Source organism: Rossellomorea sp. NPDC071047 (genome assembly GCF_050270195.1).
In the GTDB taxonomy this organism is placed as follows: Bacteria; Bacillota; Bacilli; order Bacillales; family Bacillaceae_B; genus Rossellomorea.
The window spans coordinates 1-115,343 of record NZ_JBNNJT010000005.1 but is presented as its reverse complement, the minus strand read 5'-3'; the positions used below and the strand labels follow the sequence as shown (position 1 = coordinate 115,343).

The following is a 115,343-nucleotide window of genomic DNA, read 5'->3' as shown; positions in this document are numbered from 1 at the left end:
AACATGGGGGATTTGTATTATTTGAAATCAATTCAAAGCCCATGAGCTTTGATGAAGAAGAAATTGAAAACAAACGCCGAAAACAGCTTGTCCGCACATTCCTTACACTCAGTGCTAAAAATAGTGAAGGTTGAATCCAGGTGGTTCAACCTTTGTCATTCTTACCGTAATGAATTGTAGATAGTAGAGAATCTCGTAGCATGTTCCATTTCATCAGTCATGGCAATAAAGAGTGGTTTATAGGCTTGTTGATTCGGAATCTCCAGCAGCATGTCCCTATAGAATTCTGCAGCTTCAAGCTCATCCTTCAGTGCCCGCAGGACTCCTTCTTTAAAAGTGGTAAACCCTACCTTCTCCTTCTTATGCTCGTAATACTCTCCCGTTAATAAATAATGGAGGTATTGGAACATTTCATAATGTACTTTTTCATCCTTCAGGGCATGTTCAATAAACTCTACATATAATGGATTATTCGTCCGCCCTTTTAATTCTTTATAGAAATAATAGGCTGTCCATTCATCACTGATCGCCTTTTGCAAATCACGAATAAACGAATTCATTCTTCGTCCCTCCTCTATCTCTTCAGTAAATTCTATTAGAGGAGAATTCCATTTATGATACATTTAACACCCACACCTACACAGCTTGTATTAAAACGTTTACAATAATAGTGGAGGTGAAGAAAAATGATTCAACATTTTCAATATAAAAGCATGTTCGAAAATAAACAGCTCCCTGGCTGGATGTTTTCCTTTTACTTCAGTGGGACAAAATATCAAGGGAATTACCATAAAGACGGTAAAATTGAATGGACCGGAGCCACTCCACCGGCTGATAAGGAAGACACCCTTAAGAAGCAGCTCCATGAACTGATGCTATTCCACGTTTATGATTGATGGAACGTACATAATTCACCTGAAAATGAGAAATTAATGAGCCTTTATGCATAACTTCAGCCTCCTTTCCAAAACTAAAGTAAGGAGGCTGATGAGCATGAAAAAAGATGAACAATTCCTTCCAGATACCAATTACGAAGGAAAAGAAAAAGCATTTCTCGATGTGGACCGTTTTATCAACGAAGGCATGTCCGGGGGCTCCGTCCACATGAGGGAAAACACAACCAACATCGAAGAAGCAATCGAAATCACGGAACATGAAGAACCGCCGAAATAGAATGGAATAAAACAAAAAAGCTGCCAAAAAGGATAAATGATCCTTCGGCAGCTTTTAGTATTTATCGACTTCTGACAAGCATATTGACGGCTTCTTGAATAGCATCTTCTGCATTGATGCCCTCTTCTTCCGATTCACGTATGCAGGCTTCCAGGTTTTTCGCAACGATGAGACCTAACGTACGATCAACGGCAGTACGTACGGCAGATAATTGAGTCACAACATCCTTACAGTGCTTTTCCTCTTCCATCATTTTCAACACGCCTCTCACTTGACCTTCAAGACGTTTCATTCGATTCGTAACTTCTTTAGTATATTCCATTTAGGACACCCCATAATGATTTATTCATTCTTCAATAGTATTAAAATTAGTGATTTTTTGCAATCATGCACCCTTTGCTTAATCCTACTATTTCAGTACAATAGACATTATAACCTTTTTTACTATAATAATGAACAAAGAGGGATGACATGTTTACATCTTTACGTAAAAAATTTCCTGCTGCCATCATTCAAAACCATTATCCAACCAGTCTTGAAGCTACAAAGATATGGTTTACAAATGAAGCAGAAGATGAATACATAGGCATTGATAGAAGTGAGATCACTCAAGAGGAAATGGAGTTATTGCACTGTTTGTTCAAAGAGATCATAAATCCATCCGGATCGATCAATGATTCTCCCAACTCAATGGAATGGTTCACCTATTTATATAAGAATGGGCCAATGCCTTCTAATATAGCAGGCGAATACCGTATCATTCAATTCTCAATGAAGGAGAGTTTGGACCAGCTTCTATTAAAAGAGGCGTTTCAACATCTTTTACCCCTCAACACGATTCTTGTATTGCAGGATGATCATATGGGGTTGCTCATCGAAGAGAAAAATGAATGGAATTTGGATGAAGAGCAATTACTCTCGATTTCCCATGTGATTGAGTCGGACTTTTTCGTCAGTCTTTCTTATTTCATAGGACAATATCATGAGGTTCCACAATTCCCTCTCACCTTTAAATATGAGCGGGAATTGTTTTCATTCTCCAGAACGGTGCAGAAGCAGGCATTTATTCAATCCGTGGTGACGGTTCTGCCTGAATTTGCCCTGCATCATTTACCTCAGGAATGGAAGAAACAAATTTTCACAAAGGTGGCTGACACCTTTCAGGAAGATCCTGAATTGATTCACACAGTAAAGGCTTTTCTCGAGCATCAATCAAATATCAGTCAGACTGCCAAGAAACTATTTATGCACCGGAATAGCGTACAGTATCGAATTGATAAGTTCATTGAAAAAACCAATATTGATATAAAAACATTTCAAGGTGGAATTTTAGCCTATTTCGCATGCTTGAACTTTCAATCTGACAACCTGCATAAAAAGGAATAAGGAACTTTGTGCAAGTTGACCATATCGTTTTGAATCCGCTTTCTCTACAATAGGGCTATAGATGAAAACGATTGCATTTCAAGGAGGAGAAGGTAAAATGGCTGAATTAAAATTAGAAAAAATCCACAAGATTTATGATGGTAAGGTTACGGCAGTAAATGACTTTAATCTTCATATTCAAGATAAAGAGTTTATCGTATTTGTAGGACCTTCAGGTTGCGGGAAGTCAACGACTTTGCGTATGATTGCCGGACTTGAAGAAATTTCTAAAGGGGATTTCTCTATCGATGGAAAGCGCGTAAACGATGTGGCACCAAAAGACCGAGATATCGCCATGGTTTTCCAGAACTATGCCCTATACCCACACATGAGCGTATATGATAATATGGCCTTTGGTCTTAAACTTCGTAAATTCGATAAACAAGAAATTGACCGCCGTGTTCAAGAAGCGGCTAAGATCCTTGGTCTTGAAGCACTTCTAGATCGTAAACCGAAAGCATTATCAGGTGGTCAGCGTCAGCGTGTAGCACTTGGGCGTGCCATCGTTCGTGATGCGAAAGTGTTCTTAATGGATGAGCCTTTATCCAATCTTGATGCTAAGCTTCGTGTGCAAATGCGTGCAGAGATCGCCAAGCTTCACCAACGTTTACAAACGACAACGATTTACGTAACACATGACCAAACTGAAGCCATGACAATGGCAACACGTATTGTTGTCATGAAGGACGGAGTCATCCAACAAGTTGGTTCTCCTAAAGAAGTATACGATAAGCCTGAAAATGTATTCGTAGGCGGATTCATTGGATCACCTGCTATGAACTTCTTCCATGGCTCCCTTGAAGATGGTAAATTCGTAATTGGAAATACCAAAGTTTCTGTACCGGAAGGGAAAATGAAAGTGCTTCGCGAACAAGGTCATGTAGGTAAGAGCATCGTTCTGGGAGTGCGTCCTGAGGATATTCATGATGAGCCGCTATTCTTGGATACTGCACAAGGAGCTAAGATCACAGCAAAAATTGAAGTATCTGAATTAACAGGTGCTGAAACAATGCTTTACTCTCAATTAGAAGGACAAGAGTTTGTAGCCCGCGTTGACTCTCGTACAGATATCGCTGCCGGTCAAACAATTGAACTTGCTTTTGATATGAACAAAGCTCATTTCTTTGATTCAGAATCCGAATCAAGAATTCGATAAATTAATTACTTAATTACAAAAATGCCGCACTCATTCACGAGTGCGGCATTTTTGACATCTTTAAAACTCTGTCAAATCTATGCTTTTCCCCTCTTCTTCCCCACATCGAATGCATGTGAATAGATGGAGGCATGTTTCAGAGCAGCTGCTATTCGGAATGCCATCGGCTAATTGTACATGCTGTATATCCATATACGCACTGTACTCATCATAAAAATCATAATATCTTCCCTGATCTGTTGTAGAGTCCCCGCACTTCTGGCATAGTCCCCTGTATTCAACGATCCCATTACAAAATGCGCAAGCTTTCATGCTGTGTCACCATACTTTCAATCTAATTCATTGTATAGTGGTATCTTTTTTACAATCACGGTGATTTATGTAGAAAACTTATAGGTATTTAACAGGAATAAATTCCCTGTCATCACATTGAATATATTACCCCAAAAAAACCATAATACCTATTAACAAGGCAGAAACAAGCTTTCTCTCACCCCACTCGATGGGTTACACCATACTAAGATGGCCGCTCATGGAATAGCGTGCTGGTGCAACTCCAGCTAACCCAACCAAAAAAAAACTTATACATTTTAAGGAGATGACAGATTATGCAACAGCAACAATCTCGCAGCAATTCATCTAACCAACTAGTAGCTCCAGGAGCTCAACAAGCAATCGACCAAATGAAGTACGAAATCGCTTCTGAATTTGGCGTACAATTAGGACCAGATGCTACAGCTCGTGCTAACGGTTCTGTAGGTGGAGAAATCACTAAACGCCTGGTTCAAATGGCTGAACAACAAATCGGTGGCGGGTACCAAAAATAATCAGCAATTTCATATGAATGGATAAAGCCCCCGGTCCTTGGCCGGGGGCTTTCTAATATAAAAAGAGGGGACACTGGCAGGAGCCGGCGCTTCATATTATTTATTATGAACCATGCTTGCCGGATCGATCCACTCATCATACTCCTCTTCTGTCAGGTATCCTGATTCGATGGCCGCTTCTTTTAATGTAGAGCCATTGTTGTGAGCTTTCTTGGCTATTTCAGCTGCTTTTTCATACCCGATATGAGGATTTAATGCTGTTACGAGCATAAGGGACCTTTGAACAAAGTCTTCTATTACCTCTACATTCGCTTCCAGTCCTTTTACACACTTATCGTTAAAGGACTTTATTCCATCTGTAAGCAGTCGTACGGATTGCAGCATGTTATAGATGATTACTGGTTTAAATACATTAAGTTCGAAGTTTCCTTGGCTGGCGGCAAACCCGATGGCAGCGTCGTTCCCAAATACTTGTGTCACTACCATCGTCACTGCTTCACTCTGGGTCGGATTTACTTTACCCGGCATGATCGAGCTTCCTGGTTCATTGGCAGGTATCGTTATCTCGCCAATCCCACTACGGGGACCGCTCGCTAACCACCTTACATCGTTGGCTATTTTCATCAGATCTGCTGCCAGTGCTTTTACAGCTCCGTGTACGTACACGATTTCATCGTGGGACGTTAAGGCATGAAACTTATTATCAGATGAGGCAAACTTGATACCTGTCTGAGCTTCTAATTGACTTGCCACTTTGTCACCGAATTCCGGATCGGCGTTAATCCCCGTACCGACAGCCGTACCTCCGATGGCCAGATTGACTAATTGATGTACGCTTTCTCTCAGCATACTATAGGATTTCTCCATCATGGCACGCCATCCGCTGATTTCCTGACCGAGCGTCAAGGGTGTTGCATCCTGAAGGTGAGTGCGGCCGATTTTAATAATGTCACTGAATTGGTCTTCTTTTTCCCTTAGGGTCGCGGTGAATTCCTGAATGACAGGAAACAGCTTTGATTCGATTTCTTGATACGCTGCAATGTGCATGGCTGTAGGGAATGTATCATTGGAGCTTTGGGACATGTTTACATCATCATTGGGATGGACTTTTTCATCCGATCCTTTATCTTTGAGAATTTCATTGGCACGATAGGAAACGACTTCATTTATGTTCATATTGGATTGTGTACCGCTTCCTGTTTGCCATACTACAAGGGGAAAATGGGCGTCCCACTTTCCATCCAGGATTTCATCACATGCCTGTCCAATCGCCCTCTTCTTGGCATCTGATAGCTTACCAAGTGAATGATTGACGACGGCCGCTGCTTTCTTTAACTGTGCAAAAGCATATGTAACCTCAATGGGCATTTTCTCTGTACCGATTTGGAAGTTTTCTTTACTTCGCTGCGTCTGTGCTCCCCAATATTTTTCCTTGGGTACCTTCATTTCTCCGATTGTGTCACGTTCTATACGATATTCCATTCTAGTTCCTCCCTTAAATGTCTCTTCTATTACCATATTTCCACTAATCCGGTTAATCTAACCTTTTTCTGAAAAGTTTATTAGACTCACATAACTTTATGACCATAATCCTAAAAAAAAATGAATGAGCATGAGGCTCATTCATCTTTTACAATTTATTGTATTAAGTTCAGGAATTGTTTCGTACGTTCGTTCTTAGGGTGTTCAAACACCTCTTGAGGAGAGCCTTCTTCGACGATATATCCACCATCCATGAAGATGACTTTATCGGCTGCTTCTTTGGCAAATCTCATTTCATGAGTCACGACAACCATGGTCATCCCTTCTTCAGCAAGGTCCTTCATCACCTTTAGCACCTCACCTACCAATTCAGGATCGAGTGCTGAGGTTGGTTCATCGAAAAGCATCACTTCCGGCTCGATCGCTAATGCTCTTGCGATTCCGACCCGCTGCTGCTGTCCTCCTGAGAGCTGGAATGGATAGTAGTCCACTTTGTCACCGAGTCCCACTTTTTCAAGCAATTTGATCGCTTTTTGCTTTGTTTCGGACTTGTTGCGTCTTTGGACCACTGTCGGTCCTTCCATTACGTTTTCCAATGCGGTCATGTGGGGAAACAGATTATAGTTTTGGAACACCATGCCTGTTTTCCGTCTAAGTTTAATAAGCTCTTGCTTGGAAACCTTTTTATTGAAATCAACGGAAGTTCCTCCAATTGATACAATTCCGTTATTCGGTAATTCCAGTGCATTTATGCAACGCAGGAAGGTTGTCTTTCCTGAACCCGATGGGCCGATCAGGACGATCACCTGCCCTTTATTTACTTCTACATTCATTCCTTTTAATACTTCTAATTGATCAAATCGTTTGGTTAATCCTTTGATGGAAATCATATTCAATCTCCTTTAATATTACTTGGCAATATATCGGTCCAGTCTTGTCTCGATACGCCCTTGAATGATGGATAAAATAAAGCAAATGATCCAGTATAACAAGGCAGCTTCCATGTACATGAGCAGGAACTCATAGTTTGTAGCAGCGATTTCCTGTGCTTTTCTGAACATTTCCGTTACGAGAATTAAAGAAGCAAGTGAGGTATCCTTCACCAGACTAATGAAAGAGTTCGAAAGCGGCGGGATGGATACCCTGGTTGCCTGGGGCAGGATGATTCTCTTTAGTGCCTGCGAATACGTCATACCAATTGAATAGCCCGCTTCCCATTGGCCTTTAGGAATCGATTGGATCGCTGCACGGACGATTTCAGAGGAGTAGGCACCTTTATTTAACGAGAAAGCAATGATGGCAGACGGGAACGGATCAAACTTTATTCCAAGTGTCGGTAAGCCATAGAAAATAATGAACAATTGAACGAGTAAAGGTGTTCCCCTGATGGCAGATACATAGAATCGTGCAATTCCTCTTAGTATCGATACATTGGACAATCGGGCAAGGGCTGTAAGGACGGCCAGGATCATTCCTAAAGCAAAAGAAATCAGCGTCAGAGGGATAGAATAGTACAAAGCTCCCTCTAGCATTGGAAGCAGGGAGCTTTGTAAAATATCAATCATTGCTTCGGGATCCTGGTAGATACTACTTAGGAGATACATCTTCTCCGAACCATTTCTCAGAGATCTCTTTGTACGTACCGTCTTCTTTCATTTCCTCTAACGCTTTATTTACTTCTTCCACTAACTTGTCGTTACCTTTACGGAACATAAGACCACTTTGACCGGCATCTTCGGCTTCAGCCGCAATTTTGACATTGGCATTCGGCTGTTTCTTTAAATAATCAAGGATTGAGATTTTATCGTTCACTGTCACGTCCACTCTGCCTTGTTCAAGGAGTTGGATGGATTGTGACAGTCCCTCTACACCTTGGATTTCTGCACCATTTTTTTCAGCGATGTCGCGGTAGTTACTTGTCAGTGATTGAGCAGAAGTCAATCCCTTGATATCTTCAAATGATGTTACATCCTTATTGTCTTTCGATACAACCACAACTGCACTTGATTCAATATATGGAGTTGAGAAATCATATTTCTCCTGGCGATCTTCACGAATTCCCACTTGGTTTGCAATAACGTCAAAACGCTTAGAATTCAATCCTTCAAACATGGCATCCCATTGAGTCTCTTGGAATTTAGCTTCCACGCCAAGGCGCTTTGCTACTTCACGGGCAATCTCTACGTCAAATCCAGTCAGTTCCCCTGATTCGTCGTGGAATGTGAAAGGAGGATATGTACCTTCCGTTCCAACCAGTAATTCTCCTTCTTCCATCACTTGATCGTAAAGTGATGTTTCAGAACTTTCTTTGGAATCACCACTGGATTCTTCTTTATCATTAGATTGACCACACGCAGCTAATACCATGGACAAAGCAATTAGCATGATGATGGATAATTTCCATTTTTTCATTGTAAAACCCCCACTATTCTTATCGGATTTAAAACTATTACGAATGTCATCATAAAACGATACAAGGAATAAGTCAATACAAAAGTTTTCAATTCGAGACTTTTTCATTCTTCACACTTATTAGTATGGATTCTGATATGCTCAATCATGTAAAGAATAAGGATTTTACGATAAACTATTTCTAATGGTAAACAGGAGGTCATAATAATGAAAATCGCTTTATTCGGAAGTACGGGGCGAGTCGGTTCTGTTGTTTTTCAACAAGCTATGCCTACACATAAAGTGAATCGCTTGGTTAGAAAAGAAATGGATGTTCAAGCATCTGGTATGGATATTGCTGGTGATGTTCTGAATGAAGAGGATGTAATGAAAACCATTAGGGGCTGTGATGCGGTGATCAGCTGCTTGAATACGGATAAAAATGATGTACTCTCAAGGAGCATGCCCATCATCTTAAAAGCAATGAGACATCATGGAGTAAAAAGAATCATTACCTGTGGTACTGCAGGGATCCTTCAAGCCAGAAAGGATTCCAGTCTGTATCGATTCCAGTCACATGAATCCAAACGTAGAAGCACGACTGCTGCTGAGGACCATTTAAGAGCCTATTTAATCTTAAAAGCTTCAGAAATGGATTGGACGATTGTTTGTCCCACCTATTTACCTGATGGAGAGCGCTTTGGGGAATATCGGACAGAGATTGATGTCCTTCCTGAAGAAGGAAAAAGCATCTCCACGTATGATACAGGGGATTTCATCTACCAACAGCTGGAGGACGATCACTATATCAGAACTCGCGTGGGGATTTGCTATTAAATGTTCGGACTAGGGGTGGACAGGAGGCTGTCCCAACTCGAAAAAAATAGGGACAGCCTCCTGTCCCTACTAGCCATTATTTAAATATAGTTGATATGATTTCGTCTGTTGTCATTCCGCTTTCTACTTCGAAAGTACCCGGGCGTAAATCATTTTCAAGTCCGCGCTTTTCAACTTCTTTGTAGAAGTCGAGGCCGTCTTTGATGATGTTTGCGTTTTCCAGGGCATTTCCAACATCGATACTTGTCATACCGGTAGAAACAGTCAATATGGTCTTGTAAATGACCTTATCGTCCGTTTTTACCTCTTTCTTATCTTCCACTTTCTCTTCCTGTTTCTCGGTCATGGCTGAAAGCTGCTTGTTCCACTCTGCTTCTGTATGTATGACAAAGCCGTTTGAAGTCAGCTGTTTCACCATTTCTTCTTCTGAAAGCTTCTCCGTTTTAACGGTTTCAACTTTCTCAGTGCTCTTGGCTTCCGAAGGACCAAACATATACACGGCACCGATTGACGTCGTTGCGATTAAGAGACCTGCAGCAAAACTGCGCAATGAATTAGGCGTCACTCTCATTGTGCTACTAAGCTCCTTTCAGTCTTCCTTGTCATGTATGGAGCAAGCATGTGCTCTACCTCATTCGGTGTGAGCTGGTTTTTGGATGCAATGCTTTCAATGGAATACCCTCTTTTATGTAAGTCAAGCATCTCACGCAGCATAAACCGTTCTTCCGATTCCGCTGGTGCTGCCCCGGACTGTTGTGCTGTAATTTCAGCATCTAATTGTATATTCCGTAACTGCTTCTCCAGTTCATGTACTTCGTTCAGTACTGAAATTGAAACATGCTCTATTTGTTGCTCAAGCTGTGAGTTGGTTTGTGTCGTTTTAATAAACGATAAAATGAGCAGCACGACTGCTGTCCCAAATAAAATGGCGATTGCCCATCCCATCATAGGATCCTCCCTTTATGAAACTTTTTTATCAATTAAATTATACATTGATTAAGAGAGAAATTCGATTTAAAACGACAAAATCCCACAAAAGTCCTGTTTTCTTAACAGGAAATTGTATTTATGCATGAATCATGGGGCTATTTGGTTGTACCTCAGACTGTTTTCTACCAAAAAAAGATAAAGGCATCCGACTCCAATCGTCAGATGCCCTTCCCCATTACCCCGCCATTTCTCCCTGTGAACCCTGCTGGAGCTGATACATTTGATAATAGCGCCCTTTCCGTTTCATCAGTTCATCATGATTGCCCCTCTCCACGATTTCCCCTCGATCCAATACAAGAATTTGATCGGCATTCTTAATCGTAGAAAGTCGATGAGCGATGATGAAGGTCGTTCTTCCCTTTTTCAAGACTTCCATCGCTTCCTGTATGACGGCTTCCGTCTCTGTGTCAATGCTCGAAGTCGCTTCATCCAAAATCAGGATTGCTGGATCAAAGGCCAAAGCCCTGGCAAATGAAATCAGTTGACGCTGCCCTGAAGAAAGGGTGCTCCCCTTCTCGATCACCGGTTCATCATAGCCATTCTCAAGGTTCTTAAACACCTTTTCAGCACCTACGGCTTTAAGTGCAGCCTCCACTTTTTCCCTTGAAATCCTTGGATCATCAAGACTGACATTGGATGCAATCGTTCCCGTAAACAAGTAAGGATCCTGCAAGACAATTCCCATATGCTCCCGAATCGTTTGATAGGGAATATCTACAATGTCTTTTCCATCAATCAGGATCTTCCCTTCATTACTATCGTAAAAACGGAATAATAGATTCATGATTGAGCTCTTACCTGAACCCGTGTGTCCGACCAGGGCTACGGTTTCGCCTTTATTTGCTGTAAACGTAATGTCCTTCAGAACATATTCATTTTCCTTGTACCCAAAGAATACATGTTCAAAGCTGACATTTCCTTCATATCTGCTCATTTTCTCATCTTCAACCGATGTTCCGGTTTCTTCTAATAGTCGAAAAACCCGTTCACCTGCCACTAGTGCCTGCTCAAGGTTTGCCAGCTGATTGACGATTCCTGTCACAGGCTGGAACAACCGGTTGATGTAATCAACGAAGGCATAGAGCACTCCTAATGTGACAACAGATCCTACTCCCATTGAAGCGCCTCCGAAATACCATATGAATGCGACAAAGGTGATGTTTCTCAGTACCCCGACCAGATTGTGGGATGTCATCGAATTCAAGCTCAAGAGTTTATTTTGATACTTGAAATGTGTTTCGTTCAACTCTTCGAATTCTTCGTTCGTTTTCTTTTCTCTGCTGAAAGCCTGAATGATGTTCATGCCCTGGATCGACTCATTGATCATGGCATTGATATCACTCACTTTCGACCTGATGATATGGTTGTATTTAGACGCATAGATACGGTACAGATACGTCCATACAACCAGGATCGGAATCAAGATCAAACAAATGGCTGCTAATTTTGCATCAAGTATAAAGAGTGCGATGTATATTCCAATAATGTAAATCGTGCTGGAGAAAAAAGTAGATAAAACAGTTACATACAGATCCCTGATCGCTTCGGTGTCGTTTGTGATCCTCGCTACGACCTTTCCTGCCGGCAGATTATCAAAATAGCGGATCGGCAGTTTCTGAATATGCTGGAACACATCATTACGCATTTTCTGGATGACCCGGTTTGCCGCCTTTTGTAAATAGTAGCGCTGGCCGTATTGGAAAAAGGCAGCGACTACAAGCAGCCCAAAATAAAAGGCAATCAATTGAATGATCTTCGGGATCTCAGGATTATAAAAACGCAGCAGTTCATCTCCGGTCAACTTCTCGGCGGGATAAGTTGCCGACTCATCCCCTTTCGTGATCGTCATTTCACCTGACTTGACAGACCTTTCTCCGTCAAAGGAGACGGTGGAAGGAACGAAATAAAACTCTCTCCCGACCTGTAAGATACGGATATCATCCTTTCTCGTTTCACCTTCTGAAAAATATTGATCACGTTTATACCATTTCCCCTTATAGGATACAGCTTCTTTCCCTTCTACCGTTTCATACCAGGTGGATTCAATTCCAAGAATATGATCATCGATCAGTTTCTTCGCAATAAAAGGACCTGCAAGTTCTGCTGCTACTGACACACTAAGCATCAAGAGAGCAGCAATGATGATTTTTTTATAAATAAGGGCATATTCGGTTAGTCTTCTTCCGACATTCATGCGCTCACCTCCTCGCGTGAGGAATCCTCAACTTGTTGGCGGTCGAACTGTTCTTTATACCAGCCACCGTTTTCAAGGAGTCGTTCATGTACCCCTTCTTCTACCACTTTCCCATCTTCAAATACGATAATCCAGTCTGCATGCTGAACTGCGGAGAGACGATGAGTCGTAATAATCGTTGTTTTTCCTTCACGTTCTTTTCGTATATTGTCAATGATCTTCGCTTCTGTTTTCGCATCAACAGCCGAAAGCGAGTCATCCAGAATCAGGATTTCCGGATTTTTGATCAGTGCCCGGGCAATCGAAATCCGCTGCTTCTGACCACCTGAAAGAGCCACACCCTTTTCTCCTACAAGAGTGGTCAATCCATCAGGAAGCATTTCAAGATCCTTTTTGAAATCAGCCAGTTCAATGGCTTGTTCCAGGTCTTGTTCAGTCGCATCATGTCTTCCGAACAGAATATTTTCTCTAACGGTCCTTGAGAAAAGGACATGATCCTGGGGCACATAACCGATCCAATCCCTAACCTGCTGGATGGTCAATTCACTGATCGGGACCCCTCCAATGGATAAATTCCCTTTTCCGGCAGGGTATTCACGGAGGAGCTGCTTGATAAGAGTCGTTTTTCCGCTTCCTGTCTTCCCGACGATTCCAAGAGTGCCTCCCCGATGGATATTAAGATTGATACTGGACAGATTCAACACCTGTGAAGTCGGATATTGAAAGTCCACATCCTTAAATCCGATTTGATCAGGAGAATCTATCCGTTTAGGATTATCAGAATCCTGGACGTCCTGCACATAATCAAGAGTCTCTTGAACCCGGTCAAGTGATGCATTCCCGCGCTGCATGATATTGATCAACTCCCCGATGGCAAACATCGGCCAAATCAGCATCCCGAGGTACACGTTAAAGGAAACGAGCTCTCCTAATGTGATCGATTGATGAAACACCAGATATGCTCCATAACCAAGCCCGATTAAATAGCTCAACCCGACAAGGACTTTTATTGTTGGTTCAAAGAGGGAATCAATCTTTGCCACACCAATATTCTTGTTATAGACGTCTTCAGTCATATCAGCGAAACGCTTCTCATCCGCTCTTTCCTGTACATACGCTCGAATGACACGGACACCTGCAATCGACTCGAGCACTCTATCGTTCATGTCACCGAATGAATCCTGGGCTTCCGTGAATCGCTTATGAATTCTCGCACCGTACACCTTCATCAACATAGCCATGATCGGAAGCGGTAATATCGCCGCGAAAGTCAGTTTCCAGCTGATAAGAAATCCCATTGTAAAAAGGATCGTTAACATAAAGATACTGGAATCAATAAGTGTCAATACTCCGAAACCGGCTGTGACCGAGATGGCCTTCAGGTCATTCGTTGCCCTTGCCATTAAGTCTCCCGTACGATTCTTTTCAAAAAAAGTCGGAGTCATCTTTAATAAATGTCCCATGAATTTTCCGCGAAGCTTCCGTTCAACTAGAAACGCTCCGCCAAATAATTGATACATCCATACATACGTCATTGCGTACGAAATGAGGGCGATTCCGGCGATCAGCCAAAGATATTTCCCTACGACTTCCCACGTCATCGCACCCAGATGAATGTCATCAATGGCATTCCCTACAAGTTTTGGAGGAATCACATCAAGGATTCCGACAATCGTCAATAGAACGATCGCAACCGTATATCTCTTCCAATTTTCAATAAAAAACCACGATAATTTCTTAAAAATACTAAACATTCCACACTACCTCCTCTTGTTGACTTTCTTCACTATCCGCCTTCTGTCTCCACAGCAGACATCATCTTCTTCATTTGAATGAGCAACATATTCTTTTCCTCCTTATGAAATTAGGTTTTTTATATGTGATCAAGGATGGTCCTTGGTACACCTAAACAATAAAAAGACAGACGCCTAAGGCTCTTATCACAAGATCCGATAGGGATTCGTTCCCAATTCCTATCGATCTGTTGCGCCTTAAAAACGTCCGTCTTTGTTTTTGGACATAAAAAGGCACAGATTATATGCATAACCTGTGCCATTAATATTCGTATGACAGAATGATTAAGGAGTTACTGGTTATGTGATGATATGAAATTGGCATTGCACAATGCTGGTACTCCATGAATTGTATACACTTTCATCATCACAAACCCTCCATTCATTTTTATTATTTATTCCATTAATAACCATACTACACGCCGAGAATTGTGTCAATATTATTTTTATTGATAATTTTCTATACACTATATGTTTTTCACCAATATAAGTGAACCACCATAGCAGAATTATTCCACAACTACAGCCGTACCGTAAGCAATAATTTCAGAAGCGTTTTGCATGACGGCCGAGGTTTCTAAACGAACGGCAATAACCGCATTTGCTCCTTTTTGAGAAGCTTCTTCCATCATACGATCAATCGCTTGTTTTCTTGCTTCCTCCATCAACTCACTGTATTCACTTATTTCTCCGCCAATAATGGTCTTAAGACCGGCAATGATATCTTTGCCAATATGCTTTGCTTGGACGGTGCTTCCCCTTACAAATCCTTTTAATTCTTTTACATCCTTACCTGGTACAAAATCGGTTGTCACTATAATCATGATCCCCTCTCCCCCGCCTTGAATTTTCTCCAAATCTTCTTTGCAAATATGAAATAGAAAATGAGTGGAAATGGACACTGAATCAATCCCCATATCCCCCAGAACCAATAGTTATGTCCGTTCTTACGGGCATCAAGAAACAGGTAAATGCTTTGAGTCAGAAGGATCGGAATGACAAGGGGTAAAATATAGAGCTCTTCTTTTGTCATATCCTTTTCACCTTTTTCGTGTATGTTATCGCAGTAAAAATCGAGGCTCCGACAAAGATGGCAACTTGAAGGAGAAGAAATAGAATTGGCATTTGAAATAATGTAAGGGAAAACACAGTCAGGATACAACAGGCCAGAAGAAGAAAGATGGTGATATCCCTCTTAAACCTGGCTTTCAGCTCAACTTGCCGGTCTTCTACTAATTGCTTAAACCACTGCAGGGACGGGATGCTCTCGTCAATGTCTTCATCGATTGACTGGAATCCGTCCTCCAGTAATTTCTTTAATTCATCGTTATGTTCCTGATGGTTGTTCATCTATTTTCAACTCCTTCCTCAGCCGGATGATCCCATGATGAACCCGCGATTTTACTGTCCCGGGTGGCACATCAGTCATTTGTCCAATCTCTTCATAGGAATAACCGTAGTAATGTTTCAGAATGATAGGGAGCCTGATATCCTCCGATAGTGTAGACAAGGCTGCCAGCACATCATTCCATTCTTCATTCTTTGACTCCATCTCCCATTTTAATTTTCTAACGTTCACTTCTTCATTTTGCCAGTTCTGTTCCCTTTTCTTTTTACGCTGAAGATCAATATAACGATTGGTTGCGATGGAAATGAGCCATGATGAGAATTTTGATTTCCCGTTGTATTGATGAATCTTCTCAACACATTTTGCCATTGTATCCTGTGCAAGCTCCTCTGCCTGATCCCGATTCATTGTCACTTTCATTAAGTACTTTACTAGAAAAGGATAATGTTCTTGAAAAAGAATGGCAAAGGCTTCGTGATTCCCTTTTTTCGCCCGTTTGATCAGATCTCTCTCTTCCATCCTTTACTGTCCTTTCTTTCCACCCCAGCCTGCGAGTTCATTTATAAGACGCACAAACAGGAAAAATCGTTCATAAAATCATTATACTTTTTTTGAAATACTTTCATTCTTTTCAAAGGCTCTTTTCTTAAAGTTTGTTGCTATTGTAGAGGAGAAAGTAATAGTTGATTTCCGCTGCAGGATGCTCGCTTTCCGCGGGGCTGGCGGTGAGCCTCCTCGGCTGCGCCTCCGGGGTCTCACCTGTCCAGCTACGGGGCTTAGGGGCTCGAGGTCATAAGCCAAGTCTGCCAAAAAGGCAAAGAGCGCCTTTCCGGCAGACTCGTCTTATGCTTGTCGCCCCTGGGCAAAGCCCCTCCGCTTTTCGTACTGTCCAGCTATTCCCGCAGGAGTCGAACCTCCTTCCGCTCCAATCAACTTTCTGAGCATGAATCCTAAATCTAAAACCATTTAAACAAGCTTTTTAGCAAACAATCTCTTTTAAGGTAAGTAGAAATGATTTTGTTTATAAGGAAAATCAATTATTTTTTCTAGTTTACATTGTATTCTTTCAAACCTTGAAGCTCTGTCATGATAATTCTGTTAAAGATGGTGAGGGGAACTGCGCAGACTCCTGCGGAAGTACGGTCGTGCCGAGACCCCGTTCGGCTAAGCTGAGGAGGCTCGGCCGAACGCTAGCTGCAAACGGAGCAGTTCCCCTCACCATCCAGCATAGACTGGTTGACAGAGGCCTGGCAGATTCTATATTAGATAACAACAATCTTTGCGAAAAGAGCCTTTTCAAAGTAAAAAAATAGCCCTCTATGAATAGTCATTTCCTATTCATAGAGGGTATTTCCTAGCCATTCAGAGCGGCAGGCTGAGCATTATTTTCCTCTTTCACATATTTAGGAAGGATGATGGTGTAGAAGATACCTACTATGATTAGACATCCACCGACGAGCCAGTAGAGCATTTCAACGGTTACGATGGTAGGGAATGTCAAGGCAATCACTCCCAGGGTAATGGATTGTGAGAGCATCATAAGAGGATTGATCCATCCTTGCACCCTGCCCATCATTTTTGGGTCGATGATGCTTGGCATCCATCCCCCGATGGCAATATTCACGAGGGGTAACCCCAGTGCAGCGAAAAAGATGATCGTGAGGAAGATCCAAGTCGCAGGCGCAAAAGATGCTGCGATGATAAACGTTCCGGAAATAACCAGCCCTGCAACTATCAACACATGAAATTTAAACTTCTGAGTAAGCATTGAAGAGAATATACTGCCAATCAATACACCGGCACCGAATGCGACACCTAATAAAATCGAATATTCTTCATAAGACTCTGGGGCTAATTTATATTTCAATATAAAAATAGGAATGACCGAGAATCCGCCGTTCACAATTCCAAATACGACAAACCCTCCAATTAAAGATAACAGCAGCTTGTGATTCAAGATATAGTTCATCCCGGCTTTAAAATCTGTATTCACAGACTGAATGTTCAAGTCTTTCCACGTATGCACGCCGTTTGGAAGACGAACCTCTTCTGGAATGATACATTTCCTGATTAAGATTGCAGAAATAACAAATGTAACAAAATCGACTGCAATTGCACCGTAGATCCCGGCCGTCCAGTATACGAAGATGGCTACAGCATTTCCAAGTAACATAAACAAGCTCATTACCATTTGATTCAAGCCGGCGGCCGTTGAATAATCATCTTTTGAAAGCACACCTTGCAGTATCCCCTGTTCAGCAGGAAAGAAGAACTTCTGTACACCGCTTCGCAGAAACAAAATCGTAAATATGAGGGGAAGCCAGCCAATAAAGATGGCCCCAAATAACAAAAGTGTAAGGAGCGCACTGATCGTATCACAGTGGTAGGCAATTTTCTGCCGGTCCATCCTGTCAGCGAATACTCCAACAAGAAAGAAGACAAGAAGAGTGGGTAATGAATACATCATTTCAGTCAGGGAAGCATACACAGGTTGCTCGGAGAAACGATCCAGCAGATAAAACATAAAGGCAGTCAATCCAATCACACTTCCCATATGCGAAGTGAAATTAGCAAAGAATAACTTTAGAAAAATAGGATTCTTAAAGATTTCAATCATTTTTTTCATGAATAACCGTCTCCTATCAATGATTAACTATCTTTATAATATAGGGAATTCCCGAAGAACATGAGGGTCTATTGGTGGTTTTTTCCTCCGTCTGTGGTCGGATGTGGGTCGAGAGATAGTCTCTCCGGGATAGCAAAAGATCAGTAGAAGACGTTTAGCCGTTATATCCAGAATTTCGCCGTTAAAATCGTTATCTGCTCAGCTGATCAAAAATTCTATTTCCAACAAAAAAATAGCCCAAAGCCACAAGGCTCAAAGCTATTTTAAAACCAAACATTCATTCAAACGTGCCCTTCACAATCGCTTCCCCCTTCTCTACCATCAACTTACCTTTGGCAAACACCGAGTTCACTTCAAGCGTATCCTTATCCAACAGCACCAGATCAGCGTCCTTCTCTACCTCAACATGACCTTTTTGCTTTAATTTCAGGATTTTGGCAGGATTTGATGTTATTACTTTAATCGCTGTTTCTAACGGGATGCCTTCTACCAATACAGCGTCCTTTACTTCCCTGTATAGGCTCGACACCTGACCAATTTGTAATCCGATCAGCTCGCCGTCCCCATCAAAATTAGGTAAGCTTGCTTGTCCATCCGAAGTGTATGTGATTTGCTCTACCGGTACACCTGCATCGAGCATGCGTTTTAGCGCTTTACTGCATTTCACCTCGCCATCTTCAAGAAACTGGGGAATGGTACTGGTCGTAAAGTCTACATAACCACCCCTTTGAGCGTATTGAATCCCTGCTTCAAACAGATGCGCATTTCGATTGATATGGGTTGGATAGAACTGTTTTATCGGAATATCCGTTGTATCGACTACTTCCTCGAGAAGTTTTAAGTGGTCATGACTATCCCCTACATGAACATTGACTATTCCCGATTTGCCGGACAACATGCCCCCGATGCGAGCAGCGGAAGCAATTTTCGTTAATTCGTTTACTGTGGGTTGAGATGAGCGATGGTCAGCAATCGCCACCTCACCTACTCCAATGATGCGGTCTACTAATATGATATCGTCCTCGATTTTGCCGGTAAGTGTTTTCAAGGGAACTTGGTAAGAACCGGTCTGGGCGTAGCAAGTGATACCCTCTTCTTCAAGTCCATTTGCTTTTGCTACAAGGCTCGCCATCGTTCTTGTCGTTCCATCTGTCCCAATCACACCAACAAGGGTCGTAATACCGGCAAGCGTGGCCTGTGTCAGTTGAATTTCCGGTGTTCTCGTACGAAAGCTGCCCTCGCCGCCTCCCCCCATAATATGTACGTGCGAATCTATAAATCCAGGTACAACATAGTTACCCGTAGCATCCACAATCTTTATATCCACAAATTGATGAGGAGGTTCAATCTTATCTTCAATAAAACCTATTTTATTATCTACTATCAATATATCCTTTTTCCCTAAATATTCTGGAGCATAAACTTCTCCGTTTTGAATTAATGTCAGCATGATGTTTGCTCCTTTCTTTTCTCTTACTCATATAATCACGCCGAACCTTACAGCGAAGGTTCGGCACTACAAATAAAATCAGAAACCGATGAGTGTTGCCGTAATCACAAAGATCGATGACAGAACGAATAGGATGAGCATGAATTTAATAATAAATTTAGCCCATATTCCCCAATCAACACGTGCTGCTCCAAGTGTACCAAGTAAAGCAGCGGAGGTCGGGACAATAATATTGGTCAGACCATCTCCTAATTGGAAGGCAAGGACAGCTACTTGACGTGAGACTCCGGCAATATCTGCAAGTGGAGCCATTAAAGGCATTGTTAGAGCGGCTTGACCGGAACCAGATACGACAAAGAAGTTGAATACTGACTGGAATACATACATGCACCAGGCAGAAATGGCTTCAGGGAAATCCCCGACCACTTGCCCTGCTCCATATAACATCGTATTTAATACAGATGGGGCGTCAGGTGAATCTCCACCAAGGATAATGACGATTCCTTTTGCCATACCTACAACTAAGGCAGCCGGCAATAAATCCTTTGCTCCGTTGATGAATCCATCTGCTATATCATCCCATGACATTCCATTCAATTTAAACAGGACGCCAATGATTCCTGCTACTAGTCCAATCGTAAAGAATTGGCTGGCAATCTCCGGAATATAGTAAGCGTGTTCCACCACTCCCCAAATGATCCAGGCAATACCTACTGCAACCGTTAATATGACAAGTGAATGACCCAAAGTAAATTTGGTATTTAGGTCTTGTACTCTGCCTTCTTTACGGAAGTATTCATCAGAATCGTAAGAAAGACTTCGTTTAGGTTCCTTGCGAATCGCTACAGCATATCTCCATGTATAAATGATTCCGACAAGTGTAAAGACAACCCACATAACAATACGGAAACCTGCTCCCGAAAGGACCGGTACACCTGAAACACCTTGTGCGATAGCTACGCCGAAAGGATTCATCCACGAAGTGGCAAAACCGATTTGAGTCGCCACGTAGGTGATCATGATTCCAGTGATGGCATCATACCCAATCGCAATCATGATCGGAACAAGAATCATGGCAAAGGCGATAGCCTCTTCCCCCATTCCGAACACGGCCCCCCCTAATGAGAACAAGAAGAACATAATCGGAATAATGAGAGATTCCTTTCCTTTGGTCCTCTCGATGACCTTCAGGATCCCTTCTTCAATGGCCCTTGTCTTCATGATGATACCAAATGCTCCACCAATTATTAAGATAAAGGCAACTACACCTACAGCGGACCCCCATTTATCCCCGGATACAAGACCTTCAAATACATAATTAAGAAATCCAATTCCGCCTCCCGGCTCGAAAAGACTGGTTCCTTCTCTAATCAGATTTCCATCATCATCCTTTAAATAACTAAAGGAATCAGGATTTAATACCGTTTTGGTTTGTTCTTCTCCATCCTGCATGAATGTGACTTCTTCAGTCGTGAATTGCCCCTTTGGTACGACATACGTTAAAATTGCGGCGGCAAGTACGACGAAAAACACGATAATGAATGTATGCGGCACCTTCCACGCCTTTTGTTCTTTCTCCATTTCTTTCCCCCCGTTTGACAGTATGATTTACTTCACGTAAATACATGCAAGTTCCATGCCAATCTATAATTATCTGAAAATACAAACTTCCGGTGCACTAATGGTTATTATCGGTTAAAATATACTTAACCATTAAACTATTTATAAACCAATTGGCTCTTTTCGTATAGTTTGTTGCTATTGTAGAGGAGAAAGTAATAGTTGATTTCCGCTCCAGGATGCTCGCTTTCCGCGGGGCTGGCGGTGAGCCTCCTCGGCTGCGCCTCCGGGGTCTCACCTGTCCAGCTATTCCCGCAGGAGTCGAGCATCCTTCCGCTCCAATCAACTTTCTGAGCATGTATCCTTAATGGAAATCAATAAAAACAAGGATTTTAGCAAGCAATCTCATTTATGGTAAGTAGAGATTGATCTTCCTTTTAAGAAAAAGAATATTTTTTCTCGTTACATTGTTTTCTTGCACACCTTGAAGCTCTGTCATGAAAATACTGTTTAAGATGGTGAGGGGAACTGCGCAGACTCCTGCGGAAGTACGGTCGTGTCGAGACCCCGGAAGCGAAGCTGAGGAGGCTCGGCCGAACGTCCGCGGAAAGCGGAGCAGTTCCCCTCACCATCCAGCATAAACCTGGTTGACAGAGCCCTCGCAGATTCTATGTTAGAAAACAACAATCTTTGCGAAAAGAGCCAACCAATTAAACCATAAGGGGGAAACGTATGAAACACGAATTAATTCTATTAGCTGGAACGAAGGAAACAGAAAGAGCTCTTAAGGAGCAATTACAATCCGTTTTCGGAGACCTGATCAATATTACGAGTTATGCATGTGATGAAGGAATTGCTACGTATTTCACCAACAAATTGATTGTTTATTCTTCTGCACTGATCGCACCCGAAGTGAAGGAATATATCGATTTCGATTCATGCACCATCATTAAAGCTCGTCGAACCGTCAATTACGAATACATAGATCGTATATTCGAATTACCTCCGGGAAAAAAGATACTATATGTGAATGATTTCATCGAAACAGCCAAAGAAGCAGTTTCTACCTTGAAACGGTTAGGAATAGATCATGTAGATTACATTCCATACTCGCCAACCAGAGACTACCCTGGACAAATCGACATTGCCATTTCACCAGGAGAAACGGCTAGCATCCCACCTTCGATTCCAACCAAGATTGATATCGGTGTACGCCTGATCGATTTGAATACCATTATGAAAATCATCTACCACTTTCAATTGTCGGAGCAGTTGACCTTTGATATCACCGATCGCTATACAAGAAAGATTATTGAGCTCAGTCAAAAGCTGGGTGCCATCAATCGAAAGGCGAAAACGTTAAATAAATTTTTAAATAAAGTAGTGGATGGCGTAAATGATGGGATCCTCGCATTTCAGGAAGACGGAGAAATTACCGTATTCAATGAAGTCCTTGAACGAATGGTTGGGATTACAGCTGCACATGCGAAAGGAAAAAAACTAAACAGGGTGTTCAAGAATATCGAGCTCAATCACTTTTTGACGTCGCAACAGGATGAAGATCAACAATATTTCACTCTCCGACAGCAGAATGTGATGGTCTATCGTTTCCGTTTGAAAACAGAGGGTGTCATCGTCGCAACATTTAAAGATATGGAAGAAACCATTGAGATGGAAAAGGTTCGAAGACGGGAGCTTCAGCGGATGGGGTATATCGCCAAATACACATTTGACAGTATACTGGGAAAAAGTGCACTTATTAATGAAACCAAGATGATCGCCAGAAAACTCGCACAAAGTGAACTTCCGGTTTTAATTTATGGTGAAACCGGTACTGGAAAAGAACTGTTCTCAAGTGCCATTCATAATGATTCGTCCCGAAAAAACAGTCCTTATCTTGCTGTAAACTGCAGCGCATTGCCTGAAGATTTATTAGAAAGTGAATTATTCGGCTATGAGGACGGAGCCTTCACCGGCGCAAAAAAGGGAGGAAAAAAGGGATTATTCGAACAAGCAGACGGGGGTACCCTGTTTCTGGATGAGATCGGTGATATTAGCCTAAAACTTCAAGCGAGGCTCCTTAGGGTTCTTCAGGAGATGGAGATCAGACGGATTGGTGGAAACAAGAACATTCCTGTTGATGTAAGGATCATTGCTGCTACAAACAGGGACCTCCAAACCTTAATAATAGAAGGAAGTTTTCGTGAAGATCTCTACCACCGCCTGAAGGTCCTATCAATGAAGCTGCCGAGCCTCCGGGATCGAAGCGAAGATATCCCCTTTCTCATCGATAATTTCCTCCGTATGGAACATAGCAAAATCACTACAATCGACATGAAGGTATTAGATGCATTGAAGAAAGCACCTTGGAGCGGCAATATCCGTGAACTTAAGAATACACTTCTTTACATGATCACCGTTGCAGAACAAAATCGGTTAACGATTCATCAATTACCGAAGAATGATAATAATTTCATCGAAAAGGAACATACTAAGGGTACCTTTTCCCTTCCTTCTATCACAATGTCTAAAACCGGGGAGTATGTAAATATCCTTACCGCTTTAGTTGAATTTTTCGAAGAAGGAAAGCGAGCCAGCAGACAAAAGATTTATTCTTCCCTGCAACGAAGCTCCACTCCTCTATCCGTTCAACAAATCAGGACAAGATTAAACGAACTCCAGGATCTTGGGTATGTATTGATCCAGAGAGGGAGAATTGGTACAGAAATAACCCATGAAGGATTAACCTGGTTAAATAATAATGTGGAGAAGGTTTCAACTATTCGTTGACAGGGTAACTTTACATTAACCGGTTAGAAATACAAAACATATTTCATTGATACGATAAGTCGAGGTGATTTTAATGGTACGTACAATCTTAATGGTCATTGGAGCAATTGTTGTCATTGGTTGGATTATCAGCATGCTTTAATAAATACCATTCAAATTAAACATTATTCCTGCTATTATATGAGTTTTAATCAAAGAGAAAGAGCAGAACGGATCTTCCCCCCGTTCTGCTCTTTCTTTCTGTTATAAAGCGATTGTTGAATCAATGCTCATTATTCAATTCATCGTTTTCCGGAAAAAGATTAAAAAACTTAATATTGGGTAAATAATAGATATCCTATTGATGAGGTGATTTTGATGTATAAACATATCTTGTTAGCTTACGATGAAACCGATGGAAGCAAGAAAGCATTGGATGAAGTGCAAAAATTAATAAAAGGTTCTATAGATACACAATTAACCGTACTCCATATATCAGATGAAAAGGTAGCTAATGAAAGTCATGACAACTATACCCCTACCCACGCGTTGGCAGATACGTCACCAGGGTTTGATAACAATTATATGGGGAATTTGTCAGTTTCACCAGACAACAAAGTTCATACTACGGAGGAAGAACGTCATGAAATTAAGACACCATCCTCTACACATCACTTTTTGAAAAATGCTAAAGAAAAACTTTCTCCTTACGGGATTGAAGCAAACTATATTCACCTATCCGGTTCAGAAGCAAAACGCATATGTGAATATGCCAAAGAAATCCAGGCAGACCTCGTAGTAGTCGGGAGCAGCCGTAAATCCGGCATGAAGAAATGGGTGCTTGGCAGCGTCAGTGAAAAAGTCACTCAAAACTGCGAAACCAGTGTCCTGGTCGTAAAATAAAGGAAACGAATGGAGGGACGGACCTATAATAGGTCCGTCCCTCCATTTACATATGTATTACTTACCATTTAATTCATCAAAACGTTTATGGGCATTATTCTCGTCAAAGCTGCTGTATATCCGATAGTCTTCAAAGTCTAAAATTCGGAAGTGCTGACTGAAAAGGTTTTGTTGAAGAATGTATTCATCATTCTTCTTTACATCTTTCCACCAGACCTTCCCGCCCAACGTTTTCTCCTTCCGATAATCAATGCCTTCCCGAGCAATGGTCTCTATGATTTCAAGGGGCTCCCCCCCAAGACTCGTGGTTAAGGTCTCACTATCTTTAAACAATGCGCAGATGGCAATGACCGCTGTCCAGCCGGCCATGACTCTGCCTTTTTCAATTTGAACAAGGGTTTTTTTTGATAATCCGATAATATTCGCCATCTTATCCTGTGTATAACCTGCCTCTGTTCGTATTAGCCTTAATTTATCTGAAATGATTAGAACGATCTCTTCTTTTGTCATCGATTCACACCTTATTTCTTTATAGTGTAATATTACACTAACCTTATTTCCATTTTCAAGAATATTTTAATGTTTTGATTAAACCCATCGATTTTTGTATCACGGCGTTTATTTTACTATACTTTAGCTAAATAATTGACGAATTCGGCTAAAACGGAGGGAAAAGCATGACAAAACGTATCATTGTCCTTATTAGGGAGGACCTTCGGATTCACGATCACCCAGCTCTCTATAGAGCTTCTCAAGAAGGAATGGTGATTCCTCTATATATCCTGGATGAAGGAACCTCTCACTGCCCCCCTGGAGAAGCCAGGAAGTGGTGGCTGCATCAGAATTTAGAGGCATTCCAGAGGTCGCTTCAATCTATTAACGGGCATCTTTGGGTAGATAGAGGAAAACTAGAAGATCTCCTCCCTCAATGGGTTCAGAAAACAAATGCACAAGGGGTTTACTGGAATAGAGTCTATGATCCAAGTGTTTATGAGCGGGATCTCACATTAGCCCGTTCTTTGTCCGCACAGGGAGTAGATGTTCAAACATTCGAAGGGACACTTCTTCTTCCGCCTTGGAAAATCAAAAAGGATGACGACACCCCTTATAAAGTGTACTCAGCTTTTTATAAATCATTAAGGAAGGAGGAAATCCCGAAACCTCTCCCATCAGTGAAGAAAGTAGAGGTCCCAGTCCTCGATTTGGATGGCCTATCCCTGGACGATTTAAATCTAATGCCCTCTATTCCCTGGTTTCACGTCATGGAAAGCATTTGGGACCCCGGCGAAAAAGCTGCTATTAAAAGGTATCATGCATTTGTTAAAAAAAGCATCAATGACTATTCTGAAGGAAGAGACTTCCCAGCAGAAGGTCACCACTCTACCTTATCCCCTTACTTAGCCCTTGGTGTCCTATCGGTAAGAAGTTTGTATCATTCACTCCTGAAAATAAAAGGTTCTCAAGTTGAACCATTTGTTAAACAATTAATTTGGAGAGACTTCTCCTACTCCGTTCTGCTTCATTTCCCGGAGTCCACCATTCGGCCTGTAAATGAGAAATTCAAGGATTTCCGATGGGAAAAGGAAAGGGATCATTTGGAAAAATGGACAAGAGGAGAGACAGGCTATCCAATCGTTGATGCTGGAATGAGAGAATTATGGGCAACGGGGTTCATGCACAACCGTGTCAGAATGATCGTTGCATCGTTCCTGACCAAGCATTTACTGATACATTGGCAAGAAGGCGCTAAGTGGTTTTTGAATACACTGATTGATGCAGACCTCGCCAATAATTCAATGGGATGGCAGTGGATCGCAGGCTCCGGCTTTGATTCAGCCCCCTACTTCCGAATCTTCAATCCAACCCTTCAAAGTGAAAAATTCGATAAAGAAGGCACCTATATCCGGAAGTGGGTTCCTGAATTAAAAGATGTTCCCAATAAACATATCCACAAACCATCAGATGCTTCCGTGGACATTCTGAAAGATGCGGGGGTCATCCTGGGAAAGCATTATCCCTATCCGATCGTGGACCATAAAGCCGCTAGGGAACGGGCATTAGAAAGATACCACGAAATAAAATGATAAAAAAAATCGAGTCTATCGCCTTTACACGCCATAGACTCGATTTAATATATGATTAAATTACGCCTCTCCTCTTTGTTCCTTAATTGTACGTTTCTTCTCGGATTCTGATACAAACAGAGCACACGCTGCATCTCCCGAGATATTGATGGAAGTCCTTGCCATATCAAGCAGGCGGTCAATCCCCAGAATTAATCCAATTCCTTCTACCGGCAGGTTTACACTGCTTAATACCATCGCAAGAAGGATCAATCCGACTCCAGGAACCCCTGCTGTACCAATACTGGCTAAGACAGCCGTAAGTACGACCGTAATCAGTTGTTCCATTGATAAATCAACACCATATACCTGAGCGATAAAGACGGTTGCAACCCCCTGCATGATCGCAGTACCATCCATGTTGATGGTAGCTCCCAATGGTTGAACGAAGGAGCTTACTGATTTCGATACGCCTAAACGCTGTTGGGCAACATCCATAGAGATGGGAAGAGTCGCGTTACTGCTTGATGTACTGAATCCTACGCTCATCGCAGGACTGAAATTTTTGAAGAACCAAAGCGGATTCTTTTTTGCCAGAAGGAGAATCGTTCCACCATAGGTTACGATGGCGTGAATGATCAATGCAGCAAGAACGACTACAAAGTAAAGCCACATCGCCTTCAATGCACTGAAACCCTGGCTTCCTATTGCTGAAGCGATTAATCCGAATGTTCCGTATGGAGCGAATTTCATCACAAGTGTCACAAGGTACATCATCAGGTCATTACCTTGTTCAACCAGCTTTAATATTCCTTTTGTTTTATCCCCTAAAGCTGTTAATCCAAACCCAATAAAGATGGCAAATGCAATGATTTGCAGCATATTTCCCTCTGTCATCGCCGTTAGTGGATTTTTTGGAATAATGTTCATGAGGGTCTCTCCAACAGGAGGAGCATCTTCCGTTTCAAAACCTTCTGATTGTGTTTTATCGATTCCCTCCACCAAACCGGGATCTATGACATAAGCCAGAGATAAACCGATTACGATGGCTATGCAGGTAGTCATTAAGAAGAATACAATAGTCTTCAACCCTATTCTCCCCAGTTTCTTAGGGTCACCCAGACCTGCAGATCCAAGAACGATGGATAGAAACACAATTGGTACAACAAGCATGCTGATTAGGTTAAGGAATATCTTCCCTAACGGAGTAAATAGATAAGGATCTAATATATCAAATATATCTTTAGCAAAAATATTAAGCAGTAATCCCACAATCGCCCCTAGTATTAAGGCAATAATAATCTTAGTTGTTAAATTAAATTTCATAGATGTACCTCCCCTATTGAATACAAAATAATTAAAAGATGTTTACCCTTAATTACTTTTAGCAAAACTATTTTTTTAATTTTTCTATCATCTCTTCCTGAACTGCCTTCCCATCCGTTTTTTTCGCTGCTTCTTCATTCTCCTTTTCCTATTATACTGATTTTTTTAATAATTGAAGAAGATTAATGGTGAATTAAAACATTTTTACTATGTTTCACTTCACACCCCACACAATATGTGGGAGTTGAATGATTCTATTTGACTACAGAACAACTTCCAAACTTTTCTTTTTTACATTTTATGATTAAACACTGAGTGATTGGGTAAATAGTAATAACAGCATGAAAATAGAAAGGAACATACCAAATATGAATAAAACAGTCTATTTTCTTTCAAGTAGTCAACAGCGCAGCTTGATAGCTGAAGGGTGGGCCGAGAAGCTTGATGTGTCAGATTGGTCATTCAAAAGTGCCGGATGTGTTGCTGAGAGTCGTGCTGAATTCAGCGTTTTAGCAATGAAAGAGTTATGTATTGACATCAGCTCATTCCCACTTACACGTCTTGAGATGAATGAACTTGGTAATGCTTCGGTTATTGTTGCGATTCAGGATACAGAATATGATGATAAGATCGAGATTCCATCTGAATTAGAAGATAAAGTCATCTATTGGAATTTGCCTAATCCAAGGAAGCGTTCTGCGACACTCATTGAAGAATGGGTACACTATCAAGAAATTTGTGATGAAATTGCCATGAGAGTGAAAGATTTGGAAAATCTTTTACCACAACTACATTAAGGGGACTGATTACAACTGATATTGTATTGTAATCAGTCCCTTTTTTTAGGTGAAATACTCCAACTTCGCTTTTGGAAAATGTTTTTCCATGTAGGCATACAGATGATCTTTCATTTCCTGCTCTTCGTCCTTCTGATAGATATACTTTCCGATCCCGTATTTACCCCATTTATATCGCCGTTCTTCCTCATTAAGTTCAAGCTTTGTCATCGGATAATTTTTCTCTATGACTCTTTTGGCCGGTTTGGTGAAACGATGTTGAATGAATTCAAAGGTTAAATCCTTTTTCGCTTCTTCCGGCAGATGTGCTTCCAAATGTTCAAACATTTGCTTATACCCTTCCTGCCATCCTTCATGGATATAGATTGGTGCCACAATGAATCCCAATGGATATCCAGCCCTCGCAACCTTCCCCGCAGCCTCAAGGCGCTTATCCAGAGGAGATGTACCAGGCTCAAAATTCTTAATCACATAATCGGCATTGATACTGAACCGGAACCTGGTTTTTCCATTATGCTTCGCATCAAGCAGATGGTCGACATGATGGAATTTCGTCACAAAACGAAGCTTGCCATGTTCGGATTCACCAAAATGCTCGATGGCTCGTTTTAGAGTATGAGTGAGATGATCGATCCCTACGATATCTGACGTACAAGCAGCTTCAAAGCGTGTGAATTCAGGAGCTCTTTCTGCTATATACTTGTCTGCCGACTCAAATATTTCATCCACATTCACATACGTTCGTATATATGGTTTACTCCCCATCGTTGTTTGCAGATAGCAATAATGGCAGTGCCCCATGCATCCTGTTGCAAATGGGATGGCATATTCAGCAGACGGTTTTGATGTATCAAACTTCAACGTTTTCCTCACTCCGACTACTAATGTGGATTTTGCAATCCGGTATTTCTGAAAATGGTTGTCCCCTGGCAAATTACGAACCTGATTATGCGATGTTGTGTACCTGATTTCAACATCCATTTTTTCAAACTTTTCTTTGAGCTCTTTACCCAGGGGATATTCCAAGGCATTCGGTTCAAAGTAGACCAATTGTGGCACGAACGGTTTAACCATGATTCATCCCTCCTACAGGTCTCCAAATGATTGAGTATAGGCTTGCTCCGCTTCAGCTTCTGAAGAATAAACGGCTATTTCATGTGTTAACGGATAATAGGTTTCATATAAAAATAATGCCAGTTCGTTCGGATTTTCCGGATCATGCACTACGGCAGCTTCCTGCACGTTCGCTACACTTTGCGTATGCGGATTTCGATAAATCACATAAACTACATCGCCTGCTTGATAAGGCATATATTGATCATTCAGTTCCATTCTTTTCACCTTTTTCCTAAACGTCATTACTATCATTTTTTGTTATCTCCCTGATAAATATGATGGTAAAAGATGTTTATAAAAAAACTTCTCCTGCACCAATGATGCAAGAGAAGAATGATTTAGGAAATCCCATAAAATTCAGTTGTATTCTTAAACAGCTGTTTATATACTTCTGCTTCTTTGATGCGTTTTATTTCGGCGATTTTTTCAATGGACCGATGCATGATCCCGGGGTGGGTCATCCTTCCCTGGAAGATGCCTTCAAAACGCCAAGGACCGTCCGTTTCTACCATAAGTCCTTCGATTGGGTACTTCTTAACAAGCTCCTGTATCTCCTTCTCATAAAGGACATCAGGGGTAATGGAGATGGAATAGCCATTTTTCTTCATTCTTTCAATGGTCTTTTCATCTCCCTTAAACCAATGAAAATGTGCTTTTTCTATGGAGTGTTTTTCTAACAGGTCACAAACGATCGGTGCATGCTCATACACTGCATGAAGGATAATCGGTTTGTTCACCCTCTTTGATTCAATAAAAAACTGTTCCAACAGATCGATATACGGCTCCACTTTAACATCAGGATCTTCTTTCATTCTATAATAAGGCAATCCAACTTCTCCAATCGCCACTATTTCCTGTTGATACAACTTAATGAATGCCAGAAGCTCTTCAACATCTCTTTTAGAAGGAAGTTCCTGCTCAGGATGGAACCCTGCAGCCGGTTTGATTCTTGCATCTCTTCTTGAGAGATCTAAATTTGTCCTGGTCGATTGAAGGTGGAACGATACAGATATGAGCGCTTCTACAGAATACAGTTCAAGTTCCTGCAGAATCTTATCACGTTCATATCCTTCATATAAATCCAAGTGAATATGGGCATCAATCAAGGCAGGTTTACACATATTGAGAAAGCTCCTCAAAAATGCCCGTTTTCCATTTCAAAAACTCCTCTGTTAAGAGAATATCTTTGTCGCGGGGACGGGGAAATGGTACTTCGAACTCCTTCTGCACCCTGGCTGGCCGGGTCGATAATACAATGATCCGGTCTGACAGGAACAGGGCTTCGTCGATATTATGAGTCACAAATAGAACGGAACTCAAGTCTTCCTCCCAAATGGAAAGGAGCCATTTCTGCATGTCCAACCGCGTGAATTCATCCAGGGCAGAAAAAGGCTCATCCAGGCATAAAAAGGATTGTGGACTGACAAGGGCACGAATGAACGCCACCCGCTGCTTCATCCCTCCGGATAAATCATCGGGATACGCATTCTCGTACCCCTTCAATCCCGCCCGTTCAATCATGCTCAATGCTTTATTCCTATCTCTCTTCCCATGTAACTCCTGACCAAGCATCACATTCTCGATTACGGTTCTCCATGGCAGGAGGGAAGGACTTTGCGGCATATAACTGATGGTCCCTCTTTGCCCATTTATCGATTTTCCATCTAATTGAATATCTCCTGAATCGGGTGTGAATAATCCACCGATTACGTGAAACAGCGTGCTCTTTCCGCTTCCTGAAGGACCAAGGATCGAGACAAACTCACCTTCTTTAACATGAATGGAAAGCTCATCGAGGATCAGCTCCCCATCAAAGTATTTAGACATATTTTGTATGGATAAGGTCGTCATGTTACCTGTCCTCCTTTCGATTCCACTTAATCATGATTTTTTCTAATAACAAAATGATTCCAAAGAATACAAGGCTTAAGAGCATAATCATAAATATGGCTACAAATACCCTGTCTGTCCTGAAGGAAGAAGATGCAAGAGTCATATAGACACCGATTCCTTTCTGTGCACCTAACCACTCTGAAATCACCGCCCCCATCACACTATAGGTAGCTGAAATTTTCAATCCTGAGAAGATGGAAGGAAGTGCATGCGGCCATTCAACCTTCCGAAAGATTTGACCTTTTGTGGCTCCCGACATTTTCATGTAAAGGATGTACTCTGAGTTTGTCTGTCTGAATCCATCCAATGCCGAGACCGCTACAGGAAAGAAACAAATCAAGGTAATGACAATGATTTTCGGCAATAGTCCAAATCCAAACCAGATAACAAGTAAAGGTGCCAGAACGATAATCGGAATATTTTGAGACAAAATCATTAGTGGATATATCGCTTCTCTTACTTTAGGCAGAGTGTGCAGACCAACTGCTGTCCCGATTCCAATCGTACATCCAATCATAAACCCTCCGATTGTAAGGAGAGTGGTCGATGCAAGATGTCCTGTAAACGTGGACCATGAGGCGACTCCTTCTGCCCATATCTCTGAAGGTGAAGGCATTAACCATGCAGGTACCTCAAATACTCTAATGGTGACTTCCCAAATGATGAATAAAAGGATGAGGACCAAGAAGGGTCTCCATCCTTTTGATAGCCATGCTTTCATCCTTTATACTTCTCCGTTAATTGATTCATTTCAATCCCTGCAGGCTGATATAAAACCTTGATTTGAGAAATGACGTTTGAGCTCCCCATTTCGATCATTCGTTCATTCATTTGTTCAATCACCTTAAATAAGTCAGTCAGATCCCCTTCCATTGTCGTTTCTAATGGATGGACTTCATAACGGACACCAGATTTATCAATGATCGCGATCGCTTCATCCACGTAAGGTATAACATCTTCACCATTTTTCGTCTTCGGAATAATTTGTATGCTTACGAGTGCGTTCCCCATTTTGTTCACCTCTTATTTTGGTAGGAATTCGTTTGTGAATGCTTTTTTACTGTCCAGTTCCTTATCTAATAAATCATTATCATACATCCATGAAGCATAGTTTTCCCAAACCTCCAGCTTCTGCTCTCCCCATCTGTCAGCGTCATCCTTGTATTTAGGAGCAAGCCATTCCTGACTCTTCATGACTAATTCCTTATCTAGATCCGGAGCTGCATCTAATAGGACCTTACCGGCCCCTTCAGGATCGTCGATCGCAAACTGATAGCCTTTTGAAGAAGCTGATAAAAAAGCTTTAACCGTATCAGGGTCTTTTTCAATCATCTTTTCATTCGTCGTCAGTACAGGGGTGTAATAATCCAGTTTTTCAGAATAATCCTTAACGTACATCATATTCAAATCCTCACCACGAAGCTCTGCTTCAATACCTGTCCATCCATAGTAGATCCAAGCAAAGTCAACATCCCGTTTCACAGCAGTAAAGAAATCTGTATCACCCATATTTACAAAATCCACTTTCTCTACATCAGCATTTTCTTGTTTCATAATCGACGTCATGACTGCTTTTTCTACAGGTGATCCCCATCCTCCATAACTTTTCCCTTCAAAATCCTTTGGAGTCGTTATACCCTTATCCTTAGGTGAAGCAAACCCGGATGTATTATGCTGTATGACCGCAGCGATAGATACGAGTGGCACGTCCTGAACCCTTGCTTGCGTGACACTTTCCTGATATCCGACTCCGAACTCAGCTTTACCCGAGGCAACGAGTTGATCTGCCCCTGCCTCACCGGGTAAGATGATATCCACATCCAGCCCCTGCTCTTCAAAGTATCCTTTTTCTTTCGCAACGTATAATCCAGTGTGATTGGTATTCGGTGTCCAGTCCAGTACAACCGTAACCTTTTTAAGACCTTCTTTCTGTTCTGATGCATTTCCTCCACCACTGCAAGCAGTTAAAAGAAAGACAGAACAGATAATATACATCCACTTTTTCATCATGTTTCCTCCTCAAATCCTTGTATGTAGTTGTAACGTTTATACTTATTCTTCACTCAGTTTAGAGAATGAATGTAAAACACCTAAGAACGTTAGGACACAACAACAAAAAAAGCGCCCCAAGCTTCAGCGAGGGACGCATCGTTAAACATGATTATGTAATGTTTAAGAGAATGTTTCCTACGCTGGTATCAGCCAGTTCAGGTTCAAAGGGTCAGTATCTGTCAGGATACAATCTCAACCGGCCACACCGGTCCCCCTACACTTGTACTATGAAATTAAACGTTATCTCCTTCCCTACTTTGCCACAGAAAAGGTGGATATTCAAGCATTTCCTCTTAAATAAATTCACAATTGAAAGGCCCGTTCATAATCACCGGAATTTACCAGCCTGTTAATGAACGGGATGTATGTAGATACGACTTGTGAATATCCTTTTTGATCGTAAAAGAACGTGTATTGAAGAAGAAAGATAATGACTAAAAATGGCATCAGTTCCTTTTCTTCTTGAGTTAAAGTACCATCGCTCTGATAGCCCCCCATAAAGGCATGAATACATTCAACTTGCCCACCCTCGCCCTGCAGAACCTGGTCTTTAAGCATCCCTGCGAGAAAGTAACAGACATCTGTTATGCGGGGTGCCTTTCGTATCCTCTCGAAATCTATGAGTCCTGTCACCCTTTCTTCTTTGATGAGGATATTACGTGGATGACAGTCGCTATGGACGAGTTGATGGGGCAATTTGCTATAGGAAAAAGACCATCCATTCAGCCTTCCAAGAAACCCTGCACTCAACCTTTCTATCAATGTTGAATCCTGCCCTCCTATCCACTCTCTCATATGCGTTTCGATTTCCCACTCCTTCACCTCGTTTTTACAGACGTAATTTCTTAGCCTGTCATGGAGTTGGGATAGGTAGTTTCCCACCATTTTCAAAGAAGCTAAGGAATAGACTTGTACTGGTAGTCCTTCCAGAGCTTGATACAAGGAGTAGAAAACTAGATGCTGTCGTACATACGGCTGTTGTGAGACAGTTAACAGCGGCCTTTCAACAGTAATTCCCTTTTCCAGCAAAAAAGAAGTTAAGAGCAGCTCCTCTATGCGCTTATCCACTGAAGAGTTCAATCTCTTTTTTAAATAAAATGTCTTCTCCCGACTCCTCACCTTATAAACATTCGGATGACTTTCCATCGTCTCTATGGAGGAAGGATGAACCTTCCAGTTCAATAATAGATCTTGAAGAGGTTCAATCATTTTTAATTCCTTTCCAAACATAGTAATATACCTTTAGTATGACTATGAAAGAATGTCTACATACCATATGAAAAGAGGTTGTATCGATGCAAAGAATACAAATGACGGAAGACTTATCATTCTCAAGAATCATTCATGGGTTGTGGAGACTTTCAGACTGGAATCAATCCAAAGAAGACACTCTTTCTTTAATTCAGCACAATCTTGAAAACGGAATCACGACTTTTGATCACGCAGATATTTATGGCTCGTATACATGTGAAGCGTTATTTGGTGAAGCTCTGAACCTTCAGTCATCCTTAAGGGAAAAAATGGAGATTGTGACGAAATGCGGTATCGTCCTGCCTTCTGACAATCGTCCGGAACATAAGACACATCATTACAACACGAGTAAAAAGCATATTTTGACTTCTGTTGAAAACTCCCTGCAGAACCTGAAAACGGACTACATCGATTTATTATTGATTCACAGGCCAGATCCATTTATGAATGGAGAAGAAGTGGCTGAAGCCTTCACTCAATTGAAAGAGGAAGGAAAGGTCCGTCATTTCGGAGTATCCAACTTTAAAGATCATCAATGGAATATGCTTCAATCCTACTTACCTTTTCCGTTGATCACCAATCAAATCGAATTATCTGCATACCATTTAGAAAACTTTGAAGACGGTACGTTAAACCTTTGCCAAGAGAAGCGTGTCGCACCGATGGCCTGGTCACCACTCGCAGGCGGGGCGATCTTCAGAGGTGAAGATGAGAAAGCCGTTCGTCTTCAACATACATTGAAGAAAATTCAAGAAGAAACAAATGCAAAGGGAATTGACGAGGTTCTATATGCATGGCTACTTAATCACCCGGCAAACATAATGCCCATCGTCGGTTCAGGTAAAAAGGAACGCATTCAACATGCAATCGACTCTATGTCCATTACATTAAATCACGATCAATGGTTTGAGATCCTGCAGACCTCTATGGGGCATGATGTTCCTTAAAGCTTTCAACAACAAAAAAGACGATCCTTTTCTTGTAAAAGGTTCGTCTTTTTTTATTGAGCTATATCTCCACCAACATAATATTCCAGATAGACATCTTGTAGTTCATTCATCGAGAGCTCATAAAGCTGCTTTCCAAAATACTTATATACGCCAATCCTTAATAATTGTTGAATGTAGAAGTCTTTTTTAAATTCGGGTGTCTTTTGTTGCTGTGATTTATTTTCTTGATGTAACATGTTCATCCCTCCAGTTGAGGATATACCCCACATCAGGAGGGAACTAAACATCTTCTTATACATTGGTAATATTAGGAGAAAGCGAGAGCTGTTACGTACAAATGTGATGGTGGCCCTCTGTGACACTTTTCCCTTCAACTTGAATGGTAGAGTGATGAATATCAAATTCCTCTTCAAGAAATTTGGATACCTTTAATAGAATCATATCTCTATCCACTTCTTTTTCCACCACTACATGACAGCTCAGGGCTGTGAATTCCGAAGTGATGCACCACACATGAAGGTCATGGACTTCAATGACTCCCGTAATTTCGGCCATACCCATTTTCACTTTGTCGGTATCTATGTTCGCTGGCGAGCCTTCCATCAAGATGTGTACAGAATCTTTCGTGACTCTCCATCCGGATATCACGATAAGAATCGCCACAATAACAGATGCAATAGGATCCGCCAAGTTCCAATTAAAGAAATAAATCAAGAGTCCGGCTGCGATGGCCCCTACTGACCCCAACATATCACCAAGCACATGGAGAAATGCACTCCGGACATTCAAGTTATGCTCCGTATCGCCTCTCATTAAAATCCATGCGACAATAATGTTTACAACCAGACCTATGCTGGCGATCACGATCATACCTGGTGAAACCATGGGAGTATCTATGAAACGATGATACGCTTCCCAGAAAATATAGAGGGAAACGAAAATCAACGTGATGCCATTAATAAACGCAGCCAGTATTTCAAATCTCTTGTACCCATACGTCTTCCCTTTATCCGACGCCTTCTCACCTATATAAAAAGCTGCCAAACTAAGACCTATGGCGGCTGCATCACTAAGCATATGCCCCGCATCAGAGAGAAGAGCAAGACTATTTGTGACGATTCCACCTATGACTTCTACAATCATAAAGGTAAAAATAAATAGGAAACTGATTAATAATGCTTTTTTATTCTGATTGTGTCCATGGCTGTGGTCGTGACCCACATGACATCCCTCACTTCCTGTCTCTTACTCTTAATAACCTGAGACCATTCAACGTAACGAGTAATGTTGCTCCCATATCGGCAAAGATTGCGATCCATAACGTAAGCCAGCCGGGGATTACAAGTAATAATGCAAGAAGCTTGATCCCAATGGCAAACGAGATATTCTGTTTAATGATGGTAAGCGTTTTTCGACTTAAACGGATGATATATGGCAGTTTTGTAAGGTCATCGTTCATTAACGCGATATCTGCCGTTTCGAGTGCTGTATCGGTTCCTGCCCCGCCCATGGCAATTCCTACATTTGAGGTTGCCAGTGCAGGGGCGTCATTAATGCCATCCCCTACCATTGCAACTTTTCCATACTTGTTCATATAGCGCTTGACAAAGTCTAATTTATCTTGTGGCAGCAGGCCGGCTTTGATTTCTTTGACACCTATTTTTCTTCCAATCGACCTGGCCGTATTTTCATGATCTCCTGTCAGCATCACCGTTTGCTCGATACCCAAATGATGAAGGCTGTCGATGATTTCGCGACTTGTTTCCCGCACTTCATCGGCCACGGCTACAAGAGCTAATGGATTATCAGCAATTCCGAACACCATGACCGTTTTCCCTTCTCTTTGAAGGCTTTCAATTTCTGTAGAAGGGGGATTAGCAAAAAGGCTTTCCGTTCCAAGGAAGTATCTATCCTCACCAATTCGCCCACTGATTCCTTTACCTGTATGGGATTGGAACTCAATCACTTCACAATCCCGATACTCAATGTTCAGCGCTTTCGCTTTTTTCAGAAAAGCGTGAGCAAGTGGATGCTGGGAGTGAAGTTCAAGTGCAGCCATCTTCATCCACAATTCTTCTTCCTCTGCGTTACCTATTAGGATGACATCAGTCACTTCGGGTGTTCCTTTTGTGAGTGTACCAGTTTTGTCAAAGGCGATGGCCTTTAATCTTCCTAATTCTTCTAAATACACCCCGCCTTTTATGAGAATGCCATTTTTCGCAGCGTTTCCTATCGCGGTTACAATCGCCACCGGAGTGGAAATGACCAGGGCACATGGACACCCCACCACTAAGACAGATAGCCCCTGATAGACCCATGTCGACCATTCCCCTCCAAAAAGCAACGGTGGAATAATAGCCACAAGTAAAGCAATACCCATAATAATCGGTGTATAATATTTAGCGAATACATCCACAAAAGCTTGGGAAGGTGCCCTCTCTCCCTGAGCTTCCTCAACTAAATGAATAATTTTGGCGAGAGTCGTGTCTTCAATACGCTTCGTTACCTTAACCTTTAAGTACCCTTCTTCGTTTAACGTTCCTGCAAATACAGCATCACCATGAAGCTTTTCCACAGGGACCGACTCTCCTGTGATCGCCGCCTGATTGACAAAAGACGAGCCCTCAACAATATCACCATCCATGGCAATCTTCTGACCAGGCTTCACGATCATCATGTCACCTACCTCAATCTCCTCTGCATCAATAAGCAGCTCTTTTCCATTCCGGATGATGAGGGCTTGTTGTGGTGCAATATCCATTAGTGAACGAATCGACTCACGGGCCTTATCCATGGAGTAAGACTCCAGCACTTCACTGATGGCGAACAGGAGAACGACAATGGCTCCCTCACCCCACTCACCGATAAATGCTGCACCGATTATTGCAATCGTCATTAGGGTTCTCATATCGAACTCTAATTTGAGTAAGTTTTTGAATCCTGTTTGAAATAAGCGAAATCCTCCTACAACAATGGCAGTTGCAAATGAAAGAGTAGAAAGGATTTGATTGTTATCGATTTCAGTAAATGGAATGGAATAAGCAAGAAGGATAAAGAAAACTGATAAAAGTAAATGCTTATATTTCTTGTAAAAAGGTTCTTTTTCTTCCTCTTGTTTTCTTATTCCGTCTTCTGTTAAGCGAAGCCCTTCAAATGCTCCTGCTTTTTCCACCGATTCCTTCGTAGATTCTCCGTAAACGGTAATCTTCGCTGCTCCAAAGTTCACTTTTGCATCTACCACTCCATCGAGATGCTGAACGTTCTTCTCGAACTTGGCCGCGCAACCCGCACACGTAAATCCTTCGACCCGGTAGGTTTGCTTATGGGCGGTTTTACCAGTCACGTTCCTCCACCTCCACTTGATGCGTCAACGCAATTTCAATTAACTGTTTCACATGATGGTCGTCTAAGGAATAATAAACGAGCTTGCCTTTTTTTCTGAACTTGGCTAACCCCTGCTTTTTTAATAGACGCAAATGATGGGATGCGGTCGCTGTTGAAGCATCAACAATATTTGCCACATCGCATACACATAGTTCTTCTTCGATCGTAAGTGCATAAGCAATTTTCGCTCTTGTTTGATCAGAAAGTGCTTTAAAGATTTCAGCTACCTTAGAGGTATTGTGTGATAAAACCATTGATTTTAAGCGATTGACCTTCTCATCTTCCACACACGCTACTTCACATATATCCGTCTCTTTCATCTCGTCACTCCTCTAACATTCAAATACTCTTTTGAATATAGTATAGAAGAAATGCTGATAATGTTCAAACATTCTTTTGAATGTGAAGAGATTTCAGGAATGAATTGACTGATTAGACGAATTCCGGGCACAAAAAAAGCCCTGGCTTATATCCAGAGCTAATGAAAAAAAATATATTAATTTTGTTGAAGCTTTTTCCGATCACGTTTCATAAAGAGATCCAATGTTACCCAGAAAACAACAGATGATATCGCAAAGATGGCAATTGCAAAGTATATCTCTTCCGTTTTCCAGTCTAATCGGGGAATAAGCAGGCCAAGTACGCCTGATAATATATAGTAGCCACCTATTAATTGCAGATATAATCGTCCAGTTTGGGATTGAATATTTTCCAGATAGCCTTTCCCTGCTTTGCCAAAGAAAATAGCTATTCCTCTTAAGATGACATAAACCGAAAAGGCAATGATAAGGGCTACAACAAATCCTTGGTTAAACACGTCTGCCATAATCGTTCTCCTTTCCAACTATCCATTGATTCGTATCCTTGTTTTGTCTATTTCTATTCTCTATGATGAAAATTGTTATTTCTAACAATAACCGAATGACCTGCACATTGCAACGAACTTTGGATACGGATAAGAATGTGATACTTTTAAAAGGATATACTCATTGCAACCGGATTTCAAGTGCTATCTTGCTTCATTTTTTACGGAACCATGACTTTTCTATTCAGGAGGTGTTTGAAGCTTTAGAAGGGGCCTTCGATTTACTCCCTTTCTACAGCTTTTGCTCATTGGACATTCTACTTAATTTATTTCTCGTTGCTGTTTTAATTGCGCTGACGGCTTTCTTCGTCGCATCAGAGTTTGCCATCGTCAAGGTAAGGAGCTCTCGTATCGATCAGCTGGTATCTGAAGGAAATCAAACGGCCATTGCTGCTAAAAGAGTCATCTCCCATTTGGACGAATACCTTTCTGCCTGTCAATTAGGCATTACCATCACAGCCCTCGGACTCGGTTGGTTAGGTGAACCGACCATCGAGACGTTGCTTCATCCGGTGTTTGAGGAGCTTGATTTAAATGCCTCCATTACAAGTATCATTTCATTTGGACTCGCATTTTCCGTCATTACCTTTTTGCATGTGGTGATTGGAGAATTGGCACCGAAAACCTTCGCCATTCAAAAAGCAGAGAAAGTCACTCTTCTATTTGCAAGGCCATTGATATGGTTTTATCGACTCGCTTATCCGTTCATATGGGCACTAAACGGCTCTGCCCGGGTGTTCACCGGGTTATTCGGATTAAAACCCGCTTCTGAACATGAAATTGCCCATTCCGAGGAAGAGCTTAGGATCATTCTTTCCGACAGCTACAAAAGTGGGGAAATCAATTCATCCGAATTCAAGTACGTAAACAAAATTTTTGAATTCGACGAACGAATCGCAAAAGAAATCATGGTTCCGAGAACGAATATCGTGACTCTATCCTCAGATTCCACCATTGATGAAGTACTCACCATCATAAAAGAGGAACGCTATACGAGATATCCTGTTGTAGAAGGCGATAAAGATAATATCCTCGGTATTGTGAATGTGAAGGAACTGCTGACAACACTCGTGAACCACAAAGAAGAACATGAAGACTTAACTTCCTTTATCAAGCCTGTGATCCGTGTCATTGAAACCATCCCTATTCAAGCGTTACTCGTCAAACTTCAGAAAGAACGGTCGCCGATGGCCGTACTCCTGGATGAATACGGTGGGACTGCCGGTCTTGTCACGGTTGAGGACATCATCGAAGAAATTGTCGGGGAAATAAGGGACGAGTTTGATATCGATGAAATACCTGAAGTGCAGAAGGTAAAAGAAGATCATTATATCTTTGACGCCGTCATGCTCATTGAAGATGTGAATGACCTTCTCGGCATCTCCATTGAAGAGGATGAGGTCGACACGATAGGAGGCTGGTTCCTGACTCAGAAATACGAAGTTAAACTGAATGACAAGATCGAGGAACAAGGCTATTGCTTTAGAGTGAAAGAAATCGATGGCCATCACATTCAATATTTAGAGGTTTCGAAAATGGCATAGCAGCCATGATGAAAAGAACGAGTCCGATTAATGGCTCGTTCTTTTTCTCTTAGTGAATGCAGCATCCGGAAAGCCGGTATGCAAATTCGACTCCAGCCAGAAACACATTTCACTATGGAATAAATCCTTTCATTAATGGAAAAATAACTACAAACATTTATGAGAGGTGAGTTATGACTAGCATCATTGTTGGATTAATCCTGCTTATGGTCTTGGCTTATTTAGGCTGGTCAATCATTTGGATCGCTCCCCTGGTTGCAGGCTTAGTGGCACTAATGAGTGGTCTCGACCTGCTTCCTGCCTATACGGAAACTTATATGACTGGATTTGTGGATTTTGCTAAAGAATGGTTTCCTGTATTCCTGTTCGGAGCCATTTTCGGAAAATTGATGGAAGACGTGGGAGCAGCACAATCCGTCGCATACAAAATTACGAACATTATCGGTAAAGACAGAGCTATTCTGGGCGTCCTGATCGCTGCTGCGGTTTTAACATATGGCGGTGTGAGCTTATTCGTTGTTGTATTTGCGATATATCCACTGGCTATTGCCATGTTCAGAGAAGCGGATATCACACGAAAACTGTTGCCGCCGACTTTCGTATTGGGGGCTTTCACCTTTACAATGACAGCCATCCCGGGTACACCACAGATTCAAAACTTGATTCCAATCGATTATTTTAAAACCTCCCCCACTGCCGCTCCGATCATCGGTATCGTCGGCGGATTAATAATGGCGGCTGGAGGGTATTTTTATTTAAGATGGCGTCAAAAACAATTTACAAGTAAAGGAGATACGTTTACCGAACCTAAGGGTGGGAACGATGTAAAGGAAATTAAAGAATCTGAGCTTCCTAACTTCTACTTATCATTTCTTCCCCTTGTCATTGTCGTCGTTACACTGAATGTTTTTAAGTGGAACATTCTGACCGCTCTGCTTGTTGGAATACTTTCGATATTATTAATTAACTTCAAACATTATAAAAAATTCATCCCTGCTGTCAATGGCGGAGCAAAGGGCTCAGTCATGGCAGTAATTAACACAAGTGCAGCAGTTGGTTTCGGAGCAGTTGTCACAGCCGCACCCGGTTTCAAGACGTTAACGAAGCTTATTCTAGGCATTAAAGGTAACCCCGTCATATCTGAAGCAATAGCTGTTCAAACTCTTGCAGCTATTACTGGATCCGCTTCAGGAGGAATGGGGATTGCCCTTGAGGCTTTGGGGGATAAATATTATGAGTTGTCTCAAACGAGTGGTATCAGTGCAGAAGCTTTCCATAGAATTGCATCCATTTCATCAGGGGCATCGATTCTGCCTCATAATGGTGCACTCCTGACCTTATTTGCCGTAACAGGGCTAACACATAAAGATTCGTACTTGGATGTAGCTGTTGTCGGGTTGCTTATTCCTACGATTGCAGAAATCGTTTCAATCATCCTGGCCAATATGGGAATTTATTAATTAGAGGAGGAAAAGAAGATGGTCAATGAAAAAGTTGTATTCATTACAGGTGCTGCAAGGGGAATTGGTTTTGAAATCGGAGAACACTTTGCTCAAAATGGTGCGAAAGTGGTTCTCTCAGACATCAATCAAGAAGGGTTGGATGAAGCGGTAGAAGAACTGAAAGACAGAGGATTCGATTGCCTGGGCATTAAATGTGATGTTACCAGTGAAAAAGAAGTGAAAGCGGGAATTGATAAAACAGTTGAGCACTATGGCCGCATAGACGTGTTAATCAATAACGCAGGTATTCAACACGTAGCTCCAATTGAAGAATTCCCTATTGAAAAGTTTGAGCTTCTGATCAAAATTATGCTGACCGCTCCATTTATCGCAACAAAATTTGTTTTCCCTCATATGAAGAAGCAAAAATTCGGTCGCATCATTAATATGGCATCCATTAATGGACTGATTGGTTTTGCCGGTAAAGCGGCATACAACAGCGCCAAGCATGGTGTCATTGGTCTGACAAAGGTATCGGCTTTAGAAGGTGCCGAGCATGGGATTACCGTCAATGCCCTATGCCCCGGATACGTGGATACCCCCCTTGTCCGTAACCAATTAAAGGATATTTCAACAACTCGTGGTGTAGAGCTTGAAAAAGTATTGGAGGATGTCATTTACCCTCTTGTTCCACAAAAAAGATTATTATCAGTAGAAGAAATAGCAGACTACACCATTTTCCTATCCAGTGACAAAGCAAAAGGTGTAACTGGTCAGGCCGTCGTTTTAGATGGGGGATATACTGCTCAATAATACGCACAGAAAAATCGGATCAAGGAACTGATCCGATTTTTCTTTAGTTCATATTTTCAGGTAATACACCTAAATCGATTCCCCATACGAGTGGCATGAAAAAATAAATCAAAAGTGTAATAAATAAGATACTAATCAGATTCAACCATATCCCCGCCTTGACCATGTCTCCCATTTTGATATAACCTGATCCGAATACGACAGCATTCGGAGGCGTAGCCACCGGCAGCATGAAAGCACATGAAGCAGCTAGGCCCGCCGCCACCATCAAACTATATGGGTGAATATTCAAGGCAGCTGCAAGGGCAGCCATTATCGGGAACATCATCGTGGCTGTCGCCGTATTGGACGTAATTTCCGTTAAGAAAATAACGAAGGCCGTCACTGCAAGAAGAATAATAATGAAGGATATCCCTTCAAGAATCGTTAGTTGCTGTCCAATCCACTCTGCCAACCCAGTCTCTTTGAAACCCTTGGCAATGGCAAGACCTCCACCGAATAAGAGCAGGATCCCCCATGGAAGTTTCTTCGCATCGTTCCAATTGATCAATCGCGATTCTTTTCTTCCTGGTAGAAGAAATAAAACGAGTGCTCCTGTGATGGCTATGATTGTGTCATCCAGTGACGGAACCCATTGATTCAATAGAAACGATCGAGTGATCCAGCATAGGGCTGTAGTGACAAAGACCGTAAGAACAAGCTTTTCTTCAAATGAAATGCGACCAAGAGACCGGTTCTCTTTCTCCACAATCTCCCTTCCCCCAGGCAGTTCTTTAATCTTTAATGGAAAAGCCACCTTAATTAAATACCACCATGTAACAAATAAGAGAATAGCGGCAAGTGGAACACCAAAAAGCATCCACTTCGCAAACGAGAAATCAATACCGTACAACTGTTTCACTACTGTAGCAAATATCGTGTTTGGAGGCGTTCCGATCAACGTTCCCAAGCCTCCGATCGATGCACTATAGGCAATCCCCAGCATGATCACTTTACTGAAGTGCCCCGTTCTATTGGCCCCCTCCTTTTTTAAACTTTCATTAACTTGATAAATCACGGCTGTTCCAATCGGAAGCATCATCATAGCCGTTGCCGTATTCGAGATCCACATAGATAAAAAACCAGTAGCCAGCATAAATCCAAGGACGATTCTCTCAGTGCCAGTACCAATCAACAAAATGATATTCATGGCAATCCGCTTATGTAAGTTCCACTTTTCCATCGCAATCGCAATGATGAACCCACCCATAAAAAGAAAAATCGTACTATCACCATAGGCAGACGTGACATCCCCGGATTGAAGAGCTCCCGTAAGCGGAAACAAAATGATCGGCAACAAAGCAGTTGCCGGGATAGGTATCGCTTCTGTTATCCACCATACTGCTATCCATGTTGTACCTGCAAGGACAGAAACAGCCTCTTTAGATAAACCATCAGGCGAAAAAAATAACATGATAAGAATAAACAGTAAGGGTCCTAGGAAAAAACCGATTTTCTGTCTTGGATTTGCATTAGGCTCCGGAACAAGATTTGTATCCCCCGTGCGAGAAGCAGCAGGCGTACTTCCTGAAGTGAAAAATTGCAAAGTGTCCATCACATCTCCGTGCCATTTCCAAAGTGTCCCCCATGCGTTTTTCACAGTTAGCATCTATTCATTCCCCCATTACTCGTCTTACTAAAACTCTATCGACCATCGAAAGCGCTGTCAAATACAACCCCTTCAAATAATGTAAATATCTGAATATTCACTCCTTTATTCCTACTCTCCTTTTGTTTTCTCCTTCAAAGGATGTACATCTCTAGAAGGACCTTCATCCTCTCTCTACTAAACAGAAAACAAACCATATCTTCATAAACCTTTTCGTTGTAAAATATTGTTATAGAGTAATGACTGTTATTTCAAAGGAGACACTATGAAAATCTATTGGCAAATAAGCTATTTCGTAATAGGGTTACTTATTTTCAGCTATGGAATCAGTATGTCCATCAACGTGCAATACTTAGGGATCCATCCATGGGATGTATTAAACATTGCCTTATTTGATAAGTTCGGCTTAACGATTGGCACGTGGAATATAATTGTCGGTGCCACCTTGATTGCAGGCACCCTGGTCTTGAAAGGGAAGTATGTTCGTATCGGGACGATTCTTAACGGTGTGATGGTTGGCATGTTGGTCGACTTCTTTCTATTTTACGACCTGCTGCCTCCTCAAACGAACATAGTCGCAGATATCCTGATTCTGTTATCAGCGGTTATTTTAATGGGGGTTGGCGGGGGATTGTATTCAGCGGCACACCTTGGCACAGGTCCTCGGGACGGGTTTATGCTTACCATTTCAGATTTAACGAATCTTTCAATCAGCAGAGTCCGGATCATGTGTGAGTGTGCCGTATTACTGATCGGACTGCTTCTTTCCGGTCCAGTCTTCGTTTTTACTTTTATTTATACGTTTATTCAAAGTCCCATCTTTCAAAAATCCTTTTTATTTTTCACAGATAGACTCAATACCCGTTTCACTAGTCGAAATAATGTAAGTATGTAAAAAGGACAAAATGCCTGAGGCAGTTTGTCCTTTTCTACGTTATGACATCTCGCATGCCACTAAGCCGTATTGTTGATGGGGATTTAATTGCTTTATAAACTGAAATAGTTGCTGCACCTGTTCATTATCCATATCCCGCTTATAGTAATCCTCCAAGACCGACAACATTTCATCCGGGTACATCAAACACGTATGACTTCCCCAATCCGTTTGCCTGCCTTCTATTTTTTTATAGTAAATGCCATCCAATAGTGAGAAAAAGAGTTCGTACCCTTTCGGAAAAAACGGACTGATCCTTTTCGGGTAATTATGATTCCAGTCCCCTCCTTCATAATGAAATGTCTGGTCCGTTAAATCACCGATAAAGACTTCAACATCTGCCATTCCCGTCTCCTCCTAAAGTTTAAAATAATCTCTCTTTTTATCGTATAAGCCAGTCCATCTATTTAGAACCCCTTTAGCTTTTTAAAAAAGGCTCTTTTCGCAAAGATTGTTATTTTCTAAAATAGAATCTGCCAGGGCTCTGTCAACCAGGTTTATGCTGGATGGTGAGGGGAACTGCTCCGCTTTCCTCGGACGTTCGGCCGAGCCTCCTCAGCTTCGCTTCCGGGGTCTCGGCACGACCGTACTTCCGCAGGAGTCTGCGCAGTTCCCCTCACCATCTTTAATAGGATTTTCATGACAGAGCTTCAAGGTGTCCAAGAAAACAATGTAACGAGAAAAAATATTCTTTTTCTTAAAAGGAAGATCAATCTCTACTTACCTTAAATGAGATGGTTTGCTAAAATTCTTGTTTTTATTGTTTTCCATTAAGGATTCATGCTCAGAAAGTTGATTCTCGCTGCAGGATGATCGACTCCTGCGGGAATAGCTGGACAGGTGAGACCCCGGAGGCGCAGCCGAGGAGGCTCACCGCCAGCCCCGCGGAAAGCGAGCATCCTGGAGCGGAAATCAACTATTACTTTTTCCTCTACAATAGCCACAAACTTTACGAATAGAGCCTAAAAAAAACAGCCGTTCCAGGATTTCATCTGGAACGGCTCTGCCCATTTACAAATATTTTCGTTGCACGCTTCGCCCATCATACGTAAATAACATATCACGGTTCTCCACATGCGTTTCGATATGGACCGGTCTTCCCCAAAGCTGATGCAGATAAGGTAAAACCTTTTCCAAATACTTAATATCGAGTTCCACGTCTTCGAACCAGTGCTTCAGATAAAGCTCCCCGCTCTTCATATAATCCCCATCATTCACGGTGATGTATGGGAACCCTCCATTGACCCTCATCCCCACCAGCTGGTCCCGTACATGAGTCCATTCTTTATCGACGATTTTGTAGTCCTTCCCTTGCTTCTGGAATAAATACATATCTTCTCTCGTGACAAGATCTTTCGTTAAATAGTTACGTAAGAAGGAAATGTCTGATTCAATCTCACGAACCTCAAACATTTTTTCACGGCCTGAATTTGGTTTCACCCCACGCTTTTTCATTTCATCCGTAGGGTTGTCGAAGCGATCTTCAATATCTTCAAAAATCTTCAATCCTAAATAATATGGATTGATCTGCGTACGGGAAGGCTGTACAACACCTGCATTCAGTTTGGCAAATTCAATGGACTCTCCACTCGTCAAATCCATTTCACGTATGATGCGCTGATGCCAATACGAAGCCCAGCCTTCATTCATGATTTTCGTTTCAAGCTGCGGCCAGAAATACAACATCTCTTCCCTCATCATCGTCAGTATGTCCCGCTGCCAGTCAGACAACTCCCTGCTGTACTGCTCAATAAAAAGAAGAATATCCTTTTCCGGCTGTGGCGGGAACTTCTTCTTCACTTTCTTCTTTTCCCTGCTCTTAGGTTTTTCATCCAGCGACCACAAATCATCATAAGGAGTCGCATGAGACACTTCTTCCTCAACCCATTCGACATCATCCATCGTCCAGGACAGCTTCGGACGCATCAATGACGGGTCAATATGCTCATCCACGGCAAGCACCGCATCAAGAAAGTTTTCAACCTCCTGCTTCCCATGCTCGATCTCATATCTTCGCACCCGCTCTGCCGTAGCCGCCATACTTTCCACCATATCCCGCTTCGTATTCTGGAATCGCACATTATTCTTAAAGAAATCACAATGGGCCAACACATGGGCAACAATCAACTTATTCTGAATAAGCGAATTCGAATCCAATAAAAACGCATAACAAGGATCCGAGTTAATCACGAGCTCGTATATTTTACTTAAACCCAAATCATATTGAAGCTTCATCTTATGAAATTGTTTCCCAAAACTCCAGTGAGAAAATCGGGTCGGCATCCCATAAGCACCGAATGTATAAATAATTTCAGCAGGACAAATCTCATAACGCATCGGATAAAAATCAAGACCAAACCCGGCTGCAATCTCAGTAATTTCCCCTATCGCATTTTGTAACTGCCTTTGTTCCTCTAAATTCATCGCCATCCCCCTCTTTATACTCTTATCTAAATGTATGAAGAGAAAAGGGATTTGATGAAAAGAAAAGCGAAGGCGGGTTGGGCAGGCCCGACAAGCATAAGATGAATCGACCGGAAAGGCGCATTTTGCCTTTTTGGTCGATTTAGCTTATGACCTCGAGGGACTACCCGCCGGAGCTGGACATAAAGAAAAGCGGAGGCGGGTTGGGCAGAGGCGACAAGCATAAGGCGGATCCGCACAAAAGGCGCTCTTTGCCTTTTTTGTGGATTTGACTTATGACCTCGAGCCTCTAGCCGCCGGAGCTGGACAATGAGAAAAGCGGAAGGGGCTCGCACTGGGGCGACAAGCATAAGACGAGTAACCCGGAAAGGCGCCCTTTGCCTTTTTGGGTTACTTGGCTTATGACCTCGAGCCCCAAGCCCCTGGAGCTGGACATAAAGAAAAGCGAAGGCGGGTTGGGCAGGTCAGAAACAAACAAAAAAGCTGTTCTCTATCACATGATAGGAACAGCTTTTTCATCAATGTTATGTCCGAAAATCCTTTTGCAACTGCATCACAGGGATGAGAGTACCCAGTAGTATGAGTGCTGATAGGCAGAAAATCATTGAAATACTTAGTACTTCAAGAAGCAGCCCCACCCCTACAGATGATAAGCCAAACAGCAATGTTGTTAATGCTCCCTGGGCAGCATAGATTTTCCCCAATTCTTCAGGCGGTGCACTTTCCTGCAAATACGTTTGAAGAACGACATTTTTAATTTGATCAAACAAACCGAACACAAAGGATAAAACAAGTGCAAGGAGAGCAACCTTATTCCAGGCAAAGACGAGTGTCACACTTGAGGTAAAGACCATGCAAAGCGGGAGCCATCTATCCCTGTGCTTTGAAAACAAGCCGTGAAGCTTAAAAATCAAATAAGAAGCAAGAACCAAGCCTACAAAGAAGCTGGAGTTGATGAACCCCCACCATTCTTCTCCTCGCTGCAATTGCAGATCAACATACAAATACAAAACAGCCGCAATCCAAACGGTGCCTGAAATCGACTCTAACCCATAGATCCAAAACACGGGAACTAATCCCTTTCTCTTTCTAACCTCTGACCATCCTTCTCCAAGCTGCTGCCACCAAACTTTCCTCACTTCTAAGCTGGCACTTGGGATAACAGGCAGCTTCATCATAAACAGGGTACTTGCAAGAAACAAAACAATGATCACGATAAAAAGATTCGTTTCATTTATGAGCGATAATAAGATCCCACCTAATGCCCAGCTTGAAAATTGTATCGTCTGATCGACGGTGGATAAAAACCCGTTCGCTCCCATCAACTCTTCCCGTTTTACAAGAAAAGGCACATACGAATTTCGGGCAGGCAATGCCCACCCATCTAAAAATGAGATGATACTCGCACAACATAAAAAGAACCACACATTGTCAATATTGAGTACCATTAACAAGAGAAAGAAACATAATAAGAATGTTTTCCCCATTTGAGAGTATGCAATTAAACTCTTCATTTGACTGCGATTTAATAGAAGAGGTGCCACCATACTACTAATGAAACGCGAAAACGTAATAACCAAAGGAACGGCCGTCATATAAATAGCAGAGCCCGTTATATTGTAAACTAGGGAGATCAACCCTACTATATACAACACATCTCCCATATTCGCCAATGCTTGACCGAACCACAGATTTCTAAATGCATTGGAATGCAATATCTCTTCCTCCCTCTATTCAGTTTTTTATTAGGTCAGAAAAGATCGCATCACATTGGATTAATGAACCCCTTTCAAAAAATAATACGATTTATGTATAGGTTTATTTTATCAAACAGTTTCAATTTTTGCAGTGAATACTTTATTTTATGCTCCCCGAACAAAAAAAGCCTTCTATTTAGAAGACTTTATCTGTTGCACCTATTCTTGCACCGTAATGTTCAGTATTTTTTCATTATCAAGATCGTGTACGACGACTACAAGTACCTTTTTCTCTGCATTGTTCTCTTGAACGGTAAATTCAAATGAATCGGCCACTTTGTTTTCAGTCATTTTCTTTCTACCCTGGTATTGATAATCCTTCACAGGCTGACCAGGATAATCTTCTTTAATGACGGCTGTGGCAATCCGGCCAAATTTTTGATAATCCGTTGGTTGAGCATTTGCATGACTTGAAAATAACAGAAAAAACACGGTTGATGCAATCACTATGACTTTCTTCATTATCATCACCTCTGTTTGCGTTTCATTAATAGGATGAATTAAATTCACTGATTTATTCACCCAATAGTAGGAAAACAAGCAACTGCAACATAACCAACTTTTACAGAGAAATAAAAGCGGTTTTCTCCATACAATATGATTACCCCTTCAAAAGGAGGGAAACCAAGTGAACAAAGTCGATTACGATCGGGCCTTGTATTACACTCACCGATCAGAATGGGATAACCTGTTGATCCTCATGGTGAGAACGAAGGATGACCTTCTTTCGAAAAGAATTGAACACTTCTTACATGCGTATCATTTTTCTAATGATTACACGGTTGTAGAGCGTAACCTATATACGCTTTTACGATATATTGAACATGCAAACTTCACCTATAGTGTCGAGCAACCACTTGAGGAAACCTTTGCAGAGATGTAACAAAAAGAGAATTCCACCTACGGCTGATCCAATTAGTATGCGCTAATGGATCAGCTTTTATTATTTTGGCATGTATAAATTGAACCAAATAAAAAAACCGGCACAATGCCGATTTTCCCGTTTAAGAAGATATTTCACTTTTCACTAGCTCAGCCGCTTTCACATACACCTTCAGTTCCCTCATCAGATCATCGACTAATTTAGCAGGTTCTTCTAAGAGTCCGTCCCCTTCATAATCAAAGCAGTGCGGATCAAGGATTAGCTGCTTCGGAATGACGTTCGCATATACTCCACGGCCGACGATGCGAAGGTTGTTCAAGCAGTTGATACCTCCTTTACCTCCACCGGCACATGCAAGTAGTGCCACTGGCTTGTGGGCAAATTGCTCGCTGCCAAGGAAATCGAGTGCATTTTTCAATGTCCCGCTCATACCGCTGTGATATTCAGGAGAAGCTAAAATGACGGCGTCTGCTTCCTTCACTTTTTGTTTAAGTGATTGAACGGATTCAACCTCTGATTGATCCTGCTCCCCGGTGTACAAAGGGAGTGATCCATCACTTAAGTCAATAAGGTCACACTCATACGTCCGTGCGATGAATCGCGATGCAATTCCAGTACGCCCGCGTTTTCTTGGACTTCCGTTAATAATTACAATACTCATGATCGAAAAATCCTTTCCGGTTTAGTTTGATGTCAGTTGATGTTTAACGGCATATAAAGCCGCCTGGGTTCGATCCGTTACTTCCAGCTTTGAAAAAATGTTTGAAATATGAGTCTTGACGGTTTTTTCCGTTATATAAAGGCTGGAAGCAATCTCTTTATTACTCTTCCCTTTTGTAAGCTCAATCAAAACATCCTTCTCCCGTTTGGTAAGCTCATGGATTTTGTGGGGGGGTTCTTTTCTGGAAATACGGGTAAGTAAATGGTTGGTTGCCTTAGGATGGAGAGAGTTTTCCCCTGATAAAAGCTTTCGGATGCTATTCACTAATTCATCTGGTTCAATATCCTTTAATTGGTACCCTGCTGCTCCTGCTTCTATGGCTGGAATCACATGATTTTGATCAGAAAAACTGGTGAGCATCAGAATTTGAATAGCGGGATGATTCTTCTTTATTTCCTTTGTTGCTTGAATTCCATCCATGACCGGCATCATTAAATCCATTAAAATGATATCCGGTTCCAATGTTTGAGCTAATTGAACGGCTTCTGCACCATTCTTCGCTTCTCCAACGATATCCAGGTCCTTTTGTGTTTTCAAAAAGAATACAAGACCTCTTCGTACGACGTGATGGTCATCGGCTATTAACACTCTGATCATGCATGGCACCTCCTAATACGGTATTTGAACTATAATCTTCGTTCCTTTCCCAAGCCCACTATCTATCATTAATTCCCCGCCAATGCTTTTCACACGCTCTCTCATACCCTGGATCCCCACTGACGGCAGGGACTGTTTCCTGTCATATTGAAATCCGTATCCTCTATCTTCAATCGTTAATCGGATCGATTGTGCCTGACTTTTCAATGTATAGATTATGTTCTTTTCACCCGAATGTTTTTTACAATTATTCAGGGCTTCCTGACTGACACGCCACAATACTTCCTCTATTTTAGAGCTTAGGCTTATGACTCCCTCTACTTTCATTTCAAGGGTTAATCCGAGCATGTCTGCGTATCCTTTAGCAGCTTCCACCACACCGTTTTCCAAACCATGGGGCCTCAATTGCCAAATGAGGGCACGCATTTCCGATAGCGCTTCCTGGGCAAGACTTTGAATGGTCTTGAAGGTGTCCTTTACTTCCGCTTCCCCAGTCATCTCCGCTCCGCCTCTTGCCGTTAACGTAAGTGAAAACAACAGTTGGTTCACAGAATCATGAAGATCTCTCGCCAATCGGTTCCTTTCGCCAATCAGAGCAACTTCCTGCTCCTTCTTAGTCAGCATAATCCGCTTAATGGCCGAACCGATTTGAAAGGCAACCGATTCCAGAAGAGCCAGTTCATCAGTAGAAAAGTGGGTTTTATTCGGAGCTGCGACATTCAATAACCCAAAGGATTCACTTCCGGACTGAAGAGGTACGGTTGCATGATACGTGATTTCATCTGTATCCCCTCTGTTTTCTTCAATGGCCTGCTCAATCCGCTGACATTCGATGATATTGGATGCCTTCGTCAGTTTTCCATTTCGAAAGCGATTGACACACCAGCAGCCGCCCTTTTTCATCAATTCACATTTTCGGTCAGATAGTGACTTTGGGAGATTTTCATGGGAGACAAGCTCGTGACTTCCTTTCTTATCAATAAAGAAAATCCATCCTGTCGTGAAGCTTGTTCCTCTGATCAACTTCTTGATTGCACCTGAAAGCATGGAAGAAAGCTCTGTTTCATTGTTCAGCAATTCGGCTATCTCTTTCAAAAGCCCGATATTTGAAAGGGATTCTTGATTCATCTTCATCGTCCTCTCCGATCCTTCACTACTATTATATAGATTTTACACAAAACCGGTATTCTCAAAAAGAATGAAACGCTCTACGACCTTTGACTGAAAACATATGTTCTTTTTTAATTCAAAAAAAAACAAGAGATGCTCCAGCACATCTCTTGTATTGTATTACGCATTGCAATACTGCTGTAAAGGCCTTATGCCTCTCCTACAGATGAACTTACCATCGTTTCCACCTTCGCCATGACGGCTTCTTGCAGAGCATGTAATTTATCATCGCTATCGCTTTGTGTCTCACCAATCACGCTGAAGTAGAACTTGATCTTCGGCTCGGTTCCAGATGGACGCAAGCAAATCCATGATCCGTCTTCAAGATAGTATTTTAAAACATTGGAAGATGGAAGGTGAATGATTGATTCTTCACCTGATTGTAAATCGACTTTCTTACTTACTTTATAATCTTCCGATGAAACGACCTGCATACCTGCCACTTCTTTCAAAGGCTCGTTTCTGAAGTCCTTCAGAATCCCCTGAATTTGTTCAGCGCCTTCTTTTCCTTTAAGAGTTAAACTCTTTAATCCTTCTTGATAGAAGCCATGCCGTTCAAATAAATCATTCAGTACATTATATAGTGTTTTTCCTTGCTTCTTATAGTAAGCCGCCGCTTCTGCTGCCATCAGCACGGCTTGAATGGCATCTTTATCACGGGCGAAGTCGCCGATTAAGTACCCATAGCTTTCTTCATAACCAAATAAGAAGGAGTATTCGCCTGTTTCTTCATACTTCTTGATTTTTTCACCGATAAATTTGAAGCCTGTCAGAACATCTTCCACTGAAGCTCCGTAATGTTCTGCCACTTTACGGCCTAATTCAGAAGTAACGATGGTTTTGAATACCCGTCCATTTTCAGGGATCATATTTTTTTCTTGTTTACGTGCCAGTATATAATCCAGCAGAATAGCTCCTGTTTGGTTTCCAGTGAGAAGGATATACTCGCCTGATTCCCCTTTAACGGCTACACCTAATCGGTCTGCATCCGGATCTGTCGCAATCAGGATATCTGCGTCGATTTCCTTTCCGTCACGGATGGCATATTCAAAGGCAGCTTTATCTTCCGGATTCGGGGATTTCACAGTCGTAAACTCAGGATCTGGAATCGCCTGCTCCTTTACAATGTGAACAGACTCGAATCCTAAGGCTTTCAGACCCTTTTCAGCCATCTTCAAAGCTGTTCCATGTAATGGAGAAAATACGATTTTCAGATCGACTTCCTTGGCGATTTGCGGTTTTTCAGAAATCGAAATCAGATGCTCCAGGTAAGATTGATCGATCTCTTCGCCAATCATTTTAATCAGGCCGGATGATTTCAATTCTTCTTCGGATTTCACTTTGATTTCCAGCTCATTTTCCACTTCATTCACTTTATCGATAACGGCATCGGCTATGTGTGGGGGCAGCTGAGCTCCATCCTCACCGTATACTTTGTAACCATTATATTCAGGTGGATTATGGCTTGCCGTGACTACGATTCCAGAGAATGCCTTTAATTGTCTAAGGGCAAATGAAAGCTCCGGAGTTGGTTTCAGTTCGTCGAACACATATGTTTGAATACCATGTGTAGCTAACGTCTTCGCTGATTCCATGGCAAATTCAGGAGATTTATAACGGGAATCGTAAGCGATTACAACTCCGCGCTTTTTAGCCTCTTCACCTTGTTCTTCTATGTATCGTGCTAATCCTTCTGAGGCCTTTCTAACTGTATAAATGTTCATTCGATTGGTTCCGGGACCAATTTCTCCCCTCATTCCACCAGTACCGAATTCCAGGTTTTTGTAGAATGCGTCTTCTAAGGTTTTCTCATCGTCTTTCATTGCTCCTAAAAGCTCGTTGATCTCTTCATCCAGATGCAAGTAGTCGCTCCATTTTTCCCAAGATGTTTTCCAACTCAAAACGATCCCCTCCTAATGCTGTATAATAATAAATTCTATCACAAATTGTTGAAATCCTGCTAAAACAATCCGTCACATGTCGACAAGATTCGTTCAGACCTTATTTTAGCATAATTTTTCTCAAAAGAATTTGTCTTTTTTTCTCAAAAAAGCCTCACTGAACAAATCAGAGAGGCTTTTTCTGGATTACTTCTTATAATTCACTCCATACACATCATGGCGGCGATCTTTCAGCTGGCGGACCGTACCCGATTGACGCTGGCGTCGCAGCACTTCGAGGTCGACGTCTCCGATCATGACCATTTCAATGTTCGGATTCGTCTCTCCGACAATTCCGTCACGTGCGAATTCAAAGTCAGATGGAGCAAAGATACCTGATTGAGCGTATTGAATGTCCATGTTTTCTGTTTGTGGAAGATTCCCGACTGTACCGGAAATGACCGTGTAAATCTGATTTTCGACTGCACGGGCCTGTGCACAGTATCTGACACGGAGATATCCTTGGCGATCTTCTGTACAGAATGGAGTAAAGATGATCTTCGCCCCTTTGTCAGTTGCGATACGGGCCAGCTCAGGGAATTCAATATCATAGCAGATTTGAATCGCGATCTTCCCGCAATCCGTGTCGAATACCCTTACTGAATCCCCAGGACTGATTCCCCACCATTTTCGTTCATTTGGTGTGATATGAACCTTGTACTGTTTCTCGATCGTTCCATCACGACGGAATAAGTATGCGATGTTATAGATTTCATCGTCTTCTTCCTTAACGAAGTGAGAACCCCCAATGATATTCACGTTGTAACGCACCGCCAAATCCGTGAATAATTCGATATATTCCTCAGTAAAATCAGTCAGTTTTCTCACAGCTAAGCTCGGTGACTGGATGTTCAAGAATGACATGAGCTGCGTGGTGAAGATTTCAGGGAACACGACGAAATCAGATTTTGCATCTGATGCAACATCTGTGAAGTATTCAACCTGGTTCGCGAACTCCTCGAAGGAATTGATTTTACGCATCATGTATTGAACAACACAGATTCTTACAGGATAACTTGTTTTAAAATGCCGTTTGCTCGACGGACGGTAATCGACGTTATTCCATTCCATTAAGGTGGCATATTTATGTGATCGTTTGTCATCAGGCAAATAGTTCGGGTTGATCCGCATCAGGGTGAAGCCGTTCAATAACTGGAATGATAGTACAGGGTCGTAGATCTTATGACGCCCGACTGAATCCACGTACTCCCGTGGAGACATCTCCTCTGAGTGTTTATGGTAGTTCGGGATGCGTCCCCCGATGATGATACTCTTTAAATTCCACTGTCGTGCAAGATCTTTCCTTGCTTCATATAATCGGTGTCCTACCTTCATTCGTCGGTACTCAGGATGAACCATGACTTCGATTCCGTACAGGTTATAGCCATCGGGATTGTGATTCGTTATGTAGCCATTATCCGTAACATCATCCCATGTATGGCGGTCGTCATACTCGTCAAAGTTAATGATCAGACTCGAGCATGATGCAATAATTTCCCCTTCTAATTCGGCGACAAGCTGACCTTCCGGAAACACGTCCAAATGACTTTCCAGGTGCTCCACCTTCCAGGGATCCATACCCGGGAAACAAACAGACTGCATGTTGATGATATCTTGAATGTCCTTATGTTCCATTGGACGAATGATCATTTTCTTTTCGAACTGTGATAAGTCTAGTTTTTCTGCCATCTATGATCTACTCCTTCATAAAATACCTGAATTATATACCCTTATAGTGCACTGTTGAAACGAAGTTCATGACAGTCCATCCCTTTTATTTTAGCAAAGGGGTGTGAATGATTTGAAGAGATTTGGTGTTAAATATTCTTAAAATAGCCAGTAGTGGTTGATTTCCGCTCCAGGTGCTCGCTTTCCGCTCCAATCCACTTAGCTATTATTTATTTCATAGCTCATTAACACCAAACAAACATTACAAAAATGTCCTTAAAAATAGAAGCACCCTCATTCATGGGTGCTTCCTTCCATTACCCTTTAAGATAGTAAGCCGTTGCTTCCCAAGGGTTTAAAGTAAACTCATCTTTTTCATGCTTTTCTTCGTTTGTTATGAGGATTTCAGCCCGATTGATATCAAAAGAAGCGACGTTACCAATGACTTGCTTTTCACCGGATACATTGCAAAGAACCAGAATCTTCTCGTTTCCATAGGCTCTCGTATAGGCATATACGGAAGGATGGTCTGCATAGTGGAGCTCGAATGATCCATATGGAATAATTTCATGCTCTTTACGAAGAGCGATCAATTTTTGATAGTAGTAAAAAATGGATTCCGAATCTTTTAACGCTTCTTCGGCATTAATTACTTTGTAGTTGGGGTTAAGGGCAATCCAGGGCTCTCCTTCCGTGAACCCTCCCTGGTCGCTGCTGTTCCACTGCATAGGGGTTCTTGCGTTGTCTCTTCCCTTTACATAAATGGACTTCATGATTTCTTCAGGATCCATACCTTCTTCTGTTTTTTCACGGTACATGTTAAGGGTTTCGATATCCTTGTACTCTTCAATGGAAGAGAAGCGAACATTTGTCATTCCGATTTCTTCCCCTTGATAAATGTAAGGCGTTCCCTGCATCAGATGAAGGAGTGTTGCCAGCATTTTGGCAGATTTCACACGGTACTCTCCATCGTCACCAAGTCGTGAAACAATCCTTGGCTGATCGTGATTGTTCCAATACAAACTGTTCCAGCCCTTCCCGTGAAGTTCTGTCTGCCACTTCGTAAAAATGGTTTTCAATTTTACAAGGTCGAAAGGAATGATGTCCCATTTCCCTCCTGGCCCCGAGTCCACATCCATATGTTCGAACTGAAATACCATATTCACCTCATTGCGGTCCTCACCTGTATATAATACGGCTTCATCCGGTGTCACACCCGGCATTTCACCAACCGTCATCGCATCATATTGGGATAAGACTTCTTGATTCATTTCCTTAAGGAATTCATGAATGCGCGGACCGTTCATAAAGTACTCATGACCGGAAGCATACACCTTTCCTTCAGGATTAGGAGCATCAGGCAATGTTGGCACTTTCGAAATGAAGTTGATGACGTCCATACGGAAACCATCGATCCCTTTATCCAGCCAAAATTTCATCATGTCATAGATTTCCTGGCGCAGCTTCGGACTTTCCCAGTTTAGATCCGGCTGCTTTTTAGAAAAGAGATGTAAGAAATATTCCTTTGTCGTCTCATCATATTCCCAAGCAGAACCGCTAAAAACAGACTCCCAGTTGTTCGGTTCTTTACCATCTTTTCCTTCACGCCAAATATAATAATCACGGTATGGATTGTCTTTTGATTTCCTCGATTCCACAAACCAGCCGTGCTCATCTGAAGAATGATTCACCACTAAGTCCATCACAAGCTTCATACCACGGATATGCATTTCCTCAAGCATTTCTTCCCAATCAGCCATCGTGCCGAACTCAGCCATAATCTTTTTATAATTGCTTATATCATAACCATTATCATCATTCGGAGATTCATACACAGGTGATAACCAAACCACATCAATGCCCAGTTCTTTCAGATAATCCAATTTAGAAATAATTCCTCTGATATCCCCGACGCCATCACCATTTGAATCCATGAAACTGCGAGGGTAAATTTGATAGACGACTGATTCTTTCCACCATTGTTTTGTCATATGTGATTCCTCCTGTTAGGTACATTCTAAGTATAAAACGCTTACTGCAAACGTTTGCACAAATCGTTAAAAAAATATCATATTTATTCATAAAGATTTCTCATTTTACATTTATAATAATAACATACTATAATTTGATAGAATATACTAAGAAAGGAATTCTATATGAATAAAAAAGCAGATTCTCTGTTGTTCCTAGCATGGGCTTCCTCTCTTGTCGCAACTATGGGAAGCTTATATTTCTCTGAAATCCTGAAATATGAACCATGTGAATTATGCTGGTATCAGCGTATTTTAATGTATCCGATGGTCATTCTATTAGGTGTGGCCTATGTCCGCAAAGATTTTCAAGCGGCATTATATTCTACTATTTTATCGGGAATCGGCCTTCTCGTTTCCTTGTATCACTACTCTATTCAAAAAGTTTCAATCCTAACAGAGAGTGCACCTGCCTGCGGACGGGTCCCATGTACAGGCGAATACATCAACCTGTTCGGCTTTATCACCATCCCATTCTTGGCATTGACCGGTTTCAGTATCATCTTCATCGCAAGTGTAATGGTATTAAAAGCATTAAAGGAGGACAAATAGATTGAAGAAAATCATCATATTCCTAGTAGCGATCGTCGCATTATTTGCTGCCATCGCGCTCATCACAAGCATGCAAAACAATCAAAAGGCAGAGGGAAATAAGTTTAAAAAAGCGAATCTTGAACCGGCCACTGTCGAATTGCTGGACGACCCTAACTATCAGAATGTAATCCTACCAGAGGAATTAGAAGAGAAATTAAAGAATAACGAAGATGTGACTGTGTATTTCTACAGCTCCTCATGTATTCATTGTAAGAGGACTACTCCTGTACTTGCTCCACTTGCCGAAGACATGGGAGTCGACATGGTTCAGTACAATCTACTTGAATTTGAACAAGGATGGGATCAATACCGAATCGAATCCACTCCAACACTGGTTCATTTCGAAGATGGAAAAGAAGTAGCGAGAATCGTAGGAGAACAGCCTAAAGAAGAATTCAAGACGTTTTTTGAAGAGAACGTTACGAAAGAATAATAAAGCAAAAAAAGAGGGGCTGACTTTTCCACGAGTCAGCCCCTTTCAAGTGAGGAGGAATTTCAAGATGAAGATACTGTGTACCTTCAAAATCAACTTATTACAAGCTATTTTCCCCTCACTGGAATCTTCTAAACATTTTTATACGAATTTTCTAAAGTATCAAACTTTTCCTGACGTGATTTTCTAAACAAGCAGCTGGTTATCCGCTCTGGAATAAATACTTAAATTATGCTTACAATCAGATTCTTCACTGAATTGATCATACGACAGTGGGAAAAACATACCAAACCCCTGAAGTATTTCAGCATTGTGGTAAAACATTTCTTCATACACTTCTTCTTTTGATCCGCTCTCGATAATGGAAATCAATGTTTGTAAGCTTGAAATCACCTGGAACGCTTCTTTAAGGGTTCCGAAGTATTCAAAGTTTCTTGTCGTCGTATGTAATACTTGCATATCATCAAATTGCTCAATTTCATCATCTGTGAAATAATCAGGGAAAATAGTACAATACATGTACTGTATGAGCTCTTGAATTTTATCTTCCTGTTCATGTGTTGATGCTAGTAAAACTTTCACCGTCATAACCCACCTTTGTAATGGTTGTAATCTCTCTGTAATAGATATATTAAGGATAACATAGAAGTAGAACCCACAGCGTGGTAATTATACCCATGAATTGGGTTGAATAGGTGTTAAATTAGGCTTAAACACCCACACACGTATACGATTTTTGTCATTTGAAGGAGTTTTTTGATGAAAACACAGAAAAAAGGAGAACTATTTGAACTAGTCATTCCGAATAAATGGAAAAATGTAACGATTGAAACAATTCTTAGAAATCACTGGAAAGCACCTAAGAAACTAGTTCATTCCATGAGGATGGCGGGTGATATTAGAGTGAACGGGAATTCGATTTCCTGGACCCAGCCCCTATCCCCTGGAGATACCCTTCAGCTTCGATTATTTAAAGAAGTAGGATACGATGTCCCTCCGACCTACGGAGAAATCGATGTACTATTCGAAGATGCCCATCTGATTGTCGTCAACAAATCTGCGGGAATTGATACTCACCCAAACCATCCGAATGAGACGGATACCCTTGCAAATCTGGTTGCCTTTCATTATCAAGCCCGGGGAGAAAGCTGCCGCGTCCAGCACATTCACCGTTTGGATCATGATACTTCGGGAGCGATCATCTTCGCCAAGCACCCGTTAAGTAAAGCGATTCTTGACCGCCTTCTCACCGAGAGACAGATCAAGCGTACATACCACGCTCTCATTCATGGTCGACTGATGCAGAAAAAAGGCACCATCTCTGAACCGATTGGAAGGGATCGCCATCACAATACCAGAAGAAGAGTTTCACCTTCTGGTCAGGATGCGGTCACTCACTACAAGGTGCTGGAGTATAAAAATCCTTATACTTTAGTGGAAGTCCAGCTTGATACGGGCCGCACACACCAGATTCGAGTCCATATGGGTCACATCGGTCATCCTTTAGTCGGTGACATATTATATGGAGGAAAGCCGATTTTCAAAAGGCAAGCGTTACATGCAGCACGGATTTCATTTCCTCATCCCTTGACTGGCGAATGGATTGAGTGTGAGGCTGCTTGTGCCGATGATATTGGACTTTGAGAACAAAAAAAGCGAGCCACTCTCGAGCGGCTCGCTTTTTTATATGTTATTTATTTCAATCCGTTTTTCACAGCTTCAGCGATTTGTATCGTACGGCGAGTTTGGTGTTTCACGGCAGGCTCTACGGATTCAACCATATTGCCCTCTTGATCGACCGTTACACTCGTTCCATACGGGTTTCCTCCTGTAGTAAAGCTTGATTGGTCTGTGTACCCTGGAGCCGCTATGATTGCACCCCAGTGCATCATAGTTGTATATAGAGCCAGAACCGTCTGTTCCTGCCCACCGTGTGAGTTGCTCGCAGATGATGTGGCACTTACTACTTTATTTGCAAGTTTCCCGTTGAACCAAAGACCTCCAGTAGTATCCAGGAAGGCTTTGACTTGAGATGGAACATTTCCGAATCGTGTTGGAACGTTGAAAAGGTAAGCGTCTGCCCATTCAAGATCGTCAAGTGTCGCAACAGGCACGATATCTTTTGTTTCATTATAGTGCTTTTCCCATGCCGGGTTTGAAGCGATCGCTCCTTCAGGTGCCGTTTCTTCAAAACGAAGTACTTTCACTTCAGCACCTGCTTCTTTCGCAGCCTCTTCTGCCCATTTCGCCATTTGATAATTTGTTCCCGTTGAACTGTAGTACATGATTGCTAATTTTACGTTAGACATAGTCGAAATCTCTCCTTTAAATATGGTTTTTATATAGTAAATAAGTGAAACACCGAATCTGAGTGCAGGTAAATCAATCAACATTCACCTGCATTATTCATTTGCTACCAAATTTAAAATAGTGATGTTGGATTGCACGCCGAGTTTCTGTGTTGGATTTCCACATCAGATAATTCCTACTGAAAAATGAACCTTATCTAAAATAAGAGTGCGTCTATAGAAAATGATCCTGCCCCTACCAGAGCTACCCCTAGAGCAACAACAATGATCATCACATTATATTCTGTACCATTTTGTGTTACCCAATAACCATTTGGTCCGTGAACTTTCACAATCGCTACAATCATCGTTCCAATGATAAGTAACGCTGCTAATGGCGTCAGGAACCCCGCTGCGAATAGTAATCCCCCTGCAACTTCAGAAAGTCCTGCAAGTAATGCCATCGTTTTTCCCGGCTTGATTCCAATGGACTCAAAGAAGCCACCGGTTCCTTGTAGTCCGTGTCCACCAAACCATCCAAATAACTTCTGTGCTCCATGAGCAGCGAATGTTAACCCCACTACTAAACGAATAACCAATAAACCGAACGCAGCTAATGCTGTCATCTTACTTCCTCCTTTATGTTTTCCCATCGAGATGTAGCTTCAAACATTTCAAATTCAATTATTCTCAAATCATTTATCTTGAATTTGAGATATATGCGTAAAAAAAGAGTACATGTTATCTCGAATGTATTTATTTTGATTTCGAGATAATTGTATAATACTCCTTACTTCTCTGTCAATAACTATTTTACAACTTTTTAAATAGTGGGTACCTGAAGGCAGGAGGACAAAAATAAGAGGTCCATCCCTCATCTGGAGGGACGGACCTCTTATTAATATACAGATTAGAAATCGAAGTTGTCCGGATCTGGTCCGAAACGTTCGTCGAGATTTAATCCATTGATTTGGTTCATTTCTTCTAGTGATAATTCAAAGTTGAATAGATCTGCGTTTTCTTTTATACGGCTTTCATGAACAGATTTAGGAATGATGATGACATCATTCTGAAGGTGCCAGCGCAGAATCACTTGGGCAGCGGATTTTTCATGCTTTTCAGCAATGTGATTCAGTGTTGGTTCATCCAGTACACGCCCTTGAGCGATTGGTGACCATGCTTCCACTGCAATATTTTGTGATGCACAGAACTCTCTTATTTTTTCCTGATTCAGACGAGGGTGTAATTCGATTTGATTTAATACAGGCTTCTCATTGCTGTTCTTCATCAAATCTTCAAGGTGATGCTGATGGAAGTTGCTTACACCGATGGATTTCACTAACCCTTCGCTATGCAGTCTTTCGAGTGCCTTCCATGTATCATTGTACTTTCCCTCTACCGGCCAGTGAATTAAATAAAGATCCATGTAGTCCATATCAAGCTTTTTCAGGCTGGTTTCGAATGCTTTCAATGTTGTATCGTAGCCTTGATCACCATTCCATACTTTCGATGTAATGAACAGTTCCTCTCTCGCTACTCCACCTTCTTTCACACCTTGACCTACACTTTCTTCATTGTCGTAGATCGCAGCTGTATCAATGGAACGGTACCCTGACTTAATCGCTGTTTGAACAGCCTGCACCGTTTCAGACGGATCTTTCATTTGGTAAACTCCTAAACCGACATAAGGAATTTCGATCCCGTTATGTAGTGTCTTAGTGCTCTGTAAGTTTTTTAACATATTGCATCCCTCCTGAATTACTATTTTACAAATTCACTCAGCTTTTTGCGAATGTTATGATTGAAAGATTCTTTTATATACTAAATTAAGGTCCGTCCCTCTGTATGAGGGACGGACCTACTTGGAGCTTCTACCTGCCAATAAATTGCTCTTTTCTCTTCCCGATAAACGCGAGCTTATGCAGGGGACGGGTCATGGCCACATATTGGAGCTTGATGTCGAGTTCGTTTTCCGGATTGAATGCCTCATCAACCGCTGCAATGATGACCACATCGAATTCGAGCCCTTTTGACAGATAAGATGGGACGACGACGATTTGATCTTTCGGGATCGATTCCTGTTCTTCTAATAACTTCACTTTCCCGGGCTGCCTCTCTTGAAGGATTTCGCTGATTTTCACACAATCCTTCATGCTTTTTCCAATCACGGCGAAGGTTTGGAATCCTTCTTCCCGTCCAGAATTCACCTTCTCCTCGATTACCGCAGCCAATTCTTCCAATTCCACATACTCATCGAAGCTGGGAGAATCTCCATGTCTCACCACTGGATTCACTTTAGGAAAATCGTAGGGTAAGAGATTCAGCAGTTTATTCGCTTCCTCCATGATTTCAATCGTGGTTCGATAGCTTTTTTGCAGCTCGGTATAGGTAGCCCTCGGAAACACATCTCTATACACCGGCTCCCATGACTGAAGTCCACGATAGGAGTGAATCCCCTGGGCAAGATCCCCCACCAGTGTAAACATGTCGGTTTCCAGTGCCCTCTTCAAGGAATAAAGCTGCATATAACTATAATCCTGAGCTTCATCAATCACGATATTTTTTGCTTTATAAAATTTATCGATCCCATACAAGTGAGTTTGCAAGTATAGAAGGATGGCTAAGTCTTCTACCTCATACTGTTTCTTCTTCACATATTTCAACGTATATTGACTAAGCTGTTCTGCCTGTTGCATGCTTAGCTCACCTTTCGAGTATGAAGCCAGCCGTTTGGGATCTGAAAACAATTCTATGAAGTATTGATCCAGGTTTTTCTTTTCAAACTGCCTCATGTAGGCCGTAACGCTTGTTCGGATCGACTTCTTAATTTCTTCAATCCGCTCACTTTTCTTGTCCAATGCTTTTGACACATAGTCCTTCCGGTTTGCTGCCTGTATCCTTTGAAAGAGCGCTGTTTCGATCCGTTCATCGAAAAACTTCTCTACCTTCTCCACCATCTGTTTCTTGTTCGTCCGAACATAACTCTGTAAGAGAGTCTTGAGCTTTTCTATCCTGCGATAGATTGGCATATACGTATATTCATCTTTAAAAAGATGAGTGAACTTTTTTGCCGTGTAAAGCTTGTATTTATCAACATAGAAGTCCTTTGATGTATAAAAACGCTGTTCAATTTCTTCAATATAATAATCAAGGATTCTCCTGAATGCTTTGGAGCCTTTAAACCCTGATATCCAGGATGCAGTCACTACGTCTTCACCGTGGGTTTCAATTAACTGAATGAGCTTGTTATCTTCTACTAATTTCAGCTTTTTCTCTAAGCAGGTCATGACATAATCAGTGAACGTCGTTTGTCTTACACGTTCTACTCCAAGTTCCGGCAATGCCTCTGAAATATAGTCGATGAATAAATTACTCGGCGCTAAAATCATTAGTTGTCTGGGATCAAAATGTTGTTTGTAATTGTAAATGAAATATGAAATCCGGTGAAGGGCGATGGTGGTCTTTCCGCTTCCTGCCGCTCCTTGAACAATGATGGGCTTGTTAAGATCTGCCCGGATGATCCGGTTTTGTTCTTCTTGAATGGTGGAAATGATTTCAGTTAAACGATTGCTGGAGCTTTTGGCTAATGAATCCTGAAGCAATTCATCAGTGGTCGTTAAATCTATATCCCTGATTTCCTCTAACAAACCATCCTCAATCATGTACTGGCGCTTTAATGAAAGATCTCCTTCATATGTCTCGTCTTCCGCTTCATACGAAACATCACCGATTCTTCCTTCGTAATACAGGTTTGCGATGGGAGACCGCCAGTCCACGATGATTTGTTCTTGATTCTCCCTCTGATACAGGGAGGTCTTCCCAATATAGTGCTTCTCCACCTTGTCCGAGCCCTCATGTTGAAAATCAATCCTGGCAAAATACGGTTTCGTTTTCGCTTTCGTCAGGGACTCAAGTTCTTCTTTGGACATCTCAAAAAAGCTTGAGTTCGTCAAGATATCGATGTAAGCAGCACTCGACTCGCCCCAATCAATATCTCCAAAAGCTTTTTCCATGTTTTCCTTATACTTTTCCTTACTCGTCTGGGATGTGCTGATGACTACATCAATGTAACGCTTCGTAAACTCCAGGCGTTCTGATTCAGTTGAAAAATCGGGATGAATTGTTGATTCCTTCGTCATACATTTCTCCTTCCAAATGTTAGTAGCCGCAATGGAGAAAAAACGTCATACCACTTCCACCAAGGTAATGACTCTAGGTGAATGCGCATATCGAAATCTGTAAAAATTATGTAGGCGTTTGGGAGCAGGAATATATATTATCAGATAATTAGGAGAATATCAATATACAATTCAAGACCCAATATCCTGAACGAAAATAGTGATCAAAAAAACCTCCACCTATAAAGATGAAGGGTCTTTCATACGATCCACAGGAAACACAATCTGAAAACTCGTCCCCTTGCCAACTCTACTTTCAACCGTAATTACGCCTCTCATCGCTTCAATGATGCGATAGGAAACCATAAGACCAAGACCAGTCCCTTTTTCCTTCGTAGAAAAGTACGGTTCTCCCAGTCTGGCGTGTTGTTCAGAGGTCATCCCGACTCCAGTATCAGTGATGGTGATGTTTACGTTCTCTTTTTGAACCTTCGAAAGTATCGTTAGGGTACCTCCTTTTGGCATCGATTCGATCGCATTTTTGATGATGTTGAGAAATGCTTGCTGAAAGCTCCTTGTATTGCCGACGATGGTTGCGTCCATGATGCTTTTATGTACGTCCACCGATTGCTGGTTGCTGAGGGGCTCTACCATATCAACAAGCTTATTGAGTTGTTCGGAAATTGAGATGTCCTCTACATGATCAGGATCAGGCTTGGCAAATGTGAGATAGTCATTGATGATATCTTCTGCCCGGTTCAGTTCTGATGAAGCGATGGCTAAGTATTGCTCTTTTTTTCCGACTGGAAGATTTTCTTGATTGAGCAATCTTAGAAATCCTTTAATAACCGTTAACGGATTCTTCACTTCATGTGAGATGCTGGCTGCCAGCTGAGCGAGCACTTCCATTTTTTCTATTTTCACGAGTGCTTGCTTGATTTGAATCTGTTTAAGCAATGTTTCACATATGTATGTCAAGATGAGCATTCCCACTGAAGGGAGTAAGATGAAATTAATCAGATAGCTTTCATCAATTACAAACACTGTCATGGCATTCGCAATTAGGGCCGCTACTATGGAATGAATGGTAAAGAGCATCACTGAGAATATAATCTTCTTACGGCTCGTTAACCTGTCAAAATCGAACCACTTCATCCCGATAAGCGTCATGAGGTAGATCACCACATAAATCACAAATGCTACTAAACTCCAACTATATATCATAGTCCTGGATACCAATAAAACAACTAAAAGTGCGAGCCCTGTGTATGGTCCTCCATACATAATTCCGAGTACAAAAGGAATCATCCGTAAATCATGTACACAGTATGGATTATGATAGATTGGGGAGAGCATGCACAGGATAATGGCAATACTCAAAGAAACAAGGGTTGCAAACCTTGTATACCAGCCATGTATCATCTTTCTTTCAATAAGGAAAAAAATTAAAAAAATACTCAAAATGATATAAAAGAAATTATTAATAACATCCTGATTAAAGATAATCATACATACCCTTTGACCTTTCACAGATATTGTCTACTTTATAGAAATTCTACCATACTACTACGAAAATCGTTACAATTATATATGTAATCTTACATTACATAAGAATACTCTCCTGTAATTGTACAGGAGAGTCATCAACTTACACTCTTTTCAATTGTTCACCAAGATATTTTGCCAACTCAAGCATTCCGTATTGTCCGTACTTCGCCTCGGCATCCTTGTTGTAATTGGTGTTGGTGTTCACATCATATGTGTAGATGGTGCCTTCTTTGTCTTGAATAAATTCAATCCCGGCAACATCGATCCGGTTTTCTTTTAAAAATGCTTCATAAGACAAAAGGATATCATGGGAAAAGTTTTCCCTGATTTGGAATTTAGGCTTCTCCTCTTGCTCCCCCACTGGACAGAATAGATCATCGACCTGGCAGACATCGGCGGGACATAATTCAAATCCTTTTGACGTATCCACCTTCACAGCATAAATGAATTTTCCTCCAATGAATTCACAGCGTGTGATCGAAGCGTCTGGTGCTTCAATGTATTCCTGGATTAGCGTCGTGCCATCCAGCGGTTCTTCAAATGCATCACTGTAGACATAGTTTTTCAGTGCGTCGACTGAATGAAACAACTGAACACCCAATCCTTTCCCTGCACGATTATGCTTGGTGATGAATGATGTCTTATTGAGCTTTTGTGCAGCTTCTATGATCTGCTCTTTTCCAACGGCCGCAATGGTTTTAGGTGTCTTGATGCCGGCAGCGTTCAAGGACATATACTGATTCACTTTACTTACTTCCAAACGGAGGGCACGGCTCCCGTTCAGTACATTTCTTTCATACCTCTCCAACCATGAAAGAACGCTTTCCGTTAACTCAGGTGCAAAACGATGGTTTCTGGTATGGGAAGATGCACTGATCCGGTTATAGAAAACACCTTCTGGCGGCTCTGTTGATAAATCGACGAGTCCTTGATCCAGAAACCATTCCTCATAAGGCAATTGAAGCTCGTCAAGACGAGTCGTTAAATGATTGGTCCATTCACTATTTTCATGAATAATATGAATTTTTTTCACGATCATTACCCCATTTGTCCGTAGGATTTTTTCAAAAAAATGGTCGTACAACACAAAGTAATCCTACTATAAAAGTAGGATTTAGGTCAATGATCATGAATTTATCTTGGCTTTCTGTCGGTTCTCATCTGAATTTTCATACCACTTTTTGTAAGCTGATCGATTGTTTTCGGGAAATCATCGCTAGAGGAAGGGCTATGATCGTCCTTCAAGATATCCCTGATTTCCTGTAAGACTTCAAGGTTCGTCGTTTGCTTCACTTTGTATTGCTGTTCTCCGCCCTTCAAGCGGTTGACCACCTTTATCATCAGAAAAATGCTCATGGCCACGAGAAGAAAGTCTACAAGGGCTTGTAGGAACTTTCCCAATTCAATCACCTCTGCTCCAATTCGAAGGTGCAGGCCTTCTAAGTTAATTCCACCAAATAAAATTCCGATTGCCGGCATCATCATGTCTTGAACGAGAGACTCCACGATCTTGCCAAACGCTGAACCAATAATGACTGCAATCGCTAAATCAATTACATTCCCCCTTGAAATGAATTGTTTAAATTCAGACCACATGATGAATTCACCTACCGCTTCATTACTCTTAACATATGGCAGAACCGAGTGAGTTATGAAGACAAGGGCAAAAAAGCTACATAAGATATTTCCCTACAATGGCTAGCAACACAATAATAGCGACTGCCCCCATTAGGATGATCAACATTTTTTCTTCTTTATTCCCTAACATTCTTTTCGCCTCCTCCATTTCTTAAGAAACTTACACGGTCCCTCTTTCAAATAATTTTGTTTCCAGTATCACGGGGCTAGGGTCCGTATTTTCAAGAAATAGTTTAAACGATTCTTCTCCCACTTTGCGTATTGGTACTTCAAAGGATGTAATGTCCAGGGCATCGGCAATAGGATGATTATCAAAGCTTAAGATAGCCAAATCATCGGGTATCCTGATCCCCCTTTTCCCTGCCTCTGTCACCATACCGGCTGAAACCTGATCACTCGTAACGATAAGTGCAGAAGGCTTTTCTTTCATCTGTTCCCAGGTTTTCACGACGTCCCTCCCATCTTCCAGGTGATAGCAGTCATTGAAGATCCACTCATCACGCACAGGATTGCCTGCAGCTTCTGAGCTATCGTAATAACCCCGGATTCTCTCTTCACTATTCGTCCCATACATTCGATGCAGGCATAGACCTATGCGGGAGTGACCTTTTGAATAAAGATATTCGAGACCATTCCTAACTCCTTGATAATGATCGATATATATTTTCTTACAAGATTGACCGTACACATTTTCGCAGAAAACCACATTGGCATTCTCTGTGAACGGTGTGAGAATATCCAGTGAATTTGAGCGTGAAGTTAAGATCAAACCGTCCACTTCCTTCATTTGCAGACGATGAAAGGCATCAAGTTCGGCTCCCTTGTCATAATTCGTTTGAAAAAGTTGAAGATGATATCCATGCTTTAACGCTTCCCCTGCAATACCTTGAAGAATTTCTCCGAAGTAAGGAAGATTCAAATACGGCAAAACAACTCCTATGCTATAAGTTTTGCCTTTTGATAAATGGACAGCGTTTGCGTTTTTTATATAATTTAATTGCTCGACGGCATCGAGAACCTTCAGACGTTTTTCTTCTTTCACATAAGGGTGTTGATTTAATACCCTTGAAACCGTTGAAACAGATACTCCCGCAAGCTTGGCGATACTGCGAATATTTGTCATCCCCATACCCCTCATTAAATGTTATGAATAGCCCATTTTTGAGAAAAACTTTTTAAAACGCTTGCTCTGAAACGCGTTTCACACTTTAGAGTTAATCATGCAAGGGGTCTACCCCTAAAACATGATAAGGAGGCTGTACTATGCTCGGTATTTTATTCTTACCCGTTCTGTGTATCATCATCATCGGAGGAAGCTACGCCGCATTAAAGCCCATCCATTTCTATACTCCCCACGATCAACAGGATCCGTTTGAGCACATATACAACCATAAGCTCAACTAGTTCAATTGCCTTGTCTGCTTCACTGAAGCAGGCTTTTATTTTACCCATTTCACTGCCCAACCCTGGACGGCCTCCATCACAGTCTCCAGTTCCCTTCCCTTTTTCGTCAGGCTATAAAGGACTTTGACCGGCTTTTCGTCGAGGACTTCCCGGGACACGATACCGTTTTCCTCCAGTTCCTTTAATCTGTCGGTTAACACCTTTTGACTGATATTCGGTATTTCTGCATTTATATCTTTAAAACGACACGTTCCTTCAAATAATACCTTTATGATCATCCCGATCCAGCGCTTGCCTAATAGTTCAAAGGCAGCGGCGTATTTCGGGCAAAGTTTTGTTTCCATATGAGTTCTCACATCCTAAATCCTTATCCCTTGACGCATACTAAAACGTCGGTTATATTGTTCATATTGTTTATACACTTACTAAAAGTAAGTAACATACAATTATATACCATATTATAACACTTTTTTAAACATCAAGGAGGCTTTATCATGGATAATTTCTTTCAAGTCGTCGATGAACGACGCTCAACGAAAGTATACGACCCTCAAGTGGAGATCCCTCGTGAGGAATTAGTCAGCCTGCTCGAAACAGCAGGAAAAGCACCATCTGCCTGGAACCTTCAACAGTGGAAGTTCCTGGTATTCGATCATAAAGAAATTCAAGAACGCTTACTTCCGATTGCATATCATCAGCAACAGGTACATGATGCTTCTGCAGTTGTGGCTATACTTGGTGACCTGGAAGCTAATAAGAATGTCGATCCTGTCTTCGATCCTGCCATTGAAAAAGGGGAAATGACGGCAGAAATCAAAGAGATTCTGAAGAAACAAATTGACGGTGCATACAGTCGCGATGAATATCCAAGAGACGCCGCTTTCAGCAACGCTTCCTTAGCCGCTATGCAATTCATGCTTGCAGCAAAAGCGAAAGGCTGGGATACTTGCCCAATTGGCGGTTTCAATCCGGCAGCTCTCGTTTCCGAATTCAATGTGTCGGACCGTTATATCCCGATCATGCTGATTACAATCGGAAAACCACTTCAAGAAGCACGAAAATCAGATCGTTTAGATATCCGCAACTTAATTGATTGGGCGGAATAAACCTATGAAAAAGCCACATCCATAGGGGATGCGGCTTTTTCTGTCTGTTAAAAGAGTACGCTTTTTTCAATCTGTTTCATTTCATAGAAGTAGCCTTTTTTCCTCATGAGTTCATCAAAACTGCCTGCTTCTACAACCTTCCCTTGATCCATGACGATGATTTGATCCATGTTTTCAAGACCGGTTAAACGATGACAGATCAGAATCAACGTGTCTCCTGCAGCTACTGTATAAAGATGGTCAAAGATCTCCTTCTCCGTCAACGCATCAACCGAAGATGTCGGTTCATCCAACATCCATAAGGGTGACCCCTTCAGCAGTGTCCTTGCAATGGCCAATCGTTGCTTTTCTCCTCCAGAAAGATTCTCTCCTCTTTCCAGTACAAGATCCTCTAACGAAAGGTGGCGCAGCTTCACTTTTTCTAATGCTGATTCCATTACCCCGTCTGCCACTCCGTCACGCACCAGCATAAGATTATCCTTTATAGTGCCATAGAAGAAATGATTTTCTTGAAGAACCACATTGGCATGCTCCCACAACGATTCTTTATCGATATCTTTAATTGAAGCATCATTCACGAAAATCGATCCTTGATCCGTTGAGTAAAAGTTTAATAACAATTGAAGCAATGTTGATTTCCCTGATCCCGACGGTCCTACAATCGCGGTTTTCGAACCTGCAGGCAGCTCAAGATCCACACCATCCAATGCCTTTCTTTCCTCTCCCTCAAAGGAAAAGCTTACATCCTTCAGGCGAAAGGACGGAGCATTCCCGTCAAGTTTCCCGCTAAATGAAGGTCCGTCCCTCTCTATGCACTCTTCGGGTAGGACAGAAGATAGCCTGGCTGCCGCTCTGCGGGAATCTTCATAGTGTGAGGGGAGGATTGCCATGGGTGTGGCGTTTTCGAATACGGTTAGTGAGATCATGACTAGCATAGCAAGGTATAGGCCGTCCATTTGACCTGATCCCACCGAATATGCCCCTACAGCTAAAACGATCCATGAAATAAGAAGCGAGACCAGGATATTGGTTGAATGACTAAAGAGGGAATGGACACCCTCACGTTCCTGTTCACTCACATAGCCTGTTGATGCATGAACAAGGCTTCTCTCTTTATCCTCCAGTCGCTGATAGATTTTCAGGTCTCTGAATCCATAAAGAAATTCCGTTACCTCAGTAGACAACTCCCCTCTTCTTTCTCTTAAGGTCATTTCAATCTTTCTCTGTTTAAGAGCAAAATGGACAGGGAGGACGAATCCCGTCAGCAGAAGGCCCACGAGAAGAATCAATGCAACAGATACAGAATAAAACATCGTAAACAAAATCGTACTTAAGAACACCATCACCAGAATGATCGGCGGATAAAAGACCCTCAGAAAGAAATTTTGGAGGCTCTCTACGTCCCCGACAATTCTTGAGAGAAGATCTCCACTTCTGTATCGCCCGAAAATCCCCGGTGCTAACGGCTCGATCGTTTCATAAATCGAGACCCGTAAGTTGGCAAGAATCGTGAAAGTAGCACGATGTGAAAAATAACGTTCTGCATAACGGCTTAGCGCCTTTGTAAAACCGAACAGCTTCAAGAGCGCAATCATTACCGTCAGTGCGTATAGAGGTACTTCCAAAGCCGCTTTAGAAATTAAATAACCACTTGAAGCAAATAATCCGACAGAGGTCATTCCAGCCAGGAAGCAAAAAAGAATAGAATACACAATATCCTTTTTTTCCTTCATCATCAGCTTTACGACAAATCCTAACTCTTTCATCATATGTTCACTCCTTGCTGTACAGTCACCATCTCATGATACCGTGAAGAGGACTTCATTAACTCATCATGATTTCCTATACCCGCTAATTCCCCATTTTCCAGGAACAGAATTTGATCCGCTTCACGAATTGTATGCAGGCGGTGAGCCACCGTAATCACCGTTGAATTCTCGGATAATTCCTGAATGGAGGCTTGAAGGATTCCCTCCGTTTTAAGATCCAATCCTGTTGTCGGTTCGTCGAAAAGAATAAGAGAAGGTTTCTTGAGAAAAGCCCTCGCTAAGGCAATACGCTGTTTCTCTCCTCCTGACAGCCCTCTCCCCGCTTCACCGATCGGTGTGTCAAACCCTTTATCGAGACCTGCAATCATTTGTGAGATTCCTGCTTTTTCAGCAGCGTATTCGATCTCTTCCCTGGTCACGCCCTCTCTTCCTCCAACCGCAATATTCTCTGAGATTGTGCCTGAGAATAAATACGGATTCTGAGAAATATAACTCAGTTGATCAAACCAGTCGCTTTCCCTATATTCACTTCTCAAAAGTCCATCAATCACGATGTCGCCTTCAGAAGGATCAAGAAGTCCGGCTAAAAGATGAAGAAGCGTTGTTTTCCCTGCTCCACTTTGACCGACAATCGCCACCTGGCCACAAGGAGGAATGGCCGCCGAAATGGATTGAAGAACCAATCCATTATCACCGTAGGAAAACCCGACATTACGTAATTCAATTGTGGCAGGAGTCCCGTTTGATACGAGTTCCTTCTCTCCCCATTGCACAGGTCGATCTTTTTCTTCAAGCTCCTCCATGACTTTCTTCGCGGCCCCCATACTTCCTCGGCCAGTATGAAATGCTTGCCCAAGCTCTTTTAATGATAAATAGAATTCCGGGGCGAGCACAAGAACGAAGAAAGCGGTGAAGAATGAAATGCTTTCAAAGACGACCAATCTGAGCCCTACTTCAAGAGCAATCAGTCCAATACTTAACATGGAAATAAACTCTAACATCAAGGAGGATAAGAACGCTGTCTTTAACACTTCCATCGTGGCTTCACGAAAGTCAAGACTGGCAGAACGGATTCCTTCTTTCTGTTGTTCCCCTCTTCCAAGGAGCTTCAAGGTAGTCAATCCTTGCAGTGTATCGAGAAATCGTCCGGAAAAAGCCGTCAGCTTATCCATTTGCTTCTCGGATTTGTTTTTTGTCATCACTCCGATAATCGCCATAAATAAGGGAATGAACGGGGCCGTTATGACCATGATCAGACCCGTATATATATGCTCCGTAAAAATGATGATTAAAAGTATTAACGGAACGAAGGTCGTTTGGATTCTTTGGGGCACGTACTGACTGTAATACCCATCCAGCCCATCGACAGCATCCATCATCGTACTGACTTTTTGTCCAGACTGCCCTTGAATGGACGCTTGCAGTGGATTTTTTGTCCACTTGTTCAAGAGCCGCTTTCTCAAGTCGCTCTTCACCATCGAAGCCATCCTGATTCCTGTTCGTCCATTTACATATGTGAGGGCTGCTCTCCCCACTAAAATAATCAGCAACGCACCCAGCATTGGGAGAATGTCTTGAAATTCCACTCCCTCTATAAACATTTTATCTACAATGCTAACCAGCAAGTAGGCTTGTCCAATCACAACTCCCCCCATTAATAGGGATGTTCCGTAGAGGGTCATCATGGATGATCTCTGCTGCTTAGCCAATTTATTTAGTTCTTTCATACCTTTTCTCAACTCCAAGGTTAAAAGTTAGTGAAATGTTTCACAAATTAATAACTCTATTATAGTAGACTTGTTCCCTTAATGCATCTTTTAGGATTGACCTTTTTGTGACAATTCCAGAACCCAGTTAGTTTTGAATGTGGCGTGGATGGTCTAGTATTTCATTGATGTCCTAAGGAATCCAGCCGAAATCGCCAGTAATCCGGTCATTTGTCTGTATAATCCTGCGGAAACCACCAATAATCCAGCCGATTCCGGTGAATATCCAGCCGATATCTTTATTAATCCGGCCATTTTACAATAATTGAAAACCTGCACAAACTAAATTCCAATCAATAAAAATAGAGAGGCATATCGCTAAGCGAATGTCCTCTCTATTTTCCCCTGTTATATCTTCAATAAATCCTTCGTAACACGCTGAATAATCTCCGGCAGCACTGAGAAGGTGTATGGTTTATATACTCTCTCTGTCCACTGATGGCCATCTTTTCCATAAACTCCGATATTAATAGAAGGGATGTTGAGTTTTCTGATCATGTCGATGGGAACAGGGAACAACTGATCGATCAATGGAAGATTCTTTTTGAATACGTCAATATCCTCGTCTTCTTCATGAAGAGAAAGAAAGCTTCCGTCTGCGAGATATGGGAAAAACCGCTTTATCACAAATTCTTCGCCGGTTTCTTCGGCTATATCATTTAAGCATTTCCCTAAAGCTTCTCTTACCCTCTTGCCATACTCATTTTCCTCGTTCACAAAGTTATGAGGTAAAAATGGCGGTGCGAAGAAAATGATCACTCTGGGCGTTCGATCAGGATCCAGATGCTGCAGTGCTTCCACCATGGCATATGCAATCGTTCTTCTGTCTTCCCCCTCCATATCATAAAAGACCTTTTTCATGACAGGATCGGGATCAATGCCTCTTTCCTTCAGCCAGAAGATATACTCCCGTAATGTCAGCACTTCCACTTCCCATGAAAACTCCCTTTCCGGGAATCCATGATAGCTCCGATATTGCTCAAACTGCCTTTTACTGCGTTCTTCCAATTCACTCACTGCCTTTAATGCTGCCTTCTTCATATCGTAGAGCACTTCCCGGGCAGTCCTCTCGTATACAAAGTAATTGAAGTAAAGAGAAGCGCTCAGAGGGGTCTGAACATTATACGTATGCTTGTCATCTTTGAAGTACAAACAAGATGGCGGCAGGGTGAATTCACCAGGTATATCCTCAAGGTAATCCAGGTTCTGATTGATTTCAAGATTGATCTTCGAAGCAATCACAGTAGGATCGATCGATGTCAGAACATCCCCTACATGCGCTTCTCTTCCATATATATAAAAGCTTGGCAGGAGCTTTCCTGCAGCTCCCGTGTAAATATATCGCTTACAGTCCCCATCATAGATCGGAGAAATGAAATCGGTATTGATCGCGGCCAAATAGTCAAAGCCCTCTTTTTTCAAACGATAGAGATCACTTAAAGCTGCAATCATTCCGGCGTGTTCACTTTCTTCATCACCATTAAATAGGAAGAGTAAATGCCCATCTGGCGTTTCCTGGCCCGTATAGTTCAACAGATTCGCCATGTGTACGGCAATCCCGCTCTGCATATCCAATGCCCCTCTTCCAAACAGCCAGTTTCCAGAGAGGGCGTCTTCTCTCACCTTTTCCTCTCCTTCATAGTCCATAAAGAACTTCTGGAGAAAGTCGGGATCATGAGCCATATCTTGAAGTGCCCCATAATCATCCGTCCCCACCGTATCATAGTGGGCATGGAATAATACAGTTTTCGAAGACGTTCCTTTCACGAGAGCAAACACGTTTTTCCTTCCTGTCGGATCATTCGGGACTTCTTGGAGCCAGACTCGATCAGGATGCTCTTGAAAGTAAGGAAATGAAGAAATCATTTCATATATATATCGGGCTTTTTCACTTTCACCAATTGTTCCATTATAGCTTTTCAGAGCGACTAAAGATCGTGTTATGAGCTCAATCTGCTCGGAGATTGATTTGTTTTTTAATTGTGTATACACGTTAGTACCGCTCCTTTCCTTGAGAAATGTCAGCTTATGCGTGGTTAATCGTTTATTTGCTGGGCATTATAGAGACTGATTCTTCTATAATTGATAACATCTTATCGAAAATGCAAGGGGTTTGGAAGGGGTTTCAGGATTATTTCTTAAAAAAATTTCATACCTTTCTATTGAAATTCGATCTATTACCGAATATTATAGAAGTTGCGCGTTTTTAATGTTCGTTTTTATTGGAGGTATTACGATGTTTAAATTAAAGGAACACGGCACTAATCCAAAAACTGAAATACTGGCAGGAATTACTACATTTCTAACGATGGTTTACATTGTCGTTGTCAATCCTATTATTTTAGCCGATGCAGGTGTGCCATTTGATCAAGTCTTCTTAGCAACCATTATTTCAGCCGTAGCCGGAACGTTATGGATGGCCTTGTTCGCAAACTACCCGATCGCCATTGCACCAGGGATGGGATTGAATGCTTACTTCACCTACTCTGTAGTAGGGGCGAATGATGACATTTCTTATATCGTTGCATTCTCTGCCGTTTTTGTAGCAGGAATCATCTTTATCATTCTTTCATTAACACCATTCAGAAAAAAATTGATCGAAGCCATTCCACAAAATCTAAAGCACGGCATCACCGCAGGAATCGGTTTGTTCATTGCTTTTATTGGATTACGACTGACAGGACTTATCCAAGCTCATCCAACGAATTTAGTACAGCTGGGGGATCTTCATTCATCTTCAGCAATCTTAGCGTTAATCGGATTGGCGGTCACCCTTATCCTTATGGTCTTACGTGTCCATGGTGCATTGTTTATCGGAATGATTGTCACTGGTCTCGTTGCCTTCTTTACTGGAGAATTATCATTTAAAGAAGGGTTTGTGGCTCTCCCACATCTTCCAGAAGGATTGATCGTATCAAATCCCCTTACAGCATTTGCCGATGTATTTCAATACGGGTTATATGCCGTTGTGTTCTCATTCTTACTTGTAACGATCTTTGACACAACGGGAACGATGATCGGAGTGGCACAACAAGCAGGTCTTATGAAGGGCAACACGATGCCAAGAGCACGTGAAGCACTATTGGCGGATTCCATTGCAACGACTGTCGGGGCGATGTTTGGTACGAGTCCTACGTCCGCTTATATTGAATCTTCAGCCGGTGTCTCTGCTGGAGGAAGAACAGGATTGACAACATTAACGGTTTCTATCCTGTTCATCGCTGCTGCATTCTTCGGTCCTCTTGTAAGTGCCGTATCAGGAATCTCAGCCATTACAGCTCCTGCCCTTATCATCGTAGGAAGCTTAATGATGGGGAGCATTTCTCATATTAAATGGGATCAATTAGATGAAGCCTTCCCTGCATTTTTAATCATTCTTAGCATGCCGTTAACATCAAGCATCGCAACAGGGATAGCTCTCGGATTCATATCTTATCCTTTATTAAAGGTAGTGAAAGGGCAATGGAAACAGGTACATCCACTCGTGTACATCTTTGCTGTCCTGTTCTTCTATCAGCTGGCATTCCTGCCTCATTAACTCGATATAGATACTCGAAAGACCGTTCATAATGAACGGTCTTTTTCTGGTGCAAATTCAGCTGGTTGTGTCCATATTCTATTGACGCTTTTTAGATTTTTGTCATCAAAAGTTAAACAATATACATCCGGCATTTCAAGCCTTCTCCAAAATCGTATATCATATTGAGGATCAAAGTAACTCATGATCAGAACCATGATATTACCGTGTGTTCCAATCACTACGTTTTTCCCATTATATTCTTCAATGATCTTAAATATCCCTTGTACGCCCCTTTTTTGAGCGGTGAGATTCGACTCTCCACCTTCCAAGGAAAAAGCAGGATCCTCCCACACCAATGAGATTGCCTCATCAAAGTTTTGAACAGGTTTACTTGATAGAGTCCGTTCTCTTATCTCCTCATAAATGTTGATCTCTTGATCAATGTAATGGGCTATTCCTTCAACGGTTTCCACCGCCCTTTTGTACGGACTGGAACATACCGCATCGATCTTTTCCTTCTTTAATAATTCTGTTACATGCTCAGCCTCCACCATACCTTTCTCAGATAGGGGCCTGGTTAATTCCTCGGGGGTGTATTCCGAGTGAGCATGCCTCACGAGATACAGTTGAGTTATTGCCAACTTCATTCACTCCTTCTTATTTTTCGGCCACAAAAAAAAAGAGCTGTCATGCAAAACAGCTACCCTTATTTCCACACCGCGTCCAATTGGCCAGCATAAAATGTTATCGCCTTTTTATAAGCTTCAATGGTGGGGTCTTGTGACGTTTCTCCAATGCATGTCAGCAGTAGCTCCATTGCTTGACTGTGTTCGTTCAGATTATAGAGCGTCATGGAATAAAAGACCGTCAACGCTTTATTTTCAGGAAATCGTCCGATTCCTTTCTTGAAAACCGATTTGCTTTTTTCATACTCTCCCAATGTCCGATATGTACTCCCTAATCCAAGATATGCGCCTTGTAAATCTTTATCATCCAGTCCCAATTGAATCGAACTTTCGTAATAAGGAACGGCTTCACTTTCTAGTCCCATTGTGTCATGGGTCCATGCACATTGGTAATGCAGAAAACCATTATCTGGTTCTTCCCCAATCAATCGCTTCCACCTTTCAATGGAGGCTGCGTATTCTCCCGACTCTCTCAATGCAATGGCTTCTTCTATTTTTCTTTTCATTTTACAGTCTCCCATTTACTCGGGAATGAACTCCATCAACCAGGAATCATGATATTCGCCTTCATGAAGCTCATGCTCCCGCAGTATTCTTGCTTTACTATATCCACATTTCTCATAGCATCGGATCGCTCTGGTGTTCCAAGTCATGGGATCCACCACGAGTCGGTGGACACCCTCCTTCTTGAGCAAGTACTCTACTACAGCTCGAATGAGTTTCGTCCCTACTCCCCTGTTCCAATATGTCGCTTCTCCGATAAATTGATCCGTACCGTAAATCACTTCATCTAAATTCGTGTAACCATATCGTATCATTGTTTCTTCATCTAGCTGATAATACTGGAGATAACCGATTTCATTCCCCTCGTACTCAACCAGACAACCTAAGACGTCCCTCTCTGCCAGGAACTTCTCCTCCACCATCTGAAGAGTAAATGGGCAGTCCCTCCCTTCATAAAACTCCAGCACCACTGGATCCTGCAACCACCTTGCCAACGTGTATTTATCCTCCTCCTCTAACCGACGGATATATAAATCCCCACTCCTGACATTCATACACACACCTCCCATAACTCTCCTCTTCCTCTATACATTCATCACATATTAGAAAAAACCCTTTTTTTATTTGAGGGACGGACCTGGGTCTGTCCATTGTTTGAAAAATTTGTGAAATAATTCACATTTAAGTATTTATCTGAATTCATGAGTAGAAAATCTGTATGTTTCATGTTATCATTTGGTTGTGAATAATTTCACAATACACTTACTAAAAATCTTTCATCCCCCATTACATTTCTTTGAAAATGAACATTGTTGTGTATGATGCAAAAAAACTCATGAATAGGTGATGACGTATGACAATCAAATGCACAAACAAAGTAGCTTTAATCGGTACAGGATTTGTTGGTTCAAGTTATGCCTTTGCTCTCCTTAATCAAGGAATCGCACATGAACTTGTGATGATTGATTTGAATAAGGAGAAAGCTGACGGAGACGCACGTGATTTAAATCATGGTCTTGCATTCGCCTCCCCTATGAAAATATCTGCAGGAGATTACAGTGACTGTAAAGATGCCGACTTGGTCGTAATTACGGCAGGAGCGAACCAGCAGCCGGGTGAAACCCGTCTGGACCTGGTGGAAAAGAATGTGAAAATCTTTAAAAACATTGTAGACTCTGTCATGAATAGTGGATTCAATGGCATTTTCCTTGTGGCGACGAATCCTGTCGACATCTTAACGTATGCAACGTGGAAGTTTTCCGGTCTTCCGAAAGAAAGAGTCATCGGCTCAGGAACGATCCTAGATACAGCAAGACTTCGCTACTTAGTCGGAGAGCATTTTGATATTGATACACGGAATATTCACGCCTATATTATGGGAGAACACGGCGACACGGAGTTTCCAGTTTGGAGCCACACGACTGTAGGTGCAAGTCATTTAAGTGAGTTGATTGATCTCCACCAGGATGACGTGCAGAAACAGCTCGATGATATATTCGTCAATGTAAGAGATGCAGCCTATCACATCATTGAACGGAAAGGCGCAACTTATTACGGCATTGCCATGGGTCTTGCCAGGATTACCAAAGCTATCTTTAACAATGAAAATAGCATATTAACCGTTTCTGCCCTCCTTGAAGGAGAATATGATCAGGAGGACATATACATCGGGGTCCCCGCCATCATTAATGGTGAGGGCATCAGAAAAGTCGTCGAGCTTCCGTTAAATGACAAAGAAAGAACTCAATTCGCCCACTCTGCAGAGACGCTAAAAAATGTGATGAAAAAAGCGATGGATTCTTGATTTACTCCCTTCGTTAAAATGAATAGACACGCACGCCCATTGGACCTCCTCATATGATAAAGAGAAATCTTTATGAGGAGGTTCTTCTATGTACGATCACAGACAACTATTCCCCGGTTTTCCTGGGGGAGGTAGCGGGTTCCCCGGATTTCCTGGTGGAGGTCAAGGATCAGGTGGCGGCTTTCCAGGCATTCCTGGCTTTCCTGGTGGAGGACAAGGTGCACCAAGCTCACCACCACCTGGAGGCGGGCAAGGCGGACAAAATCAACCACCACCCGGACCACCACCGAACTTCCAACCACAAAAAACGGCGATGCAAGGAACACAAGGCGGACCGAGTGTCTTTGCAGTAGACCCTGGTGCCATCAGAAGATGTTTATTCCGCTACACGTATATTTGGTTACGAAGAGATGCGTTCTGGTTTTATCCTGTCTTTGTTGGGCGCCGTTCCATCGCCGGATGGAGATGGATCGGATTCACATGGGTTTACTTTGGTATCGATTTAGATAAAATTGAATCCTTTACCTGCGTGTAGGTTTACCCATGTATCCATATCCTTACTATAGAACCAGCAACACCAATGGGACGATTACTGTAACGGGTGAGCATACACTTTATGTGGATCCTGATCAAGCCATCGTCTCTATCGGCGTTGTCACTAAAGATGAAGAACTTGAAGCGGCACAAAACCAGAACCAGCAACAGTCCACTCAAGTCGTTCAATCACTATTAAATAACGGTGTGTCAGAAAAAGATATCCAAACCTCCACCTATCAAGTATTCCCACAGTACAACTATGAGGACGGTAAACAAATTTTTACAGGATATGAGGTTCGCCAAGTATTTCGCGTTACTATAAAAGATATTGAAAAAGTGGGTACGATTATGGATGATGCTATTAAAAGCGGAGCGAATCGGGTAGAAAACATTCAATTTGTCAATTCAAATCCTATCGAATCCTATCAGTCAGCCCTTGCTTTGGCCTATCAAAAGGCATACCAAAAAGCACTCACATTATCGAGCCAATCGGGGCAACAGCTAAGTCCCCAGCCAAAGTCCATCACAGAGCAATCAAGCCCGATGGTCACCCCCTTTGTAACAACTGGATTTGTGAAAGCCGCTGAAGAAAGTACAACCGTGCAACCAGGACAAATCGGCGTCACTGCCATCTTGACAGTAGAATACCAAACCCGATAAACAACAAACTGTCAAAGTATACCAATACTTTGGCAGTTTGAATAAAGTTGAGAGGGACGGACCTCAATTTCCACTTTTATCCACACTGCATCTTAATCTCTCCACTCAGTAATAATACTAAAGAGCCCATCCCTAAAACGAATGAGCTCCCCTAACTATCTCCCGAACTTCAACTCCGGATTTACTACATGAGCTACTACTCTCTCGACAGACGCAACCACTTCATCATCACTCAACACTCTAACCCCATGCTCAACATAAGCAGGCAGGAATGCCATTCCCGTTAAGTTAGCAGTAGCCTGCAGTGGTTTCAGCAGTTCGCTCATGGAATAGTGATTGAATCCTCCTGATCGATATGCACCTGCAGGACCGCCGGTTGAGGTTACAACCAAGAATTCTTTTCCGTGAAGCTTCGTGCCCTCTGCCCCATAAGCCCAACCGTATTCCAGCACCTTATCCTGCCATTCTTTTAGAATCGCTGGTGTACTGTACCAGAAGAATGGGAATTGGAAGACGATTCGGTCATGTTCTAACAAAAGATTTTGTTCTCTCTCCACGTCAATATCCATGTTTGGATATTCCTTATATAAATTATGCACAGTAACGCTCTCTTCTTTTTCCAAACGTTCTGTCCAGGCTTTGTTCATTCTTGATTCTTGTAAATTTGGATGTCCTACTAAAACTAGTGTTTTCATTTCTATCACTCCTTATTTGTATATACAAATAATATCATCGTTTGTTTGTACATACAACTAATAAACTAAAAAAATTTATTTTTTATTTTCCAATATTAAATTCGCTTCATTCACATCACGAGTCAACTTACGTGCCTGCTCCTCACCCATGATTTCTGCATAGCGTTTAAACAGGTTCTTCCAACACTTCGAAATGTCATCCTGCATGCTATAGCCTTTATCCGTCAGGGCGATGATCGCCAACTTCCCTTTGTTCTTACGTGTAACAAGCCCCTTCATTTCTAATTTATCTACAAATCGGGTACTTGTTGAAGGAGCGATATTCAAAGCTCCGCTAAGCTCTTTTTGTGTTAAACCATCTTTATCCTTTAAGGTCATCAACAAAAATGCATATGTGGGAGACAAGCCGATCGGCGCAAACTCTTCCTCCGCCATCTTGTTCATCATTCTTGCCAAGTGATTCGCAGAGAAATAAAGACAGTTACAGAATTGATCTTCCACTCTCCTCGACCTCCGTTCATGTTTGTATGTACAAACTACACCAGTCTTGAGGATTTGTCAATGCTTTCCACTCTACTCACCCAGGGACTTCGATTTACGGCTGCATGCTTCCATAGCCGTTAATATGGCTCCTTTAAAATTATTCTTCTCCAGAGCTGATACCGCTTCTATCGTTGCTCCTCCTGGTGAGCAAACGGCATCCTTCAGTTCTCCTGGGTGAGTGCCCGTTTCGAGAACCATTTTGGCTGCTCCAAGTACAGCCTGCGATGCAAGCTGATAAGCCTGCTTGCGGGGAATGCCTTGCAGAACCGCTCCATCAGCCAGTGCTTCTATGAACATAAACACATACGCGGGAGAAGATCCGCTTACTGCCGGAATGGCATCCATCAGGCTTTCCTCTACCATTTCAGCCTTTCCGAAGCTTTCTAAAATGGCTTGTACATCTTCAAGATCTTCTTCCGTTACTTCATTATTTACACAATAGGCCGTCATACCTTCTCCCACAAGAGAGGGGGTATTAGGCATGGTCCGGACAATTTTCATTGATTCAGAAAGCTGACTCTCCATCCAATCAATGGTGATGCCTGCTGCAATGGTAATGATGATGGCATCCTCTTTCAAGGAATCCTTGATCGATTCGATAATGTTCCGATATTGGTCAGGTTTCACTGATAAAAACACTATATCCGAAAACGTTGCTACACTATTATTATCACTTGTAACCCCAACTCCAAATTCCCGTGCTACTTTATCCAGCGTTTCATGAGTTCTGGCGCTCGCTTTAACCGAATGATCATCCACCAAACCGGATTTCAATATCCCGCCCATAATCGCTTGTGCCATATTTCCGCAACCAATAAATCCAATGGTTTTATCCATTTCTTCACCTCATAAGTTTGTATGTAAATAGTCTTTAGCATCATACCAAATTTATCTCCTCATATAAAATTAAACGTCATAAAAAAAAGGCTCAAAGGAGAAATCCTTCAAACCTTTCCATCATTCCACCAGCTTCCCGCAATGAGGACAAAGAGATTTTTGATAATCCTTTGGGATCTTCCTATGACAATGATTGCATGTCTTCATATACTGAGGTTGATCAAATAAGTCCTCAGACATCCCATATCCACTCTTAAAGGTGGTTCTCATAAGACGGACTATTAATCCGATAATCACACCTGTAATAAGTAGTGCCCAAATCATTTAGCCCTCGCTTTTTCAAAAATTTCACCGTAGTCCAGGTCGAGGATTGGTTCATCATGGAGCAACCTTTCCCTGATCTGAGAAAGAAGCGACTCCTCGACCTCGGATAAATTCTCAAGATCCCATTTTTTATGGAAAACAGAATACAGTGTTAAATCCCTGAGCAGGAGAAAATGGGGGATTCGTTCTACCCACTCTTCTTCTAAATCACACTCTGTCAAATATCCTTTTAAAAATGAAACGAGAAACTTACCACCAAATTGGCTTCGAATATCTAAGTTCTCATTACGATGTTTCCACCACACGGAATAGTATAAAGGTATGGCAACGTCACTTATAAAAAAGAACTGTGTACTATCGTCGAAGTCAAACACATGAAGATCACCCTCATGGTAAAAAAAGTTCCCTGGATGGATGTCAGAGTGAATGAGCCCAAAAGTATCTTTGGTTTCCACAAATCTTCTAATCGCCTCCATGTTTTTTTGACCAGCATCAAGGATGTACCTGTCTTCTTCAGATAAATATTTCTTATAGTCCAGTACATCGTCCTGATCCCAGCGAAGACGGTGGATGCCATCCTCCCCGTATGCCTTTGTTACCCTGTGCATATGTCCTGTTATTTTCCCCCATTTATAAAATAGTTCTTCATCGAATAACGGATCATTCACTTTCACAGGATTTCCTGGAGCTTTATCAAACAAGCACACATAGAAATACGTATCTCCTGCTTTGATGACTTCTACGAGCTTTCCTTTATCAGAGTGGTTGACTAATGATACATTCACTCCTTGTTTATGTAAGTAGTTAATCCATTTCAGTTCAGCTTCCACTTCTCTTTCTGAACGATGAGAACTGTGAGTGAGGCGGAGGATATAGGGAGTTTCCCCCTTATGCACCTCATACACATAGTTTTCAAAGTCTCCAAGTTTCTTCGCTTGAGCAGTATTACAGCCATATCGTAAGGAAGCTTCAGACAATAGTTCCTCTGTAAAAAGCTCTTCTATCCACTTTTCCATCGTACCTTCTCCTACTCTATTTCAGAATTGATTTCCTATCTCGAAAGGGCCACTCTGTAAGGGAACAGCTCGGCAATCATGATTCCTTCATTTACCGCAGGATCTTCCTTCATGAACGCTTTGGCCATTTCCTCATCTTCCGCTTCAAAAATAACGATTCCAAAAGCATTTTCTTCTTCATTCAATGTTCTGCCGGCAAGGATTACCACCCCTGCTTCCGTGAATTCTTTAAGCCTCTGGAAGTGTTGTTGAACAATATCTTCATCCGCGGACGTCCAATTTTCTTCTTTATGTAAATCCGGGACAAGCTTTAATACATAGATAAATTCCATCTGAATCGTACCTCCTTCTATTTTATATATACTACCTTCCACATCAGGATTCCTTTATCTTTGCATACAAAAAAAGCTGCTAAGTCTACTCAGCAGCTTTCATAATAATGAAATCAATGTTCCTTTAACCATTCATCCATCGTCCGAATGATTTCATCTTGCTGGTCCTTTGGTGAGATATATGCTTCAAGATCCCCTTTTTGCTTCCCGTACATTCCGAAGCCTGCATGGTTTCCCCCTTCGATTTGGTGGAAGGCCGTTGATTGCGGCAATATTTTTTTACTTTCTTCAATATCATCCTTTGTAGTAAGCCCATCATTCTCTGCGAAGATGCTTAGAAAAGGAACATCGCTTCCTGAAAAATCAGTTGAGCTTGTTGGATAAGAGGCGAGGAAAATCACCCCTTTTATCTCATCTTGATGATCATACGCGTATGTAGCAGCGGCTACACCACCCAATGAGTGACCTGACACATACCAATCAAGCTCTTCATCAAAACTTTCTATTATCTTTTCAGATTCACCAACACCAAAAAAAGCGATATGAAAGGGCATCCTTGGAATGACCACTGTGTATCCCTTTTCGGAAAGCGACTTCCCTAAGTACCCGTAAGCCTCGATTTCGACCTTTGCTCCTGGATATAGAATAAGGCCCTTGCTGTTAGATTCCTCGGGATTAAAAATAAGCCAGTCTTTTTTTTCTTCAATTAATGGATCCTCTTCGATTTTGATTGTTTTTATTAGTTCTTCCGTAGCTGTATACGTTTGTTCTGACCAGAAGTAAAATCCAAGGCCACCTATTAGGACAACTGCAATAAGAACAATGGCAGTCCATTTGAGTATCTTTTTCACAGGGATCACCTTTTTTACTTTTAGTATACTCTACACTACAGCTCTTTTCTTTTATGAATGCTCAGTTAAAAAAATGAGGATACGTATGAATATCAGTTGTTTTCACGATATGGATTTCTTTTCTTACATTGATAGAGGCATAGAATACCTCATGGATTGCCGTGAATCCTTCTCTTCTCAATTCATCCCGAACCCATTTTTCCTCCACGTTTAACTTTTCTAGAACACCCGTATGCAGTACGCCATCTACAATAAGAGGAAATGCAAGGCTCGTTCGCTTCATCACTCCCGCATCCTCCACTGTAAGAGTTTGTTTAGGGGGGACCTTATTTATCGATAAACTCCCATTCGATTCAATGATTCCTATCTCCACATCTTGCAATGAGAATACCTCTTTCTCCCGAAGAAGCATCAGAATATTATCAATCGTGTAACCGGTTTTCTTTAAGTCTTCTTTTAGAACCTGACCGTTTTCAATGACCACAGTAGGTTCAAATGAAAGCAATTTACCTACTTTTCGAGAAGAGATTTTCATTTTAGTCAAGATTTTTTGTAATATGCCGATCAGAATCATTGCGACGATGGTATGGATATGTTTGATGTCTGGGTCTGCAATATCCGCTCCTACAACAGAACCAAACACGAGGACCACTAGAAAATCAAATACCGGCAACTCCCCAATGGAACGTTTCCCCATATATAATGTGACAAAAATCATAAATGGAAGTATTGTAAAAATTCTTAATGCCACGATACCTAAGTCTTTAAAATCAACCATGAACTATTCAAATCCTTTTTGAGTCTGATAGGGATAGTTTCCCCTATCACAGAACAAACATGAAGGTTGTTTGCTTATAAATAAAAAGAACCAACCGAATAGGCTGGTACTTTTACTCATTTATCTTCTGGAATGTAATTTCCTTTTCGCTCATCAAATATTGCAAAGCTGTCCGGAATGTGAGGAAGCTTTTAATCCCTTTAAGCTCTCTCACTCCTGAATTGATCATCACTTGAGTAAGCGCAGGTGTAAATCCGACAAATAGGGTTTCGATTCCCATTAATCCAATTGCCTTGGCCATGTTATGGATATAAGTGCCGAAAATGTCCATTTCACCGATTTCTTTCTCTGATATGGCTGAGAAATCTACAATGATTGTGTTGATATCTCCTCCGTACGAGACGTCTAATATCTTGGAAATGATCCTTTCAAAACGTTCCGGGCTAAGTCTGCCGGTAATGGGGATCAAGATGGTTTCCGGGACGATGGAGGGGATGATAGGTGCTGAAATATCCATAATCAGTTGTTCTGATTGACTCAGTTGTTCTTTTAATTCTTTAATTTCATTCTTTAGTTGTTGAATTTCTTGCTTTTCATCTGTCATGATAAACCTCACCGCTTATAGAATGTTTTAAAAGTACCTCTCTCTATTCTAGCACTATGCATACAGAATAACCTAATATTTTCATATGTAAGTAGATAAGTAGTTGACAGTGAAAAACCAGCCTCATCGGCTGGTTTTTCTCAAGCGAATGCTTTTTCCTGCTCATTATGGAAGAAACTTTTCATGGCATGGAATACATCGGCTTTTTGTTTGAGAATGTAATAACGGAAATCGTCGTTTTTAATATTTTTGTAGGCTGACATCAAGGTGGAGTGGCGGTTATACTGGTTCACTTCCCCGTAACCGAACATGCTGGATACTTTCATTAATTCTTCTACAAGCTTCACGCATCGTACGTTATCAGAAGTCAGGTTATCCCCATCAGAGAAATGGAACGGATAAATATTATAGCGGCTAGGAGCATACTTTCCATCGATTAGTTCCAACGCTTTGCGATAAGCAGATGAACAGATGGTTCCACCGCTTTCCCCTTTCGAGAAGAAGTGTTCTTCTGATACCACTTTGGCCTCGGTATGATGTGCGATGAATTCAATTTCTACGGTTTCATATTTTGTTCTCAGAAAACGTGTCATCCAGAAGAAAAAGCTTCTTGCCATATATTTCTCCCATACTCCCATGGATCCACTCGTATCCATCATAGCCAATACGACCGCTTTGGATTCAGGCTTCAATACTTCATTCCACGTTCTAAACTTCAAGTCTTCGGTATATATCGGATGAAAGCTTGGTGCTCCTTTCATGGCATTCCTCTTAAAGGCAGTCATCATCGTCTTCTTTTTATCTATATTCCCCATTAGGCCTGTTTTACGGATATCGTTGAATTCAATGTGCTCGACGGTTTGAACATCTTGCTCCTTCTTCTTCAGGTTCGGAAGCTCCAATTGGCTAAATAAGGCTTCTTCAATCTCAAGCATCGACACTTCTGCTTCATAGTAATCTTCACCGGCTTTATCTCCGGCCCCTTGACCTTTTCCAGGACCCTGTTGCTGCGGTGAGCCGTCTCTTGCAATGACGTCTCCTACCTGACTTTCACCGTCACCTTGCCCGACGTGCTTATTCTTATCATAGTTATAACGAATTTTATACTCATCTAAAGAACGAATCGGGATCTTGACGACGTCTCGACCATTTGACATGACAATGTTTTCTTCAGTGATCAAATCAGGTAAGTTATTTCGAATCGCATCCTGTACTTTCTCTTGATGTCTTTGTTGATCATCGTGACCTTTGCGGTGGAGGGCCCAATCTTCCTTGGAAATGACAAACTGATGATTATCCATTTGACTCAAATTATTCCCCTCCTTAAAGTTTTTTCACATTTCTTCATTCTCCTGCATACACTATGTTGACTGTCTAAACTGCATATATCCCATGAAGTGAAACGGGGATTACTCTATCCTATGCAGAAGTATTGATAAATTTACAAATAATTTCGACAATTAAACGTTCTTTTAAGGTTGGACGAGCCTATTTTTCTGACAGGTTATGTAATAACCGTGAATGACCGATTTCCTCCAAAAAAAATAACCAGGCAGAATCACCTGATTAAGCTTCTTCTTCATATTGAGCCGGGTCTGATACTCGATTGTGTATCTTTAATTCGCCACTGGAACGTAATTTTTCCATCTGCTTCCCTAGCTTAATGACTTCCTCCATATTGGAGGCCATACTTCCGTTAAGAGGTTCTGCTTCTTCTCGACGATGAGGTTTAGAAGACATCCTCTCCACCCACTTTCATGTAAGATAATGGGCCCAGCTCTCTATCTATAGACTATTATATTCAGAGTTTTCCGTCAACTATTCCTTGTCTTTTTCTTTATATTGAACAGGATCCGGCTGCTTTTTGTCCTCTTTCAGCTCTTCATTCGTTCTTAGCTTGTCCATTTGCTTTCCCAGCTGCTCCATTTCTTCCATATCAGATGCCATGGAGCCATTTTCAGGTTCATAGTTTTTATCCAGTTCATGTTTATTTTTGCTCATAACTTTCACCTCTTGGCTACTACTTTTCCCTTTACCAGAAAAAATAAACCACATAGAAAAATCGGGAGGTGTGTTTGGCACCTCCCGATTTCATTTCTATTATCGATTCAACAGGCTACCCACATAGCGCAGTAATTCATTGGCGGATGTTGAGTTGTAGCCATGCTCATCGATGAGGCGGGCAACCACTTCGTTGACTTTCTTCAGCTGCTGTTCGTCTGGCGTTTTCGATGATGTCGTGATTTTCACAACGTCCTTCAAGTCAGCGAATAGCTTCTTCTGAATGGCTTCTCTCAAGCGATCATGTGAATTGTAGTCAAATCGCTTACCTTTACGGGCATAGGCAGAGATACGGATAAGGATTTCTTCACGGAATGCTTTCTTCGCATTTTCTGAAATACCGATTTGTTCTTCAATGGAGCGCATCAGCTTTTCATCCGGATTGATTTCTTCACCGGTCAATGGATCATGAAGCTTTGCCTTATTGCAATAAGCTTCAACGTTATCAAGATAGTTATCCATAAGTGTTTTCGCAGACTCTTCATAAGAGTACACGAAGGCTTTTTGAACTTCTTTCTTGGCGATATCATCATATTCCTTACGGGCGAGGGAGATAAAGTTCAAATACTTATCACGAAGTTCATTCGTAATTGATGGGTGTTGGTCCAGTCCTTCTTTCAATGCACGAAGAACATCTAACGCGTTAATCGTCGGTATCTCTTTTCGAATGATCGTAGACGAAATTCGGTTAATGACATAACGCGGATCGATTCCGCTCATTCCTTCATCCTGGTATTCCTTCTTCATCTCATCCACATCTGCAGAATTAAAGCCTTCGACATTTTCCCCGTCGTACAGGCGCATCTTCTTGATCAAATCGATATCACCGCGTTTAGGTTCCTTCAATCGGGTCAAAATGGTAAACATCGCCGCTACCCGTAACGTATGTGGGGCCACATGGACATTCGACACATCACTTTCGTTGATCATTTTCTCATATATTTTCTCTTCCTGGGTTACCTTCAGGTTATATGGAACCGGCATGACGATAATACGTGAGTGTAAGGCTTCATTTTTTTTGTTTGAAATGAAGGATCGGTACTCAGTTTCATTCGTATGGGCCACAATCAGCTCATCAGCCGAAATTAGTGCAAACCGCCCGGCCTTGAAGTTTCCTTCCTGGGTAAGGGATAATAAGTGCCATAAGAACTTTTCATCACACTTCAGCATTTCCTGGAATTCCATCAATCCACGGTTTGCTTTATTTAATTCCCCATCAAATCGGTAAGCCCGTGGGTCTGATTCAGAACCAAATTCGGCAATCGTGGAGAAGTCGATACTTCCTGTTAAATCGGCAATATCCTGTGACTTTGGATCAGATGGACTGAACGTACCGATTCCGACACGTTTATCTTCAGAGAAAAAGACTCTTTCGACCTGAACGTCTTCTATACGGCCATGATACTCTTTCTCCAAACGCATAGTATTTAACGGAGAGAGATTTCCTTCAATGCGAATGCCATATTCGTTGTAAAAATCTTCACGTAAATGTTGAGGAATCAGATGCAATGGATCTTCGTGCATCGGGCAGCCTTTGATTGAAAAGACGCCTCCTCTTTCAGTCCGGGAATATTGTTCCAGCCCGCGTTTCAGCATGGAAACAAGGGTTGATTTCCCTCCACTGACTGGCCCCATCAGTAACAAGATTCTCTTTCTGACATCTAATCGCTTCGCAGCAGGATGAAAGTATTCTTCAACGAGTCTTTCCAGCGCCTCTTCTAAGCCAAATAATTGATTGCTGAAGAATTTATACTTTCGTTTCCCCTCGACCTCCTCAACTCCGGCATCCTTAATCATATTAAAGACTCTTGAATGAGCGGATTGCCCAACCCAAGGCTTCTCTTTCAGCAGGTCTAAATACTGAGCAAACGTCCCTTCCCATTTCAGTTTCTCTTCTTCTTCTCGGTAATGTTCGATTTTTTTTAAAATATCCATAAGGACCTCCCCCTGTCGCTTAATGAGAGACGATTAATATACTCTATGCGCTTGTTCACCTGAACATGTTAACAAGATATATTTATTACATACAATGGTTCGGTATTCACAATAAACAGCAGAATGAGACTTTCGAAAAATAATGGTTTCATTATCAATCAGCCAAGCTGTCACAGATCAACAAAAAATTAAACGATTTCATTCACATCAAATAAAAAATAGGCTATACTAAAGACAGACTGTGGAATAAGTGAAACTGGGAGGTTACCAAACATGGGTACTATAATGATTATAGGTGTATCTTTAGCGTTCTTAGTAGCGATTTTCACTGCTGGATATAATGATAAACCCGGCTCCAACTAATTCATAAACTAAAAAAACTGGCCTTGGCCAGTTTTTTTAGTTATTGCGCCATATTAAATTAAGACCAATCACCACAATTGTTCCGACAATCAAACCATTACTCATTACAATTTGAAGTGAACTCGGAAGATCTTCGAAAAAATCCGGAGATTGAAAGAAGAGACTTGTGCCGCACAAAAGTGAAATACTAATGATTGATAACTCCCTTTGATTCAACTTATTAGAAGTAATCTTTTTTAATGAAATGATAAACATATTCACAATTGTCGAAAGCAATGCTGCACTCGCGACGGCTACAGGCAAAGTGGACACTACATGCACCACTTGTGGCATAAAGGATATAAGTAATAAACTGCCTGCTGCTATAAGAAATGGAAGACCATTTCTTTGTTTCGTAGTTTGTACGAAACCTGATGTAACCGGCAAAGGCACAATGGCAAGAGCAGAAAAAATGGACGATAACCAATGATTGATTCCTCCGACGACAAAGCCTCTTCTTATACTGTCTTGTTTATTGATTTTCTTTCCATCAAATACCTCATACATCGAATCAATGGCTGCAATATTGTTTAGAATCAGCGTAAAAGAAAACAGAATAGTCGCAGTGATGATATTACCATTGATTGCAGGTGGTCCCCATGAAAATAGTTCTGGGAAAGCTACGCCACTAAGATCCCTCTGTCCAATAGGGATGGAAGCACCACCCAACAGGGCGAACACACCCCAGCCAATGATGATACCGATTAAGAGGGAAAACTGCTTTCCCCATCCTTTTGCTTTAATTGACAGAATCACAATAAAGACAAAAACGAATATGGCAAGCATCGTCAGTTTCCAATCAACGCTTCCTTCTTCTTGTACGATCATCCCTTTAAAAAAGATGCCACTAAGCTGAATCGCTAGAAGAAACAAAAAAACACCTGAAACTAAAGGTGGAAATACTCTTTCGTAAAATGATTTGTTTTTCACTAATCCCATGAGAATCAGTATACATCCTGCTAAAGCAAGTGAGCCCATGCCAAGTGATAGTGATTCTTCAACCGACAGGCCAATTTGCTTAGAAAAGCCAGCCAAAATAACAAAGACACTTACCCAGGATCCAGCCGGTCCTTCAATAATCGGAAGGGAATGTCCAATTACTTTCTGAAGAATGGAGCCGAGAGCAACCAGGAAAAGCGTTCTTTGCATTAACCCTGATATCTCGGTCTCACTTAATCCAAACACACTACCAATTACAATCGGAAGAGCAATCGACGTTCCGATCAAAAACATGAGCCATTGAAAGCTTTGCAGGGTTATTCTTACGGACTGCCCTTTGTATTTCATGATACTTTAACCGCTCCGGCTTTAAGCAGTATCTTCTCAATTTCAACAAAACCTCTTTCCCTGGCATGCTCAATGGGTGATTTTCCTTCCTGATCAGGTATCGTTACATCGGCACCATACTCGATTAATGTGGCAATAATTTCTTGATGCACCTTTCCTCCATCACTCAATACAATGGCTTCCATCAAGGCTGTCCAGCCAAGGTCATTTATATGATTGATATCGACGTTTGTTTTTTCCAATAGAAGTTTGACGGTCTCACCGTGGCCTTTTTCCGCTGCTGGAATAAGCGCGGTTCCGCCATATCGATTTACTAAAGCAGGATCTGCTCCTGCTTCGATCGTGAGAAGCAGAATGTCATTCATTCCTTCTGCACCAGCATACAGAAAGGGATTGTTTTTTAATTCATCCTTTAAATGAATATCAGCTCCCTTATCAATAAGCAAACGAACCATATCCGGGTTATTTTGATACGTCGCAAGCATTACAGGCGTTCTACCGAGGGCATCCTGTTGATTAATATCGGCACCTTCATCAATTAACGTTTCAACTTCTTCAATATATCCTTCTTTTATATAGGTGAAAATCACTTCTTTTTCCTCCTCTTGAGCATTGAACGAACATCCCGCCAGAGTGCTGATAAAGATAGCCATGAGCATTTTCTTCATTTTCACTCCCCCTAACAACTTTTAGGGTAACATGTCTTGATATATATGAATAATATCTATTAAATTGTATTATTATATATTTATTGTATAAGAGAGGTGATTTCCATTCTGGACCTTAAACAACTGCGTTACTTCATGACGATTGTAGAAGAAAAAACAATACTTGCTGCAGCAAAACGACTACATATGTCTCAGCCACCCCTAAGTCAGCAGCTGCGCACGATGGAAGAGAATCTCGGTGTGAGCCTGTTTTACCGGAAAGGGAGAAAACTGGTGATTACAGAGGCCGGTAAAGCCCTTTATCAGCATTCATATCAGATGATCAAGCTGCTGGAGGCTGCAGAGGCAGAAGTGAAAGAAATTGGTTCAGGAGAAAAAGGCAAGCTGAGGATTGGTGTAAATACATTATCTGACATTGATCTGCCACATATTTTAGCAAAGTATGAAAAGAAATTTCCGAACATCACTTATAATATTCATCAAAATGAATCCTCACAGCTCATTCATCTTTTAGAATTACGCGAGATTGATGCTGCACTGATCCGAATGCCCTTTTCAGCAGACAATATGGCGAAGGTGGTCCTTCAGGATGAGCCATTTTACTACATTACGAGTGTTCCTACTCTAAGTCTAGACACGATTACATTAGAGGATATTGTTCATCAGCCATTAATCCTTCCCAGTACACAAAGTTTGGGCTTGTACGAAATGATTGTCCAGTCATTTATTTCAATCGGGTTGACTCCAAATGTAAAGGCAGAATGTTCGGATACCGTCCTCCTTGCCAATCTTGTAGAACAAGGATTCGCTTCCTCCATCGTTCCCCATAGTGCTTTGCAAGTATTTAAGCATAAAGATGTTCAACTGGTGGAAATTGAGAACATGAACAACGCAAGCTACGGAATCGTATGGAAAAGAGACTTCTATCTGCCTAAGACAACGAAAGAATTTATCCGGTTAGTCACAGAACACTTTCAGATTGAGCTTTTGGAGATAAATTAGGAAAAAAAGCCCGAAAAGGATTTGATCCTTTCGGGCTTTTTCCAAGTTTCTTTATCTGGACTATAGAGATCTACCTTTTATTGAATCCCTTCTTCTCTATAAATTCCTTCATATACATGCGCTTCTTCCCTGAAAGCATGTTGGCCATTTGCTCCGTCCATCGATCCGATCGTTTGCCCGCCGTTCGTGCATGATAATAGGAAGAGATGGTTTCGTCATAACGATCAAGTTCCTCTTTCATGGACCCTTCATCACGTTGATATGAATCCTCATGATAAACGGCTTCCATTGGCAACCTCGGCTTCACATCAGAACTTCCTCGAGGGATACCGACAGCCAGCCCGAATAAAGGAATGACCCGATGAGGAAGCTCCAGGAGTTCACTCACTGATTCCAGATCATTTCGAATTCCTCCAATATAGCAAATGCCCAATCCCATCGATTCTGCGGCAATGGACGCATTTTGAGCCGCTAGTGAAGCATCAATCAAAGCCACCATGAATTTCTCCGTGCTTTCCAGTGTAGGAATGACATCTGCATTTTCCCATTCACCTATTTTCTCGTGGCGGTACAAATCGGCACAAAATACAAAGAAATGACCGTTTTCCTCTACATATGATTGTGGACCGGCAAGCTCCGCCAACTTCTTCTTTTTAGCAGTGTCCTTCACTCCGATGATTGTATATGCTTGAATATAACTCGACGTACTCGCAGCTTGGGCACTCGAGACAATTGTACGGATTTGCTCCTCTGTTAATAGCTCATTCTTGAAATGACGAATGGATCGATGCTTAAGAATCGTTTCAATGGTTTCGTTCATTATGTACTCTCTCCTTCACATTCTTTCCCTTAGTATAAGCCAAATAAAAAAAGGAATGAAAATCATATGATTCTCATTCCTCGTTTTTTATAACAGACCCGGATAATTTCTTTGTCTTAATGCTTCATAGATCAGAATCGCCGCTGTATTGGAAAGGTTCAATGAACGGACGTTTTCGTTCATTGGTATGCGCAGGGCACGATCCAAATTATTTTGGATGATGTCATCCGGCAGTCCGGATGTTTCCCTGCCAAAAATGAAGAAGTAATCCTTCTCTTCCACACTGTAATCAAAGTCAGTGTGAGGGATCTTTCCGTATTTTGTTAAATAGAAAAATTCTCCGCCGTCATTTTTCTCGAAGAACTCTTCAATTGAATCATAGTATACAATGTTTACAAACTGCCAATAATCAAGGCCTGCCCGCTTTAACATTTTATCATCTGTTGAGAACCCGAGTGGACGAATCAAGTGCAGAGTTGTATCCGTTGCTGCACACGTTCTAGCAATATTCCCTGTATTAGCAGGGATTTCCGGTTGATATAATACAACATGTACTCCCATGTTACTGTCACCTCATTCATAAAACTCTAAGTGACATTATACCATTTCCTCCCCATAGAACAAGACTTAGCCGTCATCTACTATTGTAAAAAATCTATATTTGATATTGGGTGTATAAGCCGTCGAGTCCTCATATTTCCAATATCGCATTCTGCTGTTGAACGTATGGGCATTCACGAGAGGCTCTCCCGCAGCATCTTTACCCGTCACGATCGTAGTATGGTCAAAACGCCCATCCCCCTCGAAGTCATAGCAGATGACATCACCAAGCTTCAACTCTTTAGCATCATTTACCTGTCTCCCCCTTAACCCGACCGTCGAATTCGGGATATACAACCTCAAGGAATTCGCCACCGTCCAGCTATAGCTCCAGTTCTGATTTCTCATCCACCAGCCCTTCCCCTTAGCAGGATACCCACGCATGGGAGCATCCCCAGCATGGAGGCACTGTGAAATATAGTTCGTGCAATCATTCTCAAACTTCTTAAACGCAGGGTTATAGCTGTTCCACCAACGTTCAGCATATTGCACCGCACTCAGCCGATCATATTGATACACCGCTCTAGCTTCTTTCTCCCCGAAAGTTGAACTCTCTTCACGTACGATATTCTCTTCATATTGAATTGGGATCTCGCCGTCTTCATAAATCTTATCCCTATAAATGGATGCATGTCTATTCTCTACTTCTTCTTCTAAATAAAGAAGATCGCCATGCTTAATAAGATATTTATAGTGAACATCATATAAAATGTTTTGTGTTTCATTTCGCTGAGGTGACATGCTTTGTATTTTCCCTGCTGCATCCACCTTTACAATTTCCGCATTTCGCTGAAGACAAGATTCCTTCTTTCTTTTCACTTTGTCACTGTGATAATCGGACTGACTACGAGATGTATATTCATCAATCACATGTTGGACCTTTTCCATTAACAGCTTTCTGATCATTGTCTTCCCTCCTCCCTAATTGTTATGCGACGAAGGGACTGTTCAAAACAAAAAAGGATAAACTCAGGTGGATTTGTGAGTTTATCCTTTTGGGCTATTTGGTTATAAGGTTAAGACCCTTTTGAATTTCGTTTAGTACATCGTCATCCGTTTCTACTGATTGTTGTTTTAGTAATGCCTGCTGTGCTTCTTCACCGCCGATTTTGCCCAGGGCCCAGGCAGAGGTCCCGCGAATGACGGGCCTCACATCTTTTTTCATCACATCAATCAGATCGTCAATGGCTGTTGTATCCTTATAGTGGGCCAAGGCGATGATTGCGTTTCGCTGAATCGGCTTCTTACCTCTCCACGAACCGGATACATGACCGTACTGTTCTTTAAATTCACGATTACTGATCGTTAAAAGCGGCTTTAATAGCGGCTTTGCAATTTCTGGATCCGGCTCCATCTCTTCGTGGAAATGAAAGTCCATCCCTTTATTTTCAGGACATACAGTTTGGCAGGTGTCACATCCATAAAGACGGTTCCCAAGCTTTACCCTGTACTCATCCGCAAGAAAGCCCTTTGTCTGCGTCAAAAAGGCAATGCATTTCTGAGCATCCAGCTGTCCACCTTCTATAAGAGCACCCGTTGGACAGACATCCACGCATTTATTGCATGTACCACATTGGTCCTCCATCGGTGAATCAGGGGCAAAAGGAAGATTCGTCACCGTTTCCCCGAGATACACATAGGACCCGAACTCGGGCGTGATTATCGAGCAGTTCTTTCCGCTCCAACCAATGCCTGCCCGCTCTGCCACCGCACGATCGACCAGTTCACCTGTATCCACCATTGATTTGAAACGTGCCTGTGGAACTCTTGATAAAATAAATTCTTCCAGCTTTGAAAGACGATCCCGAAGCACATGGTGATAATCCGTCCCCCATGATGCCCGGCAAAAGATCCCCCGCCTCTCTCCCCGTTTGCTTTGTGGAGCATCCTTCATCTTTGAAGGGTAGGCAAGGGCAATGGCAATGATTGATTTGGGTCCATCAAAGATCAAAGAAGGATCGACCCGTTTCTCGATATCTTTTTCTTCAAAACCGGATTGATACCCAAGCATTTCCTGACGAAGAAGCCTGTTCTTCATTTCCGAAAACGCACCAGCTGTCGTAAATCCGATTTTATCAATTCCGATTTCCTTACTATAATCGATGATATCCTGTTTTAACTGATCCATATCCATTGCCCTTTCCTCCCTTCTATCTATAAATATATTTACGTCTACTTACGTGAAATGGCAACGTGTATTATGATAAACTATTTTAAAACAAATGTGGAGGGAAAATAAGTGGAAATCACGATCGATTCACCTATAACATCCAGAATCCCTGATTTTAAAGTAGGATTCATTCAATACCATCATATCGAAGTCGGCGCTTCTCCTCAAATGCTGAAAGGCAGACTTCAGCTGTTCCAGGAATCCATCTTTTTTGATCTTCACGATAAAAATGTGACGGAAATAGAAGGAATTGCCGCGTGGAGGGACATCTTCAAGAAAACAGGAAAGGACCCGAATCGCTATCGTCATTCAGCCGAAGCCCTCTTTCGCAGGGTCAAAAAACAGAACTACCTTAGCACCATTAACTCAAGTATCGATCTTAACAATTTCTTCTCCCTTCAATATGAAGTGCCCATCGGCATTTACGACAGAGCTCAACTTAAGGGAGACACCATTCAATTGAAAATTGGTGAAACCGGACAATCATACATAGGGCTCAACGGCCGGGAAAACTCCCTGGAAAACCTCATCGTCGCCTGTGACGGGGACGGACCTTTCGGAAGTCCATTCGTGGACTCAGACCGTGCACCCGTCGGCGAAGAAACCAAAAATGCCGTTCAAATCATCTTTCTGAAGCCTTCTCTTTCTATAGAAGAAAGTGGGAAACTCACGAAATCATTAATGGATATGTTCATCGGGATTCATGGTGGGGAAGGATCCTTTGAAGTGGTAGGTGGATAGAAGTTTGAGCAGGATCCCTGGTTGGTGGGATCCTGTTTTTTATTGAGAATCTTGTGCGAGAACCCATAGCTAATCAAGAGATCTCAGCCGATTTCATGGATCTTATGCATAAGATTGGCTTATTCCTAAGATGAATCGGAATTTCCAGCCCGATTTCGACTGCGGCCTAAGTCAATCGAGCCAGAATTCATGATATTCCGGCCGTTTTTGCTTCTAATCCAGCCGAAATCACGTTTAATCCGGCCGTTTCTTGTGAAAATCCAGCCGTTTCCGCAAATAATCCAACCGATTTACATTAACTGTAAATTGCACACTGCACCTATGAGACTAACACTCTCACTCCACCACCCACTTAAAAAAGAGAGCCCAATGGACTCCCTCCTTATAAAACCTATACCCACCACATATCCGATGGCTGCTCTTCAATCAAGATCGACTTCAAATTCTTCACGGCACGTCCGAAGCCCTCTTCAATCGACATAATCGGATCCTCGTGCTCGATGCTCACCACATAATCGTATCCAAATGTGCGCAATGCACTCATCATATCCGACCACTCCTGCAAGGAATGTCCGCAACCCACTGAACGGAAGGACCACGCTCTTGTTTGGATGTTTCCGTAAGGCTGCATATCCGTCAGGCCGTACATATTGACGTTTTCTTGGTCGATATACGTATCTTTCGCATGGAAATGATGTATCGCATTTTCCTTACCTAGTATTTTAATCGCGGCAACCGGATCGATTCCTTGCCACCACAGGTGACTTGGATCCAGGTTGGCACCGATCGCGTCACATGTTTCTTCACGAAGCTTCAATAACGTATACGGAGTATGAACAAGGAAACCCCCGTGCAGCTCGAGACCGATTTTCACGTTATGATCCTCTGCAAGCTTCCCTGTTTCTTTCCAATATGGAATCAACTTTTCTTCCCATTGCCATTTGAGAATATCCCCATATTCATTCGGCCAAGGGGATACTGGCCAGTTCGGATGCTTTGCTCCTTCATGGTCACCAGCAGTACCGGAAAAGCAATTCACAACTGGAACGTTCATCAGTCCCGCAAGCCTGATTGTTTTCTGAAGTGCCACATGGGATTCTTCCGCAAATGCTGCATCTGGCGAGATGGGATTTCCGTGACAGCTGAAGGCACTGATTTGAAGTCCTCTTGATGTTACTTTCTCTAAGTATTCGTTTCTCTTTTCTTCACTTTCTAAAAGGGCGTCAAGGTCACAGTGAGCATTTCCGGGATATCCTCCAGTGCCGATTTCGACTGCGTGTAGCCCGGATTCTTTTACATAATCAAGCATTTCATCAAGATTTTTTTGTGAAAATAATACAGTAAATACGCCTAGTTTCATTTGAGCTTTCCTCCTATTTCAATCGGATGCTTTGTCCGGTTTCACTGCTTTTGTAAATGGCATCAATTATTTGGGACACTTGCATAGCTTCCTTGGGCTTCACAACCAGCTCCTCTAAACCGAGACAGCTGTTGATAAAGTTCCGGGCTTGTGGAAGACTCGGATCACCTTCACCGGGAACCCAATCCGCTTCACTATTCAGAAGCATGCCATGTTTCATCTGGTTCATTTTGAACGGGAATAGATCGATTCCTCCGGTTTCGCCTGAAATGCTCAGAGTTTCTTCATCGCTCTTGACGTTTGCAGACCAAGACGTTTCGAAGAGCATGGATGCCCCGTTATCGAACTTGATATAAGCCGTAACATGATCATCGACTTCAAATTTCTCTTTATCAAAGTCTCCCCACAGATTCACTTGATCTGGCATTCTACTAAGCTTGTTATAGGTCGTTCCTGTTACTTCAACAGGTGCCGGGTTCCCAAGGAGCCATAGGGATAGATCCAGAAAGTGACATCCGTAGTCGATCAAGCTGCCACCGCCTTGCAGCTCCTTGTTGGTAAATACTCCCCAGCCAGGGACTTTGCGGCGACGGATCGCTCTTGCCCTTGCAACCATTGGTTCGCCAATTTCATCTTCCATGATCACTCGCTTCGCAGCACGAGAGTCCTTCATAAAGCGATAATGATAAGCGATAGCCAGAACCTTCCCTGACTCATCCGCAGCTTCGATCATCATTTCACATTCTTCAGGAGTCATGGCCATTGGCTTCTCACAAAACACATGGAGACCTGCTTTGAGCGCTGCAATCGTGATTTCCGCATGAAATTTATTCGGAGTACAGATCGTTACAGCATCCACATGCCCGAACATGTCCCGATAATCACTGAACACATTCGGAATGTTAAAGGTTTCTGCCACGGTTTGAGCAGTGACTGGATTGATATCACTGATCGCCTCAATGGAAACAGAATCTGATAGATTTATAAAAGTAGGGATGTGACGCGTTTGGGCAATGCCTCCAACGCCGATCACTCCCATCCGAAGTTTTGTCATAGATGCATTCACCTCTATAGCTTTATGATTCGTTTTGTTTCACTTGATTCCAGGGCAGACAAAACAACTTCAAGAGATTTCTTTCCTTCTTCTCCCGTAACAGGAGGCTCTGCATCATGAAGGATACTGTGAACAAATTGATCGATCACACGGGAATTCGTCTGGCCGCCCTCGTCATTTGTTTGAATGCCGCCAAGCTCATACTTAACTACTTCTCCTGTTACGTATTGAACGATAAGAGAGTTGACCGGATCATCTTCTAAACGGAGGATTGCTTTCTCTCCATAAATGATCGTAGAGTTGTCTTCTTTAGAAACATAAGACCAGCTTGCTGCAAGGGTGCCGATTGTACCGCTTTCAGTTTTCAATACACAAACAGCCGTATCATCCACATCTGCATTTTCCTTTGCACTAGTTTCAACAAAGGCACCGACTTCGGCAAATTCTTCCCCTAAGATGTAACGAAGAAGATCGGTTTTATGAACACCAAGGTCCCCCATGGCACCGATGAACGCTTCGTCCTTTTTGAAGAACCAGCTGTTTTTACCGTCAGCACTCCAGCCTTCAGGTCCACCGTGTCCAAATGCAGAACGGAAGCTATAGATTTTACCTACTTCACCACTTTCAATCAGCTGCTTCGCTTTTTGGTGTGAAGGGACAAAACGCTGGTTATGAGCAATCATCAATTTTTTACCGTTTTTAGCAGCGGCATCGATCATGCTTTGAGCTTCTTCACTTGAAGTGGCCATCGGTTTTTCACATAATACATGCTTTCCAGCGTTTAAGGCATCGATGGAAATCGGAGCATGCAGGTAATTCGGTGTACACACACTAACAGCTTCCACTTGGGCGTTCGCCAATAGTTCTTTATGATTGGTATACGCTTTTGCTCCGACTGCATCGGCCATCTTCCATGCCCGTTCTTCCACGATGTCACACACTGCTACCACTTCTACGTCTTTATTGTTTGCATATTCCGGCAGATGACGATGCTGGGCGATGCTTCCACACCCGATTACCCCGATTTTTAATTTACTCATGATTTTTCCTCCTCTTGTTTTTTAGTTAGATCCTTTGATTTCTTCTAAAGGCTGTGCGTTTCCGTATACCGGTCTTGCATGATCTACAGGGGATGCCCATTTCACTGCATTGACGATGACCTTCTGAACGTCTTCATTGTAATAAGTTGGATACGTTTCATGTCCAGGACGGAAATAGAATACTTTTCCGTTACCACGCTGATACGTACACCCGCTTCTAAACACTTCCCCACCTTCGAACCAGCTCACCATCACAAGCTGATCGGGAGTAGGAATGTCAAAATGCTCTCCATACATTTCTTCCTTCTCAAGCTCGATGTATTCCCCGAGCCCAGCTGTAATCGGATGACTTGGATCGACTATCCAGATGCGTTCTTTCTCATCAGCTTCCCGCCATTTCAAGTCACAGGAAGTACCCATCAATGTTTTGAAGATTTTAGAGAAATGACCTGAATGAAGGACGATTAATCCCATTCCATCAAGGACACGCTGTTTCACTCTTTCAACAACTTCGTCTTTCACTTCATCATGGGCGATATGTCCCCACCAAACCAATACGTCTGTACCATCCAATACTTCCTTTGTTAGTCCGTGGTCACCCTCGTCTAATGTAGCCGTTTTCACATTGAATGATGCTTCTCCCAGGAAAGAGGCAATGGCACCATGAATTCCTTCAGGGTACACTTCCCTCACTTTCGGATTCTTCTGCTCATGACGATTTTCATTCCATACTGTAACGTTCAACATTGTAAAACCTCCAAGTTAAGTGTTTGATTGTAATTGCCGGTATTCATTCGGTGTCATCCCGACTTGCTTTTTAAATACTTTACTGAAATATTTTTCATTCCCATACCCTACACCATAGGCGACTTCATAGATTTTCAAATATGGATTCTCAAGCAACTTCTTTGCTTTTCCCATCCGGATATTCGTAACGTAATCCGTGATGGTAGATCCATGATCCTGTTTGAACTTACGTGAAATGTATTCCCTGCTTAAGTAAAAGCGATCGGCAATGTCCTGAAGGTTAATATCCTCTTGATAATGCTGCTGAAGATATTCTTCAATCCGCTGCATATTGTTCTTTTCCCGCTGATACTTTGCCTTTGAAAGGGTTTGAATTAATTCACTGAACTCTTTCGCCTTTTCCTCTTTAAATTTCCTGAACGAAAACGAGCCGTCTTCATTCCAATAATCCAGGCCCCTGTAGAATGGTTCCTGCTGCTGAATCTCATACTCTTTCAACCAATTATTCCGTAATAACTCAAATTGATTTTCCCACATCTGGAGCTGCTCCAGTGAGAGGGCATGCCCCGCTTCCATCTGTGAAAATATCCCCTCTAACTGGGACCTGACCTGATCGCCGCTTCCTGAACGGATTGCCCATATTAATTCATTGGAGTGATCCAAAAGGTGCAGCAGGGGTCTCGGTTTCATATCTTTATGGGTCACGATTTTCTTTTGATCAAGCAGGGTATGCTTTAGATAAACTTGTAAAGCAGATTCATACGCTTCGTTTATTTTCTTGGACTTCTTCCCAAGTGCAATAATCGTAAAGAGTTTGCTATATTGATAGATCAATGAGTAGATTTCCTCTAACAGATACGTCACATTTTTATCGTTCCAGAAGAGGATCACAAGCTCTTCTTCTTTGTTCCCATTCCGGAAGCAAACTCCATCATTTTGCTTTCGCAGTAATTCATTGCAAATATTGCTAAGGGTAAAAAAGGCCAGGTCCCGGTCTCCTTGAAAGAGTTTCTCCACGATCGGTTTGATTGGGATGAGGGCAACGGTCTTTTCCAGTTTTGTAATGGAAATCCGAAACTCATTTTCAACCTTTTCTACCATCTCAGGTGTAATGCTCTCCTTCGCACAGAGACTTGAGAATATACGATCCCAGTAAAGGGGCTTTACCTCATTCATCACACGATTTTCCTCGACTTGAGATTTTCTTGATTTAGCCTGTTCATTCCACTCTTTTACCGCTTTATCCAGTGTTTCATTTAACACATCCGGTTCAATCGGCTTAAGAATATAATCAAAGCTTTTGTAATAGATCGCGTTTCTCATATACTCGAAATCATCATACCCGCTTACAACGATGGTTTTGCTTTTAAGGTCAGAGGCATGAAGCCATTTTAAAAGGGTGATGCCATCCCGCTTAGGCATCCTCATATCAGTGAAAATGATTTCCGGCCGGTGCTCTGTGATCAATTCGATGGCTTCGTCTCCATCTTCTGCCTCCAGAATGGTGTGGATCCCATGCTTGTCCCATTCCGCTAATAAAAGTAACCCCTCACGCACATGCTTTTCGTCGTCAATGATGATTGCTTTCATTTGCATCACCTTCCATTCGTATTGGCAGCCTCATGGTGACCATAAAGCCTCCCCCATCATGATTTTCAAGCTGTAAAGTGGCCTGGTGGTCATAGTAGAGCTTTAAGCGGACATACACATTCTTCAGTCCGATATTGGTCTCATCCCCCGTTTTATTCCAAGCATCCGCTTTAAAATGATCCCCGATTTCCCGAAGTCTGCTTTCCGTTACGCCAACACCATTATCACGGACAATCATCACCAATTCTTCCTCATCCTGAAAGCAGGATAACCATATACGACCTACCCCTTCCCGGATATCGAAGCCGTGTTTGAAGTAGTTTTCAATGAGAGGCTGAAGGATCATCTTCGGTACCGGGATCTCCATTACCTCATCTTCTACCTCAACACTGTAATCCAGATTTTCACCGAAACGTTCCTTTTGTAAAAGAAGATATGCGTTCGTGTAATTGATTTCCTTACTTAATGGGACCACATCCTCCTCCATATTCATCCCGTACCTCATTATTTTAGAAAGGTGGGTGATCAGGGAGTAGATTTGCGGAACCTTGTTCTTCAAGGCAATCGTTCCAATGGATTGCAGGGCATTATAGAGAAAATGCGGATTGATTTGAGACTGTAGAACCTTTAATTGATTCGTCTTGTTCTCGAGCTCCAGCTTGTACTCACGGTTGATCAGATGATTGATCCGCTCGATCATCTGCTGAAACCTGAAGCCAAGGATCCCTATTTCATCGGAACCGAACGATTCAGACTGTAGCTTCATATTCCCTTTTTCAACCTGCTGGATATTTTGAAGCAGAATCCTTATTGGTGATGTGATTTTAAAAGATACAAAGAGAGTTGCCAGGACCACCAGGGATAATCCGAGTACTCCGAATAAAATATTAATCTTTGCCACACTAAATGCGCTTTCATAAAGATTTACGTAAGGAACCCTTTTCACTAACAACCAACCTCCAGCTGAAGCAGGTAGCTGGTCGTACATCATCACCCCATTGAAAGAGTCCTCTTTCCACTCGAGTGTACCTGATACATCTTTTGATTCCATTATCTTCTTAATCCACTTCTGGTTGTTACCATCGTCCGACACATCCCGGTCCGAGCTATAAATCATTTCCCCTTCGGAAGAAAGAAGGTAGAATTCTTCTGACTTATCGTTATACAGGTTTCTACTCAAATCGATGATCTTGTCGGGTGAAACCTCCAATGAAATATACGCGAGCACCTCATCACCGGGAACGTTTCGGAATGCCCTGTGAATCGTGACAATATCCTTCGACCGGTTAATATTCTTTTCTTCCTGACTATGTGTTGGTTCAATATACATGTTATAAGGACTGCGCTCTGCATTTCTGAAGGATTTCCATTGCGTATCCCTTACCTTATTGGAAAAAACAACGGTAGATCGCTTGGTTGCCGAGATGACGCGGTGACCATCAGCGAAGGAAATGCGTACCCCGTTAATCGTGTCCCCTGTGTAGAGAATCGTTTGCACAACATTCTTAACAATGCCGATCGTCAAGTAATTATTCTCTTGACCGGGTGATCTCATGAAGTTAATAAAATCAGGATTATTATAGAGTGACAAAGTTAACCCGTTTAGCTCATTAATATAGCTCTCCAGATTAACCTTCCCCTGATAAAGAAGATTGCTGCTCTCCTCCACCACCTGCTCCTCTATGGAATCCTTCGTATACAAATATGTAATAATAATCGAACTGCCAAACGGCACAATCGTCGTAATCATCAACAACACAATCAACTTATTCCGAATGCTGGTCTTTAACATGAGGGACGGACCTCCCAGGTCTCACTTATACACTAGTATAAAGTGTTTTTCCCCGCTCTTGGAAGTGTTTTTTCGAAATATTCCTATTAAACTTATAAAATAGAAAGCATGCCCTAAGTAGACATGCTTTCTATTATTCGATTTACTTCAAGTTATCCCATGTTTGCTGGAATCGCTCAAGTACAGTATCATAATCAATTTTCCCTGCGGCATATTCCTGGATCGTTGCAGCGAATTCCTTATTCGCTCCATCCGGCCATTTGAACCAAGTCCAAGGAATCGTCTTCTCTTCTTTAGAATAATCAAGGATTGACTGACCTAAGTCTCCAAGACCATTTGGCTCGATGTTATCGAATGCCGGGATGAACGCAAACTCTTCCGTGATATAACGCTTACCAGTTTCAGATGAAACCATCCACTCCAAGAATGTTTTCGCTTCTTCAAGATGCTCTGAGTTCTTGTTTAATACCCAGTTATTCGGTACACCTACAGGAAGGCGATCAGCACTATCATCATTGCTGATAGAAATTGGAAGGAAGCCCATGTTGATTTCAGGATTGATCTCAGTGATCATGTTCTCAGTCCAGTTCCCTTGTTGCAGCATCGCAGTTTCACCAGAAGCAAATAGCGTTACTTGTGTATTGTAATCCGTCGTTAATGGATTATCATTTGCATACTTAAGCTCAGCATCTAAAACTTCTTTGAACTGCTTGAACTTTTCGTTTCCTACAATCTTCTCAGAACCGTCATATAGTCCGGCGATGAACGCATCCGGATCTTCCTGCTGAGCAAAAGGAATGTTAAGTAAATGTTGACCAATTACCCACCACTCGCCGTAACCAGCTGAGAAAGGTGTGATTTTCTTTGCTTCCAGCTTCTTCGCAGCGTCTTTTAACTCATCGATCGTTGCAGGCGGCTCTGTAATTCCTGCTTCTTCAAATAAATCTTTATTGTATACAAATCCGTAACCTTCAAGGTTTACCGGCATACCATAAAGCTTTCCATCTTCATCCGTCATTGGAACTTTACCGATTGGAAGAACATGTTCAACCCATGGCTCACCAGAAAGATCCGCTAACTTTTCTTTCCAAAGTTCTAACTCTTTAAAACCACCGTTGTTGAAAATGTCCGGCTCTTCACCAGAAGCAAATTTCGCTTTCAATGCTGCACCGTAATCGGCACCCCCACCAACTGTTTCAAGCTTAATCTTAATGTTTGGATGCTCAGCTTCAAACTCATTAATCATTTCTTGCAGCTGATCGGCAATTTCAACCTTGAACTGGAAGAAGTTAAGAGTTACTACATCGTCACCTGATCCAGACTCTCCACCTGATTTGCTTGTAGTGTCTTTAGAAGAACAGCCAGCAATAATTCCAAATACTAAAACCAAAGACATACAAAGTAAAAGTATACGTTTCATAAATGGATTGACCTCCCTGATATAAATTATTTTATATAAATTTCTGTCTCAATGATAGACCATCTCGACAGAAACTTTATATCTACTTAATTGACCCTGAAGCAATACCTTTGATGATATGCTTCTGTAAAAATAAGAAGAAAATGATGATCGGTGTAATGCCAAGCACCAATGCTGCAAGACCCATATCCCATTGCTTCGTATACTGGGCGAAGAATGAGCTTGCTGCAAGTGGAATCGTACGCAGCTCTGCATCCTGTAATACAAGAAGAGGAAGCAGATAGTCATTCCAAATCCATAAAGTGTTCAGAATGATCACGGTCACTGTTATCGGCTTAAGTAATGGGAATACGATTCTCCAGAACACACCAAACTGACTGCAGCCATCAATCATCGCGGATTCTTCAATCTCAATCGGAACGGTTTTCACAAATCCATGATATAAGAACAGAGAAAGTGGTACCCCAAATCCGAAGTACATGATGATCAAACCTGGAATGCTATTTGTAAGTCCAAGAGTCCCCCCAACCTTCATAAGGGGAATCATCACCGTCTGGAAAGGAATGACCATGGCAGACACAAAGATGACAAATAAGATTTTGCTGAACTTCCCTGGCGTACGTACCATCTTCCACGCTGCCATGGAACTGATAATCACTAATCCAATATTACTGAAAACGGTGATGACCAAGGAGTTCCAGAATGCACGAGGGAAGTTGATGATCTCCCACACTTTCGCATAATTAGAGAAAACAAATTCCTTGGGCCACGCCGCCGCATCAATCAAAATCGCAGCAAATGGCTTCACTGAGTTAATCAGTACGAAGTAGAAAGGGATAAGGAAAATGAGCCCTATGACAATTCCGATAATCTCTAATACAAACGTTCTTTTCGTATAGCGATTGCCCATTACGCCTGAACCTCCTTCTTCTTCGTCACCATCACCTGAATCGTCGTGAACACTGCCACTACCACAAAGAACAGAATCGATTTCGCTGTTCCCAGGCCATAACGGTTGTTCTGGAATGCCTCTTGGTAAATATTGATCGCAACAGATTGTGTAGAATTGAATGGTCCCCCACCTGTTAACGAGATGTTCAAATCGAATATCTTAAAGGCCATTGAAATCGTCAAGAAGAAACAAATCGTGAATGCCGGTAGAATCAACGGAATGATAATCTTCGTCAACAACGTCCAGTTAGATGCTCCATCTATCCTCGCTGCTTCCAATAGTGAATTATCCACCCCTTGCAATGCCGCAACATAGATGACCATCATATAACCACTGATCTGCCATGCAAACACGATGACAATCCCCCAGAATGCCGTCTTCTCATCACCAAGCCAGGGCATTTTAAAGAATCCTATATCCGTCATATTCCCAAGGGATGCAAACCCTTTAACAAAAATGAACTGCCAGATGAACCCGAGTAGCAATCCACCGATCACGTTCGGAATAAAAAACACTGTCCGTAAAATATTTCGGGTCTTCAATGCCGCATTTAACAGTAACGCAAATCCAAAACCTATTAAGTTACTAATAAACACAGCCGCAAACATAAACTTCGTCGTAAACATAAAAGAATTGAAGAACGTCTTATCATCCGTAAAGATCTTAATATAATTCTCAAACCCAACCCATTCAACAACCGAGCTAACACCATTCCATGAAGTAAACGAGTAATACACTCCCATCAAGAACGGAAGAATCTGAATCACTAAGAAAAATATAAGTGCCGGTCCAACAAAGGCAGCATACGTCAGCAAGCTCTTATACTTAAACTTCTTCTTCGTCACTGCCTTCATTTGTACGTCTGGGCTTACTGGTCCAGTCTGAATCTTTGGTTCCACCCGTATCACCACCCTAACTGTGTAATCGCTTTCTTACATTATAATGGCAGCGCTTTCTTAAAAAGGGGAACTCAATTGACAAAGAAGGTGCAATATTTTGACTAGATGGGTTTGGTTGGGGGAGGTGGTGGGTAAATGAAAAGGTTTGTTTTTTTTCGTTTGGTTAGGCGAACGCAGGGTGCAATGCGTTTTTGAAAATAAAATGCTGGAATTGAAAATAAAAGTGGAGATTTTGAAAATAAAATCGTGGAATTGAAAATAAATGATCCAGTTTTGAAAATATATTGGTCTTGATCGAAAGTAAATGGACCTAAGTCGATCAGATAAACATCAATAATGTTGAAAATGATACTAAATAGATGACTTTTCATAATTAAACAATAAAAAAAGACTTTCTCATAATGAGAAAGTCTGTCGTATGTAAGTTGGAGCGGGTGAAGGGAATCGAACCCTCATCATCAGCTTGGAAGGCTGAGGTTTTACCACTAAACTACACCCGCGGATGGTACCGGTGGCCGGGATCGAACCGGCACTCCAGAGGAACACGATTTTGAGTCGTGCGCGTCTGCCAATTCCGCCACACCGGCATTACATTTGGAGGCGGCAACCGGATTTGAACCGGTGATCAGGGTTTTGCAGACCCATGCCTTACCACTTGGCTATGCCGCCTTAATATTGGAGCGGAAGACGGGATTCGAACCCGCGACCCCCACCTTGGCAAGGTGGTGTTCTACCACTGAACTACTTCCGCACTACTGGGCTAGCTGGATTCGAACCAACGCATGTCGCAGTCAAAGTGCGATGCCTTACCGCTTGGCTATAGCCCACTGATAGTATATGTCTCGGAAATGAAAATGTGACTTTTATGGGGCGACTGATGGGAATCGAACCCACGAATGCCTGAACCACAATCAGGTGCGTTAACCACTTCGCCACAATCGCCATGATATAATTGGCAGGGGTAGTAGGAATCGAACCCACACCAAAGGTTTTGGAGACCTTCGTTCTACCTTTAAACTATACCCCTATGAAATATAATTAAATTCCAGTGTTTTCTCTTGCTATTCGTATTGAAGCATAATGCTCCGCTTCGCTGCGCAAAGTTTAAGGAAGATTATTTTACTTCGCTGACGCTTCGTAAAAAATCTTGGTGGAGGGGGGCAGATTCGAACTGCCGAACCCGAAGGAGCGGATTTACAGTCCGCCGCGTTTAGCCACTTCGCTACCCCTCCACATATGAAATCACTCGAGTGGTGCCGGCAAGAGGACTTGAACCCCCAACCTACTGATTACAAGTCAGTTGCTCTACCAGTTGAGCTACACCGGCATCAAGAATAGTGATAAATGGTGGCTCAGGACGGAATCGAACCGCCGACACATGGATTTTCAGTCCATTGCTCTACCAACTGAGCTACTGAGCCACTATGTAAAATAAAAATGGCGGTCCGGACGGGACTCGAACCCGCGACCTCCTGCGTGACAGGCAGGCATTCTAACCAACTGAACTACCGGACCAGAGTTTTTTGCGCCAGCAAAATAACTTTCATTACCTCACGACAGTCAAAATAACTATCCATGCGTGACTCTTCAAGGATTATCCTATCCTAAGTCAAAAATGGTATTGCGGGGACAGGATTTGAACCTGCGACCTTCGGGTTATGAGCCCGACGAGCTACCGAACTGCTCCACCCCGCGACGATATAATTTGTTAAGTTAAACATAAAAATTATGGTAGATTATTTTATTCAGCTTAGGCTTCGTAAATAATCATGGTGGAGGATGACGGGATCGAACCGCCGACCCTCTGCTTGTAAGGCAGATGCTCTCCCAGCTGAGCTAATCCTCCAATAGATTGATTGTTTTGTTTTCACTTTCGAATAAAAAGTGTTGGTGACCCATACGGGATTCGAACCCGTGTTACCGCCGTGAAAGGGCGGTGTCTTAACCGCTTGACCAATGGGCCTTAATAAGAAGAAATGTTATGGCGGAGAGCAAGGGATTTGAACCCTTGAGACAGCATTAACCGCCTACACGATTTCCAATCGTGCTCCTTCGGCCACTCGGACAGCTCTCCATATGATGGCTCCGCAGGCAAGATTCGAACTTGCGACCGATCGGTTAACAGCCGATAGCTCTACCACTGAGCTACTGCGGAACGATATGCCTGGCGACGTCCTACTCTCACAGGGGGAGATCCCCCAACTACCATCGGCGCTGAAGAGCTTAACTTCCGTGTTCGGCATGGGAACGGGTGTG

The 115,343-nt window shown here is 42.0% G+C and carries 115 protein-coding genes, 16 tRNA genes, 1 rRNA gene and 1 riboswitch (1 of these 133 running past the window's edge); of the genes, 28 read left to right on the top strand and 104 right to left on the bottom strand.

Features of this window, described 5'->3' with window-relative positions; translation table 11 throughout:
• Positions 1–134, top strand: the final stretch of a protein-coding gene (locus ACQKFO_RS17205; RefSeq protein ID WP_427600095.1) for a YheC/YheD family protein. It extends 1,060 nt beyond the left edge of the window; 134 of the gene's 1,194 nt are visible here — the last part of the coding sequence; its start codon lies off the left edge, out of view; the stop codon is at positions 132–134.
• Positions 135–161: 27 nt separating this feature from the next.
• Here ACQKFO_RS17205 and ACQKFO_RS17200 read toward each other — a convergent pair whose 3' ends face one another.
• The gene (locus ACQKFO_RS17200; RefSeq protein WP_427600094.1) at positions 162–560 is read right to left on the bottom strand and encodes a ferritin-like domain-containing protein; all 399 of its coding nucleotides are present in this window, start codon (positions 558–560) and stop codon (positions 162–164) included.
• A 126-nt stretch (positions 561–686) separates the two neighbouring features.
• Here ACQKFO_RS17200 and ACQKFO_RS17195 point away from each other — a divergent pair, with 126 nt between their 5' ends.
• Both ACQKFO_RS17195 and ACQKFO_RS17190 read left to right on the top strand, forming a co-directional pair.
• Positions 687–896: a YheE family protein gene (locus tag ACQKFO_RS17195; RefSeq protein WP_427600093.1), complete on the top strand. Its 210-nt coding sequence runs from the start codon at positions 687–689 to the stop codon at positions 894–896.
• A 97-nt stretch (positions 897–993) separates the two neighbouring features.
• Positions 994–1,173, top strand: a complete 180-nt coding sequence (locus ACQKFO_RS17190) for a hypothetical protein (RefSeq protein ID WP_427600092.1) — start codon at positions 994–996, stop codon at positions 1,171–1,173.
• Between the two features lie 61 nt (positions 1,174–1,234).
• Here the strand turns inward: ACQKFO_RS17190 and ACQKFO_RS17185 are convergent, their stop codons facing one another.
• A complete protein-coding gene (locus ACQKFO_RS17185; RefSeq protein WP_148968325.1) occupies positions 1,235–1,495 on the bottom strand; it encodes a metal-sensitive transcriptional regulator in 261 nt (86 codons plus the stop codon).
• Between the two features lie 149 nt (positions 1,496–1,644).
• On the opposite strand from ACQKFO_RS17185, the gene ACQKFO_RS17180 reads away from it, so the two are divergent.
• Positions 1,645–2,559, top strand: a complete 915-nt coding sequence (locus ACQKFO_RS17180; RefSeq protein ID WP_427600091.1) for a PucR family transcriptional regulator — start codon at positions 1,645–1,647, stop codon at positions 2,557–2,559.
• Positions 2,560–2,656: 97 nt separating this feature from the next.
• The gene (locus ACQKFO_RS17175; protein WP_427600090.1) at positions 2,657–3,754 is read left to right on the top strand and encodes an ABC transporter ATP-binding protein; all 1,098 of its coding nucleotides are present in this window, start codon (positions 2,657–2,659) and stop codon (positions 3,752–3,754) included.
• Positions 3,755–3,814: 60 nt separating this feature from the next.
• Here ACQKFO_RS17175 and ACQKFO_RS17170 read toward each other — a convergent pair whose 3' ends face one another.
• A complete protein-coding gene (locus tag ACQKFO_RS17170; RefSeq protein ID WP_427600089.1) occupies positions 3,815–4,066 on the bottom strand; it encodes a hypothetical protein in 252 nt (83 codons plus the stop codon).
• Positions 4,067–4,362: 296 nt separating this feature from the next.
• Between ACQKFO_RS17170 and ACQKFO_RS17165 the strand changes: the two genes are divergently transcribed.
• The gene (locus ACQKFO_RS17165) at positions 4,363–4,581 is read left to right on the top strand and encodes an alpha/beta-type small acid-soluble spore protein (RefSeq protein WP_034763234.1); all 219 of its coding nucleotides are present in this window, start codon (positions 4,363–4,365) and stop codon (positions 4,579–4,581) included.
• Between the two features lie 96 nt (positions 4,582–4,677).
• On the opposite strand, the gene fumC is transcribed toward ACQKFO_RS17165, so the two are convergent.
• From fumC to ACQKFO_RS17145, 4 genes are all read right to left on the bottom strand, one after another.
• The gene (gene fumC, locus ACQKFO_RS17160) at positions 4,678–6,063 is read right to left on the bottom strand and encodes a class II fumarate hydratase (protein ID WP_427600088.1); all 1,386 of its coding nucleotides are present in this window, start codon (positions 6,061–6,063) and stop codon (positions 4,678–4,680) included.
• 155 nt (positions 6,064–6,218) lie between these two features.
• Entirely contained in the window at positions 6,219–6,953 is a 735-nt protein-coding gene (locus ACQKFO_RS17155; protein ID WP_427600087.1) for an amino acid ABC transporter ATP-binding protein, read from the bottom strand.
• Between the two features lie 18 nt (positions 6,954–6,971).
• The gene (locus ACQKFO_RS17150) at positions 6,972–7,667 is read right to left on the bottom strand and encodes an amino acid ABC transporter permease (protein ID WP_113971234.1); all 696 of its coding nucleotides are present in this window, start codon (positions 7,665–7,667) and stop codon (positions 6,972–6,974) included.
• Positions 7,651–8,475, bottom strand: coding sequence for a transporter substrate-binding domain-containing protein (locus ACQKFO_RS17145; RefSeq protein WP_427600086.1), 825 nt, complete (start codon positions 8,473–8,475; stop codon positions 7,651–7,653). The genes ACQKFO_RS17150 and ACQKFO_RS17145 overlap by 17 nt, the downstream gene beginning before the upstream one ends.
• 207 nt (positions 8,476–8,682) lie before the next feature.
• On the opposite strand from ACQKFO_RS17145, the gene ACQKFO_RS17140 reads away from it, so the two are divergent.
• Positions 8,683–9,291, top strand: a complete 609-nt coding sequence (locus ACQKFO_RS17140) for an NAD(P)-dependent oxidoreductase (RefSeq protein ID WP_427600085.1) — start codon at positions 8,683–8,685, stop codon at positions 9,289–9,291.
• A 76-nt stretch (positions 9,292–9,367) separates the two neighbouring features.
• On the opposite strand, the gene ACQKFO_RS17135 is transcribed toward ACQKFO_RS17140, so the two are convergent.
• From ACQKFO_RS17135 to yfcC, 11 genes are all read right to left on the bottom strand, one after another.
• A complete protein-coding gene (locus ACQKFO_RS17135) occupies positions 9,368–9,862 on the bottom strand; it encodes a hypothetical protein (RefSeq protein ID WP_427600084.1) in 495 nt (164 codons plus the stop codon).
• Positions 9,859–10,239, bottom strand: a complete 381-nt coding sequence (locus ACQKFO_RS17130) for a hypothetical protein (protein WP_427600083.1) — start codon at positions 10,237–10,239, stop codon at positions 9,859–9,861. The genes ACQKFO_RS17135 and ACQKFO_RS17130 overlap by 4 nt, the downstream gene beginning before the upstream one ends.
• A 217-nt stretch (positions 10,240–10,456) precedes the next feature.
• Entirely contained in the window at positions 10,457–12,475 is a 2,019-nt protein-coding gene (locus tag ACQKFO_RS17125) for an ABC transporter ATP-binding protein (protein ID WP_427600082.1), read from the bottom strand.
• Entirely contained in the window at positions 12,472–14,229 is a 1,758-nt protein-coding gene (locus tag ACQKFO_RS17120; protein WP_427600081.1) for an ABC transporter ATP-binding protein, read from the bottom strand. Before ACQKFO_RS17120 ends, ACQKFO_RS17125 begins: the two co-directional genes overlap by 4 nt.
• A 548-nt stretch (positions 14,230–14,777) precedes the next feature.
• Entirely contained in the window at positions 14,778–15,092 is a 315-nt protein-coding gene (locus ACQKFO_RS17115) for a YbjQ family protein (RefSeq protein ID WP_427600080.1), read from the bottom strand.
• Positions 15,089–15,301, bottom strand: a complete 213-nt coding sequence (locus ACQKFO_RS17110; RefSeq protein ID WP_427600079.1) for a sigmaY antisigma factor component — start codon at positions 15,299–15,301, stop codon at positions 15,089–15,091. The genes ACQKFO_RS17115 and ACQKFO_RS17110 overlap by 4 nt, the downstream gene beginning before the upstream one ends.
• On the bottom strand, positions 15,298–15,618 hold the full coding sequence (locus tag ACQKFO_RS17105) for a YxlC family protein (RefSeq protein WP_427600078.1): 321 nt from the start codon (positions 15,616–15,618) through the stop codon (positions 15,298–15,300). Before ACQKFO_RS17105 ends, ACQKFO_RS17110 begins: the two co-directional genes overlap by 4 nt.
• Positions 15,596–16,135: an RNA polymerase sigma factor SigY gene (gene sigY / locus ACQKFO_RS17100; protein WP_427600077.1), complete on the bottom strand. Its 540-nt coding sequence runs from the start codon at positions 16,133–16,135 to the stop codon at positions 15,596–15,598. The genes ACQKFO_RS17105 and sigY overlap by 23 nt, the downstream gene beginning before the upstream one ends.
• Before the next feature lie 835 nt (positions 16,136–16,970).
• Positions 16,971–18,242, bottom strand: coding sequence for an MFS transporter (locus ACQKFO_RS17095; protein WP_427600076.1), 1,272 nt, complete (start codon positions 18,240–18,242; stop codon positions 16,971–16,973).
• Positions 18,243–18,519: 277 nt separating this feature from the next.
• Positions 18,520–19,692 (bottom strand): beta-aspartyl-peptidase, encoded by a 1,173-nt coding sequence (gene iadA / locus ACQKFO_RS17090; protein WP_427600075.1) that lies wholly within the window; start codon positions 19,690–19,692, stop codon positions 18,520–18,522.
• Positions 19,693–19,770: 78 nt separating this feature from the next.
• Positions 19,771–21,273 (bottom strand): putative basic amino acid antiporter YfcC, encoded by a 1,503-nt coding sequence (gene yfcC / locus ACQKFO_RS17085; protein WP_427600074.1) that lies wholly within the window; start codon positions 21,271–21,273, stop codon positions 19,771–19,773.
• 711 nt (positions 21,274–21,984) lie between these two features.
• Between yfcC and ACQKFO_RS17080 the strand changes: the two genes are divergently transcribed.
• A complete protein-coding gene (locus tag ACQKFO_RS17080; RefSeq protein ID WP_427600073.1) occupies positions 21,985–24,042 on the top strand; it encodes a sigma-54 interaction domain-containing protein in 2,058 nt (685 codons plus the stop codon).
• A 357-nt stretch (positions 24,043–24,399) separates the two neighbouring features.
• Positions 24,400–24,924 carry a universal stress protein gene (locus ACQKFO_RS17075; protein ID WP_427600072.1) on the top strand — a complete coding sequence of 175 codons (525 nt, stop codon included), beginning with the start codon at positions 24,400–24,402 and terminating at the stop codon, positions 24,922–24,924.
• A 57-nt stretch (positions 24,925–24,981) separates the two neighbouring features.
• Here ACQKFO_RS17075 and ACQKFO_RS17070 read toward each other — a convergent pair whose 3' ends face one another.
• Positions 24,982–25,434 (bottom strand): helix-turn-helix transcriptional regulator, encoded by a 453-nt coding sequence (locus ACQKFO_RS17070; RefSeq protein WP_427600071.1) that lies wholly within the window; start codon positions 25,432–25,434, stop codon positions 24,982–24,984.
• A gap of 167 nt (positions 25,435–25,601) precedes the next feature.
• Between ACQKFO_RS17070 and ACQKFO_RS17065 the strand changes: the two genes are divergently transcribed.
• Positions 25,602–27,008, top strand: a complete 1,407-nt coding sequence (locus ACQKFO_RS17065; protein WP_427600070.1) for a cryptochrome/photolyase family protein — start codon at positions 25,602–25,604, stop codon at positions 27,006–27,008.
• 60 nt (positions 27,009–27,068) lie between these two features.
• On the opposite strand, the gene ACQKFO_RS17060 is transcribed toward ACQKFO_RS17065, so the two are convergent.
• A complete protein-coding gene (locus ACQKFO_RS17060) occupies positions 27,069–28,313 on the bottom strand; it encodes a dicarboxylate/amino acid:cation symporter (protein ID WP_427600069.1) in 1,245 nt (414 codons plus the stop codon).
• Between the two features lie 368 nt (positions 28,314–28,681).
• Here ACQKFO_RS17060 and ACQKFO_RS17055 point away from each other — a divergent pair, with 368 nt between their 5' ends.
• The gene (locus ACQKFO_RS17055) at positions 28,682–29,110 is read left to right on the top strand and encodes a phosphatase (RefSeq protein WP_427600068.1); all 429 of its coding nucleotides are present in this window, start codon (positions 28,682–28,684) and stop codon (positions 29,108–29,110) included.
• Positions 29,111–29,155: 45 nt separating this feature from the next.
• Here the strand turns inward: ACQKFO_RS17055 and splB are convergent, their stop codons facing one another.
• From splB to ACQKFO_RS17015, 8 genes are all read right to left on the bottom strand, one after another.
• Complete coding sequence (gene splB, locus ACQKFO_RS17050; protein ID WP_427600067.1) at positions 29,156–30,184, bottom strand: spore photoproduct lyase; 1,029 nt, start codon at positions 30,182–30,184, stop codon at positions 29,156–29,158.
• 12 nt (positions 30,185–30,196) lie between these two features.
• On the bottom strand, positions 30,197–30,442 hold the full coding sequence (locus ACQKFO_RS17045) for a transcriptional regulator SplA domain-containing protein (RefSeq protein ID WP_044337840.1): 246 nt from the start codon (positions 30,440–30,442) through the stop codon (positions 30,197–30,199).
• Between the two features lie 122 nt (positions 30,443–30,564).
• The gene (locus ACQKFO_RS17040; protein WP_427600066.1) at positions 30,565–31,347 is read right to left on the bottom strand and encodes a TatD family hydrolase; all 783 of its coding nucleotides are present in this window, start codon (positions 31,345–31,347) and stop codon (positions 30,565–30,567) included.
• Complete coding sequence (locus ACQKFO_RS17035; RefSeq protein WP_427600065.1) at positions 31,340–32,077, bottom strand: ABC transporter ATP-binding protein; 738 nt, start codon at positions 32,075–32,077, stop codon at positions 31,340–31,342. Before ACQKFO_RS17035 ends, ACQKFO_RS17040 begins: the two co-directional genes overlap by 8 nt.
• A 1-nt stretch (position 32,078) precedes the next feature.
• Positions 32,079–32,840: an ABC transporter permease gene (locus tag ACQKFO_RS17030; protein WP_427600064.1), complete on the bottom strand. Its 762-nt coding sequence runs from the start codon at positions 32,838–32,840 to the stop codon at positions 32,079–32,081.
• A complete protein-coding gene (locus ACQKFO_RS17025; RefSeq protein WP_427600063.1) occupies positions 32,837–33,130 on the bottom strand; it encodes a thiamine-binding protein in 294 nt (97 codons plus the stop codon). The genes ACQKFO_RS17030 and ACQKFO_RS17025 overlap by 4 nt, the downstream gene beginning before the upstream one ends.
• Before the next feature lie 12 nt (positions 33,131–33,142).
• Complete coding sequence (locus tag ACQKFO_RS17020) at positions 33,143–34,126, bottom strand: ABC transporter substrate-binding protein (protein WP_427600062.1); 984 nt, start codon at positions 34,124–34,126, stop codon at positions 33,143–33,145.
• A gap of 160 nt (positions 34,127–34,286) precedes the next feature.
• A riboswitch (TPP riboswitch) is annotated at positions 34,287–34,397 on the bottom strand.
• A gap of 77 nt (positions 34,398–34,474) precedes the next feature.
• The gene (locus tag ACQKFO_RS17015; protein WP_427600061.1) at positions 34,475–35,401 is read right to left on the bottom strand and encodes a phosphotransferase enzyme family protein; all 927 of its coding nucleotides are present in this window, start codon (positions 35,399–35,401) and stop codon (positions 34,475–34,477) included.
• 65 nt (positions 35,402–35,466) lie between these two features.
• On the opposite strand from ACQKFO_RS17015, the gene ACQKFO_RS17010 reads away from it, so the two are divergent.
• Positions 35,467–36,369, top strand: a complete 903-nt coding sequence (locus ACQKFO_RS17010; RefSeq protein ID WP_427600060.1) for an aldo/keto reductase — start codon at positions 35,467–35,469, stop codon at positions 36,367–36,369.
• A gap of 53 nt (positions 36,370–36,422) precedes the next feature.
• On the opposite strand, the gene ACQKFO_RS17005 is transcribed toward ACQKFO_RS17010, so the two are convergent.
• The 5 genes from ACQKFO_RS17005 to ACQKFO_RS16985 form a co-directional block, all read right to left on the bottom strand.
• Complete coding sequence (locus ACQKFO_RS17005) at positions 36,423–36,608, bottom strand: Fur-regulated basic protein FbpA (RefSeq protein ID WP_181778105.1); 186 nt, start codon at positions 36,606–36,608, stop codon at positions 36,423–36,425.
• 91 nt (positions 36,609–36,699) lie between these two features.
• Positions 36,700–37,593 carry a cation diffusion facilitator family transporter gene (locus tag ACQKFO_RS17000; RefSeq protein ID WP_427600059.1) on the bottom strand — a complete coding sequence of 298 codons (894 nt, stop codon included), beginning with the start codon at positions 37,591–37,593 and terminating at the stop codon, positions 36,700–36,702.
• Positions 37,594–37,603: 10 nt separating this feature from the next.
• Positions 37,604–39,715: a heavy metal translocating P-type ATPase gene (locus tag ACQKFO_RS16995; RefSeq protein ID WP_427600058.1), complete on the bottom strand. Its 2,112-nt coding sequence runs from the start codon at positions 39,713–39,715 to the stop codon at positions 37,604–37,606.
• Positions 39,705–40,076: an ArsR/SmtB family transcription factor gene (locus ACQKFO_RS16990; RefSeq protein WP_427600057.1), complete on the bottom strand. Its 372-nt coding sequence runs from the start codon at positions 40,074–40,076 to the stop codon at positions 39,705–39,707. Before ACQKFO_RS16990 ends, ACQKFO_RS16995 begins: the two co-directional genes overlap by 11 nt.
• A gap of 176 nt (positions 40,077–40,252) precedes the next feature.
• Complete coding sequence (locus ACQKFO_RS16985; RefSeq protein WP_149155038.1) at positions 40,253–40,582, bottom strand: hypothetical protein; 330 nt, start codon at positions 40,580–40,582, stop codon at positions 40,253–40,255.
• Between the two features lie 287 nt (positions 40,583–40,869).
• Here ACQKFO_RS16985 and ACQKFO_RS16980 point away from each other — a divergent pair, with 287 nt between their 5' ends.
• The 3 genes from ACQKFO_RS16980 to ACQKFO_RS16970 all read left to right on the top strand — a co-directional run bounded on the left by ACQKFO_RS16980 (position 40,870) and on the right by ACQKFO_RS16970 (position 44,420).
• The gene (locus tag ACQKFO_RS16980) at positions 40,870–42,165 is read left to right on the top strand and encodes a hemolysin family protein (RefSeq protein WP_427600298.1); all 1,296 of its coding nucleotides are present in this window, start codon (positions 40,870–40,872) and stop codon (positions 42,163–42,165) included.
• Between the two features lie 173 nt (positions 42,166–42,338).
• Positions 42,339–43,625 carry a GntP family permease gene (locus ACQKFO_RS16975; RefSeq protein WP_427600056.1) on the top strand — a complete coding sequence of 429 codons (1,287 nt, stop codon included), beginning with the start codon at positions 42,339–42,341 and terminating at the stop codon, positions 43,623–43,625.
• An 18-nt stretch (positions 43,626–43,643) separates the two neighbouring features.
• Complete coding sequence (locus ACQKFO_RS16970; protein ID WP_427600055.1) at positions 43,644–44,420, top strand: 3-hydroxybutyrate dehydrogenase; 777 nt, start codon at positions 43,644–43,646, stop codon at positions 44,418–44,420.
• A 43-nt stretch (positions 44,421–44,463) separates the two neighbouring features.
• On the opposite strand, the gene ACQKFO_RS16965 is transcribed toward ACQKFO_RS16970, so the two are convergent.
• Positions 44,464–46,068: an SLC13 family permease gene (locus ACQKFO_RS16965; RefSeq protein ID WP_427600054.1), complete on the bottom strand. Its 1,605-nt coding sequence runs from the start codon at positions 46,066–46,068 to the stop codon at positions 44,464–44,466.
• 265 nt (positions 46,069–46,333) lie between these two features.
• Here ACQKFO_RS16965 and ACQKFO_RS16960 point away from each other — a divergent pair, with 265 nt between their 5' ends.
• Entirely contained in the window at positions 46,334–46,963 is a 630-nt protein-coding gene (locus ACQKFO_RS16960; RefSeq protein WP_427600053.1) for a YczE/YyaS/YitT family protein, read from the top strand.
• A 39-nt stretch (positions 46,964–47,002) separates the two neighbouring features.
• Here the strand turns inward: ACQKFO_RS16960 and ACQKFO_RS16955 are convergent, their stop codons facing one another.
• From ACQKFO_RS16955 to ACQKFO_RS16940, 4 genes are all read right to left on the bottom strand, one after another.
• The gene (locus ACQKFO_RS16955) at positions 47,003–47,347 is read right to left on the bottom strand and encodes a hypothetical protein (protein WP_427600052.1); all 345 of its coding nucleotides are present in this window, start codon (positions 47,345–47,347) and stop codon (positions 47,003–47,005) included.
• 666 nt (positions 47,348–48,013) lie between these two features.
• On the bottom strand, positions 48,014–49,426 hold the full coding sequence (locus tag ACQKFO_RS16950; RefSeq protein ID WP_324747667.1) for a SpoVR family protein: 1,413 nt from the start codon (positions 49,424–49,426) through the stop codon (positions 48,014–48,016).
• A 524-nt stretch (positions 49,427–49,950) separates the two neighbouring features.
• Positions 49,951–51,141 carry an MFS transporter gene (locus tag ACQKFO_RS16945; protein ID WP_427600051.1) on the bottom strand — a complete coding sequence of 397 codons (1,191 nt, stop codon included), beginning with the start codon at positions 51,139–51,141 and terminating at the stop codon, positions 49,951–49,953.
• Positions 51,142–51,342: 201 nt separating this feature from the next.
• Positions 51,343–51,645 carry a DUF3889 domain-containing protein gene (locus ACQKFO_RS16940; protein WP_148968280.1) on the bottom strand — a complete coding sequence of 101 codons (303 nt, stop codon included), beginning with the start codon at positions 51,643–51,645 and terminating at the stop codon, positions 51,343–51,345.
• A gap of 166 nt (positions 51,646–51,811) precedes the next feature.
• Between ACQKFO_RS16940 and ACQKFO_RS16935 the strand changes: the two genes are divergently transcribed.
• Positions 51,812–52,066, top strand: coding sequence for a YhdB family protein (locus tag ACQKFO_RS16935; protein ID WP_044337863.1), 255 nt, complete (start codon positions 51,812–51,814; stop codon positions 52,064–52,066).
• 121 nt (positions 52,067–52,187) lie between these two features.
• On the opposite strand, the gene ACQKFO_RS16930 is transcribed toward ACQKFO_RS16935, so the two are convergent.
• The 6 genes from ACQKFO_RS16930 to ACQKFO_RS16905 all read right to left on the bottom strand — a co-directional run bounded on the left by ACQKFO_RS16930 (position 52,188) and on the right by ACQKFO_RS16905 (position 60,153).
• Complete coding sequence (locus tag ACQKFO_RS16930) at positions 52,188–52,727, bottom strand: NADPH-dependent FMN reductase (RefSeq protein ID WP_427600050.1); 540 nt, start codon at positions 52,725–52,727, stop codon at positions 52,188–52,190.
• Between the two features lie 21 nt (positions 52,728–52,748).
• Positions 52,749–53,384, bottom strand: coding sequence for a response regulator (locus ACQKFO_RS16925; RefSeq protein ID WP_427600049.1), 636 nt, complete (start codon positions 53,382–53,384; stop codon positions 52,749–52,751).
• Between the two features lie 12 nt (positions 53,385–53,396).
• Positions 53,397–54,512: a GAF domain-containing sensor histidine kinase gene (locus tag ACQKFO_RS16920; protein ID WP_427600297.1), complete on the bottom strand. Its 1,116-nt coding sequence runs from the start codon at positions 54,510–54,512 to the stop codon at positions 53,397–53,399.
• Between the two features lie 191 nt (positions 54,513–54,703).
• Positions 54,704–56,455, bottom strand: a complete 1,752-nt coding sequence (locus tag ACQKFO_RS16915) for a phospho-sugar mutase (RefSeq protein ID WP_427600048.1) — start codon at positions 56,453–56,455, stop codon at positions 54,704–54,706.
• Between the two features lie 186 nt (positions 56,456–56,641).
• Positions 56,642–58,183 (bottom strand): bifunctional GNAT family N-acetyltransferase/carbon-nitrogen hydrolase family protein, encoded by a 1,542-nt coding sequence (locus ACQKFO_RS16910; protein WP_149155024.1) that lies wholly within the window; start codon positions 58,181–58,183, stop codon positions 56,642–56,644.
• Positions 58,184–58,479: 296 nt separating this feature from the next.
• A complete protein-coding gene (locus tag ACQKFO_RS16905) occupies positions 58,480–60,153 on the bottom strand; it encodes a glycoside hydrolase family 13 protein (protein ID WP_427600047.1) in 1,674 nt (557 codons plus the stop codon).
• Positions 60,154–60,318: 165 nt separating this feature from the next.
• Here ACQKFO_RS16905 and ACQKFO_RS16900 point away from each other — a divergent pair, with 165 nt between their 5' ends.
• Together ACQKFO_RS16900 and ACQKFO_RS16895 are read left to right on the top strand one after the other, a co-directional pair.
• Entirely contained in the window at positions 60,319–60,744 is a 426-nt protein-coding gene (locus ACQKFO_RS16900) for a disulfide oxidoreductase (RefSeq protein WP_427600046.1), read from the top strand.
• Between the two features lies 1 nt (position 60,745).
• Entirely contained in the window at positions 60,746–61,219 is a 474-nt protein-coding gene (locus tag ACQKFO_RS16895; protein WP_427600045.1) for a thioredoxin family protein, read from the top strand.
• A 186-nt stretch (positions 61,220–61,405) separates the two neighbouring features.
• Here the strand turns inward: ACQKFO_RS16895 and ACQKFO_RS16890 are convergent, their stop codons facing one another.
• Positions 61,406–61,807 (bottom strand): DUF5365 family protein, encoded by a 402-nt coding sequence (locus ACQKFO_RS16890; protein WP_427600044.1) that lies wholly within the window; start codon positions 61,805–61,807, stop codon positions 61,406–61,408.
• A 171-nt stretch (positions 61,808–61,978) separates the two neighbouring features.
• Between ACQKFO_RS16890 and ACQKFO_RS16885 the strand changes: the two genes are divergently transcribed.
• A complete protein-coding gene (locus ACQKFO_RS16885) occupies positions 61,979–62,863 on the top strand; it encodes an RluA family pseudouridine synthase (protein WP_427600043.1) in 885 nt (294 codons plus the stop codon).
• 50 nt (positions 62,864–62,913) lie between these two features.
• Here ACQKFO_RS16885 and wrbA read toward each other — a convergent pair whose 3' ends face one another.
• From wrbA to ACQKFO_RS16845, 8 genes are all read right to left on the bottom strand, one after another.
• Complete coding sequence (wrbA, locus tag ACQKFO_RS16880; RefSeq protein WP_113969462.1) at positions 62,914–63,528, bottom strand: NAD(P)H:quinone oxidoreductase; 615 nt, start codon at positions 63,526–63,528, stop codon at positions 62,914–62,916.
• 197 nt (positions 63,529–63,725) lie between these two features.
• Complete coding sequence (locus ACQKFO_RS16875) at positions 63,726–64,133, bottom strand: DoxX family protein (RefSeq protein ID WP_427600042.1); 408 nt, start codon at positions 64,131–64,133, stop codon at positions 63,726–63,728.
• A 284-nt stretch (positions 64,134–64,417) separates the two neighbouring features.
• Positions 64,418–65,248 carry an aldo/keto reductase gene (locus ACQKFO_RS16870; protein ID WP_427600041.1) on the bottom strand — a complete coding sequence of 277 codons (831 nt, stop codon included), beginning with the start codon at positions 65,246–65,248 and terminating at the stop codon, positions 64,418–64,420.
• 130 nt (positions 65,249–65,378) lie between these two features.
• Positions 65,379–67,646, bottom strand: coding sequence for an RNA polymerase recycling motor HelD (gene helD, locus ACQKFO_RS16865; RefSeq protein WP_427600040.1), 2,268 nt, complete (start codon positions 67,644–67,646; stop codon positions 65,379–65,381).
• A gap of 219 nt (positions 67,647–67,865) precedes the next feature.
• A complete protein-coding gene (locus ACQKFO_RS16860) occupies positions 67,866–69,047 on the bottom strand; it encodes an ATP-binding protein (RefSeq protein ID WP_427600039.1) in 1,182 nt (393 codons plus the stop codon).
• Between the two features lie 226 nt (positions 69,048–69,273).
• Complete coding sequence (locus tag ACQKFO_RS16855; RefSeq protein WP_427600038.1) at positions 69,274–70,206, bottom strand: ATP-grasp domain-containing protein; 933 nt, start codon at positions 70,204–70,206, stop codon at positions 69,274–69,276.
• A 101-nt stretch (positions 70,207–70,307) separates the two neighbouring features.
• Entirely contained in the window at positions 70,308–70,769 is a 462-nt protein-coding gene (gene mscL, locus ACQKFO_RS16850; RefSeq protein WP_427600037.1) for a large conductance mechanosensitive channel protein MscL, read from the bottom strand.
• Between the two features lie 202 nt (positions 70,770–70,971).
• Complete coding sequence (locus ACQKFO_RS16845) at positions 70,972–71,934, bottom strand: LacI family DNA-binding transcriptional regulator (protein WP_427600036.1); 963 nt, start codon at positions 71,932–71,934, stop codon at positions 70,972–70,974.
• Positions 71,935–72,074: 140 nt separating this feature from the next.
• Between ACQKFO_RS16845 and ACQKFO_RS16840 the strand changes: the two genes are divergently transcribed.
• The gene (locus ACQKFO_RS16840; RefSeq protein WP_427600035.1) at positions 72,075–72,215 is read left to right on the top strand and encodes a hypothetical protein; all 141 of its coding nucleotides are present in this window, start codon (positions 72,075–72,077) and stop codon (positions 72,213–72,215) included.
• A 35-nt stretch (positions 72,216–72,250) separates the two neighbouring features.
• On the opposite strand, the gene ACQKFO_RS16835 is transcribed toward ACQKFO_RS16840, so the two are convergent.
• Entirely contained in the window at positions 72,251–72,559 is a 309-nt protein-coding gene (locus ACQKFO_RS16835) for a winged helix-turn-helix transcriptional regulator (protein ID WP_427600034.1), read from the bottom strand.
• A gap of 150 nt (positions 72,560–72,709) precedes the next feature.
• Between ACQKFO_RS16835 and ACQKFO_RS16830 the strand changes: the two genes are divergently transcribed.
• Positions 72,710–73,321: a nitroreductase family protein gene (locus tag ACQKFO_RS16830; protein ID WP_427600033.1), complete on the top strand. Its 612-nt coding sequence runs from the start codon at positions 72,710–72,712 to the stop codon at positions 73,319–73,321.
• A 47-nt stretch (positions 73,322–73,368) separates the two neighbouring features.
• Here the strand turns inward: ACQKFO_RS16830 and cydC are convergent, their stop codons facing one another.
• The 3 genes from cydC to ACQKFO_RS16815 form a co-directional block, all read right to left on the bottom strand.
• Positions 73,369–75,087, bottom strand: a complete 1,719-nt coding sequence (gene cydC / locus ACQKFO_RS16825; protein WP_427600296.1) for a thiol reductant ABC exporter subunit CydC — start codon at positions 75,085–75,087, stop codon at positions 73,369–73,371.
• Positions 75,087–76,817, bottom strand: a complete 1,731-nt coding sequence (cydD, locus tag ACQKFO_RS16820; RefSeq protein ID WP_427600032.1) for a thiol reductant ABC exporter subunit CydD — start codon at positions 76,815–76,817, stop codon at positions 75,087–75,089. The genes cydC and cydD overlap by 1 nt, the downstream gene beginning before the upstream one ends.
• 387 nt (positions 76,818–77,204) lie before the next feature.
• Positions 77,205–78,848, bottom strand: a complete 1,644-nt coding sequence (locus ACQKFO_RS16815; RefSeq protein ID WP_427600031.1) for a M20/M25/M40 family metallo-hydrolase — start codon at positions 78,846–78,848, stop codon at positions 77,205–77,207.
• Positions 78,849–79,092: 244 nt separating this feature from the next.
• On the opposite strand from ACQKFO_RS16815, the gene ACQKFO_RS16810 reads away from it, so the two are divergent.
• Positions 79,093–80,394, top strand: coding sequence for an NCS2 family permease (locus ACQKFO_RS16810; RefSeq protein ID WP_149155006.1), 1,302 nt, complete (start codon positions 79,093–79,095; stop codon positions 80,392–80,394).
• A 26-nt stretch (positions 80,395–80,420) separates the two neighbouring features.
• On the opposite strand, the gene ACQKFO_RS16805 is transcribed toward ACQKFO_RS16810, so the two are convergent.
• The 3 genes from ACQKFO_RS16805 to ACQKFO_RS16795 all read right to left on the bottom strand — a co-directional run bounded on the left by ACQKFO_RS16805 (position 80,421) and on the right by ACQKFO_RS16795 (position 82,120).
• On the bottom strand, positions 80,421–81,011 hold the full coding sequence (locus ACQKFO_RS16805) for a histidine phosphatase family protein (RefSeq protein ID WP_427600295.1): 591 nt from the start codon (positions 81,009–81,011) through the stop codon (positions 80,421–80,423).
• 71 nt (positions 81,012–81,082) lie between these two features.
• Positions 81,083–81,568, bottom strand: coding sequence for a tetratricopeptide repeat protein (locus ACQKFO_RS16800; protein ID WP_427600030.1), 486 nt, complete (start codon positions 81,566–81,568; stop codon positions 81,083–81,085).
• A 15-nt stretch (positions 81,569–81,583) separates the two neighbouring features.
• Positions 81,584–82,120, bottom strand: a complete 537-nt coding sequence (locus tag ACQKFO_RS16795; protein WP_427600029.1) for a GNAT family N-acetyltransferase — start codon at positions 82,118–82,120, stop codon at positions 81,584–81,586.
• Between the two features lie 299 nt (positions 82,121–82,419).
• On the opposite strand from ACQKFO_RS16795, the gene ACQKFO_RS16790 reads away from it, so the two are divergent.
• The 3 genes from ACQKFO_RS16790 to ACQKFO_RS16780 all read left to right on the top strand — a co-directional run bounded on the left by ACQKFO_RS16790 (position 82,420) and on the right by ACQKFO_RS16780 (position 84,567).
• Positions 82,420–83,370 (top strand): L-lactate dehydrogenase, encoded by a 951-nt coding sequence (locus tag ACQKFO_RS16790; protein ID WP_427600028.1) that lies wholly within the window; start codon positions 82,420–82,422, stop codon positions 83,368–83,370.
• 88 nt (positions 83,371–83,458) lie between these two features.
• A complete protein-coding gene (locus tag ACQKFO_RS16785) occupies positions 83,459–83,905 on the top strand; it encodes a transporter (RefSeq protein WP_427600027.1) in 447 nt (148 codons plus the stop codon).
• Positions 83,906–83,913: 8 nt separating this feature from the next.
• Positions 83,914–84,567: an SIMPL domain-containing protein gene (locus tag ACQKFO_RS16780; protein ID WP_427600026.1), complete on the top strand. Its 654-nt coding sequence runs from the start codon at positions 83,914–83,916 to the stop codon at positions 84,565–84,567.
• Between the two features lie 155 nt (positions 84,568–84,722).
• On the opposite strand, the gene ACQKFO_RS16775 is transcribed toward ACQKFO_RS16780, so the two are convergent.
• From ACQKFO_RS16775 to ACQKFO_RS16710, 14 genes are all read right to left on the bottom strand, one after another.
• Positions 84,723–85,262 (bottom strand): NAD(P)H-dependent oxidoreductase, encoded by a 540-nt coding sequence (locus ACQKFO_RS16775; RefSeq protein ID WP_427600025.1) that lies wholly within the window; start codon positions 85,260–85,262, stop codon positions 84,723–84,725.
• A gap of 75 nt (positions 85,263–85,337) precedes the next feature.
• On the bottom strand, positions 85,338–85,763 hold the full coding sequence (locus tag ACQKFO_RS16770) for a MarR family winged helix-turn-helix transcriptional regulator (RefSeq protein ID WP_427600024.1): 426 nt from the start codon (positions 85,761–85,763) through the stop codon (positions 85,338–85,340).
• A gap of 72 nt (positions 85,764–85,835) precedes the next feature.
• Positions 85,836–86,642, bottom strand: coding sequence for a pyrroline-5-carboxylate reductase (gene proC, locus ACQKFO_RS16765; RefSeq protein ID WP_427600023.1), 807 nt, complete (start codon positions 86,640–86,642; stop codon positions 85,836–85,838).
• 320 nt (positions 86,643–86,962) lie between these two features.
• Positions 86,963–87,982, bottom strand: coding sequence for a phosphotransferase enzyme family protein (locus ACQKFO_RS16760; protein ID WP_427600022.1), 1,020 nt, complete (start codon positions 87,980–87,982; stop codon positions 86,963–86,965).
• A gap of 35 nt (positions 87,983–88,017) precedes the next feature.
• Positions 88,018–88,314 (bottom strand): YciI family protein, encoded by a 297-nt coding sequence (locus tag ACQKFO_RS16755; protein WP_427600021.1) that lies wholly within the window; start codon positions 88,312–88,314, stop codon positions 88,018–88,020.
• 113 nt (positions 88,315–88,427) lie between these two features.
• A complete protein-coding gene (locus ACQKFO_RS16750; RefSeq protein WP_427600020.1) occupies positions 88,428–89,165 on the bottom strand; it encodes an alpha/beta hydrolase in 738 nt (245 codons plus the stop codon).
• Positions 89,166–89,226: 61 nt separating this feature from the next.
• Positions 89,227–89,943: a DUF421 domain-containing protein gene (locus ACQKFO_RS16745; RefSeq protein ID WP_427600019.1), complete on the bottom strand. Its 717-nt coding sequence runs from the start codon at positions 89,941–89,943 to the stop codon at positions 89,227–89,229.
• A 112-nt stretch (positions 89,944–90,055) separates the two neighbouring features.
• A complete protein-coding gene (locus ACQKFO_RS16740; protein WP_427600018.1) occupies positions 90,056–90,547 on the bottom strand; it encodes an STAS domain-containing protein in 492 nt (163 codons plus the stop codon).
• A gap of 140 nt (positions 90,548–90,687) precedes the next feature.
• A complete protein-coding gene (gene yhbH / locus ACQKFO_RS16735; RefSeq protein WP_427600294.1) occupies positions 90,688–91,848 on the bottom strand; it encodes a sporulation protein YhbH in 1,161 nt (386 codons plus the stop codon).
• A gap of 265 nt (positions 91,849–92,113) precedes the next feature.
• Entirely contained in the window at positions 92,114–92,287 is a 174-nt protein-coding gene (locus ACQKFO_RS16730) for a hypothetical protein (RefSeq protein WP_149154994.1), read from the bottom strand.
• Between the two features lie 78 nt (positions 92,288–92,365).
• Positions 92,366–92,548 carry a hypothetical protein gene (locus ACQKFO_RS16725; protein ID WP_397553184.1) on the bottom strand — a complete coding sequence of 61 codons (183 nt, stop codon included), beginning with the start codon at positions 92,546–92,548 and terminating at the stop codon, positions 92,366–92,368.
• A 99-nt stretch (positions 92,549–92,647) separates the two neighbouring features.
• The gene (locus ACQKFO_RS16720; protein ID WP_044337899.1) at positions 92,648–94,543 is read right to left on the bottom strand and encodes a PrkA family serine protein kinase; all 1,896 of its coding nucleotides are present in this window, start codon (positions 94,541–94,543) and stop codon (positions 92,648–92,650) included.
• Positions 94,544–94,942: 399 nt separating this feature from the next.
• Positions 94,943–96,232, bottom strand: a complete 1,290-nt coding sequence (locus ACQKFO_RS16715) for a purine/pyrimidine permease (protein WP_427600017.1) — start codon at positions 96,230–96,232, stop codon at positions 94,943–94,945.
• Positions 96,229–96,906, bottom strand: coding sequence for an ankyrin repeat domain-containing protein (locus tag ACQKFO_RS16710; protein ID WP_427600016.1), 678 nt, complete (start codon positions 96,904–96,906; stop codon positions 96,229–96,231). The genes ACQKFO_RS16715 and ACQKFO_RS16710 overlap by 4 nt, the downstream gene beginning before the upstream one ends.
• Before the next feature lie 90 nt (positions 96,907–96,996).
• Here ACQKFO_RS16710 and ACQKFO_RS16705 point away from each other — a divergent pair, with 90 nt between their 5' ends.
• A complete protein-coding gene (locus ACQKFO_RS16705; RefSeq protein ID WP_427600015.1) occupies positions 96,997–97,902 on the top strand; it encodes a LysR family transcriptional regulator in 906 nt (301 codons plus the stop codon).
• A 70-nt stretch (positions 97,903–97,972) separates the two neighbouring features.
• On the opposite strand, the gene nfsA is transcribed toward ACQKFO_RS16705, so the two are convergent.
• The 4 genes from nfsA to queG form a co-directional block, all read right to left on the bottom strand.
• The gene (gene nfsA, locus ACQKFO_RS16700) at positions 97,973–98,722 is read right to left on the bottom strand and encodes an oxygen-insensitive NADPH nitroreductase (protein WP_427600014.1); all 750 of its coding nucleotides are present in this window, start codon (positions 98,720–98,722) and stop codon (positions 97,973–97,975) included.
• An 87-nt stretch (positions 98,723–98,809) separates the two neighbouring features.
• On the bottom strand, positions 98,810–99,283 hold the full coding sequence (trmL, locus tag ACQKFO_RS16695) for a tRNA (uridine(34)/cytosine(34)/5-carboxymethylaminomethyluridine(34)-2'-O)-methyltransferase TrmL (protein ID WP_113971500.1): 474 nt from the start codon (positions 99,281–99,283) through the stop codon (positions 98,810–98,812).
• Positions 99,284–99,349: 66 nt separating this feature from the next.
• Positions 99,350–100,228 (bottom strand): amidase domain-containing protein, encoded by an 879-nt coding sequence (locus ACQKFO_RS16690; RefSeq protein ID WP_427600013.1) that lies wholly within the window; start codon positions 100,226–100,228, stop codon positions 99,350–99,352.
• 94 nt (positions 100,229–100,322) lie between these two features.
• On the bottom strand, positions 100,323–101,456 hold the full coding sequence (gene queG / locus ACQKFO_RS16685; protein WP_427600012.1) for a tRNA epoxyqueuosine(34) reductase QueG: 1,134 nt from the start codon (positions 101,454–101,456) through the stop codon (positions 100,323–100,325).
• 105 nt (positions 101,457–101,561) lie between these two features.
• On the opposite strand from queG, the gene ACQKFO_RS16680 reads away from it, so the two are divergent.
• Positions 101,562–102,233: a B3/B4 domain-containing protein gene (locus ACQKFO_RS16680; protein ID WP_427600011.1), complete on the top strand. Its 672-nt coding sequence runs from the start codon at positions 101,562–101,564 to the stop codon at positions 102,231–102,233.
• 391 nt (positions 102,234–102,624) lie between these two features.
• On the opposite strand, the gene ACQKFO_RS16675 is transcribed toward ACQKFO_RS16680, so the two are convergent.
• From ACQKFO_RS16675 to rrf, 26 genes are all read right to left on the bottom strand, one after another.
• Positions 102,625–103,593 carry a sugar phosphate isomerase/epimerase family protein gene (locus tag ACQKFO_RS16675; protein WP_427600010.1) on the bottom strand — a complete coding sequence of 323 codons (969 nt, stop codon included), beginning with the start codon at positions 103,591–103,593 and terminating at the stop codon, positions 102,625–102,627.
• Positions 103,594–103,606: 13 nt separating this feature from the next.
• Positions 103,607–104,647 carry a Gfo/Idh/MocA family protein gene (locus ACQKFO_RS16670; protein ID WP_427600009.1) on the bottom strand — a complete coding sequence of 347 codons (1,041 nt, stop codon included), beginning with the start codon at positions 104,645–104,647 and terminating at the stop codon, positions 103,607–103,609.
• Positions 104,648–104,661: 14 nt separating this feature from the next.
• Entirely contained in the window at positions 104,662–105,687 is a 1,026-nt protein-coding gene (locus ACQKFO_RS16665; RefSeq protein ID WP_427600008.1) for a Gfo/Idh/MocA family protein, read from the bottom strand.
• 21 nt (positions 105,688–105,708) lie between these two features.
• A complete protein-coding gene (locus ACQKFO_RS16660; RefSeq protein ID WP_427600007.1) occupies positions 105,709–106,434 on the bottom strand; it encodes a ThuA domain-containing protein in 726 nt (241 codons plus the stop codon).
• Between the two features lie 15 nt (positions 106,435–106,449).
• The gene (locus tag ACQKFO_RS16655) at positions 106,450–108,024 is read right to left on the bottom strand and encodes a response regulator (RefSeq protein WP_427600006.1); all 1,575 of its coding nucleotides are present in this window, start codon (positions 108,022–108,024) and stop codon (positions 106,450–106,452) included.
• Positions 108,005–109,816 carry a sensor histidine kinase gene (locus ACQKFO_RS16650; protein WP_427600005.1) on the bottom strand — a complete coding sequence of 604 codons (1,812 nt, stop codon included), beginning with the start codon at positions 109,814–109,816 and terminating at the stop codon, positions 108,005–108,007. Before ACQKFO_RS16650 ends, ACQKFO_RS16655 begins: the two co-directional genes overlap by 20 nt.
• 142 nt (positions 109,817–109,958) lie before the next feature.
• Positions 109,959–111,236: an ABC transporter substrate-binding protein gene (locus ACQKFO_RS16645; RefSeq protein WP_148968228.1), complete on the bottom strand. Its 1,278-nt coding sequence runs from the start codon at positions 111,234–111,236 to the stop codon at positions 109,959–109,961.
• A gap of 82 nt (positions 111,237–111,318) precedes the next feature.
• A complete protein-coding gene (locus ACQKFO_RS16640; protein WP_148968227.1) occupies positions 111,319–112,146 on the bottom strand; it encodes a carbohydrate ABC transporter permease in 828 nt (275 codons plus the stop codon).
• Positions 112,146–113,087 (bottom strand): carbohydrate ABC transporter permease, encoded by a 942-nt coding sequence (locus ACQKFO_RS16635; RefSeq protein ID WP_427600004.1) that lies wholly within the window; start codon positions 113,085–113,087, stop codon positions 112,146–112,148. Before ACQKFO_RS16635 ends, ACQKFO_RS16640 begins: the two co-directional genes overlap by 1 nt.
• 426 nt (positions 113,088–113,513) lie before the next feature.
• Positions 113,514–113,587 (bottom strand) — tRNA-Gly (locus ACQKFO_RS16630).
• 3 nt (positions 113,588–113,590) lie between these two features.
• Positions 113,591–113,674: transfer RNA gene (locus tag ACQKFO_RS16625), tRNA-Leu, on the bottom strand.
• Positions 113,675–113,682: 8 nt separating this feature from the next.
• Positions 113,683–113,756, bottom strand: a tRNA-Cys gene (locus ACQKFO_RS16620).
• A 7-nt stretch (positions 113,757–113,763) separates the two neighbouring features.
• Positions 113,764–113,838: transfer RNA gene (locus tag ACQKFO_RS16615), tRNA-Gly, on the bottom strand.
• 4 nt (positions 113,839–113,842) lie between these two features.
• Positions 113,843–113,914: transfer RNA gene (locus ACQKFO_RS16610), tRNA-Gln, on the bottom strand.
• A gap of 39 nt (positions 113,915–113,953) precedes the next feature.
• Positions 113,954–114,029: transfer RNA gene (locus ACQKFO_RS16605), tRNA-His, on the bottom strand.
• 11 nt (positions 114,030–114,040) lie between these two features.
• Positions 114,041–114,114 (bottom strand) — tRNA-Trp (locus ACQKFO_RS16600).
• A gap of 121 nt (positions 114,115–114,235) precedes the next feature.
• Positions 114,236–114,319 (bottom strand) — tRNA-Tyr (locus tag ACQKFO_RS16595).
• Between the two features lie 19 nt (positions 114,320–114,338).
• A tRNA-Thr gene (locus tag ACQKFO_RS16590) sits at positions 114,339–114,414 on the bottom strand.
• 18 nt (positions 114,415–114,432) lie between these two features.
• Positions 114,433–114,508: transfer RNA gene (locus ACQKFO_RS16585), tRNA-Phe, on the bottom strand.
• 17 nt (positions 114,509–114,525) lie between these two features.
• A tRNA-Asp gene (locus ACQKFO_RS16580) sits at positions 114,526–114,602 on the bottom strand.
• 106 nt (positions 114,603–114,708) lie between these two features.
• Positions 114,709–114,782: transfer RNA gene (locus tag ACQKFO_RS16575), tRNA-Met, on the bottom strand.
• A gap of 75 nt (positions 114,783–114,857) precedes the next feature.
• Positions 114,858–114,933 (bottom strand) — tRNA-Val (locus tag ACQKFO_RS16570).
• 42 nt (positions 114,934–114,975) lie between these two features.
• A tRNA-Glu gene (locus tag ACQKFO_RS16565) sits at positions 114,976–115,050 on the bottom strand.
• Between the two features lie 19 nt (positions 115,051–115,069).
• A tRNA-Ser gene (locus ACQKFO_RS16560) sits at positions 115,070–115,161 on the bottom strand.
• Between the two features lie 6 nt (positions 115,162–115,167).
• A tRNA-Asn gene (locus ACQKFO_RS16555) sits at positions 115,168–115,242 on the bottom strand.
• Between the two features lie 7 nt (positions 115,243–115,249).
• Positions 115,250–115,343, bottom strand: a 5S ribosomal RNA gene (gene rrf, locus ACQKFO_RS16550); the annotation flags it as partial.

What these genes read in the sequence shown, in the direction of transcription:
- ACQKFO_RS17200 (WP_427600094.1), bottom strand. Translation starts at nt 560, where the DNA reads ATGAATTCGTTTATTCGTGATTTGCAAAAGGCGATCAGTGATGAATGG.
- ACQKFO_RS17195 (WP_427600093.1), top strand. Translation starts at nt 687, where the DNA reads ATGATTCAACATTTTCAATATAAAAGCATGTTCGAAAATAAACAGCTC.
- ACQKFO_RS17190 (WP_427600092.1), top strand. Translation starts at nt 994, where the DNA reads ATGAAAAAAGATGAACAATTCCTTCCAGATACCAATTACGAAGGAAAA.
- ACQKFO_RS17185 (WP_148968325.1), bottom strand. Translation starts at nt 1,495, where the DNA reads ATGGAATATACTAAAGAAGTTACGAATCGAATGAAACGTCTTGAAGGT.
- ACQKFO_RS17180 (WP_427600091.1), top strand. Translation starts at nt 1,645, where the DNA reads ATGTTTACATCTTTACGTAAAAAATTTCCTGCTGCCATCATTCAAAAC.
- ACQKFO_RS17175 (WP_427600090.1), top strand. Translation starts at nt 2,657, where the DNA reads ATGGCTGAATTAAAATTAGAAAAAATCCACAAGATTTATGATGGTAAG.
- ACQKFO_RS17170 (WP_427600089.1), bottom strand. Translation starts at nt 4,066, where the DNA reads ATGAAAGCTTGCGCATTTTGTAATGGGATCGTTGAATACAGGGGACTA.
- ACQKFO_RS17165 (WP_034763234.1), top strand. Translation starts at nt 4,363, where the DNA reads ATGCAACAGCAACAATCTCGCAGCAATTCATCTAACCAACTAGTAGCT.
- fumC (WP_427600088.1), bottom strand. Translation starts at nt 6,063, where the DNA reads ATGGAATATCGTATAGAACGTGACACAATCGGAGAAATGAAGGTACCC.
- ACQKFO_RS17155 (WP_427600087.1), bottom strand. Translation starts at nt 6,953, where the DNA reads ATGATTTCCATCAAAGGATTAACCAAACGATTTGATCAATTAGAAGTA.
- ACQKFO_RS17150 (WP_113971234.1), bottom strand. Translation starts at nt 7,667, where the DNA reads ATGTATCTCCTAAGTAGTATCTACCAGGATCCCGAAGCAATGATTGAT.
- ACQKFO_RS17145 (WP_427600086.1), bottom strand. Translation starts at nt 8,475, where the DNA reads ATGAAAAAATGGAAATTATCCATCATCATGCTAATTGCTTTGTCCATG.
- ACQKFO_RS17140 (WP_427600085.1), top strand. Translation starts at nt 8,683, where the DNA reads ATGAAAATCGCTTTATTCGGAAGTACGGGGCGAGTCGGTTCTGTTGTT.
- ACQKFO_RS17135 (WP_427600084.1), bottom strand. Translation starts at nt 9,862, where the DNA reads ATGAGAGTGACGCCTAATTCATTGCGCAGTTTTGCTGCAGGTCTCTTA.
- ACQKFO_RS17130 (WP_427600083.1), bottom strand. Translation starts at nt 10,239, where the DNA reads ATGATGGGATGGGCAATCGCCATTTTATTTGGGACAGCAGTCGTGCTG.
- ACQKFO_RS17125 (WP_427600082.1), bottom strand. Translation starts at nt 12,475, where the DNA reads ATGAATGTCGGAAGAAGACTAACCGAATATGCCCTTATTTATAAAAAA.
- ACQKFO_RS17120 (WP_427600081.1), bottom strand. Translation starts at nt 14,229, where the DNA reads ATGTTTAGTATTTTTAAGAAATTATCGTGGTTTTTTATTGAAAATTGG.
- ACQKFO_RS17115 (WP_427600080.1), bottom strand. Translation starts at nt 15,092, where the DNA reads ATGATTATAGTGACAACCGATTTTGTACCAGGTAAGGATGTAAAAGAA.
- ACQKFO_RS17110 (WP_427600079.1), bottom strand. Translation starts at nt 15,301, where the DNA reads ATGACAAAAGAAGAGCTCTATATTTTACCCCTTGTCATTCCGATCCTT.
- ACQKFO_RS17105 (WP_427600078.1), bottom strand. Translation starts at nt 15,618, where the DNA reads ATGAACAACCATCAGGAACATAACGATGAATTAAAGAAATTACTGGAG.
- sigY (WP_427600077.1), bottom strand. Translation starts at nt 16,135, where the DNA reads ATGGAAGAGAGAGATCTGATCAAACGGGCGAAAAAAGGGAATCACGAA.
- ACQKFO_RS17095 (WP_427600076.1), bottom strand. Translation starts at nt 18,242, where the DNA reads ATGAAAAAAATGATTGAAATCTTTAAGAATCCTATTTTTCTAAAGTTA.
- iadA (WP_427600075.1), bottom strand. Translation starts at nt 19,692, where the DNA reads ATGCTGACATTAATTCAAAACGGAGAAGTTTATGCTCCAGAATATTTA.
- yfcC (WP_427600074.1), bottom strand. Translation starts at nt 21,273, where the DNA reads ATGGAGAAAGAACAAAAGGCGTGGAAGGTGCCGCATACATTCATTATC.
- ACQKFO_RS17080 (WP_427600073.1), top strand. Translation starts at nt 21,985, where the DNA reads ATGAAACACGAATTAATTCTATTAGCTGGAACGAAGGAAACAGAAAGA.
- ACQKFO_RS17075 (WP_427600072.1), top strand. Translation starts at nt 24,400, where the DNA reads ATGTATAAACATATCTTGTTAGCTTACGATGAAACCGATGGAAGCAAG.
- ACQKFO_RS17070 (WP_427600071.1), bottom strand. Translation starts at nt 25,434, where the DNA reads ATGACAAAAGAAGAGATCGTTCTAATCATTTCAGATAAATTAAGGCTA.
- ACQKFO_RS17065 (WP_427600070.1), top strand. Translation starts at nt 25,602, where the DNA reads ATGACAAAACGTATCATTGTCCTTATTAGGGAGGACCTTCGGATTCAC.
- ACQKFO_RS17060 (WP_427600069.1), bottom strand. Translation starts at nt 28,313, where the DNA reads ATGAAATTTAATTTAACAACTAAGATTATTATTGCCTTAATACTAGGG.
- ACQKFO_RS17055 (WP_427600068.1), top strand. Translation starts at nt 28,682, where the DNA reads ATGAATAAAACAGTCTATTTTCTTTCAAGTAGTCAACAGCGCAGCTTG.
- splB (WP_427600067.1), bottom strand. Translation starts at nt 30,184, where the DNA reads ATGGTTAAACCGTTCGTGCCACAATTGGTCTACTTTGAACCGAATGCC.
- ACQKFO_RS17045 (WP_044337840.1), bottom strand. Translation starts at nt 30,442, where the DNA reads ATGGAACTGAATGATCAATATATGCCTTATCAAGCAGGCGATGTAGTT.
- ACQKFO_RS17040 (WP_427600066.1), bottom strand. Translation starts at nt 31,347, where the DNA reads ATGTGTAAACCTGCCTTGATTGATGCCCATATTCACTTGGATTTATAT.
- ACQKFO_RS17035 (WP_427600065.1), bottom strand. Translation starts at nt 32,077, where the DNA reads ATGACGACCTTATCCATACAAAATATGTCTAAATACTTTGATGGGGAG.
- ACQKFO_RS17030 (WP_427600064.1), bottom strand. Translation starts at nt 32,840, where the DNA reads ATGAAAGCATGGCTATCAAAAGGATGGAGACCCTTCTTGGTCCTCATC.
- ACQKFO_RS17025 (WP_427600063.1), bottom strand. Translation starts at nt 33,130, where the DNA reads ATGGGGAACGCACTCGTAAGCATACAAATTATTCCGAAGACGAAAAAT.
- ACQKFO_RS17020 (WP_427600062.1), bottom strand. Translation starts at nt 34,126, where the DNA reads ATGAAAAAGTGGATGTATATTATCTGTTCTGTCTTTCTTTTAACTGCT.
- ACQKFO_RS17015 (WP_427600061.1), bottom strand. Translation starts at nt 35,401, where the DNA reads ATGTTTGGAAAGGAATTAAAAATGATTGAACCTCTTCAAGATCTATTA.
- ACQKFO_RS17010 (WP_427600060.1), top strand. Translation starts at nt 35,467, where the DNA reads ATGCAAAGAATACAAATGACGGAAGACTTATCATTCTCAAGAATCATT.
- ACQKFO_RS17005 (WP_181778105.1), bottom strand. Translation starts at nt 36,608, where the DNA reads ATGTTACATCAAGAAAATAAATCACAGCAACAAAAGACACCCGAATTT.
- ACQKFO_RS16990 (WP_427600057.1), bottom strand. Translation starts at nt 40,076, where the DNA reads ATGAAAGAGACGGATATATGTGAAGTAGCGTGTGTGGAAGATGAGAAG.
- ACQKFO_RS16985 (WP_149155038.1), bottom strand. Translation starts at nt 40,582, where the DNA reads ATGGCAGACGTGTTTAACCAAGGATTTGTTGTAGCCCTTATCATTGCC.
- ACQKFO_RS16975 (WP_427600056.1), top strand. Translation starts at nt 42,339, where the DNA reads ATGACTAGCATCATTGTTGGATTAATCCTGCTTATGGTCTTGGCTTAT.
- ACQKFO_RS16970 (WP_427600055.1), top strand. Translation starts at nt 43,644, where the DNA reads ATGGTCAATGAAAAAGTTGTATTCATTACAGGTGCTGCAAGGGGAATT.
- ACQKFO_RS16965 (WP_427600054.1), bottom strand. Translation starts at nt 46,068, where the DNA reads ATGCTAACTGTGAAAAACGCATGGGGGACACTTTGGAAATGGCACGGA.
- ACQKFO_RS16960 (WP_427600053.1), top strand. Translation starts at nt 46,334, where the DNA reads ATGAAAATCTATTGGCAAATAAGCTATTTCGTAATAGGGTTACTTATT.
- ACQKFO_RS16955 (WP_427600052.1), bottom strand. Translation starts at nt 47,347, where the DNA reads ATGGCAGATGTTGAAGTCTTTATCGGTGATTTAACGGACCAGACATTT.
- ACQKFO_RS16950 (WP_324747667.1), bottom strand. Translation starts at nt 49,426, where the DNA reads ATGAATTTAGAGGAACAAAGGCAGTTACAAAATGCGATAGGGGAAATT.
- ACQKFO_RS16940 (WP_148968280.1), bottom strand. Translation starts at nt 51,645, where the DNA reads ATGAAGAAAGTCATAGTGATTGCATCAACCGTGTTTTTTCTGTTATTT.
- ACQKFO_RS16930 (WP_427600050.1), bottom strand. Translation starts at nt 52,727, where the DNA reads ATGAGTATTGTAATTATTAACGGAAGTCCAAGAAAACGCGGGCGTACT.
- ACQKFO_RS16925 (WP_427600049.1), bottom strand. Translation starts at nt 53,384, where the DNA reads ATGATCAGAGTGTTAATAGCCGATGACCATCACGTCGTACGAAGAGGT.
- ACQKFO_RS16920 (WP_427600297.1), bottom strand. Translation starts at nt 54,512, where the DNA reads ATGAATCAAGAATCCCTTTCAAATATCGGGCTTTTGAAAGAGATAGCC.
- ACQKFO_RS16910 (WP_149155024.1), bottom strand. Translation starts at nt 58,183, where the DNA reads ATGGCAGAAAAACTAGACTTATCACAGTTCGAAAAGAAAATGATCATT.
- ACQKFO_RS16905 (WP_427600047.1), bottom strand. Translation starts at nt 60,153, where the DNA reads ATGACAAAACAATGGTGGAAAGAATCAGTCGTCTATCAAATTTACCCT.
- ACQKFO_RS16900 (WP_427600046.1), top strand. Translation starts at nt 60,319, where the DNA reads ATGAATAAAAAAGCAGATTCTCTGTTGTTCCTAGCATGGGCTTCCTCT.
- ACQKFO_RS16890 (WP_427600044.1), bottom strand. Translation starts at nt 61,807, where the DNA reads ATGACGGTGAAAGTTTTACTAGCATCAACACATGAACAGGAAGATAAA.
- ACQKFO_RS16885 (WP_427600043.1), top strand. Translation starts at nt 61,979, where the DNA reads ATGAAAACACAGAAAAAAGGAGAACTATTTGAACTAGTCATTCCGAAT.
- wrbA (WP_113969462.1), bottom strand. Translation starts at nt 63,528, where the DNA reads ATGTCTAACGTAAAATTAGCAATCATGTACTACAGTTCAACGGGAACA.
- ACQKFO_RS16875 (WP_427600042.1), bottom strand. Translation starts at nt 64,133, where the DNA reads ATGACAGCATTAGCTGCGTTCGGTTTATTGGTTATTCGTTTAGTAGTG.
- ACQKFO_RS16870 (WP_427600041.1), bottom strand. Translation starts at nt 65,248, where the DNA reads ATGTTAAAAAACTTACAGAGCACTAAGACACTACATAACGGGATCGAA.
- helD (WP_427600040.1), bottom strand. Translation starts at nt 67,646, where the DNA reads ATGACGAAGGAATCAACAATTCATCCCGATTTTTCAACTGAATCAGAA.
- ACQKFO_RS16860 (WP_427600039.1), bottom strand. Translation starts at nt 69,047, where the DNA reads ATGATACATGGCTGGTATACAAGGTTTGCAACCCTTGTTTCTTTGAGT.
- mscL (WP_427600037.1), bottom strand. Translation starts at nt 70,769, where the DNA reads ATGTGGTCTGAATTTAAACAATTCATTTCAAGGGGGAATGTAATTGAT.
- ACQKFO_RS16845 (WP_427600036.1), bottom strand. Translation starts at nt 71,934, where the DNA reads ATGACAAATATTCGCAGTATCGCCAAGCTTGCGGGAGTATCTGTTTCA.
- ACQKFO_RS16840 (WP_427600035.1), top strand. Translation starts at nt 72,075, where the DNA reads ATGCTCGGTATTTTATTCTTACCCGTTCTGTGTATCATCATCATCGGA.
- ACQKFO_RS16835 (WP_427600034.1), bottom strand. Translation starts at nt 72,559, where the DNA reads ATGGAAACAAAACTTTGCCCGAAATACGCCGCTGCCTTTGAACTATTA.
- ACQKFO_RS16830 (WP_427600033.1), top strand. Translation starts at nt 72,710, where the DNA reads ATGGATAATTTCTTTCAAGTCGTCGATGAACGACGCTCAACGAAAGTA.
- cydC (WP_427600296.1), bottom strand. Translation starts at nt 75,087, where the DNA reads ATGAAAGAGTTAGGATTTGTCGTAAAGCTGATGATGAAGGAAAAAAAG.
- cydD (WP_427600032.1), bottom strand. Translation starts at nt 76,817, where the DNA reads ATGAAAGAACTAAATAAATTGGCTAAGCAGCAGAGATCATCCATGATG.
- ACQKFO_RS16810 (WP_149155006.1), top strand. Translation starts at nt 79,093, where the DNA reads ATGTTTAAATTAAAGGAACACGGCACTAATCCAAAAACTGAAATACTG.
- ACQKFO_RS16800 (WP_427600030.1), bottom strand. Translation starts at nt 81,568, where the DNA reads ATGAAAAGAAAAATAGAAGAAGCCATTGCATTGAGAGAGTCGGGAGAA.
- ACQKFO_RS16795 (WP_427600029.1), bottom strand. Translation starts at nt 82,120, where the DNA reads ATGAATGTCAGGAGTGGGGATTTATATATCCGTCGGTTAGAGGAGGAG.
- ACQKFO_RS16790 (WP_427600028.1), top strand. Translation starts at nt 82,420, where the DNA reads ATGACAATCAAATGCACAAACAAAGTAGCTTTAATCGGTACAGGATTT.
- ACQKFO_RS16785 (WP_427600027.1), top strand. Translation starts at nt 83,459, where the DNA reads ATGTACGATCACAGACAACTATTCCCCGGTTTTCCTGGGGGAGGTAGC.
- ACQKFO_RS16780 (WP_427600026.1), top strand. Translation starts at nt 83,914, where the DNA reads ATGTATCCATATCCTTACTATAGAACCAGCAACACCAATGGGACGATT.
- ACQKFO_RS16775 (WP_427600025.1), bottom strand. Translation starts at nt 85,262, where the DNA reads ATGAAAACACTAGTTTTAGTAGGACATCCAAATTTACAAGAATCAAGA.
- proC (WP_427600023.1), bottom strand. Translation starts at nt 86,642, where the DNA reads ATGGATAAAACCATTGGATTTATTGGTTGCGGAAATATGGCACAAGCG.
- ACQKFO_RS16760 (WP_427600022.1), bottom strand. Translation starts at nt 87,982, where the DNA reads ATGGAAAAGTGGATAGAAGAGCTTTTTACAGAGGAACTATTGTCTGAA.
- ACQKFO_RS16755 (WP_427600021.1), bottom strand. Translation starts at nt 88,314, where the DNA reads ATGGAATTTATCTATGTATTAAAGCTTGTCCCGGATTTACATAAAGAA.
- ACQKFO_RS16745 (WP_427600019.1), bottom strand. Translation starts at nt 89,943, where the DNA reads ATGGTTGATTTTAAAGACTTAGGTATCGTGGCATTAAGAATTTTTACA.
- ACQKFO_RS16740 (WP_427600018.1), bottom strand. Translation starts at nt 90,547, where the DNA reads ATGACAGATGAAAAGCAAGAAATTCAACAACTAAAGAATGAAATTAAA.
- yhbH (WP_427600294.1), bottom strand. Translation starts at nt 91,848, where the DNA reads ATGGATAATCATCAGTTTGTCATTTCCAAGGAAGATTGGGCCCTCCAC.
- ACQKFO_RS16730 (WP_149154994.1), bottom strand. Translation starts at nt 92,287, where the DNA reads ATGTCTTCTAAACCTCATCGTCGAGAAGAAGCAGAACCTCTTAACGGA.
- ACQKFO_RS16725 (WP_397553184.1), bottom strand. Translation starts at nt 92,548, where the DNA reads ATGAGCAAAAATAAACATGAACTGGATAAAAACTATGAACCTGAAAAT.
- ACQKFO_RS16720 (WP_044337899.1), bottom strand. Translation starts at nt 94,543, where the DNA reads ATGGATATTTTAAAAAAAATCGAACATTACCGAGAAGAAGAAGAGAAA.
- ACQKFO_RS16715 (WP_427600017.1), bottom strand. Translation starts at nt 96,232, where the DNA reads ATGAAATACAAAGGGCAGTCCGTAAGAATAACCCTGCAAAGCTTTCAA.
- nfsA (WP_427600014.1), bottom strand. Translation starts at nt 98,722, where the DNA reads ATGAACGAAACCATTGAAACGATTCTTAAGCATCGATCCATTCGTCAT.
- trmL (WP_113971500.1), bottom strand. Translation starts at nt 99,283, where the DNA reads ATGGGAGTACATGTTGTATTATATCAACCGGAAATCCCTGCTAATACA.
- ACQKFO_RS16690 (WP_427600013.1), bottom strand. Translation starts at nt 100,228, where the DNA reads ATGATCAGAAAGCTGTTAATGGAAAAGGTCCAACATGTGATTGATGAA.
- queG (WP_427600012.1), bottom strand. Translation starts at nt 101,456, where the DNA reads ATGGATATGGATCAGTTAAAACAGGATATCATCGATTATAGTAAGGAA.
- ACQKFO_RS16675 (WP_427600010.1), bottom strand. Translation starts at nt 103,593, where the DNA reads ATGAAACTAGGCGTATTTACTGTATTATTTTCACAAAAAAATCTTGAT.
- ACQKFO_RS16670 (WP_427600009.1), bottom strand. Translation starts at nt 104,647, where the DNA reads ATGACAAAACTTCGGATGGGAGTGATCGGCGTTGGAGGCATTGCCCAA.
- ACQKFO_RS16665 (WP_427600008.1), bottom strand. Translation starts at nt 105,687, where the DNA reads ATGAGTAAATTAAAAATCGGGGTAATCGGGTGTGGAAGCATCGCCCAG.
- ACQKFO_RS16660 (WP_427600007.1), bottom strand. Translation starts at nt 106,434, where the DNA reads ATGTTGAACGTTACAGTATGGAATGAAAATCGTCATGAGCAGAAGAAT.
- ACQKFO_RS16655 (WP_427600006.1), bottom strand. Translation starts at nt 108,024, where the DNA reads ATGAAAGCAATCATCATTGACGACGAAAAGCATGTGCGTGAGGGGTTA.
- ACQKFO_RS16650 (WP_427600005.1), bottom strand. Translation starts at nt 109,816, where the DNA reads ATGTTAAAGACCAGCATTCGGAATAAGTTGATTGTGTTGTTGATGATT.
- ACQKFO_RS16645 (WP_148968228.1), bottom strand. Translation starts at nt 111,236, where the DNA reads ATGAAACGTATACTTTTACTTTGTATGTCTTTGGTTTTAGTATTTGGA.
- ACQKFO_RS16640 (WP_148968227.1), bottom strand. Translation starts at nt 112,146, where the DNA reads ATGGGCAATCGCTATACGAAAAGAACGTTTGTATTAGAGATTATCGGA.